The sequence below is a fragment of the Nibrella saemangeumensis genome (assembly GCF_039541915.1).
In the GTDB taxonomy this organism is placed as follows: domain Bacteria; phylum Bacteroidota; class Bacteroidia; order Cytophagales; family Spirosomataceae; genus Nibrella; species Nibrella saemangeumensis.
This window is the reverse complement of record NZ_BAABHD010000032.1, coordinates 115344-230686: the sequence shown is the minus strand read 5'-3', so window position 1 is coordinate 230686 and position 115343 is coordinate 115344. Positions and strand designations below refer to the sequence as shown.

Annotated in this window: 102 protein-coding genes (2 of these 102 cut by a window edge); 47 read left to right on the top strand and 55 right to left on the bottom strand. The window is 52.8% G+C overall.

Features of this window, described 5'->3' with window-relative positions; genetic code table 11:
* Together ABD949_RS17635 and ABD949_RS17630 are read left to right on the top strand one after the other, a co-directional pair.
* On the top strand, positions 1-1304 hold the 3' portion of the coding sequence (locus ABD949_RS17635; RefSeq protein ID WP_345245338.1) for a hypothetical protein. 307 nt of this gene lie to the left of the window's left edge; only the last 1304 of its 1611 coding nucleotides appear in the window; the start codon falls outside the window, past its left edge; the stop codon is at positions 1302-1304.
* A gap of 162 nt (positions 1305-1466) precedes the next feature.
* Positions 1467-1913: a hypothetical protein gene (locus ABD949_RS17630; RefSeq protein ID WP_345245336.1), complete on the top strand. Its 447-nt coding sequence runs from the start codon at positions 1467-1469 to the stop codon at positions 1911-1913.
* Positions 1914-1937: 24 nt separating this feature from the next.
* Here ABD949_RS17630 and ABD949_RS17625 read toward each other — a convergent pair whose 3' ends face one another.
* The 7 genes from ABD949_RS17625 to ABD949_RS17595 all read right to left on the bottom strand — a co-directional run bounded on the left by ABD949_RS17625 (position 1938) and on the right by ABD949_RS17595 (position 10455).
* Positions 1938-2465 (bottom strand): RNA polymerase sigma factor, encoded by a 528-nt coding sequence (locus ABD949_RS17625; RefSeq protein WP_345245334.1) that lies wholly within the window; start codon positions 2463-2465, stop codon positions 1938-1940.
* A 298-nt stretch (positions 2466-2763) separates the two neighbouring features.
* Positions 2764-3198, bottom strand: a complete 435-nt coding sequence (locus ABD949_RS17620) for a nuclear transport factor 2 family protein (protein ID WP_345245332.1) — start codon at positions 3196-3198, stop codon at positions 2764-2766.
* A 63-nt stretch (positions 3199-3261) separates the two neighbouring features.
* Positions 3262-4611, bottom strand: coding sequence for a Gfo/Idh/MocA family protein (locus ABD949_RS17615; protein ID WP_345245330.1), 1350 nt, complete (start codon positions 4609-4611; stop codon positions 3262-3264).
* 83 nt (positions 4612-4694) lie between these two features.
* Positions 4695-5741, bottom strand: a complete 1047-nt coding sequence (gene fbp / locus ABD949_RS17610) for a class 1 fructose-bisphosphatase (protein ID WP_345245328.1) — start codon at positions 5739-5741, stop codon at positions 4695-4697.
* An 11-nt stretch (positions 5742-5752) separates the two neighbouring features.
* Positions 5753-7198, bottom strand: a complete 1446-nt coding sequence (gene uxaC, locus ABD949_RS17605) for a glucuronate isomerase (RefSeq protein WP_345245326.1) — start codon at positions 7196-7198, stop codon at positions 5753-5755.
* Positions 7199-7276: 78 nt separating this feature from the next.
* On the bottom strand, positions 7277-8929 hold the full coding sequence (locus ABD949_RS17600; RefSeq protein ID WP_345245324.1) for a UxaA family hydrolase: 1653 nt from the start codon (positions 8927-8929) through the stop codon (positions 7277-7279).
* The gene (locus ABD949_RS17595; protein ID WP_345245322.1) at positions 8926-10455 is read right to left on the bottom strand and encodes a tagaturonate reductase; all 1530 of its coding nucleotides are present in this window, start codon (positions 10453-10455) and stop codon (positions 8926-8928) included. The genes ABD949_RS17600 and ABD949_RS17595 overlap by 4 nt, the downstream gene beginning before the upstream one ends.
* A gap of 282 nt (positions 10456-10737) precedes the next feature.
* On the opposite strand from ABD949_RS17595, the gene ABD949_RS17590 reads away from it, so the two are divergent.
* A complete protein-coding gene (locus ABD949_RS17590; protein ID WP_345245320.1) occupies positions 10738-11754 on the top strand; it encodes a LacI family DNA-binding transcriptional regulator in 1017 nt (338 codons plus the stop codon).
* 57 nt (positions 11755-11811) lie between these two features.
* Here ABD949_RS17590 and ABD949_RS17585 read toward each other — a convergent pair whose 3' ends face one another.
* Together ABD949_RS17585 and ABD949_RS17580 are read right to left on the bottom strand one after the other, a co-directional pair.
* The gene (locus ABD949_RS17585; protein WP_345245318.1) at positions 11812-13752 is read right to left on the bottom strand and encodes a DUF4350 domain-containing protein; all 1941 of its coding nucleotides are present in this window, start codon (positions 13750-13752) and stop codon (positions 11812-11814) included.
* A gap of 1 nt (position 13753) precedes the next feature.
* Positions 13754-16087: a glycosyl hydrolase family 28 protein gene (locus ABD949_RS17580; RefSeq protein WP_345245316.1), complete on the bottom strand. Its 2334-nt coding sequence runs from the start codon at positions 16085-16087 to the stop codon at positions 13754-13756.
* Positions 16088-16304: 217 nt separating this feature from the next.
* Between ABD949_RS17580 and ABD949_RS17575 the strand changes: the two genes are divergently transcribed.
* From ABD949_RS17575 to ABD949_RS17555, 5 genes are all read left to right on the top strand, one after another.
* Positions 16305-17651 (top strand): sensor histidine kinase, encoded by a 1347-nt coding sequence (locus ABD949_RS17575; RefSeq protein ID WP_345245314.1) that lies wholly within the window; start codon positions 16305-16307, stop codon positions 17649-17651.
* Between the two features lie 23 nt (positions 17652-17674).
* Positions 17675-19018, top strand: a complete 1344-nt coding sequence (locus ABD949_RS17570) for a glycoside hydrolase family 2 TIM barrel-domain containing protein (RefSeq protein WP_345245311.1) — start codon at positions 17675-17677, stop codon at positions 19016-19018.
* Between the two features lie 81 nt (positions 19019-19099).
* Positions 19100-20650 (top strand): sulfatase, encoded by a 1551-nt coding sequence (locus ABD949_RS17565; protein WP_345245309.1) that lies wholly within the window; start codon positions 19100-19102, stop codon positions 20648-20650.
* Between the two features lie 133 nt (positions 20651-20783).
* The gene (locus ABD949_RS17560) at positions 20784-22043 is read left to right on the top strand and encodes a glycoside hydrolase family 2 TIM barrel-domain containing protein (RefSeq protein ID WP_345245307.1); all 1260 of its coding nucleotides are present in this window, start codon (positions 20784-20786) and stop codon (positions 22041-22043) included.
* A gap of 54 nt (positions 22044-22097) precedes the next feature.
* Positions 22098-23402 carry an erythromycin esterase family protein gene (locus tag ABD949_RS17555; protein WP_345245305.1) on the top strand — a complete coding sequence of 435 codons (1305 nt, stop codon included), beginning with the start codon at positions 22098-22100 and terminating at the stop codon, positions 23400-23402.
* Here ABD949_RS17555 and ABD949_RS17550 read toward each other — a convergent pair.
* Positions 23399-24466 (bottom strand): NADH:flavin oxidoreductase/NADH oxidase, encoded by a 1068-nt coding sequence (locus ABD949_RS17550; protein ID WP_345245303.1) that lies wholly within the window; start codon positions 24464-24466, stop codon positions 23399-23401. The two genes, ABD949_RS17555 and ABD949_RS17550, sit on opposite strands and share 4 nt — an antisense overlap.
* Before the next feature lie 70 nt (positions 24467-24536).
* On the bottom strand, positions 24537-26315 hold the full coding sequence (locus ABD949_RS17545; RefSeq protein ID WP_345245301.1) for a DUF885 domain-containing protein: 1779 nt from the start codon (positions 26313-26315) through the stop codon (positions 24537-24539).
* A 170-nt stretch (positions 26316-26485) separates the two neighbouring features.
* Here ABD949_RS17545 and ABD949_RS17540 point away from each other — a divergent pair, with 170 nt between their 5' ends.
* The gene (locus tag ABD949_RS17540) at positions 26486-28279 is read left to right on the top strand and encodes a M61 family metallopeptidase (RefSeq protein WP_345245299.1); all 1794 of its coding nucleotides are present in this window, start codon (positions 26486-26488) and stop codon (positions 28277-28279) included.
* Between the two features lie 15 nt (positions 28280-28294).
* On the opposite strand, the gene ABD949_RS17535 is transcribed toward ABD949_RS17540, so the two are convergent.
* Positions 28295-29074, bottom strand: a complete 780-nt coding sequence (locus ABD949_RS17535; RefSeq protein WP_345245297.1) for an oxygenase MpaB family protein — start codon at positions 29072-29074, stop codon at positions 28295-28297.
* Positions 29075-29321: 247 nt separating this feature from the next.
* On the opposite strand from ABD949_RS17535, the gene ABD949_RS17530 reads away from it, so the two are divergent.
* Together ABD949_RS17530 and ABD949_RS17525 are read left to right on the top strand one after the other, a co-directional pair.
* Positions 29322-31880 carry a TonB-dependent receptor gene (locus ABD949_RS17530; protein WP_345245295.1) on the top strand — a complete coding sequence of 853 codons (2559 nt, stop codon included), beginning with the start codon at positions 29322-29324 and terminating at the stop codon, positions 31878-31880.
* Positions 31881-32241: 361 nt separating this feature from the next.
* Positions 32242-33582 (top strand): histidine kinase, encoded by a 1341-nt coding sequence (locus tag ABD949_RS17525; RefSeq protein ID WP_345245293.1) that lies wholly within the window; start codon positions 32242-32244, stop codon positions 33580-33582.
* Between the two features lie 15 nt (positions 33583-33597).
* Here ABD949_RS17525 and ABD949_RS17520 read toward each other — a convergent pair whose 3' ends face one another.
* The gene (locus tag ABD949_RS17520; RefSeq protein WP_345245291.1) at positions 33598-34680 is read right to left on the bottom strand and encodes an alginate lyase family protein; all 1083 of its coding nucleotides are present in this window, start codon (positions 34678-34680) and stop codon (positions 33598-33600) included.
* 732 nt (positions 34681-35412) lie between these two features.
* Here ABD949_RS17520 and ABD949_RS17515 point away from each other — a divergent pair.
* Both ABD949_RS17515 and ABD949_RS17510 read left to right on the top strand, forming a co-directional pair.
* Complete coding sequence (locus ABD949_RS17515) at positions 35413-35799, top strand: PAS domain-containing protein (protein WP_345245289.1); 387 nt, start codon at positions 35413-35415, stop codon at positions 35797-35799.
* 223 nt (positions 35800-36022) lie between these two features.
* The gene (locus ABD949_RS17510; RefSeq protein ID WP_345245287.1) at positions 36023-36490 is read left to right on the top strand and encodes a response regulator; all 468 of its coding nucleotides are present in this window, start codon (positions 36023-36025) and stop codon (positions 36488-36490) included.
* Between the two features lie 147 nt (positions 36491-36637).
* Here the strand turns inward: ABD949_RS17510 and ABD949_RS17505 are convergent, their stop codons facing one another.
* The 4 genes from ABD949_RS17505 to ABD949_RS17490 form a co-directional block, all read right to left on the bottom strand.
* On the bottom strand, positions 36638-38260 hold the full coding sequence (locus ABD949_RS17505; protein ID WP_345245285.1) for a carboxylesterase/lipase family protein: 1623 nt from the start codon (positions 38258-38260) through the stop codon (positions 36638-36640).
* An 86-nt stretch (positions 38261-38346) separates the two neighbouring features.
* On the bottom strand, positions 38347-39096 hold the full coding sequence (locus ABD949_RS17500) for a lysoplasmalogenase (RefSeq protein ID WP_345245283.1): 750 nt from the start codon (positions 39094-39096) through the stop codon (positions 38347-38349).
* 25 nt (positions 39097-39121) lie between these two features.
* Positions 39122-39868, bottom strand: a complete 747-nt coding sequence (locus ABD949_RS17495; protein WP_345245281.1) for an OmpA family protein — start codon at positions 39866-39868, stop codon at positions 39122-39124.
* A 93-nt stretch (positions 39869-39961) separates the two neighbouring features.
* A complete protein-coding gene (locus ABD949_RS17490; RefSeq protein WP_345245280.1) occupies positions 39962-40885 on the bottom strand; it encodes a LysR family transcriptional regulator in 924 nt (307 codons plus the stop codon).
* A gap of 94 nt (positions 40886-40979) precedes the next feature.
* Here ABD949_RS17490 and ABD949_RS17485 point away from each other — a divergent pair, with 94 nt between their 5' ends.
* A complete protein-coding gene (locus tag ABD949_RS17485) occupies positions 40980-42416 on the top strand; it encodes an NADP-dependent isocitrate dehydrogenase (RefSeq protein WP_345245279.1) in 1437 nt (478 codons plus the stop codon).
* A gap of 81 nt (positions 42417-42497) precedes the next feature.
* Positions 42498-42674 (top strand): hypothetical protein, encoded by a 177-nt coding sequence (locus ABD949_RS17480; protein ID WP_345245278.1) that lies wholly within the window; start codon positions 42498-42500, stop codon positions 42672-42674.
* A gap of 156 nt (positions 42675-42830) precedes the next feature.
* Here ABD949_RS17480 and ABD949_RS17475 read toward each other — a convergent pair whose 3' ends face one another.
* The 5 genes from ABD949_RS17475 to ABD949_RS17455 form a co-directional block, all read right to left on the bottom strand.
* Positions 42831-43784 (bottom strand): hypothetical protein, encoded by a 954-nt coding sequence (locus ABD949_RS17475; protein ID WP_345245276.1) that lies wholly within the window; start codon positions 43782-43784, stop codon positions 42831-42833.
* A 104-nt stretch (positions 43785-43888) separates the two neighbouring features.
* Positions 43889-44620: an MBL fold metallo-hydrolase gene (locus ABD949_RS17470; RefSeq protein WP_345245274.1), complete on the bottom strand. Its 732-nt coding sequence runs from the start codon at positions 44618-44620 to the stop codon at positions 43889-43891.
* Between the two features lie 39 nt (positions 44621-44659).
* Entirely contained in the window at positions 44660-45883 is a 1224-nt protein-coding gene (locus ABD949_RS17465) for an exo-beta-N-acetylmuramidase NamZ family protein (protein WP_345245272.1), read from the bottom strand.
* A 124-nt stretch (positions 45884-46007) separates the two neighbouring features.
* Positions 46008-47774, bottom strand: a complete 1767-nt coding sequence (locus ABD949_RS17460) for an ABC transporter ATP-binding protein (RefSeq protein WP_345245270.1) — start codon at positions 47772-47774, stop codon at positions 46008-46010.
* A gap of 296 nt (positions 47775-48070) precedes the next feature.
* Complete coding sequence (locus ABD949_RS17455; protein WP_345245268.1) at positions 48071-48448, bottom strand: nuclear transport factor 2 family protein; 378 nt, start codon at positions 48446-48448, stop codon at positions 48071-48073.
* 122 nt (positions 48449-48570) lie between these two features.
* On the opposite strand from ABD949_RS17455, the gene ABD949_RS17450 reads away from it, so the two are divergent.
* Positions 48571-49617 (top strand): LLM class flavin-dependent oxidoreductase, encoded by a 1047-nt coding sequence (locus ABD949_RS17450; RefSeq protein ID WP_345245266.1) that lies wholly within the window; start codon positions 48571-48573, stop codon positions 49615-49617.
* A gap of 226 nt (positions 49618-49843) precedes the next feature.
* Entirely contained in the window at positions 49844-52546 is a 2703-nt protein-coding gene (locus ABD949_RS17445; RefSeq protein WP_345245264.1) for a PAS domain-containing sensor histidine kinase, read from the top strand.
* On the opposite strand, the gene ABD949_RS17440 is transcribed toward ABD949_RS17445, so the two are convergent.
* The 6 genes from ABD949_RS17440 to ABD949_RS17415 all read right to left on the bottom strand — a co-directional run bounded on the left by ABD949_RS17440 (position 52541) and on the right by ABD949_RS17415 (position 60090).
* Positions 52541-53518, bottom strand: coding sequence for a bestrophin family protein (locus tag ABD949_RS17440; RefSeq protein WP_345245262.1), 978 nt, complete (start codon positions 53516-53518; stop codon positions 52541-52543). The two genes, ABD949_RS17445 and ABD949_RS17440, sit on opposite strands and share 6 nt — an antisense overlap.
* 165 nt (positions 53519-53683) lie before the next feature.
* Complete coding sequence (locus ABD949_RS17435; RefSeq protein ID WP_345245260.1) at positions 53684-54634, bottom strand: NmrA/HSCARG family protein; 951 nt, start codon at positions 54632-54634, stop codon at positions 53684-53686.
* 96 nt (positions 54635-54730) lie between these two features.
* On the bottom strand, positions 54731-56518 hold the full coding sequence (lepA, locus tag ABD949_RS17430; RefSeq protein ID WP_345245258.1) for a translation elongation factor 4: 1788 nt from the start codon (positions 56516-56518) through the stop codon (positions 54731-54733).
* 191 nt (positions 56519-56709) lie between these two features.
* Positions 56710-57246, bottom strand: coding sequence for a YceI family protein (locus ABD949_RS17425; protein ID WP_345245256.1), 537 nt, complete (start codon positions 57244-57246; stop codon positions 56710-56712).
* The gene (locus ABD949_RS17420; protein ID WP_345245254.1) at positions 57243-58766 is read right to left on the bottom strand and encodes a hypothetical protein; all 1524 of its coding nucleotides are present in this window, start codon (positions 58764-58766) and stop codon (positions 57243-57245) included. The genes ABD949_RS17425 and ABD949_RS17420 overlap by 4 nt, the downstream gene beginning before the upstream one ends.
* Before the next feature lie 97 nt (positions 58767-58863).
* Positions 58864-60090, bottom strand: a complete 1227-nt coding sequence (locus ABD949_RS17415) for a DUF819 family protein (protein ID WP_345245252.1) — start codon at positions 60088-60090, stop codon at positions 58864-58866.
* Positions 60091-60518: 428 nt separating this feature from the next.
* On the opposite strand from ABD949_RS17415, the gene ABD949_RS17410 reads away from it, so the two are divergent.
* Together ABD949_RS17410 and sufB are read left to right on the top strand one after the other, a co-directional pair.
* Positions 60519-60992: an Lrp/AsnC ligand binding domain-containing protein gene (locus ABD949_RS17410; RefSeq protein WP_345245250.1), complete on the top strand. Its 474-nt coding sequence runs from the start codon at positions 60519-60521 to the stop codon at positions 60990-60992.
* Between the two features lie 218 nt (positions 60993-61210).
* The gene (sufB, locus tag ABD949_RS17405; RefSeq protein ID WP_345245248.1) at positions 61211-62656 is read left to right on the top strand and encodes a Fe-S cluster assembly protein SufB; all 1446 of its coding nucleotides are present in this window, start codon (positions 61211-61213) and stop codon (positions 62654-62656) included.
* 53 nt (positions 62657-62709) lie between these two features.
* Here the strand turns inward: sufB and ABD949_RS17400 are convergent, their stop codons facing one another.
* The 4 genes from ABD949_RS17400 to ABD949_RS17385 form a co-directional block, all read right to left on the bottom strand.
* A complete protein-coding gene (locus ABD949_RS17400) occupies positions 62710-63045 on the bottom strand; it encodes a HepT-like ribonuclease domain-containing protein (protein WP_345245246.1) in 336 nt (111 codons plus the stop codon).
* The gene (locus tag ABD949_RS17395; protein WP_345245244.1) at positions 63038-63331 is read right to left on the bottom strand and encodes a nucleotidyltransferase family protein; all 294 of its coding nucleotides are present in this window, start codon (positions 63329-63331) and stop codon (positions 63038-63040) included. Before ABD949_RS17395 ends, ABD949_RS17400 begins: the two co-directional genes overlap by 8 nt.
* A gap of 120 nt (positions 63332-63451) precedes the next feature.
* Positions 63452-64735 carry a mandelate racemase/muconate lactonizing enzyme family protein gene (locus ABD949_RS17390; RefSeq protein WP_345245242.1) on the bottom strand — a complete coding sequence of 428 codons (1284 nt, stop codon included), beginning with the start codon at positions 64733-64735 and terminating at the stop codon, positions 63452-63454.
* 32 nt (positions 64736-64767) lie between these two features.
* Positions 64768-65709, bottom strand: a complete 942-nt coding sequence (locus ABD949_RS17385) for an RraA family protein (protein ID WP_425576767.1) — start codon at positions 65707-65709, stop codon at positions 64768-64770.
* Between the two features lie 228 nt (positions 65710-65937).
* On the opposite strand from ABD949_RS17385, the gene ABD949_RS17380 reads away from it, so the two are divergent.
* On the top strand, positions 65938-66450 hold the full coding sequence (locus ABD949_RS17380) for a hypothetical protein (RefSeq protein WP_345245240.1): 513 nt from the start codon (positions 65938-65940) through the stop codon (positions 66448-66450).
* A gap of 60 nt (positions 66451-66510) precedes the next feature.
* On the opposite strand, the gene ABD949_RS17375 is transcribed toward ABD949_RS17380, so the two are convergent.
* A complete protein-coding gene (locus ABD949_RS17375; protein ID WP_345245238.1) occupies positions 66511-68913 on the bottom strand; it encodes a fibronectin type III domain-containing protein in 2403 nt (800 codons plus the stop codon).
* A gap of 289 nt (positions 68914-69202) precedes the next feature.
* On the opposite strand from ABD949_RS17375, the gene ABD949_RS17370 reads away from it, so the two are divergent.
* Positions 69203-70156: a polysaccharide deacetylase family protein gene (locus tag ABD949_RS17370; RefSeq protein ID WP_345245236.1), complete on the top strand. Its 954-nt coding sequence runs from the start codon at positions 69203-69205 to the stop codon at positions 70154-70156.
* Between the two features lie 66 nt (positions 70157-70222).
* Here the strand turns inward: ABD949_RS17370 and ABD949_RS17365 are convergent, their stop codons facing one another.
* The 4 genes from ABD949_RS17365 to ABD949_RS17350 all read right to left on the bottom strand — a co-directional run bounded on the left by ABD949_RS17365 (position 70223) and on the right by ABD949_RS17350 (position 73702).
* Positions 70223-71218 (bottom strand): aldo/keto reductase, encoded by a 996-nt coding sequence (locus ABD949_RS17365; protein WP_345245234.1) that lies wholly within the window; start codon positions 71216-71218, stop codon positions 70223-70225.
* Positions 71219-71231: 13 nt separating this feature from the next.
* A complete protein-coding gene (locus tag ABD949_RS17360) occupies positions 71232-71720 on the bottom strand; it encodes a hypothetical protein (protein WP_345245232.1) in 489 nt (162 codons plus the stop codon).
* Between the two features lie 5 nt (positions 71721-71725).
* The gene (locus ABD949_RS17355; RefSeq protein WP_345245230.1) at positions 71726-73006 is read right to left on the bottom strand and encodes a dicarboxylate/amino acid:cation symporter; all 1281 of its coding nucleotides are present in this window, start codon (positions 73004-73006) and stop codon (positions 71726-71728) included.
* A 165-nt stretch (positions 73007-73171) separates the two neighbouring features.
* The gene (locus ABD949_RS17350; protein ID WP_345245228.1) at positions 73172-73702 is read right to left on the bottom strand and encodes an acyl-CoA thioesterase; all 531 of its coding nucleotides are present in this window, start codon (positions 73700-73702) and stop codon (positions 73172-73174) included.
* 152 nt (positions 73703-73854) lie between these two features.
* Between ABD949_RS17350 and ABD949_RS17345 the strand changes: the two genes are divergently transcribed.
* The 7 genes from ABD949_RS17345 (at position 73855) to ABD949_RS17315 (ending at position 79878) form a co-directional block, all read left to right on the top strand.
* Positions 73855-74298, top strand: a complete 444-nt coding sequence (locus ABD949_RS17345; RefSeq protein WP_345245226.1) for a DUF2147 domain-containing protein — start codon at positions 73855-73857, stop codon at positions 74296-74298.
* 200 nt (positions 74299-74498) lie between these two features.
* A complete protein-coding gene (locus ABD949_RS17340) occupies positions 74499-75632 on the top strand; it encodes a Gfo/Idh/MocA family protein (RefSeq protein WP_345245545.1) in 1134 nt (377 codons plus the stop codon).
* Between the two features lie 93 nt (positions 75633-75725).
* Complete coding sequence (locus tag ABD949_RS17335) at positions 75726-76121, top strand: four helix bundle protein (RefSeq protein ID WP_345245224.1); 396 nt, start codon at positions 75726-75728, stop codon at positions 76119-76121.
* Between the two features lie 37 nt (positions 76122-76158).
* Positions 76159-77304 carry a Gfo/Idh/MocA family protein gene (locus ABD949_RS17330; protein ID WP_345245222.1) on the top strand — a complete coding sequence of 382 codons (1146 nt, stop codon included), beginning with the start codon at positions 76159-76161 and terminating at the stop codon, positions 77302-77304.
* Between the two features lie 49 nt (positions 77305-77353).
* Positions 77354-77779: a four helix bundle protein gene (locus tag ABD949_RS17325; protein ID WP_345245220.1), complete on the top strand. Its 426-nt coding sequence runs from the start codon at positions 77354-77356 to the stop codon at positions 77777-77779.
* Positions 77780-77831: 52 nt separating this feature from the next.
* Positions 77832-78887 (top strand): sugar phosphate isomerase/epimerase family protein, encoded by a 1056-nt coding sequence (locus ABD949_RS17320; protein WP_345245218.1) that lies wholly within the window; start codon positions 77832-77834, stop codon positions 78885-78887.
* 73 nt (positions 78888-78960) lie between these two features.
* Positions 78961-79878 carry a restriction endonuclease gene (locus ABD949_RS17315; protein WP_345245216.1) on the top strand — a complete coding sequence of 306 codons (918 nt, stop codon included), beginning with the start codon at positions 78961-78963 and terminating at the stop codon, positions 79876-79878.
* Here ABD949_RS17315 and ABD949_RS17310 read toward each other — a convergent pair whose 3' ends face one another.
* The gene (locus tag ABD949_RS17310; RefSeq protein ID WP_345245214.1) at positions 79879-80946 is read right to left on the bottom strand and encodes a glycoside hydrolase family 43 protein; all 1068 of its coding nucleotides are present in this window, start codon (positions 80944-80946) and stop codon (positions 79879-79881) included. It abuts the gene before it with no gap.
* Between the two features lie 231 nt (positions 80947-81177).
* Between ABD949_RS17310 and ABD949_RS17305 the strand changes: the two genes are divergently transcribed.
* From ABD949_RS17305 to ABD949_RS17285, 5 genes are all read left to right on the top strand, one after another.
* Positions 81178-81774 (top strand): GDSL-type esterase/lipase family protein, encoded by a 597-nt coding sequence (locus tag ABD949_RS17305; RefSeq protein WP_345245212.1) that lies wholly within the window; start codon positions 81178-81180, stop codon positions 81772-81774.
* Positions 81775-81937: 163 nt separating this feature from the next.
* Positions 81938-83197: a TCR/Tet family MFS transporter gene (locus tag ABD949_RS17300; protein ID WP_345245210.1), complete on the top strand. Its 1260-nt coding sequence runs from the start codon at positions 81938-81940 to the stop codon at positions 83195-83197.
* A gap of 152 nt (positions 83198-83349) precedes the next feature.
* Complete coding sequence (locus ABD949_RS17295; protein ID WP_345245208.1) at positions 83350-83829, top strand: DUF2975 domain-containing protein; 480 nt, start codon at positions 83350-83352, stop codon at positions 83827-83829.
* A gap of 3 nt (positions 83830-83832) precedes the next feature.
* Complete coding sequence (locus ABD949_RS17290; RefSeq protein WP_345245206.1) at positions 83833-84060, top strand: helix-turn-helix domain-containing protein; 228 nt, start codon at positions 83833-83835, stop codon at positions 84058-84060.
* A gap of 78 nt (positions 84061-84138) precedes the next feature.
* Positions 84139-85092 (top strand): nitrilase family protein, encoded by a 954-nt coding sequence (locus ABD949_RS17285; RefSeq protein WP_345245204.1) that lies wholly within the window; start codon positions 84139-84141, stop codon positions 85090-85092.
* Between the two features lie 9 nt (positions 85093-85101).
* Here the strand turns inward: ABD949_RS17285 and ABD949_RS17280 are convergent, their stop codons facing one another.
* On the bottom strand, positions 85102-85521 hold the full coding sequence (locus ABD949_RS17280; protein ID WP_345245202.1) for a hypothetical protein: 420 nt from the start codon (positions 85519-85521) through the stop codon (positions 85102-85104).
* Positions 85522-85738: 217 nt separating this feature from the next.
* On the opposite strand from ABD949_RS17280, the gene ABD949_RS17275 reads away from it, so the two are divergent.
* From ABD949_RS17275 to ABD949_RS17265, 3 genes are all read left to right on the top strand, one after another.
* Positions 85739-86026 carry a 2TM domain-containing protein gene (locus ABD949_RS17275; RefSeq protein WP_345245200.1) on the top strand — a complete coding sequence of 96 codons (288 nt, stop codon included), beginning with the start codon at positions 85739-85741 and terminating at the stop codon, positions 86024-86026.
* 191 nt (positions 86027-86217) lie between these two features.
* Positions 86218-86991, top strand: coding sequence for a TSUP family transporter (locus tag ABD949_RS17270; RefSeq protein WP_345245198.1), 774 nt, complete (start codon positions 86218-86220; stop codon positions 86989-86991).
* 231 nt (positions 86992-87222) lie between these two features.
* The gene (locus tag ABD949_RS17265; RefSeq protein ID WP_345245196.1) at positions 87223-90561 is read left to right on the top strand and encodes a ThuA domain-containing protein; all 3339 of its coding nucleotides are present in this window, start codon (positions 87223-87225) and stop codon (positions 90559-90561) included.
* Positions 90562-90636: 75 nt separating this feature from the next.
* Here the strand turns inward: ABD949_RS17265 and ABD949_RS17260 are convergent, their stop codons facing one another.
* The 4 genes from ABD949_RS17260 to ABD949_RS17245 form a co-directional block, all read right to left on the bottom strand.
* Positions 90637-91209, bottom strand: coding sequence for a hypothetical protein (locus ABD949_RS17260; RefSeq protein WP_345245194.1), 573 nt, complete (start codon positions 91207-91209; stop codon positions 90637-90639).
* Positions 91210-91231: 22 nt separating this feature from the next.
* A complete protein-coding gene (locus ABD949_RS17255; RefSeq protein ID WP_345245192.1) occupies positions 91232-91846 on the bottom strand; it encodes a trimeric intracellular cation channel family protein in 615 nt (204 codons plus the stop codon).
* Between the two features lie 129 nt (positions 91847-91975).
* Positions 91976-92347 (bottom strand): transmembrane 220 family protein, encoded by a 372-nt coding sequence (locus tag ABD949_RS17250; protein WP_345245190.1) that lies wholly within the window; start codon positions 92345-92347, stop codon positions 91976-91978.
* Positions 92348-92427: 80 nt separating this feature from the next.
* Positions 92428-93150, bottom strand: a complete 723-nt coding sequence (locus ABD949_RS17245; RefSeq protein WP_345245188.1) for a tetratricopeptide repeat protein — start codon at positions 93148-93150, stop codon at positions 92428-92430.
* A 203-nt stretch (positions 93151-93353) separates the two neighbouring features.
* Here ABD949_RS17245 and galK point away from each other — a divergent pair, with 203 nt between their 5' ends.
* The 3 genes from galK to ABD949_RS17230 all read left to right on the top strand — a co-directional run bounded on the left by galK (position 93354) and on the right by ABD949_RS17230 (position 96091).
* A complete protein-coding gene (gene galK, locus ABD949_RS17240; RefSeq protein ID WP_345245186.1) occupies positions 93354-94514 on the top strand; it encodes a galactokinase in 1161 nt (386 codons plus the stop codon).
* Between the two features lie 112 nt (positions 94515-94626).
* Positions 94627-95286 carry a fructose-6-phosphate aldolase gene (gene fsa / locus ABD949_RS17235; RefSeq protein WP_345245184.1) on the top strand — a complete coding sequence of 220 codons (660 nt, stop codon included), beginning with the start codon at positions 94627-94629 and terminating at the stop codon, positions 95284-95286.
* A 112-nt stretch (positions 95287-95398) separates the two neighbouring features.
* Positions 95399-96091 carry a cell division ATP-binding protein FtsE gene (locus tag ABD949_RS17230; protein ID WP_345245182.1) on the top strand — a complete coding sequence of 231 codons (693 nt, stop codon included), beginning with the start codon at positions 95399-95401 and terminating at the stop codon, positions 96089-96091.
* 31 nt (positions 96092-96122) lie between these two features.
* On the opposite strand, the gene ABD949_RS17225 is transcribed toward ABD949_RS17230, so the two are convergent.
* From ABD949_RS17225 to dinB, 3 genes are all read right to left on the bottom strand, one after another.
* On the bottom strand, positions 96123-96482 hold the full coding sequence (locus ABD949_RS17225) for a YegP family protein (RefSeq protein ID WP_345245180.1): 360 nt from the start codon (positions 96480-96482) through the stop codon (positions 96123-96125).
* Between the two features lie 151 nt (positions 96483-96633).
* On the bottom strand, positions 96634-99651 hold the full coding sequence (locus tag ABD949_RS17220; RefSeq protein ID WP_345245178.1) for a DNA polymerase III subunit alpha: 3018 nt from the start codon (positions 99649-99651) through the stop codon (positions 96634-96636).
* A gap of 10 nt (positions 99652-99661) precedes the next feature.
* Entirely contained in the window at positions 99662-100819 is a 1158-nt protein-coding gene (gene dinB, locus ABD949_RS17215; RefSeq protein ID WP_345245176.1) for a DNA polymerase IV, read from the bottom strand.
* 154 nt (positions 100820-100973) lie between these two features.
* Here dinB and ABD949_RS17210 point away from each other — a divergent pair, with 154 nt between their 5' ends.
* Positions 100974-101723 (top strand): XRE family transcriptional regulator, encoded by a 750-nt coding sequence (locus ABD949_RS17210; RefSeq protein WP_345245173.1) that lies wholly within the window; start codon positions 100974-100976, stop codon positions 101721-101723.
* A 115-nt stretch (positions 101724-101838) separates the two neighbouring features.
* Here the strand turns inward: ABD949_RS17210 and ABD949_RS17205 are convergent, their stop codons facing one another.
* The 5 genes from ABD949_RS17205 to ABD949_RS17185 form a co-directional block, all read right to left on the bottom strand.
* Complete coding sequence (locus tag ABD949_RS17205; protein ID WP_345245171.1) at positions 101839-102618, bottom strand: hypothetical protein; 780 nt, start codon at positions 102616-102618, stop codon at positions 101839-101841.
* Between the two features lie 19 nt (positions 102619-102637).
* On the bottom strand, positions 102638-103021 hold the full coding sequence (locus ABD949_RS17200) for a GntR family transcriptional regulator (RefSeq protein ID WP_345245169.1): 384 nt from the start codon (positions 103019-103021) through the stop codon (positions 102638-102640).
* A gap of 2 nt (positions 103022-103023) precedes the next feature.
* Positions 103024-103815: a hypothetical protein gene (locus ABD949_RS17195; protein WP_345245167.1), complete on the bottom strand. Its 792-nt coding sequence runs from the start codon at positions 103813-103815 to the stop codon at positions 103024-103026.
* 72 nt (positions 103816-103887) lie between these two features.
* The gene (locus ABD949_RS17190; protein ID WP_345245165.1) at positions 103888-104721 is read right to left on the bottom strand and encodes an ABC transporter ATP-binding protein; all 834 of its coding nucleotides are present in this window, start codon (positions 104719-104721) and stop codon (positions 103888-103890) included.
* Positions 104722-104810: 89 nt separating this feature from the next.
* Positions 104811-105662, bottom strand: a complete 852-nt coding sequence (locus tag ABD949_RS17185; RefSeq protein ID WP_345245163.1) for an AraC family transcriptional regulator — start codon at positions 105660-105662, stop codon at positions 104811-104813.
* 192 nt (positions 105663-105854) lie between these two features.
* Here ABD949_RS17185 and ABD949_RS17180 point away from each other — a divergent pair, with 192 nt between their 5' ends.
* On the top strand, positions 105855-106196 hold the full coding sequence (locus ABD949_RS17180; RefSeq protein ID WP_345245161.1) for a Dabb family protein: 342 nt from the start codon (positions 105855-105857) through the stop codon (positions 106194-106196).
* Positions 106197-106274: 78 nt separating this feature from the next.
* On the opposite strand, the gene ABD949_RS17175 is transcribed toward ABD949_RS17180, so the two are convergent.
* Entirely contained in the window at positions 106275-107138 is an 864-nt protein-coding gene (locus ABD949_RS17175) for a sugar phosphate isomerase/epimerase family protein (protein ID WP_345245159.1), read from the bottom strand.
* A 217-nt stretch (positions 107139-107355) separates the two neighbouring features.
* On the opposite strand from ABD949_RS17175, the gene ABD949_RS17170 reads away from it, so the two are divergent.
* Positions 107356-108165: a helix-turn-helix domain-containing protein gene (locus ABD949_RS17170; RefSeq protein WP_345245157.1), complete on the top strand. Its 810-nt coding sequence runs from the start codon at positions 107356-107358 to the stop codon at positions 108163-108165.
* A 91-nt stretch (positions 108166-108256) separates the two neighbouring features.
* Complete coding sequence (locus ABD949_RS17165; protein ID WP_345245155.1) at positions 108257-108586, top strand: ester cyclase; 330 nt, start codon at positions 108257-108259, stop codon at positions 108584-108586.
* Between the two features lie 139 nt (positions 108587-108725).
* Here ABD949_RS17165 and porX read toward each other — a convergent pair whose 3' ends face one another.
* On the bottom strand, positions 108726-110282 hold the full coding sequence (porX, locus tag ABD949_RS17160; protein ID WP_345245153.1) for a T9SS response regulator signal transducer PorX: 1557 nt from the start codon (positions 110280-110282) through the stop codon (positions 108726-108728).
* A 197-nt stretch (positions 110283-110479) separates the two neighbouring features.
* Positions 110480-111229 carry a 3-deoxy-manno-octulosonate cytidylyltransferase gene (kdsB, locus tag ABD949_RS17155; protein ID WP_345245151.1) on the bottom strand — a complete coding sequence of 250 codons (750 nt, stop codon included), beginning with the start codon at positions 111227-111229 and terminating at the stop codon, positions 110480-110482.
* Between the two features lie 110 nt (positions 111230-111339).
* On the opposite strand from kdsB, the gene ABD949_RS17150 reads away from it, so the two are divergent.
* The 4 genes from ABD949_RS17150 to ABD949_RS17135 all read left to right on the top strand — a co-directional run bounded on the left by ABD949_RS17150 (position 111340) and on the right by ABD949_RS17135 (position 114670).
* On the top strand, positions 111340-112494 hold the full coding sequence (locus ABD949_RS17150; RefSeq protein WP_345245149.1) for a LysM peptidoglycan-binding domain-containing protein: 1155 nt from the start codon (positions 111340-111342) through the stop codon (positions 112492-112494).
* 11 nt (positions 112495-112505) lie between these two features.
* A complete protein-coding gene (locus ABD949_RS17145) occupies positions 112506-112739 on the top strand; it encodes a hypothetical protein (protein WP_345245147.1) in 234 nt (77 codons plus the stop codon).
* A 6-nt stretch (positions 112740-112745) separates the two neighbouring features.
* Positions 112746-113546 carry a TIGR02757 family protein gene (locus ABD949_RS17140; protein ID WP_345245145.1) on the top strand — a complete coding sequence of 267 codons (801 nt, stop codon included), beginning with the start codon at positions 112746-112748 and terminating at the stop codon, positions 113544-113546.
* Between the two features lie 116 nt (positions 113547-113662).
* The gene (locus ABD949_RS17135) at positions 113663-114670 is read left to right on the top strand and encodes an aldose 1-epimerase (protein ID WP_345245143.1); all 1008 of its coding nucleotides are present in this window, start codon (positions 113663-113665) and stop codon (positions 114668-114670) included.
* Between the two features lie 89 nt (positions 114671-114759).
* Here the strand turns inward: ABD949_RS17135 and amaB are convergent, their stop codons facing one another.
* Positions 114760-115343 carry the 3' portion of an L-piperidine-6-carboxylate dehydrogenase gene (gene amaB, locus ABD949_RS17130; protein WP_345245141.1) on the bottom strand. It continues 940 nt past the right edge of the window, so 584 of the gene's 1524 nt are visible here — the last part of the coding sequence; its start codon lies off the right edge, out of view — the gene reads right to left on this strand; the stop codon is at positions 114760-114762.

The window sequence follows — 115343 nt, the reverse complement described above, 5'->3', positions numbered from 1 at the left end:
CCAAAGCCGAGGGGTACACTACGCTGATTCAGCCTGTACAGCTTACCGATAATAACACCCGGTCACTATCACTCAGATTAACGACCAACGCGGAAAACAAACTGATGGCGGAGAAAACAGCCGCAAGCACTGCATCCGGCGTAGTTCAGGAAACCATAACGGTACAATCGCCCACCCAACCTAATCAGGCAATCGGTCAATCCGCCATAACCATTTCCCAGGGAACCCGCTTAGACGATCTGGCCGGAGAACCTGTTGGCGGACCATTACAGGTGCAGGCCAGGCAACTAGACATAAGCACGAAATCGACAGCGCTCGCTGAGCTACCCGGTAACGGAGTCCTTGATCACCCAATTATGCTTACCGGTCAGAGGGGCAGTAGCCAGGCCATACACACTATAGGTGGGGCCGTCAACCTTGAACTGTTCAGCAGCAACACCTATCAGGTCGTGAAGACATTCTCAAAACCGGTCCGGCTAAACTTTGCCATCACCCCCGGTCTGGTAAACCCTATCACGAATCGCCCAATTGAGGCTGGTGACCAGATTCCCCTGTTTAGCTATGATGCCATGACCAATACCTGGCGGCAGGAGGTGCCGGGTCAGGTGCAGCGTACGCAACAGGGGCAGCTCGAATACGTAGCGGAGATCACCCATCTTTCCATCTGGCTGGCTGCCTTCACGCGGGAATTGTGTGATGCAGGTCCTTCTTTTAAACTGGTTACTGCGTTTTCATCCGGAGCTGTGACGTATACATGCCAAGTCATTCAGGAGGGTGGCTCCAATCCTGTAGTTCAATCCTTCAATACGGCTATCTATAATGGTAAGGTGATAAACCTGTGGGGTCTGGAACGGAATACCCGCGTGAAGTTCAGGATTTTTGACGCTGAAAGCAGGGCCGTTGTCACTTCAGGCACGTATGATGCCTGTTCACAAACGGAGTCTATACTCGACGTACGCTCCTTTAAACCCGTAACAGTTCCGCCGGTTACCTCATCGCCGAAGGCTGTAACAATTACGTTGCAATTTCCGTGTAAGAAAATTAATGCCGCCAAACTACCCACGCAGGAGTTGTATGCCCGCTTCCGGGAAACCGGTACCACCTCCTGGAAGATGCTACCGGTGATCCGGTATGAGTCTGGTAAAACAACGTTCAGTACTACGAGTACCGATCTGACACCCGGTAAGACGTATGATTTGCAAGCCGGACCGGCACCCGGATACTACTCATTCAATCAGCCTGGTATCAAACTGGGGACGTACCAGTATCTAATTAAAATAAAAACGAAAGAGTTCTGTGAATAGGTGCCGCTGAGGAATATGTGGTAAGTCACCCTTTACACGTTAATGCATTAAGCCAGAGAAGTTAGTTAACAGAATTTATTTAATGGTATATAGTAATTTAAAAGCATGATATATCTTGTACTCCGATTATAACACCATTGAACACCTTTAAACTACACGGTTATGAAAATCTTACAGCTACTTCTAGTGTTTACAACGCTGACTACCTATGCGCAGGAAACGGTACCACCGGCAAAGGGCGATAATACTATTCTGGTCAGAACCAATTTACCGGATGAAGAAGCCTTTACAATGATTCGGGGCAAGCTTGCCGATTTGGGATACACCTTTCGGGAAAACAGAGACTCGCTGCTTTTTAAAACCAACGAAAAGCCGATCGACAGAAAGCCGGCTTACCAGGTGGCCACTGTCATCAAAATAGCAAACGGCGTTATTGTTTTATCTGGGCAGCTCACAACCATTTTTGAGGGCACACCAGCCTCGTTCCCGATCCAGTATACCAGCCCGAATTCAACTATGTACCGGTACGGCTTTAAAGTCCTGCAGGATTTAGGCAAATCGCTGGAAGGCACCTTGCCGGGTACCTTAGTAGCGTATAGCAAACAGTAGGGGCTGATCCCAGCCCCTACTGTTTTACTGATTCTTTTGAAGGTACAAAGCCAGTACTTTAGCTTTAGCTCGTTTCAGCCGCATTTTCACGGCGCTCTCTTTCAGCCCTAACCTATCGGCTATTTCTTTAATGCTTTGCTTCTCTTCATATTTGCAGCGCAGCAACTGAACCTCGCTAAGGGGAAGTTCATTTAGCAGTTGTTGTAACCTGGTAAAATATTCTTCTTCCGACTCCGGCTCCGGGCAATCAACTTCTTCCGTTAACGAACTGAGGGCAGAGCGATGGGCGGCATGCAACTGATCAATACAATGATTACGCGTAACCGCAAACAGCCAGGTAGACAAGGCTGACCGGTATTGAAAATTAGGTAAGCCTGTAAATATTTTCAGAAAAATATCGTGGGTAAAATCCTGCGCCTGAGATGAGTCTTTCGTAAAGGAAAGACATTGCCGATATACCTGCTTTACATAGGTATTGTAAAGCTTTTCAAAGGAGTAAGTCTCATTTGAAGAAGCAGGCTGAAGGTTTGAGGCAGGAGAGGTATACTTCATTTTGTCAATTAGGTTAAATTGCTACGTCAGATTACCATTAATCCATGTTTATACATTAAAAAGCATAAATATAAAATTACAAAAACAAAAGTCAAACAATAAATAACTCTTAATTTACTTATACGAAAAACTTAAACTTTTGATTTACTAAATTACTAAACAAATACACAAGTAAAAGAATAACATGCAGTATTGCTCACCCACAAATAAAATCCCCTCAACATCCTGCATCATAAACCGGACAAGAAAAAAGGCAGTCCAAAGACTGCCTTTCCTGTAAGAGCCAATTGCGCCTAGCCTATATCTTTACCGCCTGCCGGGCCATCAGCTTCCAGTCGTTCTTCTGCTTCACGTACACTAGCAGCACACTCAGTTTAGCCTGTCCGGGGGTACCGCTGTTCTTCGTTTCCGCCATCAGCTTGTGCCGCACCCAGGCCGTTTTATCAACAACGGTAATTTTCTGGTCGGTCAGATCAATTGTTACGAAGTCAGATGATTTGTTGAGCAGGGCCTGGATAAAAGCGTCCTGGTCTTCTACTAAGCCATTGGAGTGCCCGTAGCTCAGTTCGCGAACGGTAAGGCTCTCCAGCGTTGCCTTATCAGGATCGATCATGGCTTTGCGGAGCCGCTCAACAGCCTGCGCCACCGCCTGCTCGTCTTTAGGATTCGTCAGCGTAAAACTGGTCAGCAACATCGTACCGGCTACCAGCAGCATCTGGAAAATAGATTTCATGTGTACCATGTTCGGTTAATGGTTAGGACCGGCAAAATAGCACATAAAACGTTACGCTACTACTCACGACTTCACCGCCAGCGGCTTCAACCCCGTCAGATCTGCAATATTCACCGCCTGCCCAGACTCTACGCTCTTGCGGGCGGCCACGCCAACCAGAATGGCCATGGCCCCGTCGCGGCTACCCGCCGACTGGCGATAGGTATCCTTAGCCGCCGGATTCCGGAAAATCTTGTCGCGCAGCAGCGCATCGCCCCCGCCATGGCCTTCGGCCTGCGGAATTTTGATGTACTCGACTTTACCGAAATTATGCGACACCATGATCTCGTCGTACGATTCCATCGTCATGGCTCCGGATTCTTTAATCCACGCTTCAATACGGCCGTTGGTGCCGTTGAACGCAATGCGGTAGCCTTCGTAGGGTGAATACGTCGTCAGCGAATAACTCACCTGCACCCCATTGGCGTAGCGGATGGTGGCCGCCATTTTGTCGTAGATGTTGACGTCTTCCTTGAACACGCAGCCGTCGCGCAGGTAACCGTCGTGCTTTTCGTTGTCGACGTACAGGGCCGTCAGACGTTTGTCTTTGGTAATGTCCCAGTAGAACTTACACTCTGATTTGTGCGGGCACGGACGGCAGTTGGTCGAGCGGAACTTGCCATTTTTGCCGTAATGCTCCAGGGCCGCGTTGGCGTATACCGTTTCCGGCTCCGACTCCAGCCACCAGTTGAGCAGGTCAAAGTGGTGGCTGGCCTTATGAACAAACAGCGAGCCACTGTTCTCTTTCAGCCGGTGCCAGCGACGGAAATAATCGGCCCCGTGGCGGACATCCAGATACCAGTGAAAATCGACCGAGGTAATCTTGCCGACTACCTCCTGACGAAGCAGTTCGTATAGTTTCTGGCGGTGCGGAGAGTAGCGATAGTTGAAGGTCACCGTCACTTTTTTACCCGTTCGTTTCTCGGCATCCAGAATGGCTTTGCACTTGGTCTCATCGGTGGTCATGGGCTTCTCCGTGATGATGTCGGCGCCCATTTCCATGCCTTTGATGATAAAGTCGTGGTGGGTACCGTCGACGGTTGTCACGATGAGCATATCCGGTTTGGTCTGCCGCATCATCTCTTCAAAGTTGGTGAACGTCGGACAGCTGACATTCAGCATCTTCTTCGCCGTTTCCAGCCGGCCCTTGTTGGTATCGCAAAGGCCCACAAACTCGACAATATCACCAAACTCTTTTATCACGGGGACACCCCACATACTGGTACCGCGGTGACCGGTACCGACCATCGCTACTTTGCGCTTTGCCAGGGGGCGGCCAAGCGCGTCAAGTCCGATAAACGTAGCCAGACCGGCGGCCGCCAGGGTTGATTTCTGAATAAAGGTTCTTCTGGAAAGGAAATCTTCGTTTGTCATGGGTTTGGGGTTTGTCATTGGTAAAGGATGGCTAATTTGGTAGGGGTCAATGATGGATAATACAGTAATGGCTGATAGGCAGATTACAAATCTGCAACAGTACCGGTCAGGATCTGGAGATCCTGACCAGCTTCCAGATAACCGCTGAGCGCCTGCACCATTACCGGGGCACCGATGTACAGGGGCGTGCGCTGGTGAAGGCTGGTTGGCTCAATGTCGAGAATGGGCTGCACGCCGTCGGTGGCGACGCAACCGGTCTGTTCGGCCAGAAAGGCGAGCGGGAAGCCTTCGTACAGCAGCCGTAATTTGCCCTGCGGGCTTTTAGCTGTTGGCGGGTACAGGTAAATACCGCCCTTCAGCAGGTTTCGGTGAAAATCGCCTACCAGGGAGCCGATGTACCGGGCGGTGTACTGTTTCCGGCGGCAGTCGGTCAGGTAGGCTTTCACCGGCTCATCAAACATGTCCCAATTGCCATCGTTGCAGGAATAAATGCTGCCGTCTTTCGGACTGCTGATATCGGGGTGCGAGAGGATGAACTCGCCGAGGGAGTTGTCGTAGGTAAAGCCGTTCACCCCGCTGCCGGTCGAGTACACCAGAATGGTCGACGAGCCGTACAGGATATACCCGGCCGCAACCTGCTTCCGGCCGCTCTGCAAACAATCCACCATCGTTGGCAGGGTACCCACCGGCGTTACGCGCCGATAGATTGAGAAGATGGTACCGATGGAGACGTTAACGTCTATGTTCGAGGAACCGTCGAGCGGGTCAATGGCTACAATGTATTTGCCGTGGTGGTTGCCGGTGTAAATGATGTCTTCTTCCTCTTCCGAAATGATAGCGCAGGCCTCTCCCCCATTTTTCAAGGCACGCTTGAACCGGATGTTGGCGATGACATCCAGCTTCTGCTGGCTCTCGCCCTGCACGTTCTGGATACCCATGCCACCGGTGAGGTCGATGAGCCCGGCCCGGTTTACCTCCCGGTGGATGATTTTTCCGGCCAGAGCAATGTCGCGCAGCAACTGCGATAGCTCCCCCGTGGCAAACGGAAACGAGCTTTGTTTGTGCATGATGTACCGGTCGAGCGTGACGCCGACGGGCAGGGCTAACGAAGGGATAGAAGCAGACTCCATAGCAAAGAAATTTATACGGTAGCGATTAATGGAAGTCCCGTGTTCACCTGAGCGCCAAAGCCGAAGTACGTTTTGGCGTTGCCATAGCAGATATTCTGGACAATCTGCCCGATCCAGGCCATATCGTCGGGCAGTTCGCCGTTCTCAATGTCATTGCCGAACAGGTTGCACAGAATCCGGCGGAAATACTCGTGACGCGGGTACGACAGGAAGCTGCGCGAATCCGTCAGCATCCCCACAAACCGGCTGATCAGGCCCATATTGGAGAGAGCATTCATTTGCTTCTCCATACCATCTTTCTGGTCGAGAAACCACCAGCCGGAGCCGAATTGCACCTTACCTGCTACCGAGCCATCGTTGAAGTTACCGACCATGGTCGCCATTAGCTCATTGTCTGTTGGGTTCAGGTTGTACAGAATGGTTTTGGCCAGTTTGTCGTTGGTATCCAGCCGGTTGAGGAAGGTAGCCAGCGCCCGGCCCTGGGAAAAATCGCCGATGCTGTCCCAGCCCGTGTCGGGGCCGAGTTGTTGCAGCATTCGGGAGTTGTTGTTGCGCAGGGCTCCCAGGTGAAACTGCTGCGTCCAGCCTTTTTCCCAGTCCATTTCGGCCAGGTACACCAGCATCGCCGATTTGAACTTCAGCACTTCAATGCCCTCCAGCGGCCGACCTGACCGAATCTTCGTGAAGATCGCCTGAATTTCGCTTTCCCGGTACTCCTCCGCGTAGATCTGCTCCAGACCGTGATCCGACAGCTTGCAGCCCATAGCCGCAAAGAAGTCGTGGCGGTTACGCAGCGCCGTCAGGAAATCGTCCAGCGTACTGATCGATACGCCAGATGCCGATTCGAGCCGGTACACGTATGTATTAAACGCCACGCTGTCTTCAACCGCCATCGCCTTATCAGGCCGGAAGGTAGGTAGTACGTCGATGGCAAAGCCGTCTTCGGCAATTTTCAGGTGATGCTCCAGCGAATCGACAGGATCATCGGTGGTGCAGACCGTTTCGACGTTCATCCGGCGGAGCAGATTCCGCACCGAGTACTCACTGGTTTGCAGTTTCTCGCTGCATTCTTCGTAGATCCGCCGGGCCGAGTTACCGTCTAGGATCTCGGTTACGCTAAAGTAGCGCTGTAGTTCCAGGTGGGTCCAATGGTAGAGCGGATTGCGCACGGTATAGGGCACCGTCTGCGCCCATTTTTCGAACTTGGCGGAGTCGCTGGCGTCGCCGGTGCAGTAACGTTCGGACACGCCGTTGGTACGCATGGCCCGCCATTTATAGTGATCGCCGTAGAGCCACACCTGCGTCAGGTTCTCAAACTGCCTGTCTTCGGCAATCTGGTCGGGCGGCAGGTGGCAGTGGTAATCAATAATGGGCATTGCTTTGGCAAACTCATGGTACAGCACCCGCGCCGTTTCGGTTTGCAGCAGAAAGTCTTCGTTCAGAAATGGCTTTTTCATTTTATTCTGTTTCGGGTTTCAAGTTTCATGTTCCAAGTTAGGCTCCGCAGAACCTGGAATATGAAACCTGAAACAGTTTTAAAGAGAAACACCCCGCTTCCAGGGGATAAAATCGTCCTGGCCGTGGCGGACGGCGCTGACTTCCTGTTCGCCACTGGCTACCTGAATGATGTAATCGAGAATGCGTGCGCCGGCCTGTTCGATGGTCTCTTCACCGTCGATCACGGTACCGGTGTTGATGTCGATAATGTCGGGCATCCGGCGGGCCAGCGCGGTATTGCTGGATAGCTTGACAACCTGCGCAATCGGGTTACCCGTTGGCGTACCCAGGCCGGTTGTAAACAGCACTACAGTAGCCCCGGAGCCTACTTCGGCCGTGGTCGACTCCACATCATTACCCGGTGTGCAGAGCAGATTCAAGCCGGGCTGCGTAACCGGTTCGGGGTAATCCAGCACGGCCACCACAGGAGACGTACCGCCTTTTTTAGCCGCCCCGGCCGACTTCATGGCATCGGTAATCAGCCCATCGCGGATGTTGCCGGGGGAAGGGTTCATATCAAAGCCGGAACCAACGGCAATAGCGCTCTGGCTGTAGGCCTGCATCAGGCTGGAAAACCGGGCAGCTGTATCGGTATCGACGCAGCGATCACAAAGCTCCTGCTCGACCCCGCAGAGTTCGGGAAACTCCGCCAGTATAACGGTACCACCGAGGGCCACCAACAGGTCAGAGGTGTACCCCACGGCCGGATTGGCCGAGATACCAGAGAATCCATCGGACCCACCGCACTCCAGACCAAGTGTCAGTTTACTCAGCGGAGCTGGTCTACGAACGTTGGCGTTGGCCAGCATCAGCCCGGCGAACGTCTGCCGCAGCGCCTGACTGATCAGCGACTCCTCCGTGCCGATTTTCTGCTGTTCCAGTACATACAAGGGTTTGGCAAACTGCGGGTCGCGCTTTTGAATTTCTTCCTGTAGAAGGCATACCTGAGCGTTCTGGCAGCCCAGGCTCAGCACCGTAGCACCGGCCACGTTCGGGTGGGTAATATAACCAGCCAGCAGTCCGCACAGGGCCTGCGCATCCTGCCGGGTACCTCCACAACCACCATCGTGGGCCAGAAACTTCACACCATCAATGTTCGGAAACAACCGGGGTTTGGCATGTTCGGCGAGGGAACTCTGAAGGTCGGCCTGCAGGATGTCTTCAACCGTTTTACCGGCCTGCATCATCTCGATCAGCTCCTGCGTCTGGCGCTGATACGTATGCCGCCGTTTGTAGCCGAGGTCATTCACCAGAGCCTCTTCCAGTACCTGAATGTTTCGATTCTCGCAGAATACCAGCGGTATCACCAGCCAGTAATTGGCGGTACCGACCTTGCCATCGGCGCGGTGGTACCCCATAAACGACCGCGCCTGCCAGCGATCTACCGCTGGTGCCTGCCAGTTCATCTGTTTGTTGGCCTGCGCGTAGGTGTTGGTAGCGTGCTGGACATTGAAGGTCGTCAGTGCCCCCCCGGCAGGAATTCGACTTTTGGCTTTACCCACCAGTACGCCGTACATGGTAATGGCGTCTCCCGGCTCGAACGTCCGGATTGCCAGCTTGTGCTTGGCTGGAATGGCTTCCGTAACTGGGTATTCCTTTCCCTCCCACTGCACCGTCTGGCCCGGCTGTAAATCCGCCAAGGCTACCAGTACGTTGTCGTTCGGATGTATTTTAATTATGTTCTTTATCATTTGTCAGCAAGTACCGGCTTATTCAACACAGTGGCTACAGCAGCAAAAGCCCCTTTTTCCAGCATTTGCAGCAGGTAATCCCGCACGGCGGCCTCGAAGCCCGGCAGCAGGGTCAGGTCGTGCCCCCACAGGGATTTGTTTTGCAGAACGGTCGTCGTCAGGGTATCGGGTGACTGACGTGCCCACAGGTCGGCAAAATAGCCGGCTTTTTCGTCCTGAATCGGGTATTCCCGGCCATCTAGGTTGCCGTACCAGACCTCATCCCGGCTTTCCGTCGCACGCATGAACAGCAGGTAAGCGGCAAAGCCCAGGGCCATGTACTGCGGTACCACGCCATACTGCCGGTAGTAATGCAGCAGCGTGGGGATGTTCCGCATCTGCATCTTCATGGTGTATTGCATGGAAATCGACAGCCACCGGTGCTCGATGTAAGGATTGCGGAAGCGATCCTGCACCTCCAGTCCGAACCGCTGCGCCACTTTAGCATCGACCGGATACGGTATACCCGGCACCAGTTCGGCCAGCATCAGGTTGCTCAGGAAAGCGGCTACGCATTCGTCTTCCATCGCATCACGAACCGTCTCAAAACCGGAGAGGAAGGCCAGCGCGCAACTCAACGTATGGGTACCGTTCAGCAGGCGGAGTTTCAGTTCCCGGAACAGGTCGATATTCGGCCGGATAAACACACCCTTATCGGCCTGGTGAAACGACAATACCGACTGTACGCGCTCATCGCCCTCAATGGCCCAGAGTCGGTAAGCTTCGGCAATGGTCAATAGTTCATCGTCGTAGCCCAGCTGGTTGCTCAGGGCGTTGCGGGTAGCGGCATCGGGACGGCCGGGCACAATGCGGTCGACGAGCGAGTTACAGAAGACGTTGGCGGTTTCGAGCCAATCGATGAACTCACTGGCCAGTTCGTTGCGGTGCGCCAGTTCCAGCACGATCGCTTCCAGTACCCGCCCGTTGTTGGGGATCAGTTCAGTCGGTACAATGACCATGCCCTTGTCTCTGGCCCCGTCGAACGCCTGGTAGCGAGCGTACAGAAACGCCAGCAGTTTACCCGGAAACGACACCGGCGGCTGGTCCCGAATATCATCCTGCACCAGTTGCAGGCCTACTTCCGTAACGTTGGAGATCACCATTTCCATCAGCGGATTGGCCGCGCAGGCCAGAATGTCGGCCCACTGACTTTTCGCCGACAGCACCCGGCTGATGGCCGCACATACGGTATTTTCTTCCACCATCTGCCGGTCCTCAACGCCCCGGATACAGAGCGTATACAGGCCATCCTGCCGGTCGAACGCCGACGCATCGCCGGCATCGGTCGATTTGACGACCACAATCCGGCCGTTGAAAATCCCCTGCCGGTTGGCTTTATCGATGAAATAATCGGGCAGGCCCCGTAGCAGGACACCCGTGCCAAATTGTAAAACCCGCTCCGGCAGGTTTCTTAGCTGCTCCTGGGCAACTATCTCCGCCGGGGAGGCTGCCTGATGGTGCAAAAAGTTGTATGAAAGCTGGCTCATAAAATTACTCCAGACCTATGGTTTTCACTTTTTTAAGATGGATTGACGAGTAGGATTTACCTGACCTTCAGTTGGTATACCTAAGCTTACAAGGTAATCTTCGGGAAATAAAAAATAGCGGCAGTTTTATTTGTGCAATCGTTGTCGGGAACGTTGCCAAAATTTTCTTTTTCCTGATCAGGACCGCTTTCCAGTATATTTTACCTTAAATTAACTCCTTAAAGAAAACACCGCACCAAGGCTCACCCTGAGCTAGAATTTGCACAAAAACAAGATTAGCTAGTGGAAGCTGTAACCATAAAAGATATTGCCCGGGCGCTCAACCTCTCCACCTCGACCGTGTCGCGGGCGTTGCGGGGGAGCTACGAAATTAATCCGGAAACCAAACGGCTGGTGATGGAATATGCCGAGCGCATGAACTACCGGCCTAACCCCATCGCTCTGAGTCTAAAGGAAAACCGCAGCCGGGCCATTGGGGTCATTGTGCCGCAGATCGCCAATCACTTTTTCTCACAGGCCATCAACGGCATCGAAGCCATCGCCTACAACCGGGGGTACCACGTTATTATTTTTCAAAGCCACGAATCCTACGAGCGCGAGGTGGTAACGGTGCAGCAGTCGGTATCCCGCAAGGTAGACGGGCTGCTAATCTCGCTGTCGAGCCAGACCACCAATGTGGCCCACCTGAAAGACCTGGAGGAAAAAGGCTTTCCGCTGGTGCAGTTCGACCGGGTATCCAGTGAACTGGACATCCCCAAGATCATAGCCGATAACTACCAGGGTGCGTTTGAAGCGACAGAGCATCTGCTTCAGACCGGCCGACGGCGCATTGCTCACCTGACCATTCCGCCCTGGATGTCGATCACGCAGGAACGCCTGGCCGGCTACAAAGATGCCTTAGCCAAATACAACGTGCCGTTCGACGAAGACCTGGTGCGTTACTGCGGGTTCGGCGATGATGCCGTGGGACCGATGGTGGATGAACTGCTGGCATTGACGCCGGCCCCCGATGCGTTCTTCACCGCCAGCGATCGGCTGGCCCTGGGTTGTCTGGCGGCCTTGCGCAAGCGGAATGTAGCCATTCCGGAGACGGTTTCGCTGATTGGCTTTACCAACCTCAACGTCGCCGATTTGCTGTCGCCGTCTATGAGTACAGTAGTGCAGCCGGCTATGGAAATCGGGCAGTTAGCCGCCGAACGGTTGATCGAACTCATTGAACGGAAGCAGAAAGCCGCACCACCGAATACGGTAAAGATTCCGGCCCGGCTGGTAGTGCGGGAATCCTCGATTCGGGAGTAAACCGTACCCCGGAATGCAATTTCGGGGTACAGCATTAAGGCCACAGCCTGCGGCTGATTAGCGAAGACCGGAACGTAATTCCGGGGTACTTACGCGTGCCTGCTCCAGCAGCCAGGTAGCAAGTTCTTTACCGGCATTGAAGTTTTCGTAGACGGCGGGAATCCGGCGACCGTCGGTATATTCGTTGTAGAGCCAGGGGTCACCCACGGCGAAGACTGTGCCCTTACCGATTTTAGCCACCGCCATAATGACATCGCTACCGCTGGTTACCAGGGCTTTGGCGGGCGATTTTACGTCAAGCGGAGCCAGCTCTTTGATGTAAACGGTGCGGGTTTCTTTAAATACCGGGTTGCTGGCCGGGATGCTCACCTTACCCTGCTCCCACTGGGTACCCTTCACCATATTGACGTTTTTGTCGGTGAACCGGATGCCGAACGCCTGCGCCAGTTGGTTGAAGTGTTTGGTCTCGCAGTTGGCGGTATCGTTGGCCATCAGCACCAGCGCCCCACCGGCTTTGACCCAGTCGGTGATCGCCTGAATGTCTGCGGCTTGCACATAGTTTGGTTTCGGGGTTTCCTTTGGGGTATCGGGGTCTACAATGATGTATACGTCCACGCCATTGAGGGATTCGGCGGTCGGCGCGGTCGGGATGGCTTTGGTGGTGGTCCCCAGTTCGCGGAAGGTATTGCCCCACAGCCAGAAGCCGGAGTGCATGCGATCCTCCCAGGTGTAGTGGAACTGCTCCGTCTCACCCGTCAGGCCTTTGCGGTACTCGTTGTTGAAGTAGTAGTCCAGCCCTACGCTCTTGCCTTTGCCCACGCCCAGCTCCGGTATCATCTCGATTTCAACACTGGCCATGATAAACGGACCAACGCCTTTTAAGTCGTTTTTCCGGATCGGTTCGCTCAGGTAGTACTCGTAGCTGCCGTCGCGGTAGGGCGTTCCGCCCAGGCCACCCACACTAACCGTTTTATTGAGACTGATGGTACCGTCGGCCTCTTCTTCGATAAAGTTCTTCAGAATGCCCTGGTAGCCTTTCTGCGCAGCCGCTGCGTATAACTTGTTTACGTAACCCATCCGGGCTGCTTTGGCTAAGCCATACACGTACATGCTCGATGCCGAAGCCTCCAGGTAGTTGCCCTTGCGCCCCCCTTGATCGACAATCTGCCACCACGCGCCCGATTTGGGGTCCTGGTACTTCACCAGCACCGGGGCCAGTCGCTGCACGTATTTCACCAGATTAGCCCGCTCCGGATGTGATTGGGGGAAATAATCCAGCACATCCACCAGCGCCATGATGTACCAGCCCAGCGCCCGGCCCCAGAAATGCGGAGACTGACCGGTTTTCGGATTGGCCCATTTCTGCTCCCGGCTCTCGTCGTAGCCGTGGTAGAGCAGGCCTGTTTTGGGATCGATCAGGTGCTTTTCGATGAGCGCAAACTGTTTAGCAATGTCATCGAAGTTCGCCGACTCGTTGAACAGGACGCTGTATTCGGTATAGAACGGCTGGGCCATGTACAGGCCGTCGAGCCACATCTGGTATGGGTAGCGCTTCTTGTGCCAGAAACCACCTTCTTTGGTACGCGGGTGTTCGGTCAGTTGCTTCCGCAGGAGTTGAGCTGCCTTCTGGTACTTCTCCCGGCCCGGCTGCGACTGCTGCGCCAGCATCAGCAGCACCCGGCCCGTGGTAACGTTGTCGATATTGAAGTCGTCAAATTTGTAGGTCCGGACGGTGCCGTCGGCATTGACAAAGTGGTTAATGTCCTTGACGATGTAATCGAAGTATCTGGCGTCGCCGGTGCGGTACCATACCCGCTCCAGGGCCTTCAGCATCAGGCCCTGCTCGTAATCCCAGCGGGAAGTTTTGTTGTTGCCAATGACAATAGAGTCCTTATGCCAGGTGATGAACGAATCGGCCATGCGTTTTGACCAGGCCACTTGCTGAGCCAGGACATTGCCACTGACCAGCAGCATAATGAGCAGAATGCGGACGATCATCTTACTTCTTGGTTAGTACGTTGGAAAGAACTTTTGCGCCGAATTCCACTTCCTTTTTCGCCTTCGTGCCGTCCGTATTTACCAGCCGGATGGCTTTGGAGCGGTCGCCGGAGATCTTCAGCAGGAGGTCGGCACCGGGCTTATAGGTGATGCCGTCCAGCGTAATGTTCTTGCTGTTCTGCACTTTCATTACCGTGTTCTCTTTCGTCAGCAGCATTACATTCTTTAACTTAATATTGTCCGCTTCAACGCAGACCAGACCGGCGTTGGCTACCAGCGTCGCGTTTTCGATTTCAATGTTCCTAATCGCCATTTCCGGCAGCCCCCGAATCAGAATACCGGTTTCGGCACCCTGGCAGACCACATTGCGGATATGGAAATCGCGGAACTGTGGCGTACCTTCGTTCAGGGGCTGGGCGGCTATGGTCGGCAGTTCGTTGCTTTCACCCGCCTGCGGCACCGGGTCTTTGGCGGCATAGTACATATCGAACAGGATGGCCTCACCGGGAATGTTGGTCATGTTGATGTCGGAGACGTAGATCTTCTCAACAACACCACCCCGGCCCCGCGCCGTCTTGAAGCGCAGCCCCACGTCGGTACCCAGAAAATTGCAGTTGGAGACAAACAGGTTACGTACCCCGCCCGACATCTCGCTGCCGATCACAAAACCACCGTGACCGTGGAAGACCGTATTGTTGCGGACGATGAAGTTTTCGGTGGGTACCCCGCGCTTGCGGCCTTCCTCATCGCGACCCGATTTGATACAGATACCATCGTCACCCACGTCCAATGTACAGCCTTCGATCAGGCCGTTGCGGCACGACTCAAAATCGACACCATCGCCGTTCTGGGCGTACCAGGGGTTGCGGACGGTCAGGTTGCGCAGGGTAATGTGTTCGCACAGGAGCGGATGCAGACACCAGGCCGGGGAGTTCTGGAAGGTAGATCCCTCCAGCAGCACCCGCTTGCACCGGGTCAGTACCACCATGTTGGGCCGCAGAAACTCTTTGATGTCAGCGGTATTTTGCAGGGTATAGCCTTCGGCCACTACCCCCGGCCGTTTGGCGGATGCGCCTTTCAGCGCCCGCTCGTTGGGGTACCAGGTATTTTTATCGGCGGTGAGCACTCCGCCGGAATTCACCAGCGAAGCCCACTGCGAGGCCGTCAGTTTGCTTTTCTTCACCGGCCGCCATACCTCTCCGGCCCCGTCGAAAACGCCTTTACCCGTGATGGCAATGTTTTCCAGGTCCGTGCCCGAAATCGGCGACTGTGCCCGGATGGCATCGACGCCCTCCCAGTTGGTCTGCACCAGCGGATAATCGGCCGTGTTGCGGCTGAACTGCACCAGGGCACCATCCTGAACGTGCAGGTTTACGTTGTTTTTCAGCACAATCGGGCCGGTCAGCCAGAAACCTTTCGGCACCAGCACGGTACCGCCCCCGGCGCGGTTACACTGCTCAATTGCCTGGTTGATGGCCTGGGTGTTCAGCGTTACGCCATCGGCTACGGCGCCGTAACGTGTAATATTAAACGTATCTTTCCGGAAAGCCGGTGCCAGCACGTTCGGTAATTCGTAGGCATACTTGCCGGGATACGGCGACTGCTTTAGAAAATTAGATAGCGGACTAATGACTCGCAGGTCTTCGGCCACCAGGCTGGCCATCAGGGCCGCGCCATAGGGCGAAAAGTGGGTGTTGTCTTCTTTGGCATCCGGAAATTTAGCATACACCTTTCCTGGAAAATTCATAAACAGGTGCTTCGAGCCGTCGACGCCATGCTGCACAATCACCTCCCGGCTCCGGGCGTGCAGGTCGATCAGCGGTACGCGGTACTGCTTCGCTACGGCTTTCACCACACCAGGGTACTCGCCGTGCTGGTCCACAAACTGGCCGCTCTCGTCGAACTTCCGGCGCATCACCGGCGTCAGCAGCAGCGGGTTGGCCCCTTTGGCCCGGATTTCCTCGATATACCGCACCAGATTTTTGCGGTAGTCGGTCTGCGGAGCTGCGTAGCGGGTAGTATCGTCCTGTTTCTGGTCGTTATGTCCGAACTGGATAAACACCCAGTCGCCGGGCTGGAGCTGGTCATAGACTTTTTTCCAGTGCCCCAGCGTCCGGAAGCTTTTGGTGCTGCGGCCGTTGACGGCATGGTTCTGCACCTCCACCGCTTCGTTGACGAACTGCGGGAACATCATACCCCAGCCGGTTTCGGGCGCGTCGAACGGCAGTTTATTGGCCATGGTGGAGTCACCGATAAGAAATATATGGAGCTTTGTCTCGGCGGGCCGGAAGGCCATCAGCACTAGCAAAAAACTAAGTCGGAGGATCGGTTTCATACCTGATTGAAGGGTTTGCCAGGTTGAAATTGGGGCTAAAACAGCACGAAAGGGAGGATTGCTTTGACTTTTTTTACGCAATCGTTACCGGGAACGTTGCCGGAGACCACCATTTAGACCAACTTGACGGCCTTCCTTAATGAAAATGGGTAAATTCGCTGATCCGTCGAATTGTCGTAGATTCGGCCCCGTTTATTGACAGAATTGCGGAGTGAGCATGACGTACGAAAGTTGGTTCCTGCTGTTTATGGGTATGATGATTGCCATGTGGCTGTTCAACATGGTGCAGTGGTTTTTTTACCGGGACCGAATCCATAGTTTATACAGTATCTACATGCTGATCTGGATCGGCTACTTCAGCCTGCGCCGGCCTGCGGGCGATACGGCCGGCCTTTCGGAAGCAGCCTTTTACTTCTTCCGGGTGGTTACGTCAATGGTGGCCTTTTTTGTCTACTACGACTTTGCCAACGTCTTCCTGAACATGCGCGAAAACCACCCGAAGCTGCTACGACTGTTTCGGACCGTTCAGGGAATATACATTGTGTACTGGTTGGGAGAAGTGGTTATCTGCTTCATGACCGACTACTGGCAGCGGCCGATTCACGTCATTATCAACGCCGTCGTTCGAATCCTGAGCATCTTCGTTGCCGGGTATGTGATCGCAGTTATTTTCAAGCGTCGGGATACGGTCGCCCGGCTGTTCATTACCGGCACCCTGATGCTCTTAATTGGCGGCATCTTAGCGCTGGTGATCGGCTTCATTACGACAACCACCCCCGAAATCAGCATGTGGAAAGCGTCGCAGACTTACTTGCAGATAGGTATTGTTCTGGAGCTGATTTTCTTCTCGTTTGGCCTGACCTACCGGCACCGGCAGGAGGCCGTCAACAAAGCGGTACTGGAACAAACACTGGACCGGGAGCGGGACCAGCACCAGCGCAAACAACTGGAAGCCGAACTGGCCGTTCAGCAGCTCCGGCAGGAGATGAACGAGGTCCGGATGCGGGCCTTGCAATCGCAGATCAGTCCGCACTTTCTGTTCAACAGTCTCAACTCGCTATCGTCGCTGATTGCCGATGAGCCGCAGAAGGCCGAGCAGTTTGTGGATGAAATGTCGACCGTCTACCGCTATCTGCTCCAGACCAGCGAACGCGAACTGACCACGCTAGAAACAGAGATCGGCTTTATTACCTCATATTACCACCTGCTCAAAACCCGCTACGGCCAGGGCTTCGATCTCACCATCGATATTCCCAATAAATGCAAAAATTGCCTGTTGCCGCCCCTGACGCTGCAATTGCTGGTGGAGAACGCCGTGAAGCACAATATTGTATCGGCCGATCACCCGCTGCACATCCGGATTTATTCAGACAGCAATAACGGTACCCTTACAGTCAGCAATAATCTGCAACGCCGGTCCAGCAGCGGGATAACCTCTACCCAGAAAGGGCTGCTAAACATTACGGCTAAGTATAAGTTACTAAACCAGCCTGACATCCAGATTCTGGAAACAGATAAGGAATTTACCGTTGTGGTGCCGCTGATCAGACCCCAACCAGCCTGATGGCAAGCCGCTACTCCTGCCCCATGTTGAACACGTTACGGGAATATTTTCGTTTCACGGTTCTGATGGCCCTGTTATCAGGGTGCAACAGGGAGATTGTACCGCAGCCGGAACAAGAAGAACCCGTCCGTTTGCAGGCCGTAAAAGTTGAACTTCGTCAGTCTAACGGCACCTTTCAGCTCTACCGGGCCAACCAACCCTACTACATCACCGGCGGAGGTTATTTCCTGAGGAATGGGGGCGGCATCCGGTACCTCGACCGGCTGGCCGCCTGCGGAGGTAACTCCATCCGGACCTGGAGTACCCAGGATGCGAAGCAGGAACTGGATTCGGCCCTGAAATACGGTCTGACCGTGACGGTGGGCCTCGATGTGGCCCGCGAACGGCTTGGCTTTGACTACAACAACACCGAAGCTGTGGCGAAACAACTTCAGGAGATGCGGGCTGAAGTGCTGAAATACAAAGATCACCCGGCCCTGCTGATGTGGGGGATCGGCAACGAACTGAATATGAGCTACACCAATCCCAAAGTCTGGGATGCCGTGAATGACATTGCTAAGATGATCCACGAGGTCGACCCTAACCACCCGACCACCACCATGCTGGCCGACCTGACGCAGCCGGAAGTCGTATACATAAAAACCCGCTGCCCGGCTATCGACCTGCTGTCGGTGAATATGTACGGCGCTCTGCCAAAGGCCCCAAATCTGGTTCGGGACTATGGCTGGGAGGGTGCGTATCTGGTGTCGGAGTGGGGACATAATGCCTACTGGGAGGTACCGGAGACAGCCTGGAGAGCCCCCATTGAGCAAAACAGCCGCGAAAAAGCGGAAGATTATAAAGTTCGGTACGAAACGACCATTAAAGCTGATCCGGAGCGCTGCCTGGGTTCCTATATTTTCCTCTGGGGACAGAAGCAGGAACGCACACCGACCTGGTTCAGCCTGTTTACCGAAGCCGGAGAAGCAACGGAGGGTGTTGACATGATGCAGTATCTGTGGACGGGCAGCTGGCCCCAAAACCGGGCACCCCGGCTGGAATTTATGCTGCTTGACGGCAAAAGGGCCTGGGAAAATAGTTATGTACAGCCCGGCCAACGCTATCCGGTAACCGTTAAAGTCACCGATCCGGACAACGACGCGATTACCTACCGCTGGGAACTGCTACCCGAAAGCACCGCTATAACGGAAGGCGGGGATGCCGAAACCAGACCCCTTGCCATTGCAGGATTGGTGACCAGCGGCTCTGATGGGCAGGCTACCCTGAAAGCACCGGATATTGAAGGCGCTTACCGCCTGTTTGTGTATGCAACGGATGGTAAGAATAAAGTAGCCACCGCTAACATGCCGTTTTTCGTGCTTAAATAAGCGTACCGTTCATTATAAATAGCCTTTCCATAAAACCATAATTTTCTGTATATTCACTTTCCTCCAAACCCCTGGAAAACTATGAAAAGCAGAAAACTGGTGCCGGTAGTTTCCGGCTTTTTGCTGCTGAGTGGTTTCGCAGCGTTTATTCGGGTTACCCCTGTTCCTCAACCGGCCCCAAAACCCAATATCATTTTAATCATGGCCGATGATCTGGGCTACAGCGATTTGGCGTCGTATGGCAGTTCCCATGTAAAAACCCCGAACATCGATGCCCTAAGCCAAAGAGGGGTGCGATTTACCCAGGCCTATGTTACGGCTCCCATCTGCTCACCATCAAGGGCGGGCCTCATCACCGGGCGTTATCAGCAACGATTTGGCTATGAATTTTTGCCGCATAATGCAGTCGACCCAAGGCAATTGCCTGAGGAGGGCCGCAGACTGCTGGAGGAACATGGGAAACGGGTCGGAAACATTCCGGAGCCTATCGCTGATTTAACGGCCTTTAACCGTATTCCGAAAGGCCTTCCGGCGGAAGAAGTCAGCCTGGCGGAACTGCTAAAACCGGCGGGCTACAAAACAGCCTTTATCGGTAAGTGGCACCTGGGCGCTCAGGATGGTTTTTTTCCAGATCAGCATGGCTTCGACTATAGCTACTATTTTCAGGGCGGTGGCAGCCGCTACGTGGACACCCAGCATGAGGCAGACTACGTCAACAAGCGTCTGCCCTGGTGTCTCACGGATCTTGTCATGTGGCGAAAACGGGAAGGTGAATCGGCCCTCCGTGAGGGGCGAACCATGGTAGATGATACAGGGTATCTGACCTTTTCGCTGGCTGATAAAGCGACCCGATTTATCGCCGACAATCGCCAAAATCCTTTTTTCCTGTTACTCTCCTTAAACGCTCCCCATGATCCGTTTCAGGCGCCAAAACGGTATGTCGACCGCATTCAGAATGAGCAGGATACCGTGGAGCGCATCTATTATGCCATGATTGAGGCTCTTGATGATGCGGTGGGTCAGGTGGTTAAACAGGTCAACAGCGCTGGCCTGGGACAAAACACCCTGATCGTATTTATCAGTGATAATGGGGGCGCTGCTTACACAAGAGCCACGGATAATGCTCCGCTGCGGGGCGGCAAAATGTCGCATTTCGAGGGTGGCATAGCGGTACCTTTTTTCATAAACTATCCGGCGGCTTTTTCCGGCGTAAAAACGTACGACCAACCAGTTTCCTCACTCGACATTTTTGCAACTATCGCGGCAGTCACCCAAACAAAACTGCCGGCCGACCGGCGCTACGACGGGGTCAACTTACTGCCGTTTGTCCTGGGCAGAAATACGGCCCGGCCACATGATACGTTCTTCTGGCGTAGTGGTTACTCCAAAGCGTTCCGGAAGGGCGACTGGAAGCTTTACCTGAATGAGCGAAACAAAAAGGTGCTGCTGTTTAACCTGGCCAATGACCGTTCTGAGCAAACCGACCTGTCTGGTACGAACCCGGCGAAGCTTCTGGAGTTAAGACAGGAACTGGAACGCTGGGAAAAACAGGAAATGAGAGCGCCCCGCTGGCAAAATAGCAATAACTGCACCATTCAGGTCCGCGGAGAAGACTACTACTTTCCCATTTAATAATGCACCTGATTAAAATTATCGGATTAAGGTCTTTAGACTCTACAAAGCCTAACGACTTTACGTTTCCAGTTCACTCCCTACCCCCGTTATGCAGAACCCTGGTAATCAACTTGTACTGCTTGTCCTCTTAATGTGCCAATTCTGGACTTACGCCAAACCCACTTCACAGCCACCAGCCGTAGCCTTAAAAGTGGAGCTTCGAAAAGTCAACGGCAGCTACCAGCTATTCCGCGACGGAAAGCCATACTACATTAAAGGAGCCGGCGGCAGCCACTACCTCGATCGGCTGGCGGCCTATGGTGGTAACTCCATCCGGACCTGGAGTACCCAAAACGCGCAGGCGCTTCTCGATGAAGCGCACAAATACGGCCTTACCGTTACCATGGGCCTGAACGTAGCCCGCGAACGGCATGGCTTCGACTACAACAACGCCGAAGCCGTGGCCAAACAACTTCAGACGCTGCGGCAGGAGGTGCAGAAATACAAAGACCACCCCGCCCTGCTGATGTGGGGCATCGGCAATGAACTAAATCTGAATTATACCAATCCAAAAGTCTGGGATGCCGTGAACGACATCGCCAGGATGATCCATGAGGTAGACCCCAATCATCTGGCTACGACAATGCTGGCGGGCATCAACCCCAAAGAAGTGGATTATATCAAAGCCAAATGCCCGGACCTCGACCTGCTATCCATCAATACCTACGGCGGCCTGCCCCAACTGCCGAAGCGGGTGCGCGATCTGGGCTGGGAAGGCGCTTACATGGTGACGGAATGGGGACCGACCGGCCACTGGGAAGGTCCGCAAACGGCCTGGAAAGCGTCCATTGAAGAAACCAGCAGTGCCAAAGCCGCCGTGTACAAAAGTCGGTACGAAGCCTCCATGGGACACGATACGGAACGTTGCCTGGGCTCCTACGTTTTTTTGTGGGGCCAGAAGCAGGAACGCACCCCCACCTGGTACGGAATCTTTACCGAAGCAGGCGAAGAATCGGAGGTAGTTGATGTCATGCAGTACCTATGGACCGGCAAATGGCCAGCGAACCGCGCTCCGCATATCGAATCGCTGTTACTGGATGGAAAAAATGCCTTAGCCAACATCACTTTGCAACCCGGCACGACGTACACCGCCCAGGCAACTGTTACCGATCCTGACAATGATAAGCTTACCTACCGCTGGGAACTGCTGCCCGAGAGTACCGACCTGAAAGAAGGTGGTGATCGCGAAAACCGGCCCGAGACTGTTCAGGGTCTGCTCTCTAAGGCAAACGGCGGACAGATTACGCTGAAAACACCGGATCGAGAAGGAGCCTACCGGCTGTTCGTTTACGTAACCGATGGCAACAACAACGTAGCCACCGCCAACACGCCCTTTTACGTAAAGAAATAAACCTTCGTATAGTGGTACCGTTTAGGTTTTAACAGCGAAACCTACTCGACCGCTATGGATATAATTTCAGCCAGAACCGACGAAAGCCAAAAGCAATCCTACCGATTAACCAACGCCATGGACCTTGACCCACTGTTGGATCGCATCGGCGACGCCCGTTGTGTCATGCTGGGTGAGGCCTCGCACGGTACGCACGAATATTACACCTGGCGCACCGCCATCTCCAAACGACTCATTCAGGAGAAAGGCTTCACCTTCATCGCTGTCGAAGGCGACTGGCCCGATAGCTACCAGATCAATCGCTTTGTTAAAGGCTACCCCGACTCGGGTACCAAACCCCTGGAGGTACTACGCACATTTGACCGGTGGCCGACCTGGATGTGGGCCAACTGGGAAATTGCCGCTCTGATGGAATGGCTGAAAAGCCATAATACCGGCTTAGCCAACGACCGGAAAGTGGGCTTTTACGGACTGGATGTCTACAGCCTCTGGGAATCGATGGAGAGCCTTGTCGATTATCTGGAAAAGACGGATCCTGAGGCTGCCCAGGCTGCGCACCGGGCCATCAACTGCTTTCAGCCTTATGGCGAAGAAGGCCAGAACTACGCCCAGGCGATTCTGTACCGCTCGGCTTCCTGCCGCGATGAGGTCATCCAGCTCCTGCGCGAAATCCGGACCAAAGCCCGGTATTACGACCATGAGCCCGAAGCTTCCTTAAACATCGAGCAGAACGCCCATATAGCCGTTAACGCCGAGAAGTACTACCGCAGCATGATCTCGTTTTCGGATGAATCGTGGAATATACGGGATGCACACATGATGGAGACGCTGAACCGGCTGCGGCAGTTTCACGGTTCAACCTCCAAGGCAATCGTCTGGGAACACAACACCCATATCGGCGACGCCCGCTATACCGACATGAAGCATAGCGGCATGATCAACATCGGCCAACTGGCGCGGGAGCAGTATTCGGAGAAAGACGTCGTGCTGGTCGGCTTTGGCTCCTACCAAGGAACGGTTATTGCCGGAAACCGCTGGGGTGCGCCGATGGAAGTCATGACTGTTCCATCCGCCCGCAAAGGCAGCGTCGAAGAACGGCTGCACGCGGAAGGAGCGGACAATAAACTGCTAATTTTCGACCGGATTAACAAAAATGAGCGCTTCAGCACCGAGATGCCGCACCGGGCGATTGGTGTCGTGTACCACCCGGAGCGGGAGCGGTACGGCAACTATGTGCCCACCGTCCTGAACCACCGCTACGACGCGTTCATTTACCTCGACCAGACCCGCGCCCTGCATCCACTTCACCTCCACCCGGACGAGACCAAGATGCCGGAGACGTATCCGTTTGGGTTCTAGTCCTTCGCCCGCTCATATTGAACTGGCCATTTGACATCATCGCCCAGTTTCTTCGCGGAACGCAACGGGAAGTACGGGTCGCGGAGGAATTCGCGGGCCAGCAGAACCAGATCAGCCTGCCCATCGGCGATGATGGCTTCAGCCTGTTCGGCGGTGCGGATGATGCCTACGGCTCCGGTCAGGATACCGGCTTCTTTTTTGATGCGTTCGGCAAACGGAACCTGGTAGCCCGGCTCCACCGGAATCTTGACGCGGGGCACATTACCGCCTGTAGAGCAGTCAATTACATCGACCCCTTTGGTTTTCAGGATCGCGGAGAGGACGACAGAGTCATCAGCCGTCCAGCCGCCCTCGGTCCAGTCGGTGGCCGATACCCTGACGAACAACGGATAACCCTCGGGCATAACCGCTCTGACGGATTCGGTAATCTCCAGCACTATCCGGATGCGGTTTTCGAAGGAACCACCGTATTCATCCGTCCGCTGGTTGCTCATGGGCGACAGAAACTCATGCAGTAAATAACCGTGGGCGGCATGCAGTTCAATTACCTTAAAACCAGCTTCCAGCGCCCGATGCGTAGCAGCAATAAAATCGGCCTTTACTTTTTCAATACCGGCACGATCGAGCGCCAGGGGCGGGTTATCCGTCTCCCAGAAAGGAATAGCGCTGGGGCCAACGGTTTGCCAGCCACGCGGTTCGGTGGGCGGTATCTGCCGGCCTCCCTCCCACGGCCGGTGAACGCTGGCTTTGCGCCCGGCATGAGCCAGTTGTACCCCAGCGACGCTGCCGTTGGCTTCAATGAAGCTGGTAATGCGTTTCAGCATAGGCAGGTGCTCGTCTTTCCAGATACCGAGGTCGTCGGGGGAGATACGCCCCTCCGGTGACACCGCCGTCGCTTCAGTGAAGATCAGGCCGGCACCGCCCACGGCGCGGCTACCCAGATGGACCAGATGCCAGTCGTTGGCAAAGCCATCTTCGCTCGAATACTGGCACATCGGTGAAACGGTAATTCTATTTTTTAGCTGGATGTCGCGTAGCGTGAGCGGACTGAACAAGTGACTCATAAGCAGCTTCTGTGAGTGAGATATCTTCCAGTTAACTCTCAAAGCGGGAATGCGGTTCAGCAATCGGCTGCTACTTCACCCGCTCCGCCCAGGCATCCATCTTCCGCTCCAGCACATCCAGCGGCATACAACCGTCTTTCAGAAATTCATCGTGAAAGGCCGCCAGGTTGAATTTGTCGCCAAGCTGCTGCTCGTATTTACTCCGCAGTTCCCGGATCTTCAAAGCTCCGATTTTGTACGACAGCGCCTGTCCCGGAATGGCCATATAGCGCTCAATTTCGGCCGTAGCGCCGTCTTCCGAGATCGGCTCGTTATCCATCATGTATTTAATCGCCTGCTCCCGCGTCATTTTTTTGGCGTGCAGGCCCACATCTACGACTAGCCGGACGGCCCGGTGCATTTCGTCGCCCAAGGCACCCATGTACTGGTAGGGGTCGGTGTACAGGCCCAGTTCTTTGCCCAGCGACTCGCAGTACAGGGCCCAGCCTTCGCCGTAAGCGCCGTACCAGCTAAAGCGCTGAAATTTGGGTAAGGCTGTATTTTCCTGTTGCAGCGAAATCTGGTAGTGATGCCCCGGAATGGCTTCATGCAGAAACAGCGACTCCATACCCGAGGTAATGTTGAACTTGCTGGCGTCCGGAATGGGTACGTAAAATATACCCGGCCGGCTGCCATCCGCCGAGCCCTGGTTATACTCCGCACTCGCCGAAGCCTCCCGAAATTTCTCTGTCTGCCGAATCTCAAATGGTGTCTTCGGCGTTTTGGTAAACATCGACTTCAGGTTTGGCTCAATCTTCGCCTGAATAGCCCGAAAGGCATCCAGCACCTCCTCCGGCTTTTTGTACGGATACAATTTTGGGTCATTTTTGATATGCGTGAAGAACTCGTCCAGCGTACCTGTAAAGCCGACCTGCTGCTTCACCTTCTCCATTTCGCTGCGGATTCGCGACACTTCTTTCTGACCGGTCTGGTAGATTTCTTCCGGCGTTTTGTCGGTGGTTGTCCAGGTCTTCACGAGATATGTGTACAGATTCGCGCCCTGCGGCACCATATCGATCCCCGCTGAGGCTCTGGCTTTCGGCAGGTACTCTTTTTTGAGAAAATCACCGAGTTTGCGGTACGTCGGTACAATGTCTTCCTGAATGGCCTTTTTATAGGCAGCCGTCAGTCTGCTTTTATCCTCGCGGCTGAAATCCGCCGGCAGGTTACTTATCGGACCGTAGAACAGGCTTTTTGTTGGGTCGGCAACCACCAGGTCATTCATCTGAGGGATCATCTTGACCACCAGACTGGCCGGCAGCACCATATTGGTTTCTATGCCTTTCCGCAAATTGGCAATGGCGGTATCCCCCCAGGTCTTGAACGCCGAGACACGCTTCAGCCAGTTCTCATAATCGGTTACTGTTTTGAACGGCTGCGCACCGGCACCGCTGCCGAGTTGCCCAAATGTGAGCGGTAAGCCCCAGAACTGCTGAAACGGAATGTATTCCTGGTGGAATTTCAGTCCTTCCAGCTGAACTTCCATCTCGCGTTCAAAGATGTCGTACGAGACTTTATCGGCATCGGATAGGTTCTGCCGGTCAAAGGATCGCAGTTGCTTCAGGTTGTTGCTGTAAAACTGCCGGGTTTTCTCGATAAACGCCTGCGATATGTCATTCGGCAGCTGATCATTGTAACGGTCATCTCCCTGGGTCGTAGCCTCCAGCGGGAATAGTTTCAGGCGCTCTTCAAAATAAGTATCAAAAAACTTCGCCAGGTCAGGGTTCCGTTCGTCTGTTTTGGTGTTAGTGCAGGAGGTGTACGTCATCAGCGAAGCAAAAAAGGTAATGGCCAGAATCAGTCGGTGCATAAACGGTGCGGTGTTGTTGGGTGAAAATGGAGCCTAAAAATACAGGAGAGAACAATACAATCGTAGCCATTTATGGGTCAATGATTCCACTTGTCCAAATCCGGCAGGCCCTCAGCGTCTTTTCCTGTATTTTCGTTGAACGCATTTGTACAAACACCAGTATTACCTCTATGAAGAAAGTCAATCTGTTTATTCTCTTTTTCTCCCTTACCTCAACGGTTCTGCTGGCCCAGTCTGCCGCTCCGCTGTTCTACGAAATCAACCTGAATGACCGCGCCGACGACCAGTTTAAGGTTACCTTACGGGTGAATGGCCTTAAACCCGAAAACGCGGTGTACCAGTTTGCGGCCACGGCACCCGGCACGTATCAGATTATGGATGTTGGCCGTTACGTCCGCGGCTTTAAAGCCTTCGATAAGCAGGGTAAGGAGCTGAAATCTCAACAGGTTTCTACGAATCAATGGAAAATAGACCAGCCCGCTCAGGTTCGGGAAATCCGTTACAGCGTTGCCGAAACGTGGGATACGCCGGTTAAAGAGCATAAGCCCTACAACATGTGCGGGACGTCCATTGAAAAAGATCACGCCCTTATCAACGGACAGGGTGTTTTCGGTTACCCAACGGGTATGCAGGCCACACCAATTGAGGTAAAGATCAACTACCCCGCTGAATGGTCAGTGGGCACTGCGCTGGACAAAAATGCCAAAGGCCACTTCCTGGCCAGGAACTACGACCATATTGTGGACTCCCCCATCCTACTCGGTCGACTGACCAAAGCCGAAACCACGGTGGCCGGTGCGCAGATTGACGTATTCACGTACTCAAAAACCGACAAAATCACCTCGACACAACTTCTGAACGATATGCAGGCGATGCTGACAGCCGCTGGTCAGTTTCTGAAAAAGCTACCCGTAAAACGGTACACCTTCCTGTACCATTTTGAAGATCAGGACTGGGGGGCCTGGGAGCACTCGTACAGCTCGGAGTATGTGATGGAAGAAGCAGACTTCACCCCCGCACTGGCTCAGAAGGTCACCTCGATAGCCGCGCACGAATTCTTCCACGTAGTCACCCCGCTTAATATTCACAGTGAAATTATTGAGCAGTTCAACTTTGTCACCCCTACTCCCTCCGAACACCTGTGGCTGTACGAAGGCGTAACCGAGTGGGCCAGCGACGCCATGCAGTTGAGGGGCGGCATCATGGATACGGACACCTACCTGGGCGAACTGACCGAGAAAATCCAGATCGATAAAAGCCTAGACACGACTTACAGCCTGAGCAAGCTGGGCCTGACCTGCTATACCAACGAGGGCCAGAGGCAGTATTTTAACATCTACAACCGTGGTGCTTTAGTAGCCGGTCTGCTGGATATTCGCCTGCTGGAACTGTCCGGCGGCAAGCGGGGTCTCCGGGAGGTAATCAACGAACTGGCGACCACCTACGGCCCTAACAAAGCGTTTCCGGAGAAAGACTTCTTCGCCATTTTCGTGCAAAAGACGTACCCGGAAATTGCTGACTTCTTTGCCCGCTACGTCAGGGATGCTCAGCCCCTGCCGTTTCAGGAGTACTACGGCAAAGTAGGTATCCGGTATTTTCCGGCCATTGCCACCGGTGAGAAAACACCATCACTGGGCCTCCAGATCGGCTTTATCGATAGCAAACTCAAGATTGTAAATGTAGAAGAGCCGCTTGTCAAAGCCGGCCTGCGCGAGGGCGACGAATGGATCGGCTTTAATCAGCAGCCGGTTACGATGAGCAGTGTACAGGCCATTGCCGGCCAGATGAAACAGTTAAAGCCCGGCGACACTTATGAACTCACCGTCCGGCGCGACGGTCAGGAGCATGTTGTCAAAAGCACCATGCTGGAAATAGACGAAGTGCAACGCTACGTATTCCGGCCAGATCCGAACGCTACCACACAGCAGCTCCGGTTGCGGGAAGCGTGGGCGAAGAACCTGTAGGCTGGGTACCCCGGATCACAAATCCGGGGTACTAACCACCTCACGGTCCAGATTTCGAATGTCTTTCAGGTACTCGGCCGGCAGCAACGCCCGCTGCACCATAGAGCGCAGTCCGAGCCGGTTGAGTACTTTATACAGCCACATGGTTGATGCCAGCAGCGGTTTCGGCGGCAGGTCGAGCAGGCGGTGAACACGCTCCGGCACCAGCAGCGACTGGGATTGTAACAGCAGGTTGTACCGCCAGGGGCCCAACTCTTCCCGATAACGCTCAAAGAGCCGCTTGGTGTAAATGCTGTAGGCCAGGTCGCGCCGGATGTGGCTCCGGCGGTCCACCAGCCAGTCGGCATAGGTCTTGGGCAGATCGGGTATTTGCAATCCTTCGCCCACTCGCCGGAAGACATCGTAGACTTCTTCTTTTTCCGACAACGTCAGCGGCCGGTGCAGCAGTTGATAGGCCCGCTCCGAATAATCAATGAGCATATACAGCACATCGCGGTACGCCCAGTCGGGAATCCGCTGCCCCCTGCTTTTCTCGACGCCCCCGTGAATGGCGTGGATGCGGGCAATGGCCCGTTCGGCGGACTCTTTATCCGAAAACACAATTTCCTGCGCGTACCGAACGGTTGAGAACAAACGACCGATGGGGTCGGCCGGCAGCTTTCCGGTAAAAAATAACCAGTCGACGGCCCGGTTCAGAGCAAATTCGCCGGCCGAACCGGCAAAAATCAGCAGAATGACGTCGGCATCTCCCCATATGCTCTTGACAACGGAGTCGGGTCGAACAAAGTACTGCATAGTTTAGGATGTGGATAGCTTTTTCCCTATATACTACATCTATAAACAGTTGATGAAGCCGGTAAATTCCGGTTGGTTGGCCGAATTGCCGACCACAGAATTAAGAATTTATTGAGTAATCGGGGCAACTTTCGTGAGGAATGGTCTTACCGAATGACCGTTGGTTCAAAAATGTCACCGAAACGCACCGAATGTTTTGCATAAAACGTGTTTTGTGCTACTTTCATATGATTCCAACACGAAAACCATGAAAAATCTACTACTCGCTGCGCTGGTTTTTTTATCGCTATCCACCTACGGCCAGCAGGTTATCACCGGCCGGGTAACCGACCGGCAGGGCGACCTGCTGATCGGTGCCACCGTTGTCGAAAAAGGCACCAACAACGGCACGACTACCAATGCGGCCGGTCAGTACCAGATCACGACCCGCTCCGCCGATGCCGTACTGGTTTTCTCGTATGTCGGCTTTCAACGGCTCGAAGTGCCCGTAAACGGCCAGACTACGATCAATCCTACCCTGGAAGAAACCAACACGCTTGCCCAGGTGAACGTGGTAGGCTCCCGCAACCTGAACCGCTCGGTAACGGACTCCCCCTCCCCCATTGACCTGATCGATATCCGGGAGGTAACGGCCAAAACCGGGCAACTGGACCTGAACCAGCTCCTGCAATTTGCCGCCCCCTCGTTTAATTCCAACCGCCAGACCGGCTCCGACGGGGCCGACCACGTAGACCCCGCTACCCTGCGGGGTTTGGGTCCCGATCAGACACTGGTGCTGATCAACGGAAAGCGCCGGCATCAGTCATCGCTGGTGAACCTGTTCGGCAGCCGCGGCCGGGGCAATACGGGAACCGATCTGAACGCCATTCCGGCGGCTGCCATCGAGCGTATCGAAATTCTGCGCGACGGGGCATCGGCCCAGTACGGCTCCGACGCCATTGCCGGGGTGATCAACATTGTCTTGAAGTCGAACGTCAATGAATTTACCGGCAATGTCAACTACGGCATGTACCAGGCCAAATACCGGTTCGATGATCGGGCATTCGACGGGGCCAACGTAAACGTCAACGCCAACTACGGCCTGCGTATCGGTCAGGAGGGCTTCCTCAACCTGACCGCCGATCACAACTTCCGGGACCACACCCAGCGGGCCAACGTAGCCAGTGACATTGCCCGCCGGCAGTACGGCGATCCTAAAGTTCAGAACACCTCGTTCTACGCCAACTCCGCCATTCCGGTCAGCGCCAACGCTCAGATCTACGCCTTTGGCGGGCTGAACTTCCGTAAGGGTGATGCCTACGCCTGGACCCGCTTTGCCGACAGCGAACGGAACGTACCGGCCATCTACCCCAATGGCTTCGATCCTATTATTTCCAGCGACATTCTCGACGGCTCCATTGCCGCCGGCATCCGGGGCACCTGGAAAGGGTGGAACATCGATCTGGGCAACGTATTCGGCAGCAACCGCTTCCAGTACACCGTTAACAACACCCTGAATACCTCACTGGGGGCTACCTCCCCTACCTCTTTCGATGCGGGCGGTTTCCAGTTGCAGCAGAACGTAACCGGCCTGCATTTTACACGCAATTTTCAGAATACCTTACAAGGCCTTAACATCGCCTTCGGCAGTGAGTTCCGGGCGGAGCGGTACCTGATCTTTGCCGGGGAAGAAGGCTCGTACCGGAATTACGATCCGACCAAACCGGGTGGCTCGCAGGGTTTCCCTGGCTACCAACCGGGCGACGCTATCAACCAGGGCCGTACCAACCTGGGTATCTACGTTGATACCGAAGCCGATATTACCCGGGCGTTTATGCTGGGCGCAGCGGTGCGGTTTGAAAACTACAGTGATTTTGGCAGTACTGTAAACGGCAAACTCTCAACGCGGCTACGGCTGAGCAACAACTTCACGTTACGAGCTACGGCCAGCACCGGCTTCCGGGCTCCATCACTGGCGCAGATCTACTTTAACTCCACCTTCACCAACTTCGTAAACGGGCAACCGGTAGAGGTATTGCTGGCCAGAAACAACAGCGCCGTTACGCAGAAGCTGGGCATCCCGGCCCTCAAACAGGAAACCTCCCAGAACCTGAGCGTTGGTTTTACGGGCCGGCTGGCCTCTAATTTTACGGTAACGGTGGACGGCTACCTGGTCAAGGTAAAAGACCGGGTGGTCCTGACGGGTCCCTTTACCAACGAAGACCCCGACATTGGAGCCGACCTGCAGGCGCTGCGCGTTGGTCAGGCCCAGTTCTTCACCAATGCCATCTCGACTACCACGCGGGGGCTGGATGTGATTCTGGCGCATAGTGCTACCCTCGGCCGGGGGCGGCTCAACACCACGCTGGCGGCCAACTTTAACCGGCTGACGGTGGATGCCGTCCAAACCAACGAGCGGCTGCGAGGTAAAGAAGATACCTATTTTGACGAACGCGAACGCCGGTTCGTGGTGGCCTCCGCCCCACCGTCAAAAATCAACCTGACGCTGGATTACAGTATCGACCGGTGGACGGTCGTTGCCCGCGCCATTCGCTTCGGGCAGGTAGAACTGGCAAACTACAATGTCTACGAAGGCGATCCGTCTCTTACCGTTCTCGATGTTTATACCCCACGAATCACCACGGATCTCTCGGTCGGCTACCGGTTGACCAATCAGGTGAGACTCACGCTCGGCGGCACCAATATCTTCAACGCCTACCCGAACCTCCACGATCCCACCCTCACCGAATCAGGTGGTGCCTGGGATCCGGTGCAGATGGGCAGCAATGGTGCGTTCTGGTACGTAAAGCTGAATCTTCGATTTTGAGTTGGATGGAATAATCCGGCCTGCCAGAGATCACCGGTATAAACCAGACTAGATTAGCAACCGTTAAAAAAACGTATCCGGCGCTAAGTATCCTCAACAGAGACGTCTTCAATGTCACGGGTGCGCGCCAACTCCTGAGTCAACTACAGCAGTTGGGTGGAATCGATATGTTAATCCTGCCGGTGTAGGCAGCAGGATCTTCTATCTCTATATTCATGCGTTTACAGTATGTAAAAAAAGCGTTATTTTTGACCAGCTGACTTCCTAGCCTGAAGAAATACCCGATGATCGGCCAGCCCCACGGTGAGCTACGACGAAGGGCGGTTTGTCGTCTTACTCAAACCGCCACGTAAACCCGGACATGACACACGATAACCTGCGCTTGTTATTTACGGGTTCCGTTTGGGCCTTGTTTCTGCTCAATGCTGTGCAATGGGGGCTGTACCGACAGCGTATTTACGGCCTGTTCACCTTGCACACGTTCAGTTGGCTGAGCAGCCTCTTCCTATACGACAACGTCCTAACCTTACCCGCATCGACGAGCACCTTGCTCATGAATCTGAGTATGGGCTTTTTCAAGCTCAACTTCCTTGAATTGGTGCTTGTGCTGTTCACCCATCCGGGCAGTTCCTCGCGGCAATGGACCCGGGTGGCGCAGGCGCTGGTGGTGGTTTATGTGCTCGGGGGTTGGATCGTGTGGCAACCCACCAAGCCCAACGTCGTGTATGAAGTCATGACGCACGTTTTCCGCATATTGGCGTTGCTCATCAACTTGGGTGCTGTTTGGCTGGCGGCCCGTCGACGAGACCCGGTAGCCCGCCTATTTCTGGTCGGATCTGCCTTCATGACGCTCAGGGGATTGTTGTCGCTGGCCCTTTTCTCGGGGCCAAAATGGCCCTGGGCCACCCAGGACGTGTACGCGTCGGCAAACCTGGTGATTCAGGGCATGCTGATGGCGGAATTACTTTGCTTTTCGCTCTGCCTGACCTTCCTACGACGGCTTCAGGAGGTGGCCCAGGCCCGGCAGCAGGCCGTAACGGAGCAGGAACTGGTGGGCGAACGCGAGCAGCGCCGACGGGAAAGTCTGGAAGCGGAACTGGCGGTACAGCAACTGGAACAAGAGAAAATGGCCGTGCAACTCCGGGCCCTGCAAGGTCAGGTCAATCCGCACTTTCTGTTCAACTCGCTTAACACCCTATCCTCCCTGATTGATGAAAGTCCCCGGCAAGCGGGCGAGTTCGTGGATGAACTCAGCAGCGTGTACCGCTATCTGCTGCGGGCCAACGATAACCCCTTGACCACGCTGCGCCATGAACTGGACTTCATTCGCTCCTATTATCACCTGCTTCAGACTCGTCACGGTACAGGTATCGACTTGCGCATCGCGGTAGATGACCAGTACCTCGGCACGCAATTGCCTCCCCTTACCTTGCAACTGTTAGTCGAGAATGCCGTCAAGCACAACGTGGTACTGCCTGATCAGCCCCTGGTTATAACTATCACAACCAATCCGAACGGGCAGTTGGTGGTCCAGAATAATCTTCAGCGCAAAGCCTCGCGAGTCCTCAGCAACGGCGTCGGTCTGAGCAACATCCTGACTCAGTACCGAATGCTGGGACAGGGCCTGCCCACGGTGTACGATGGAAGCGGGCAGTTCGTAGTAACCCTGCCGCTGGTCTGTGCCCAGGAATCCGCCGGGTGAACGAATGCCATATCATTACCGGTACGTGTCGAGGCTGACTGCCATGAGCGTAGGGAATGTCCAGGCAAAGTGATGCGTCGGGTAAATGAGTGGGCGGCTTGCCTGCACATACGTTACATATTCCTTATCCCGGTAAATGCCCGACATGGCTTCCAGCAAATTCCCCGGCCAACTTTGGGCAGACCCTTTGTTCGGATTAGGAAACCACTTCCATTCTGAAGGATGCAGGCTATAGTAATAGAGATAATCCAACGCTGTTTTTATAGACCGACCGTCCTGCGAGTAGTTAAAAAGATTTTCTCCTGTAGTATTAAAGATCACCCAGGAAGCGGCCGTTATAGGAGCCAGAGAAAAGTACGTATACCAGATTCCATTTGCCTTTCTCTTTGTTTCTTCGGGCATGCTGCCATCCGGTGCAATTTTATGGAACAAGTCACTCTTTATCAGACGTGTGTTTTCTGCGATTTCTTTTTCATCATCCAGAAATTGCGCGCACAACGCCGAGCCGAACCGTCCCCAGTCGGCCCAGTTATTGGCATGGTTACGAATCTCGTTGCAAGCTTTGCGGTACACGGTTTCCACCCAACGCTCAAACTGCTTTTTATCCGCTTTTGACCAGCCCTGGTACCCATGCAGCAGCTCTGCGGCCATTAACATACCAGAACCGGCATACGCCATGACTAAACTACCATCGGCATCTGAATAGTGGGTGTTGGTTGCACCCCAGGCGTTGAGAATTTCCAGGGATTTAGCCGCATATTTCTGCTCTCCGCTCAACTGCCAGGCTAATGCGCATGCATACGCATCAAAAGCGTTCGTATTAAGGCTCTTTGAATTTTTTCGATGCATAACCGCATCGACATAATAACCAGGCACACTGAAATTGGCAAGGGCCTCGATAGGGTGGTGCCAGGCCGAGTCGGCATATACGATTAGTTGCCGGTAGGCATCCCAGTACGGCTGTTTCTTCGCCTTGACTTGCTTTCTTACAAAATCCAACTGCTTCTGAGGGTGCATACCACCCGGATGGTCATAGGCGAAGCAAGACCCTATTTTCAAAAGAAGTAAGATTGTCAGCACGTATTTCTTAAAAGCCATTGCACCAGGGTTTCAGAGTTTCGAGGTAAAGACAGAACGGCTAACCTGTACCATTCTTAAATCGTTGAAGAACTGTTACGTATGCAGATATAGAAGGGTGGAAAACGAAAATCTACTTGTGCGGTGGGACTCAATACCCTTACCTGCAACCATCAGGCAGGGGTGGTATGGATGTCAGGTTAGTGGATTACCAAATATGGGTAGCTCTACTTGTCCCGACCTTAACCAGTAACAACAAATACCTGATTAGAGAAGCCCGTTTGGTTTTAATGGTCGATACGCGCCCAGCGCTGAATACCATATTAAAATCGACGTCTATGCATATCCGTTCATCATAAGCTCTTGCATGAACTAAATCGGGTGCTTTCCAAGTAGTCATCTTTTTCATCTGACTTCGAATATTGATTTGCACCTGAAATCGGGTAAGGTGAGCCGGTAAACACGAACCTGACCTTTGCGCCCAATTGGCCCTGGGAACTGGTTTCAGGAGTCAATTGATGATAATTTTAGCGTTTAAAACGGCACAGACTCATTTCAAAAGACTAAAGACTTAGTAGTGACATACGATTAAAATGATTGTAACTCTGCGCTTCAAAACCACCTTGAGGCAAAGTGAGTAGCGAATCTCTTTAGTTTTGGGTAGAGATTTGGTATAGCTATCTTATTAAATCACACCAAGACAAGTTATACACCTTCATCGTCAACTACAGTAAAGTCATGGTTGCTTGCGTTATGGATAAAAAAGCTCAATTAGAAATCTTGCATAAGCGTATGATTGAAGAAATTCAAGATTATGCAATTATTTTGTTGGACTTGGACGGAACGATTCTCTCCTGGAATAAAGGCGCTGAAACTATAAAGGGGTATAAAGCCGATGAGATCATTGGCCAGAACTTCCGGCTGTTTTACCTGCCCCAGCACCGGGAGGAACTATTACCAGAAAAGTTGCTGGAACAAGCTAAAAAAGAAGGAAGGGCCAAACACATTGGCATGCGGGTCCGCAAGAACGGCACCATTTTCTGGGGCAGTATAGTAATTACTGCACTTCATGATGAACAAGAGCAGGTAGTCGGCTTTACTAAGTTGACCCGCGAACTACAGGATAACGAAATATGTTGACCGCTTTTTACGGTTAACATCATTTTAGCTGATGAGTAGGTATTCTTTGTTTAGGTTAACAGTAAATTTTTTAATTACTTTAAATATCCTATTCATGGTTGACAGGCTATCATCAGATTGGGCTTTTTAATCAGCAGGAGAATAACGTTATGGAGTAAGTACATGAAAAGCTACTTATACCGTGATAAGTAATTCGAAATTTAAAAGGTAATCCAGCAGTTTCATGTACAAAACCCTTACCACTACTCATAATGCAACACCCCCCTTCTACCAGCTGCTATGTTTAGGACCTGACAAAAAAGAATATCATCAACTGAGAGAAACGTTGGAAGCAGGTCTGCCTTCTTGTCTGGTCAGGCCAGTAGCCCATGCAGAGGCCTTATTGAGCTACCTACAACATCCAAATACTTCTAAACCCGCTCTGATTCTGATAGATAGTGAAATGTTGGGTGGGTACAGCCTGCTCAGTAAGCTAAAAGCCCACGCTGGCTTACAAACTATTCCCGTTATTATCGTGCTATCAGGCCGAAAGCAGCGCAGTCAGGTTATGAAAGCTTACGAAGCAGGTGCTAATGCAGTGATACCCTTACCGGCTTCGCCTACAGCCTTATACGATACCAGCTTCTTTCTTAAGAAATTCTGGCTGCAAACAGCTACGCTTCCTGGTGAGGCCACAGAAGCAGGAGATTGAGTCGATTGTCGATATCAATGATTACTAAGCACGTATAATCGACATAATTCTCAAGCTGTATTTAACCCTTCCTTCAAATGGGCAGTAAACAAAACAGCCTCCCAACGTTGGGAGGCTGTTTCGCAGTAGCCGGAAAATCCATTTACTTTATTTTGCCGCAAACGGGTCGAGGAACAGGTACCGGCCGCGGTTTTGCTCGGGCTTAGCCCCGGTATTTACATCGATGTGCATGACCTGCACGGTGTTACCGGCATTGGCAGCTGGCCAGTTGGGCAGACCAGCACCATTCGGATTGCCGGTTTTAATGAAGTTGGCGAAGTAGTTCTGCATCACTTCCGACACTTTATAATCCTCCGGCGTCCAGGCATATACCTTATTGCTTGCCAGATTACCCATAGCGTACTCAATTTCCGCCGAATGCACCGCACCACGGGCCGCAGGCGCTTTCGGAGCCGAGGGGTCAGTATTTCTCACGACACCACCCGCCAGACCAGGGGTAGCATTGCCCATTTCGGGGACCATGGCCGGACGCGGACGCGTGTAGTAGTAGCGGTATACCGGCTTGCCACTGGTTTTGCCGTGCAGATCCGACCACTTCCAGGTGCTGAAGCCGATGAAGCGGTCACCCGCCAGTGCCGTAGCCGATTCCTGTACCTCTTTCTCGCTATTACCCGGATACAAGCGCATTACTTCAGCAGCCTTATCGCCGTAGAGCCTTTGTACCGCTTTAGCGTAGTTCTCGGGCGTTGGCGCATCCTTTCCCAGAATTGCCCCAGCATTCATTTCTTCGGAGTTCCAGCCAACCAGCAACGGTACGCGGGCCTGCTCTCCGTTCGCGTAAATGGTTGCCCCCGGCTTTGGCAGGAAATATCCGTCCACATTGAGTCCGAAACGGGGTGTCCCCTGTTGGGCGGTCGCTTCCAGCAATTTCTCGGCCGGCATGGCTCTTAATTCAGTCAGCGATTTAGCGCCAACCTGAGTCGCAAATTTTTCGCCTGATACTTCGGCTTCGGCCAGCGTTACGGGCGTCAGCGTTCCCAGAATCGAACCACTCTCGCCGATGGCTCCGGCAATCAGGTTTTTCGACAGCGGAGAGGCCATCTGGGCGCTCACCGAGGTAGAACCAGCCGATTCGCCAGCGATCGTCACTCGTTTGGGATCACCACCGAACGCGGCAATATTCTGTTGCACCCAGCGCAGGGCGGCACTCTGGTCTAGCAGGCCGTAGTTACCGGATGCCTTGTTCGGGGATTCTTTGGTCAGCTCGGGATGGGCCATAAAGCCAAATACGTTGAGCCGATAGTTGACCGTCACGGCCACAATGCCTTTGCGGGCCATGCTTTCGCCGTCGTAACGTGGTTCGGAACCATCACCGGCGATGTAGCCACCACCGTAGAAATACACCAGTACGGGCAGCTTTTCATTGGCCGCTTTAGCGGGGGTCCACACATTCAGGTATAGACAATCTTCGCCCATGCCGTTGGAACGGAAGTTCATATCGCCGAACACCGCCCGCTGCATGGCGCGGGGACCAAATTGCCTGGCCTGACGGACACCAGTCCAGTTTTTAACCGGCTGGGGTTCCCGCCAGCGCAACTCGCCAACGGGCGGCTGGGCAAAGGGAAGCCCCTTAAAAGAGCGGACACCACTGGCTTCGAGGGTACCCTCCACGTCACCATTGACGGTTTTGGCGCGTGGAGCGGTTTGAGCCAGCACGGCCGGCGGAGCCTGAACGGCAGCCACCAGCAGGAGACTAAACAGGATTTTCATGAGGTCAGGGAAACTGAATTGGTTATTATTGTCTCAATTTGTTACAATAATAACCAATTACCCGCTGACCACCAAAGCGACTACGCTCAGGATTGTTCTACTCCGATGATCCGGCTGTCGGCAGGCTGCTGTTTTGCCGGGATTTGCCGCAACATCCCCCGCACAATACCGTATTGAGCGGCTGCATAAGTACCCAATATCAGCCATGCACTGGCCGGGATGGGCTGGATAAATTTGTTGATGGCAATCAGGGAGTCTGACGCCATAAATAGCAAAGCGCCAACCAGCACCCAGCGGTAACTATCGGTCGGTGCGGCTGCCCGGCGTAACGTCGCCATCCAGCTCATTGTACTAATACACAGCACGTATACTACAACGGGAATCCACAGCGGTGCGGTAGCCGGGTTCCGCAACAGCGGATCGTAGAGGAGATAAAGGAAACCGGCAAGATAAGCGAGAAAGGGTAGTGCGTTGCGCATGCCCCGGCGACGGGTGAATGACGCTCCGTTATCCGTAACCGAGTACCGGAAGGCAATACTGTAACATACCTGCATCACCAGAAACGAAGCCAGCCCGGCAGCAAACAGGTCGGCCTCCTGAATCATCAGGAATACATCGCCGGCCAGGGCAAAGAACAAGCCGATAAAGAGCCAGCGCAGACTCCGGCTGAAACCTGCTGCCGGTTTATTGACGTAAAGGTATCCCATCAGCGAGAGCATCAGTAAGGGCTTACAGCCGTACAGCAGCAGTTTTACCGGTATAGTTTCCCCGGCAATGGTCAGGATACACAAGGCAGCATACAGGCCACCAAACCGGAGACGCGACGATTTGGGCATTGGAAGAGGATTTAGGTATCGTAAATTAATTTTCCAGCACCAGAAACTCAACCCGCCGGTTTTTCTCCTTATTGATCTCCACATCATTGGGCGCTACGGGCCGGGCGTCGCCGTAACCCACGTACCGCAGCCGGCTCTCGTCGACCCCTTTGTTGAGCAGGTAGTTGGCTATTACCTTCGCCCGGTTTTCAGACAGGAGCTGATTCAACCGCCGGTCGCCTACGTTATCGGTATGACCGCCGATTTCGATTTTCAGCTTCGGATTTGCCTTCAGCGTGTTCAGCAGTTTATCGAGCTGCTGCGTCGATTCCTTACGCATGACATAACTGCCCTGGTCGAAATAAACATTGTCGAGCCGGATGGTCTGATTCGCCCGCAGGTCAGTAAAAACCGCCGACTCTTTCTCCATCAGGGCGATATGCTCATACAGGCCGCAGGTATCGCAGGAGACCACCATAATCTCCTCAATGGAATCGTAGCCCGCTACCCGCGTGGTCACCACCAGCGTATCACTGCGCTCCAAGACAAACGAGTAAGGTTTACCAGGCTTACTTGTTCCCTTGTAATACTTTTTCGCCAGCACCGCCTGAATGCTGTACGTAGCCGACAAGTCCTTCGCGGTCTTTTCGTCTTTTGCGCCAATGGTAAACGTTGTACTCCTGACGGATGCAGAAGCAGGTGCTGCGGCAACGGGCGTAATTTTACGCGTCTGAGCCCAGCCCGGACTCACCGACAGACCCCAAAACAAATAACAGACGAGCAATACGCGCATAGAGTACGCTTACGGGTAGTTATACCCAAATATAGTGATTTCAGCCTGAGAACCGATGCCCGGCCCGAACCCAGTATCACGATTGATGCAGTCTCAGTACCGCTCATACCAGCCGAAATGCTGGTGAATGATGTTATCCTTCTCCTTTTTGAGAAAGTCCAGGTAAGCCTGGGCCACCGGTGAGAACTGCTTGCTTTTGAGCCAGATCAGGTACCAGGTCGTACTCATAGGCAGGCCACTGACGGGTATGATTTGCAGGTAATTGTTATCCATTTCGTTTTTCAGTCCGATCAGGGGCATAACGGAGTAACCCAGCCGGGCCAGGAGCGCCTGCTTAACGGCCTCGTTGGAGGTAAGCTCCATTTTTTTGCGTATCGTAAGCTGGTTTTTCTCAACAAACCGCTCCATCATGTACCGTGTACCAGAGCCTTCCTCCCGATAAATTAGGGGCAGATCTTTCAGCAGTGATGGCTCGTACACTTTACCCGGCTCGGCCTCAAAGCCGCAACCAACCAGAAACAGCCGGTTCGGCATCAATTCGACATGGTCAATTTTCAGATGATCAGGCAGGATCGACACCAGCGCGAAATCAACCCCATTGTTTTCCAGACTCTCCAGTACTTTGAGCTTATTGGTAACGTCCATCATCAGGTCAATGCCTTCGTGCTGCCGGATAAAACCCGACAGAAAATAAGGCATCACATACTTGCCGGTCGATACGACCGAGATTTTCAGCTTGCCATTAAGCAGGCCTTTGTGGGCCAGCGTCCGGTAATTGATCGCATAGACCTCATTCAGGATCTTTTCGGCAGCTCCGGCAATTTCCCGCCCGAAATCCGTCAGGTATACCCGGCGACTGATGACTTCCGTCAGCGGAATGTCAAACTGATCCTGGAAATTTCGTAGCTGAATGGATACGGCAGGTTGGGTCAGGTGCAGTTCTTCGGCCGCTTTGGTGATGCTCTGCGTCTGCGAGATTTTAAGAAATACCTGTAGTTGGTGTAATGTATAATTCATAAGGTATGCTTATGCTTTGCATCAAAATTATAAATTTTTATTTATATGACAAGTTGCGGAGCTTTGCAACGAACCAAATAGATAATCCTGCCATATGACTCGCATCACTGTTGCCAAAGGAGACGGCATCGGACCCGAAATCATGAATGCCACGCTGGACATTATTCTGGCCGCCGGTGCTCAGCTTGAAATTGATGAAATTGACGTTGGAGAGAAAGTGTACCTCGCTGGCAACACCTCGGGCATCTCAAAGGAGTCGTGGAACAGCCTCCGGCAGAACAAGGTCTTTCTGAAAGCGCCGATTACCACACCCCAGGGCGGTGGCTACAAAAGCCTGAACGTAACCACCCGCAAAATGCTGGGCCTGTACGCCAATGTGCGCCCCTGCATGAGCCTTCATCCCTTCATAAAAACCAAGCATCCGATCATGGATGTGGTGATCATCCGCGAAAACGAAGAAGACCTATACGCCGGTATCGAGCACCAGCAGACCGACGAGGTCGTTCAGTGTCTGAAGCTCATCAGCCGCCCCGGCTGCGAAAAAATCGTCCGCTACGCTTTTGAATACGCGAAGCAGTACGGCCGCAAAAAAGTAACCTGCTTCACCAAAGACAACATCATGAAGCAAACCGACGGTCTGTTTCACCAGGTATTTGATGAGGTAGCGAAAGAATACCCGGAGATTGAAAACGAACACTGGATCATCGACATTGGCGCGGCCAAACTGGCGGATACCCCCGAAGCCTTTGATGTGATTGTGATGCCGAACCTATACGGCGATGTACTGTCGGACGTAGCCGCCCAGATTGCCGGTTCGGTGGGTCTGGCGGGTTCAGCCAACATAGGCGAAGAGTGCGCCATGTTTGAAGCCATTCATGGCTCCGCTCCGCGACGTGCCGGGCAGAACCTGGCTAACCCGTCGGGGCTGTTGCAGGGTGCCATTATGATGCTCAACCACATCGGGCAGACCGACGTAGCCGAACGCGTACAGAACGCCTGGCTAAAAACCATCGAGGACGGTATTCATACTTACGATATCTATAAGGATGGCGTCAGCAAGCAGAAGGTAGGCACCAAAGAATTTGCCCAGGCGGTCATTGCCAACCTCGGCCAGCAGCCATCGACCCTGAAAGCTGTATCTTATGCGAAGGGAACCACGCTGAAATTACCTAAATACCAGCGCAAATCGGCATCGGCCAAAGAACTGCTGGGTGTAGATGTGTTTGTCCACTGGAAAGGCACCAGCGCCGACGAACTGGCCCAACTGCTGACCCCGGTGAACACCCAGGACCTGCGGCTGAGCATGATTACCAACCGGGGCATCAAGGTATGGCCCGAGGGTTTCGACGAGACCTTCTGCACGGACCACTGGCGCTGCCGCTACCTGCCGGCCAACGGCCACGCCATTACCAAGCAGCATATTGTCGACATCCTTTCGAAAGCTATTGAGCAGGATATTGACACCATCAAAACCGAGAACCTGTACGCCTTCGACGGCAAGCCCGCCTTTTCGATGGGTCAGGGACAATAACGATCTAAGTTAACGGTTCGGTAAATTCCTTCACCCTTACCTTTTCACCATTGACCCCAATCACACGGTAAACCTACGACCATGACGATTCAACTGATTAATGGACACTTCAACCCGCAGGAGGCTCTCGACATCCTGACCCAGATGGTATACGTAAAAATTCAGTTTCACGAAAATAAGATTAAGCACTCCGACAGCGAGGAGGACATCAAAACCCGCGAAAAGCGCATCAAGGATTTGCAGCGGGAGTTATACTAGACGCGGCAGTTTATGGAAAAGCACCAACCAGACGGTATTAGCCTCCACGCCGACATTTCTGTTTCTGTACCGGAAATGGTAGCCGCTTAGGCACTATAATTACAGTTATACAGGCAATGGCTTCGCAGGTCTCCAACCAACTCTATGGCCGGAGGGTTAGCCGTTGACTACGTTGCGCATTGCCTGTATTTTAAAATAGAGCGCAAACACGGCCAGCACACAGAATATGGCTACTTTGGTAACTATAACCGGAAGGGAAAGTTCAATGCCGGCCTGCATCTGAAATATTGTCTGGATGGGCAGCATAATGCCGATCAGCACACATAGCGTCAGCAGCATGTCCAGCAGCACATACCCCATGGCTTTCCGCTGCTTCAGCAGGTAGAGGCAGATAAGAGCCAGCGGTGCTATAATTCCCATATCGAGTACGTACGTAATTTCGGTGGTATACGTCTCAATCAGCAGCAAGGGGCGCCTGGCGGCCATTGCGCTCAGAATATCCGGCAACCAGGCTATGTAAAGCGCCACCCCGGTTAAGGCCAGAAAGATATACATACCCCGGTACGGCAGCGTATGCCGGGTGCTGTGCGCCAGTCGGCCGTACGGAAAGCTCATCATCCCAACGATCAACCCGAAGAAGCTGGCCGAGAACAGGAGAATATACACCAGATGCAGCTCGTTATACGTCACACCAAAGGCGATGCTGGTGGCATAATAGTTGAAACACGCTACCACCGAAACCAGAAATAATCGCGTTTTTATCGTCTTTCTCAGCACATCCAGAATAAGCGACAGGATTAGCAAGGGGCAGGCAATAAAGAACATGGTAAAGTCTGTACCGCGAAAGATGGGAGCCCGGAAAAACGAATCGTGCTGATAAAGTCCCTTACCGTACATCCTGACGACATCGCCGTACTGATTGACTATTTCATGGGGCTCTCCACCCCCGGAAGCAAACAACCCGACGCCCGACGCAATGGAACTGAGGGTGAGTATCGCTATGGTAAGCGTGTACAGAATCTGATCCGTACCGGATGACTGAACAACAGATTGGGCTGTTTCGGTATAAGCGTTAGGGCGGAGGGTATAAGGGGTTGCAGAAGTCTCCATGGCTTTCGGTAAAGAGTTCCCCAAAGATCGGGTGCGCTCCTCCGGCAAACCATGACACCCATCAGCCTGAAACCTGATTACCAGCACGCTAAACAGGAGACAGGTTAGCGATAACGGGCGACCAGCTCACCAAGCTTCTGCGGGACATCCCCTTCCACCACCCCACCATGGTAGCAGACCACGCGGGTAATGTCCAGCGTTTGCAGCTTTTTCACCGAAGCCAGGGCCTGCTCCAGATCGAGCGTAAACTGCGGATTGGCAATTTCAAACGCTCCGTTTTCCACCACAACCGCATCACAGGCAACGAGCGTCCGGCTGTCCTTCAGGTAAATAGAGATATGCCCCGGCATGTGGCCGGGCGTATTGATAATCTGCACACCAGGCCAGTAAGCAGGCTTCTCGTCGGTGGCAAAGGTACTATCTACGGCCACCGGCTGCACCGTCTTCAGCAACTCCAGAAAAGACAATGCGCCCGCTTTGTGCTCCTCGGGCAAAGATGGGAACATCTCCTCCGCCTGCCGGAGCCGCGCCGACTTCAACTTTCCTGTGATATAGGGGGCATCGATTTCCGAGGCATACACGTTTACCGCCGGAAACTGCTCTTTGATTTCGTGCAGCCCACCTACATGGTCAATGTCGTGGTGAGAGATGATAATACCGGTCAGATCAGCCAGGGAGAGGCCGTGTTTGCTGGCCGCTTCTTCAATCAGCGGCCCGAAACCGGCATAGCCGCAATCGACCAGAAGGGTTTCTCCGTACCCACGGAGTATGACCGGGTGCAGGGTATCTTCGTAATCGTTATGGGTAAATGTTACGTCAAGAACCAATACGTCCATACAAGCTTATCCTTTGTTCGCCGGCAAAGTAACACTAGCCTACGGATACAGCGTATATTTCTTCCGCCTGAGTTTGTAATCGGTCAGTTGCGGCTCCCAGCTCTTCCGGATTTCTTCTTCACTGACCCCAGCCATAATCTGCTCCTTAAATTTGGTGGTACCCACCAGTTTATCAATATCGCCAATCTGCTTGCTCAGGCTCTTATCGAAGAATTTCTCCTTATTCGGATAGGCCTTGTACAGGTCCATCATCCACCGGATATTGATCTGCCCTTTTTTACGGTAAGCCGAGATGTCGTAGTTCCTCAGATCCAACCCGTAGCAGACCTGATTCTGGTGCAGTGGCGTTTCCGACTTGCCGGGTATACTCACCGGAGTAAACGAGAAGTCGAAGACGCCTTTCAACTCCGGACTGCCCAGCACCGTAAACGGCATATAGGTCCCTCGTCCCTGGCTCAGGATAGTCCCCTCGAACAGGCAGAGGGACGGATACAGCAGCACCGACTGCTGGGTGTTCAGATTGGGCGACGGACTTACTGGCAGGGTATACTCCATAGCGTGAGTGTAATGCTGTACCGGGATGATGTTGATCTTACACTGCGCCTTACCGGGCAGCCAGCCTTCCCCGTTGATCATGCGGGCAAACTCACCCAGGGTCATGCCGTGGGTAATAGGAATGGGAAACTTGCCGATACCGGAGGTCAGCTTCATATCCAGCACCGGACCATCGACGTAGCCGTTCGGGTTGGGCCGGTCCAGAATCACCAGTTCCTTGCCGGATTCGGCGCAGGCTTCCATCACATCGTACAGCGTGTTGATGTTGGTATAGAACCGACAACCCACATCGGCAATGTCGAACACCAGAATGTCGATAGCCGCCATATCGTCCGGCGAAGGCTTGCGTTTTCTGCCGTACAGGGAAATGATAGGTATGCCGGTTTTGGGATCTGTCTCATCCGCCACCCTCGCGCCATTGCTGGCGTTAGCCCGAAAACCATGCTCCGGGCCAAAGATGCGGGTAATGGTTACACCCAGCGACCGGAGGCTGTCGACGCTTAAAGTCCTGCCGATAACCGACGTTTGGTTCACCAGCATCCCTACCCGTTTTCCTTTCAGGAGTGGCAGGTATTTGACCACCTGGTCAGCCCCGGTTGTGATGGGTTGCCGAACGGCGCGAGTTTCAGGGTATCCGCCCTTGTCTTCTGACCCTAACCGGAGGAAGAGCAATGCTGATAAGAAAAGAGGGAGAAGGAGCAGCTTCATCAATATAGTCGAAATAAGATTTACTCTACGGTTGTCGGTTCAAACCTACTCACTCACCGAATTAGTGGGCAGGTTTCCACCTACTCAAGGTATCACTTTGTCAGTTATTTTTCCAAGTAACCGGCTACTCTTTTGCACCAACGGTTTTTTCCCGGCGCTCCCCTACCTGCTGACGCCACATGGCATAGTATAACCCTTTCTGCGCCAGTAGCTGATCGTGCGCTCCTGTCTCCACAATTTTTCCTTTCTCCAGCACATAGATCACATCCGCGTGCAGAATGGTCGACAAGCGGTGCGCAATCAGGATGGTAATCTGCTCGCGGCTGGCCGACACTCTCCGGATGGTATTGGTAATGTCTTCTTCGGTCAGCGAATCCAGCGCCGAAGTCGCTTCATCGAAGATCAGCAGCCGGGGGTGTCGCAACAGGGCCCTGGCGATGGAAATACGCTGTTTTTCGCCACCCGACAGTTTCATACCGCTTTCGCCCAGCACGGTATAAATACCTTTGGCCGAGCGGCTCAGCAGGGGTCCGCACGCAGCTTTGTGCAAGGCATCCAGCACCTCTTCGTCCGAAGCGTCGGGCTTCACAAACAAGAGGTTCTCCCGAATCGTGCCGGCAAACAATTGGGTATCCTGGGTAACAAAACCGATCTGCCTGCGCAGTTCATTGTAGCGGATTTGAGTGGCCGGGTGTCCGTTGAAGTAAATATCACCGCTCACTGGTTTATACAAGCCCACCAACAGTTTCACCAGGGTAGACTTACCCGAACCCGACGGCCCTACAAAGGCAATGGTCTGGCCGGTCTGAACCCCGAACGAAATACCGTCCATGGCGTTGTAAGCCGCTGTTTTGTGGTGGAAAACCACATCCTCAAACCGAATGGTTTGTAATTCCCCCACATCAACCGCATTTTCAGGCCGGCGCTCAATTGGCTTGTGCATGAGCTGGTCGAAGGTGCTGATCGAAGCCTCTACCTCCCGGTAATTGAGAATGATGTTGCCCAGGTCCTGAAGCGGACCGAAGATCGAGGTAGAGATAAACTGCATCGTGATCAGTTCGCCCGTGGTCAGCACGTTCCGGAAGATCAGCCAGAGCAGGATAAACAGGATGGATTGTTTCAGAATGCTGAGCGTGGTACCCTGCATGAACGTCAGCGTCCGCACCTTCCTTACTTTTACCATCTCCAGCTCAAAAATCTTCAGTGTTTGCTCCCGCAGCCGCCGGATTTCGGGGAAGATCAGGCCCAGGCTTTTAACCAGTTCGATGTTGCGCAGAGATTCCGTGATGACCCCCGACATTCGGTTGGTTTCCCGGTTGATGGATCGCTGCGTGGTCTTAATGGTTTTACTGAGCAGCCCGGTCAGCGATCCCAGCACCAGAATGCCAATTAAGAATACCGGGATCAGCAGCCAGTTTTTGGTCACCGAATACCAGAGCAGAAACCCGATACCTACTACAGAAGAAAAGATGATGTTGATGAAAGCGTTGATAAACTGCTGCGTATCGGTTCGCACCTTTTGCAGAACCGACAGCGTTTCGCCACTGCGTTGCTCCTCAAACTCCTGAAACGACAGCCTCAGCGTTTGTTTCAGCCCCTCATTGAATATCTGCATCCCGAACCGTTGCACCGCCAGCCGGGTAAAGTACTCCTGAAAGGCTTTGGCAATGCGGGCCAGTACCGCTACGCCAATAGCAATCCCCAGCCACCCCAGTACGCCCCGGACCAGTTCTTCTTCCGTACGGGTTCCGGGATTGGTGGCATAGTCGTCGATGATTCTGCCGAAAATCAGGGGATCGACCAGGTTCAGCAACTGACTGATACCGGCCAGCACGAGCGAGACCACAATCAGCCACTGCTGCGGCTTCAGATACTTCCAGAGAATTGTCATAATTATATCACTAACCGGTTTGCGCATCCAATGGATTTACCTTTTCCGGGAAACGCTGGTAGCCAAACCCAAGTCTGTTGCTTATACCAGAGCTTTATGCAAGTACTTAACTCTTTCCAGAACATAGCCATCCGCAGGCCTACTGAATGGATTAACTGATATACAGAAAGATGCGCTGCCAAACCATCTTGTCAGCCTGAGCAATTGAATTATACGACCCGCTACGCCGTATGAGTTTCGGATCGGACAAAAACAGGTAGCTTCAGGTTGAGCAGCAGCTATTCATTTGGTCGCTCTTAGGCGACATCTGTCAGCTTGATGATTTTTTCATTTAAAAATGTAAAAACAGATTTCCCCTGTACCCTCAATTCATCTCCTTTTTTCAATCCATTCGGAAAATCAGCCTTCAATACGGCGTAATAGTCAACGTCGATTTCGGTTTGGTTACCTATGTGTTTGATCGAGGTGATGGTTTGCCTCCTCACGGTAAAGTAAGCGATGGCCCGTTCGGCCTGCTCTCTAAACGCTGACAGCCCGGTCAGTGCGAGGTTTATCTCCCCATTTGATACATTCTCAAACAGGATGTTTTCGGCAAAATGCAGGACCATTTTATCGACATCAAATTGATTGTACCCCTCTACGTAATTCCCAATAATCTGTTCTCTGCTGTTCATACGATCAGTGTTTATGGTAGTGCCGATACTAAGCGGGAAAACATAGTTGATAATTTTTTGACGCTATTGCAACGATTTACGAGCGTTCCGGTGTTTATAAAATAGATGTAGATACATGAATTATGGAAATTGGCATCACCACCTTCGTTGAAAATACCCCTGATCCGGCTACCGGGAAGCTCCTGAGCCCCTACGAGCGGATGATGAACCTGATGGAAGAAATTGAACTGGCCGACCAGCTCGGGCTCGATGTCTTTTCCATCGGCGAACATCACCGGCCGGACTTTATCGTCTCCTCCCCTGCCGTTGTGCTGGCCGCTGCGGCCGTGAAAACCAAAAGCATCCGGCTGTCAAGTGCCGTCACCGTGCTCAGTTCGGATGATCCGGTGCGGGTATTTCAGGACTTTGCCCATGTGGATCTGCTGTCGAAAGGACGGGCGGAAATCATGGCCGGGCGCGGTTCCTTTATCGAATCGTTTCCGCTGTTCGGCAACGATATGAACGACTATAACACACTTTTTGCCGAGAAGCTAGACCTGCTCGCTCAACTCAATAAAAGTGAAAAGATAACGTGGCAGGGTCACCACCGGCCGTCTATTGACAACCGGGGTGTATACCCCCGCCCCTACCAGCCGGAGCTACCCATCTGGGTAGCCGTTGGCGGTACACCAGAGTCTGTAGTGCGCGCAGCCACCAGAGGATTACCCATGGCGTTGGCCATTATTGGCGGCTCCCCAGACCGGTTTGTGCCGTTTACCAACCTGTACAAAGACACCTGGACGAAAGCCGGCCATGATCCGGCCAACCTGCGGCTGGCGATCAATTCGCACGGCTACATCGCCGATGATTCGCAGAAAGCGGCTGACGAGTTCTATGGACCGTATGCCTACGTCATGAGCAAGATTGGACGCGAGCGGGGCTGGTCGTCCATGACCCGGAAGCAGTATGAGTGGATGCGCTCGCCGGAGGGTTCGTTGCTGGTGGGGAGCCCGCAGCAGGTGATCGACAAGATTCTGTACGAGCATGAGTTGTTTGGCAATACCCGCTTCCTGTTGCACATCAGCGTAGGTACGTTGCCCCACGCAAGCGTCATGCGGGCCATCGAGCTGTTGGGCACCGTGGTGGGGCCGGCGGTGAAGAAGGCCGTGGGTGATGCTGTACTAAACTAACCAACGCCGGAAATACAACCCAGACTTTGTTCACGAGCAGGCATATAAGCCGTCAGACCGGTTTGTATGCCTGCTCTGTTTTTATTGCTGATGTCCTATCGGCAAACGATTTGGTTAAGGCGAGTCAGCCTTAAATAACATTAATGAAATCTTAATCTGCAAGTAACTTAAGAATCAGATACTTTTACTTTCAATCGGTCTGATCCCCGGCAAGTTTTGTTTATCAATGACAAAGGAAGTTCAAAATACCCCCTATCAACGGCGGGAAATACTACAGCATCTGGTCGAGCAGGCCAAAGACTATATGTCTATGGCCTCAATCGACAGCCAGATGACCTATATGAATGCCGCCGGCCGGACGTTGGTGGGTTTAGCACCAGAACAGGACATCAATCCTTTCCACATTCAGGACTTCTACTCCGATGAACAGTTCCGGGTGGTAAAACATGAAATCATTCCCACGCTTACGCAGGAAGGCCACTGGTCTGGCCTGGTCCGGATCAAACACCAGCAAACCGGTGAAGAAATCCCCTGCTATGGCAACTATGCGTTGGTGCATGATCCAATTACCAGGCAGGTTATCTCCCGGGCGCTTACCCTCCGCGACCTGCGCCCAGAACTGGCGACCCGGAAAGAACTGGACGATAGCGAGAAGCGCTTCCGGAACCTAGTGCAGGAAGCCCCGGTAGCAACTGCGATCTATGTTGGCCGGGAGATGAAAATTCAGTGGGCCAACGACGCGATGATTAAGCTCTGGGGCAAAGACAAAACCGTTATCGGCCGAACGGTGAGCGAAGCCCTGCCAGAACTGGAAGGTCAGCCCTTTTCTGATCTGCTCGAAGGTGTTTACACCAGCGGTACCATGTACCAGGCGTCGGAAGACCGGGGCGATCTGGTTGTCGATGGCGTGTTACAGACGTTTTATTTCAACTTCAGCTACAAACCCCTGCGCGATACCGAAGGCAAGGTCTATGGCATTCTGAACATGGCCATCGACGTAACCGAGCAGGTTAAGACAAAACGCAGGCTGGAAGAAAGCGAAAAGAATTTCAGGAACCTGATTATGCAGGCTCCGGTTGGGATCTGCCTGCTGACCGGTGACGACTTCATCATGGAAGTTGCCAACGACCAGTACCTGGAGCTTATTGGCCGGAAACGGGAAGATGACCTGCACCGACCCATCTGGGACATTCTGCCGGAAGCCAAAGCGCAGGGATTTGACCGGCTGCTGAGTGGGGTAAAAGAATCCGGCCAGCCTTATTTCGGGTATGAACACGAGGTATTTCTGATCCGAAAGGGAAAACCGGAGACCCTGTACGTCAATTTTGTGTACGAGCCGCTGCTGGACGAAAACGGCAAAGCGCACAGTGTACTGGTGACGGCCATCGATATCACCCAGCAGGTCGAATCCCGGCATCTGATCAAAGAAGTGGCGGATAGAGCCCGGCTGGCGGTGGACTCGGCTAAACTGGGAACCTACGAGGTCAATCTGCTCACCCGGGAAGTAATTCCATCGCCCCGGTTTAATGAATTGTTTGACGTAAACACCACCGGCGGCCAGTTTGATTATGTGTCGCAAATTCATCCGGATGACATGCCGCAACGTAAAAAAGCGCATGCGTTGTCACTGACAACCGGAAAGCTGGAATACGAATGCCGGATTAACCGCCGGGACGGCTCACTGACCTGGCTGCAGATTTTCGGGCAGGTGTATTTTGACGATGAACAGCAGCCGTATAAGATAATCGGTATTGTGCAGGACATTACCCAGGCGAAGGTAGTGGAAGAAGAACGGGAGAAGTTTCTGTCGCTGTCGCACTACAGCCGCGACTTTATCGGCATGTGCGATATGAATCTGAAAACGCTCTATGTCAACAAAGCCGGTATTGACATGCTGGGAATTGAAGGTAACATCCAGGATGCGAGTTTATGGGACTGCTTCTTTCCGGAAGATCACGCCTATCTGAACGATCATTTCTTCCCGCAGGTGAAACGCGACGGCCACGGTGAAGTAGAGATCCGGTTCCGCCACTTTCAGACGAATCAACCGGTTTGGGTGATCTACAGCGTGTTTATCATTCACAACGGTCAGGAAGAGCCGTCGGTCATGGCCACTGTAAGCCGTGATATAACCGAACGGAAAACCATGGAAGCGGAACTGGAGCGCCGGGTGCAGGAACGCACGGCCGAACTGCTACGCGTGAACGACGAACTCCAGCAGTTCACGTACGTCTCCAGTCATGACCTGAAAGAACCCCTTCGCAAAATCCAGATATTTACCGGACTAGCCCAGCAGGAAGCCGATCCTGCCAATACCCAGTTAGCGGGATACTTATACAAGGTTTGGGTGTCGGCAAACCGGATGTCCGGCTTATTGTCTGACTTGCTGAACTACTCCATGCTCTCCAACCCGGAGCGTCAATACAAGGACGTGAATCTCAATCAGGTGTTACAACACATCAAAGAGGATACGGAACTGCTGATTCAGGAGAAAAAAGCAATCATCCAGGCCGACAAACTTCCTGCCATACAAGGTATACCGGTTCAGATCAATCAGCTTTTCTACAACCTGGTCAACAATGCGTTAAAGTTCAGCAAACCCGGAGTGCCAGCCCGCATCCAGCTAAAAACCACGAACCTGACTGAGGCCGAAAAGCAATCTTACGGCCTTTCAGGTCCTGACAGCTACTATCGGATTGACATCACCGATAACGGCATTGGTTTCCGGCAGGAATTTGCCGAAAAAATATTTACTGTGTTCCAACGGCTGAACGACAGAAATGATTACTCGGGCAATGGCATGGGCCTGTCGATCTGCCGGAAGATTGTCGAAAACCACAAGGGTAAAATACTGGCCAGTTCCGTAGCCGGACAAGGATCCGTCTTCACGGTGCTCCTCCCCCGGAGGCAGATAAAAACCCAGTTATAATAAAATATTTCGGACGGCCGTGATAGGAGCGGGCAGATCCGTCTCGTCCAGCATATCGCGCATATCAATTTCAATCATCCGCGAAATGTTGGTGATGGGAACATCGTTAGCTCCCCCTTCAAACGGATTGGCGCTGCTTTCGCCGACGCGTTCCAGCGCCACAAATACCCAGCTCAGCAAGGTAGCAAAGGGAATATTGAACCAGACCGAATAGCCTTCCAGAAAGGTACCTTGTCCGATCGCGTTGAACTCTTTGAGCAGTCCGAAAGGCACCAGCAGCACAAACAGGTACAGCAGGTAGGTAGCCACCGAAGAAAAGTTACGCGGGTAGGGAAAATTTTTGATCCGCTCGGCCCGTCCCTGAAGATCATAAAAGCCTGTAACGGCCGTTTGCAGCTGCATAAGCTGAAAATCATTCAGTTCGCTGCCCAGGGCATTAATGTGCTTCGATTGAAGCGCCATGAGCTGCGTAGCCCGGTTTTTTTTCTTGAGGACATAAGCGAGATCTTCCACCGAGAGGTAGGACTTCAGCTCTACATCAAGTTTACTCTCCCGTTCGGGGATGGTATACCAATGCTGAAAGTCAATACCATCTGGCTCGTCGAGGGTTTCCCAGACCCGTGGCTCCCGCAACTGGAAACGCAGCGCTGTAAGCCAGGCAAAATGCCGGTAAAATAGCTGCTGAATAGCCTGTTCGCTGGCGGTTGGCAGAAAATCACGCACCATTACCCCAAATGACCGGCTGTTATTAACAATACCGCCGTAAATCTGCCGGGCTTCCCACAGGCGGTTGTAGTTGGCATTATTCTTAAACCCGACAATGAAGGCAACGGCGGTTCCCATTAGTCCAACAGGTACCCAGGGTAGAGCCAGAAAGGTAAAGTCAAAAAAATGATAGAGAACCGTTGGGATAGTGGCCAAAATCAGGAGTTTGTAAACATCCCGACGGGTCCAGTAAACAAACTCAAGCAAGTTATACTTTTTACCGGCGTGCATGGTGGGTGTAGCGTAAAACGATAAGAAAGCAGCAATATAGTGACCGTCGTTAAAACAAAAAAAGCCCCGCTGAACTTTCCAGCAGGGCATCAATTGATGAACGATCAGCCGATTAGCAATATCGACAGTTTTTACGCTTTCTTAATCCACCGGAATACGCTGGGCGTTCTGCTCCAGCCATTTATCAAAGGACTGCAATTCGGGGTTCAGCTCCCTAGAGTATGACACATCCCGGACGCTGTTGCAGACATCGTCAAAGTCGCGGTAGAACTGAAACATATTACCCATATCGTCGGCCCCCGGAAAGCCAAAGCCCCGGTACACCTCCGGCGTTACGTAGTTGTAAACGACATCCTGCCCCATAGCCGTCGACAGTTTCGCAGCCATTTCCTGACCCGTTAGCTGATCACCGGCCACACCGATGGTCTTGCCAATCAGTTCCGGTCCCCGCCGGAAGATTTCGTAGGCGCATTTGCCAATGTCCTCTGAAGCCACCCCAGCCATTTTTTTGTCGTCGATCGGCAGGGTCAGGTACAGCTTACCGTCGTCGCCTTTCTTCGGTCCGGCACCGAAGTAAATGAAGTTCTCCCAGTAGAAAGACGCCCGAAGAAACGTAGTGGGGACCCCCAGTTCATTAAATAGCTGATCGGCTTCTCCCTTGGCGTCGAAGTGCGGCACTTTGTATTTGCCCTGTAGCGTTGGCATCCGGTCGTCGTCCAGCGGAATCCACTGGCGGGTATCCTCCAGCGTCGACCAGATTACGTGCTTCAATCCGGCCTCTTTTGCTGCCTCGGCCATATCGCGGGCTTCGTTATACTCCCGCTCGGGTGAGAAGTGAGCCCAGAAAAATGTAACAAAAAAAGCACCATACGCTCCGTCGAGCGCCCGGCGCAAACTCTCTTTATCGTCAATGTCGGCCTGTACAACCTCAGCGCCCAGTTGGGCCAGTTCTTTCGCCTTATCCGAGTTTACATCCCGGGTAACAGCCCGAACGGCAAATTCACTGTTTTTATCATTAAGAATAGCTCTGGCTACGCCACCACCCTGGGCACCGGTGGCACCGAAAACGGCAATGATCTTTTTTTCTGACATGGAAATGTAGGTTCAATTGGTTTAAAAACAAGAGGCCCCGTCCAGGTTTGGACGGGGTCCTCAAGTTATGACAATAATTGACCCTTTGTCAACTAATTAACTAATTTTCAAAACCGCCATAAAGGCTTCCTGCGGAATCTCGACGTTGCCCACCTGGCGCATCCGTTTCTTTCCTTTCTTCTGCTTCTCCAGCAGCTTCCGCTTCCGCGAAATGTCACCACCGTAACATTTGGCCAAAACGTCTTTACGAAGGGCTTTCACGGTTTCGCGGGCAATGATCTTCTGCCCGATAGCCGCCTGAATAGCAATCTCGAACTGCTGACGCGGCAATAATTCGCGCAACTTTTCGCATAGTTTCTTGCCCCACTCATAGGCCTTGTCACGGTGGACAATGGCCGAAAGTGCATCGACCCGGTCACCGTTGAGCATAATGTCCAGCTTCACCATCGTGGATTCCCGGTTGCCCAGGAACTCATAATCGAGAGAAGCATAGCCGCGAGAGATCGTTTTGAGCTTATCGAAGAAATCAAATACAACTTCGGCCAGCGGCATCTCAAACTGAAGTTCGACGCGATCTGACGTCAGGTAGACCTGGTTTTTCAGAATACTGCGCTTATCCATACACAAGCCCATAATAGCGCCTACATATTCGGATTTAGAAATAATCTGCGCTTTAATGAATGGCTCCTCAATCCAATCGATCGTGCTGGGGTCGGGCATATCGGCCGGGGCCGATACCTGAAGCGTCTCACCTTTGGTGGTAATCACCTCAAACCGCACGGATGGCACGGTGGTAATAACCGTCATGTCGAACTCACGTTCCAGCCGCTCCTGCACAATCTCCATATGCAGCATACCCAGGAAGCCACACCGGAAACCGAAGCCCAGGGCAGCCGATGTTTCGGGTTCCCAGACCAGAGCGGCATCGTTGAGCTGGAGTTTTTCCATCGCTTCGCGTAGGTCTTCGAACTCGCTAGTCTCGACCGGATAAATACCGGCAAATACCATTGGCTTTACGTCCTCAAAACCCTGAATTGGCTTGTCGGCCGGACTTAAGGTATGCGTTATGGTATCCCCTACCTTAACTTCTTTTGCTACTTTAATTCCGGAGATCAGATACCCTACATCCCCGCACTCAATCACCTCCTTGGGTTCTTTACCGAGCCGGAGCGTACCAATTTCGTCGGCGTTGTATTCGGTACCGGCCGCCATAAACTTCACCCGATCGCCTTTGCGGATTCGGCCGTTTACCACGCGGAAAATTACTTCGATACCCCGGTAAGAGTTAAACACCGAGTCGAAGATCAGGGCCTGGAGTTTACCGTTGGGATCGCCGGTCGGGGGCGGTATCCGCTCCACAATGGCGTTCAGAATTTCTTCGATACCGATACCTTCTTTCCCGCTGGCCGGAATGATCTCGTCGCGCTCGCAGCCGATAAGGTCTACCATCTCGTCCTTCACCTCTTCGGGCATGGCGCCGGGCAGGTCGATCTTATTCAGTACCGGAATGATCACCAGATCATTGTTCATGGCCAGGTACAGGTTCGAGATCGTCTGGGCTTCCGTTCCCTGCGACGCATCCACCAGCAGCAGTGCCCCTTCGCAGGCGGCAATGGACCGGGATACTTCGTAGGAAAAGTCAACGTGACCGGGGGTGTCAATGAGGTTCAGCGTGTAGGTTTCGCCTTTGTACGTATAGTTCATCTGGATGGCGTGGCTCTTGATGGTAATGCCTCGCTCCCGCTCCAGATCCATATCGTCCAGTAGCTGCGCCTGCATGTCCCGGTCAGAAACCGTTTTGGTAAACTCCAGCAGGCGGTCGGCTAACGTACTTTTGCCATGGTCAATATGGGCAATGATGCAAAAATTGCGGATATGCTTCACGTTATGGTAACGGTTGTCTCTTTTCTTGTAAACCACAAATTTACTTAAAAAAGTGCGGATTACCGTAACGTTTCTGCGCTCTGTCCCGGCCAGCATCCCTGCCGACCTGTCACAGGCACCTTAAGAAAGCAGAAAGGCCAGCAAGGTGGTCCCATGCCGGCGCACCGGACACCTCGGTGCTGGCCGCGACGTTACCTGACCGATACCGGCATGGACTCCTTCAGCTTTACCCGAATCTGGATCGCTACCTCATCAGCCAGCACCAGACTCTCCTGTCCCAGCCCAAAATCGAGCCGGTTGACGCGGAAGCTGCCGGTAAACTCATTGGCCGATGATACCGTGAAGGGAATGGTCACGTCGCGTTCAATACCTTTCATGGTCAGGGCAAATACCCCTTCGTATTTATTACGGCCGGTCTTCCGGACAACTTTAGACGCCAGTTCGATCCGGGGGTACTTGTCGGCCTGAAAATAATCGGGCCGTTGCAGGTGCTTATCGCGCAGCGAAATACCGGTCCGGATGCTACTGACCGGCACTGACGCCCGGATATCAGCGTTACCTAGTTGGTTGGGGTCAAAGGTAATATCCGCTTCCAGCTCTTCCAGCGTACCGTTAACGGTAATGCCGGCATTCTGAATCTGGAAGGATACAGCGGAGTTTTCGATCTCTGTCCGGCCGCCGGACCAGGCAAAGGCGAGCAGGAGCAACAGGGCAGGCAATAGTTTCATAATGTCTTCAGATAAGCCAGCAACGCCTTACGGTCGTTTTCCGGCAGTTCCATCCCAAACTCATGCCCGCGCACCGCCCGGTGCGTAACACCCGCGCCTTTAAAGCCGGTCGGCACGTAATCGTCACGCAGCCGCCGGGGATCGATCAGGTCTTCCAGATTGGCCAAGGAGCCGTCGTGCAGGAATGGTCCGCGATACCAGAGCCCTTTGAGAGACGGCACTTTGTAATAGCCGGTGCCACGCCGGGTTTTCATCGTATAGTTGGGGTCGGTACCGATGGAAATGTCAAAGATGTCGTACTTCTTCCGGTGTTCGTCCGGCACGGTAAAGCCATCCACCGGCGTCAGCATATTATTGGTAAAAGCCGGGGGTGTATGACAGGTGACGCAGCCTTGTTCGGCAAAGATGAGTTCGCCGTGTTTGGAAAGGGCAGTGGGTTTGTTGGGATTCGCCGGATGCTCAAGCGAGTAGATGTATCTGGCCAGGGCATACAACTGGGCTTCGCTGTACCGAAGGCCTTTTTTCGGATCGGGCACCTCTTTAAAGCCTTTGCCGCCGGGGACAAATCCGTCGTAACTGGCGATCATGTTCACCGACTGATTCAGGGCCGCGTACCGCATCAGGTCACCGATGTTCCGGTGGCGGTTTATGCCGCTATGGTCCAGGTATTTTCTATCTTTCACCCCAATCAGGTTGGGAATCTGCGGGGGAAACAACACACCGGCGCCTTCCCGCAGCATGGTTCCCGGCGGCATGGCATCCAGCGCATCGGCAATAACTGCTTTGGGTTGTTTACTCAACTGCGTATGAGGATCGTCGGCCAACCACGGAGCCGACATCAGGGCCCGGATAAATCCCTGGGCAGCGGGTTCGGGGACATTGTAATTCCGGTACGCAAAAGCTACCCGCTTCGAATCCGGCTGGTTGCCCTGGGCCCCTTTGATGACCGATCCGTCGGGCAAAACGCGTGTGTGGCACATAACACAACCCAGGCCACTGACCACCACCAGCCCTTTTTTGGGGACTACATACCGCGCAAACGGCATAATACCGTCTTTGGTAAGCGGCATTTTCGTGTACGCGTACATGGCCGGATCACGAACTTCACGAGCGGTAAATACCCCGGAGGTATCCGTTGGCGCATCAAACACGAGTTCGCCGGCCTTTATCCAGTCTTCTTCGGTTTTCAGTTTAGCCGGATCAAAAACAACTTCCGGCTCCTGTTGATGGAGCCACTCCCAGTAACCCTTCGGCTCCCGGCCGGGTGCGTAGATGGGATAGCTCTTGTAGATGACCATCTCCGGCATCTGGTAATAATAGTCCGGAGAAACGTTTTTGGGTGAGGCTTTGGGGGTCGCCAGCGGCAGTTCGTAGTCGGCCAGCGCCGTACTGTCCCACGTCCGGGGAATCTCTGGCGTAAACGGCACCGAAAGCAGCGCTTTTTCACCAGCAGGCTGCGTTGTGTAGGCAAACAACCCGGCCACAACGGCCAGAAGAAGAGTAAAGGAGATTTGTTTCATAACTTGCTCGCCAGGTAAGCTACTGAAAGGTAGCACTTTTACCTGTTAAGCTGGTTATGTTTTGATTATTCGGTAAACGGTTCCCGGTACGATTTTGTCAGGGCGATACCAGTTGCATCATGATCCCCGACAGGTACCCCATGTAGGTCCCGGCGGCATAGCCCAGAATCGCCATCAGCACACCCACCGGAGCCAGCACTGGATGAAAGGCAGCCGCCACAATGGGGGCCGAGGCTGGTCCGCCGATGCACGACTGACTGCCGACTGCCAGAAAGAAGAACGGAGCCCGGATCAGCCGGCTGAAGCCAATCATCAGCAGGGCGTGAAACAGCATCCAGATCGCTCCCACCAGCATCAGACCCGGGTGGTCGGCGATAGACAGGATGTTCATCTTTAGGCCTATGGTGGCAATCATCAAGTACAGAAACACATTGGCTATCTTGGAAGCGCCGGCCCCTTCCAGGTTCCGCACCGGGGTGAATGACAACCCCACACCGATGGCCGTGGCCAGCCCAACGATCCAGAAAAAAGGTGCATTGAGACTGAACTGGTTCAGGGCCGGGTAATTGACTTCAATCCAGGGGCCGATCTGGTTGCCCATGGCGTGCGCCAGAGCCGTAGCACCAAAAGCTACCGCCATAATCACCATAAAGTCGGTTAATGTTGGAATGCGCCGGATGGCTTCGGCTTCCTGCTGCACCCGTTCCTTCACCTCTTCAACCGCGCTGGCGTCGGCCCTGAGCCATTTGTCGACTACGGTCGACTTACTGGCTCCGTATAACAGAAAGGCGAGCCAGAGATTACCAACCATCACGTCGACAGTGACAATGGCCGAAAACAAGGCATTGCTGGGCTGAAACACTTCTTTCAGGGCGGTCTGATTCGCACCACCCCCGATCCAGGTGCCGGCCAGGGTAGCCAGTCCGCGCCAGACGGCATCGGGCCCCTGCCCGCCTACCAGTTCGGGCGCAAACAGCGACACCAGCCAGACCGCCAGCGGCCCACCCAGCATCACACTCAAGGCACCAGCCACAAACATCAGCACCGACTTCTTACCCAGCCGCCGGAAGGCGTGTAAATCTATACTGAGCGTAAACAGCACCAGACTGGCCGGCAGCAGAATTCGGGAGACAACCGGGTACAGCCCCGTATTATCGCCATCGACCAGCCCGAAGGTATTCAGCAACGACGGGATGAAATAGCAGAGAAGCGTGGTGGGAACGTATTGATAAAAGCGCTGCCAGAACGGCCGGGCGCTCTGGGCCGTAACAAACACGGCCGCCAGGATAACGAAGAGGACACCGAGGGTTATTGGATCAGACATAAAAAAACAAACGCCGACCTCAACTTGGACCGGCGTGTTTATAATTACACTTCATCAACAAACTAAAAACCAAATTGCTGTAGGAGGGGGACTCGAACCACCCACGGTGCGGTTAGCCGCAGCACAAAATCCTGGTGGTCAACCCCAGTCCGCCTAAGCGGGCATTATGCTGTGTTTATCCCGAACTCACCACCCCCGAGACAGGAGGGCACGTCTGCCAATTTCGACATCCTACAGTGTGAGAAAAACGGACCGGCGAGCCGGTATCAAGTTGACCTCGTCGCTGACCTACTTGATCAACTTGACAATGCAAAGTTAAAACCATTTGGCTATTCTTTGCAAATTTCTCATAAAAAATTCTTAAAATTTATGCTTTATTCAAAATTACACTACTTTTGTTGGCATTCATCGAAACAGGTCTTTAAAAAATGGACAAAAATTTAGAAATTGACAATGTCGACCTGAAAATACTGAACCTGCTGATGCAGGATGCCAATATGGCGTACACTGAAATCGGCAAGCGAATTTTTGTTTCGGGCGGCACCGTTCACGTGCGCATGAAGAAAATGGAGCAGATGGGCATTGTCCGCGGCTCGCAACTGGTGATCGACCATACCCGGCTCGGTTGGGACATCAGCGCGTTTCTGGGTATCTACCTCGACAAAAGTTCGCTTTACGAGGAGGTAGCCTCGGAGCTGGAAAAAATTCCCGAGGTTGTTAACATTCACTACACCACCGGCATCTACAGCATCTTTGCCAAGATCGTCTGCCGCGACACCGAACACCTACGGGAGGTATTGCACGACAAAATCCAGCGGGTGGGTGGCATTCAGCGCACGGAGACGTTTATCTCCCTGGAAGAACGCATTGCCCGGCCTATCCCCTTCGGCAGTGGCGACTAACGCCCGCCCAGGGCAAACACTTTCCAATTGTTTTAGTTTTTGAGGAAGCGGACCTGATTCCGAGCCTGTGCCCGCCTGCACCGGCAGGATAACAGGACGAACGGGCCCTGCATTACCTTTTTTGCGATATTTGCCGATCAGACCGGAACGTAGCCACCTTATTACTTGTTAATCCTTTACGACAGCACGGTAAAGAAACCATCCGACTTACCTAATTTATGAGCAAGGACGTTGAAATCTTAGAGAGCATCACCAATTCGGAATACAAATACGGGTTTGAAACGCTGATCGAAGCGGATGAAGCTCCGAAAGGATTGAACGAAGATACAGTCCGCTTCATCTCGGCGAAGAAGAACGAACCCGCCTGGATGCTGGAATGGCGTCTGAAGTCGTTCCGGTATTGGCAGGAGATGACCGAACCCCACTGGCCGAATGTAACCTATCCAAAGATCGACTATCAGGATATTATCTACTACTCGGCTCCCAAACAAAAGAAAGAAGTAAAGTCCTTGGACGATATTGATCCCGAACTGCGCGACACGTTTGAGCGGCTGGGTATCTCCCTAAAAGAGCAGGAGCGGCTGGCCGGCGTGGCCGTCGACGCCGTGATCGACTCGGTGTCTATTGCGACTACCTTTAAAGATAAGCTGATGGACCTGGGCATTATTTTCTGCTCCATGACCGAGGCTGTTCAGGAACACCCCGAGCTGGTGAAGAAATACCTCGGTTCGGTGGTGCCGCCCAAAGACAATTATTTTGCCGCCCTGAACTCGGCGGTATTTTCTGACGGCTCATTTTGCTACATTCCGAAAGGTGTACGCTGCCCGATGGAACTGTCGACCTATTTCCGGATCAACGCAGCCGGTACGGGTCAGTTTGAGCGGACGCTGATCGTGGCCGATGCCGGCAGTTACGTAAGCTACCTGGAAGGCTGTACCGCTCCGATGCGCGACGAAAATCAGCTGCACGCGGCCGTGGTGGAACTGGTCGCTATGGCCGATGCCGAGATCAAGTACTCGACGGTGCAGAACTGGTACCCCGGCGATAAAGAAGGCCGTGGCGGTATATACAATTTTGTCACCAAGCGTGGTATCTGCGACGGCCCGAATTCGAAGATTTCGTGGACGCAGGTAGAGACGGGTTCGTCTATCACCTGGAAATACCCATCGGTGATCCTGAAGGGTGATAACTCCATCGGCGAGTTTTACTCGGTAGCAGTTACCAACAACATGCAGCAGGCCGACACGGGGACCAAGATGATTCACATCGGCAAGAATACCAAGAGCCGCATTGTATCGAAAGGTATTTCGGCCGGTAAGAGCCAGAACTCTTACCGCGGACTGGTGCAGGTGTTTAAGCGGGCCGACAACGCCCGGAACTTCTCGCAGTGTGACTCCCTCCTGCTTGGCGATAAATGCGGAGCCCATACGTTCCCGTACATCGAGGTGAACAACCCGAACGCTACGGTTGAACACGAGGCTACAACGTCCAAAATTGGCGAAGACCAGTTGTTCTACTGCAACCAGCGTGGTATTCCTACTGAGCAGGCCGTAGCGCTCATCATTAACGGTTATGCCAAGGAAGTCTTGAATCAACTCCCGATGGAGTTTGCCGTTGAAGCCCAGAAACTGCTGGAGATCAGCCTGGAGGGTTCGGTGGGTTAATTGAACAGAAGAGTTTTACTATATTTAAGCCTCTGCGGAAACGTAGGGGCTTTTTACGTTTTAAGGAAAGCTAGTTGTCGTTTTAAATCCGGCAGGTTTTGCGTAACTATATTCCAAACTACCGGGAGACTAACACCGAAATAGTCGTGAATCAGGAGGTTTCGAAAATCGGCTATTTCTCGCCAGGGTATCGTAGTATGTACAGCCTTAAATTCCTGAGGTAATTGCCGGCAAGCTTCACCGATTATCTCAAAATTGCGCACTACGGCATCTATTGTCCGTTCGTCCTCTGAAAAGTTATCAAAACTCATCCCTCCTGTGTAACGCTCTATCTTTTCGATACTCTCCAGCATATCTTCGATAAGCAGAGTTGGTAGGCGTTTAGACATATACCAATTCCTTTTTTATAGCATCATAATACCTGGGCTTGATAGCGTCTCTGGTAATCATATCTGTTTTATGCTGTAAAATGGTATTTAGCTCATAGGCTAAGGCAAAATAATTCCAGCCAAGTGACGGTTGCCCCTGTTCAATTAAAATATCAATATCGCTTTCAGGGGTCTGCTCTCCCCGGACAAAAGAACCAAATACGGCTAATGCGACGATGCCGTATTTCTCCTGAAGCACAGCTTTATGCTGCTGCAAGGTTTCAATAATGTCTTTCAGAGTCAACATAACCAGTAAAGCATTGAACAGCGTTCTTAATTGTAAAGTTACATTTTCCTTTGCTGTTTATCCATAAAAATGCCCAGGCCGGCAGCTTTACGCCGGCCTGGGCCCACATAACAGAAAAACCTACACAAAGAACGGCACATCCTTCGGCGCGTACTTACGCATGCCTTCTTCGTTAATCTCCACGCCGATGCCGGGTTTCTCCGAGAGCGGGATAAAGCCGTCTTTGACCATTGGCCCATCGAACTTAACGATCTCCTTGAACATGGGATCTTCGTGGAAGTAGATCTGCCACTCCAGAATCATGAAGTTCGGCACCGACGCGCAAACGTGGCTGGAGGCCATGGCTCCCAGGTACGAGGCCACCATGTGCGGAGCAAACGGCACATAGTACAAATTGGCCAGGTTGGCTATCCGCTGGCCTTCGCCCAAGCCTCCCGCTTTCTGTAAGTCGGGCATGATAATGTCTACTGCCCCAATTTCCAGCATCCGGCGGAATCCGTGCGCCAGGTAATGGTTCTCACCGGCACAAATCGGTGTACTGGTCGACTCAGAGATGATCTTGTAAGCCTCCACATTCTCGGCGGGGATCGGCTCTTCCAGGAACATCAGGTTCAGCGGCTCCATCATCTTGGCGACGCGTTTACCGGTAGTCATGTCGTAGCGGCCGTGCATGTCTACGCAAATGTCAACTTTAGGGCCGACCGCCTTCCGCACGGCGGCAATCTGGTTATACATCCGCTCCAGTTCGCCGGGGCTGGCCGTCCAGTTATAGCGGTCGTATTTGCTCGGGTCGCCTGCCTCGTCAATGTCGTATTTAACGGCGTTGAAGCCCATCTTGACAGCCTCGCGGGCGCTCTGCGCAAAGTTGTCGGTGCTTTTATCGGTATCGCGGTAGGTACCCGTATCGCAGTAAACCCGAATTCGGTCGCGGTACTTGCCACCCAGGAGCTGGTACACCGGTAACCCCAGAGCTTTACCGACCAGATCCCACAAAGCCGTCTCAACCGCCGATAACACGGCAATGTACATCCCCGCCTGCGCACCTTCGAAAAAACCCGACCGCCGTATATCTTCAAACAGCCGGTTCACATTCAGCGGACTCTTATTCTTAATCCGCTCACCCATCATCTTCACCAGGTGATAAGTTCCCGGCGTAGCATCAACGGCTTCTCCGCACCCCCAGATACCCTGGTTGGTATGCACTTTGACGAACAGACTATGACCATTGCGGATGTACCCGCATTTGATATCCGTAATTTTAAGATCTGATGGGCTGGACGATAAGGGCGTGCGCTCGACCGCCTGCTCCAGCCCCTCGCCAAAGGTGGACAGCGACGTAGCACTAAATACACTGGCAATAGCGCTCTTGGTCAGGAAAGAGCGTCTGGAAGTTGTGCTTGACATTATGGTTGATCGGGTTTAGGGAAGGGGTTCGATTACCAGGTACGGGTTTTCAGAAGCTCCTGAATCTGCTCTTTCGGTACAGGCAACTCGTCGATATGGGCGTTGAGCCACTGCGAGAAATCTTTTTCAATATCGGCAGACCAACGGGCATCAATCTGGCCGGCGGTATACTTGCCCTCGCGCAACCGCTCGTGGCCGAACATATCGCGCAACCGAACAATCTCCGAGGTTTTTACTACTTTTTCGGCTAAGTGAGCCGGAATAAACGCAACAGCCCCATCGCGCCCCAGTACCACATCGCCGGCCATAACGGTAGCCTGCTTAATGCGTGTTGGATGGTTGATCCCAACTAACATCGTATTTAGATCACCCTGCGGATTATGGTGCGACGGATGATAGCTGGTGATAAAAGACGTAAAGGATTTTAACTCTTTTAAGCCACCGATATCGCGGACAGCCCCATCGTAGACAATCCCGTTCCCCGACTTGGCAAAAATAGCGTTACCCACGTTATCGCCAATGGTGGGGCCATCGTTATGGGCGCCAAACTGATCCACCACGTACACATCGCCTTTTACCAGTAGATCCACCGGCCAGGAGTTCTGGCCTCTTTTACCGGCTTTTTTTCCGCGGGCATCAATCGCATTATGAATATCCGGACGGCCCGGTATGAACGTCGCCGTTACGGCCCGACCTACCAGTACACTATCCGGGTTAATCAAACATTGCCAGCCTTCGGCGTATTGGTAGCGGTAGCCCTCGCCTTTCATAACGGCCCAGGCTTCTTCGTGGGTCACCAGCTTCATCCGCTTCAGAATGGAATCAGGTACTTTAGGACGTCCGTCGGCGAAACGCTCTCCTTTCCATTCGGGCGTCAGGAAGATAAGTTCTTCTTTGGAAATTTGTTGTCCCCACGATGCAACAGTCTGCCCCATCATAAGGAAAAGGGAAGCAGTAAAAACAAAGGCTTTCATAAAAATCTACAGAGTGGTTTAGGGATGCAGAATCTGCTCTATATTGAAAGAAACGAATATATAATTTTACTCAATCAATAGGCGCAAATAATAAGTAGATTTTGTAACTTCATCCATCGGCTCGTCTTTTAAACAATCGGGCTTCACCCTCCGTTAAGTACCTAACCTAAGATGCCCGACCGGGTAAACCTGAACGTCACTGTATGAACGCATTAACTCTGACGTTTTATGAACAACTTACAAACTATACAAACTCGTCTTCAGATTGGCGATGTAGCCGCCTACTGGGGAGCAAAATGCCGTTATGAAAAAGTAAATCTACTCGACAGCGAATGGGTTGAGCGCCGGGTCGATACCATTGTTCTTGATGATATCCACCTGCTCGGGCCTGAACGGATTCAAAACTTTAAGCTGCTGCTGCGCAAGTTCAGCAGTCTGACGTATGTCGAGTGCGTAAAACTGTTTCAACTGGCGTTTGCCAAAGAGCCGGGTAACCTGGAGATCGTGGTGAACCGGAACCTGGGCAATATCAGCCTGCGCGACCTCGATAAAACCGGCTATGTACTGGCCATGTGGGATCACGGCAAAATGTTCGCGTTTAACGGCCGGCCCGAAAAAGAAGGAGACAACGCCATCAGCTTCAATGCCGATGCCGTACTGCATTACCTGCAACGCATTGGGGTATATATGTCCTGCAACATCGACCGAGACCTTGTCGAACTGCTCGATGCTGAGCATTGATAATTTTTTAAGCAACAAAAAAGGGGCCTTCAGCCCCTTTTTTGTTAAAATACTAAAAGACTACTCCTTGATAAACAACTTTGACGTCACTTTGCCGGAGCGGCCGGTCATCTGGATCAGGTATACGCCCGTTGGTAACGATGATAGATCGGCTTTTTGGTCAAACCCCTTGATGCCGATTACCTGCTTCACATTGCCTTTCAGGTCCAAAATCCGGTACGTAGCGTTTCCACCGGCTTCTTCGGCATTGGCGATCCGCAACTGGATATAATCCTGAGCCGGGTTCGGGTATATCATAAACTCATCTGTACTAAAAAGAGATAAAGTACCGGCAGGCAAAGATGAGGGCGAAAACGACTCCGGAGCGGAATAGCCGGAGCAATCGGCTTTTACCCGCCAATTGTAGGTCTTCCGGCTGTTAAGCCCACTCAGTTTTATCGAATTTGTCTGAACCGTAATGGTAGTAGTCCAGCTCTTCTCATTAGAGAGTTTATACTGAACCGTATACACCTGAGCACTCGAAACAGCATCCCAGTTTAGATTTACGGCACCTGAACCTGCCGAAGTGGCTACCAGGTTTGTTGGCGGCTGGCAGGCGGCTGGGGGTGCAGTTGTCGTAAATGAACTTATAACTGAAAGGTCTGAACAGTTGGCCTTCACCTGCCAGTCATAGGTAGTAGTCGCCAACAGACCAGTTAAGGCGTAGCTGGTTCCTGTAACCGAAGGCAGGACAATCCAACTGGCAGCGGAACCCATTCTGTACTGAACCGTATAGCTGGTAGCCTCCGCAACAGCCCCCCACGACAATGTTGCCGAGGTATGGGTCAGATCAGAGGCAACCAGACTACCAGGCGCTGCACAGGGAACCGCTCCCTGCGTCGTAAATGTAACAGCGGTCGAGAAGCCGGAGCAGTCGGATTTGACCCGCCAGTTGTAGGATTGGCCGGCTGTCAATCCTGAAAGGGTCCTGCTGGTTGAGGTGGTTGTTCCGGCGCTGGTCCAGGTGGAGGCCGAACTCAGCTTATATTCAACCGAGTAGTTGACTGCGCCCTGCACCGGGTTCCAGGATAGCGTTGCCGAATTCTGTGTGATATCAGCCGTTACGAGGCCCGTTGGGGCGGCCGTGTTTCCACCCGACACAATGCAGGATGCGTTCTGTACCCGGCTGCGGATCAGATTACCCGGCACGGGACCAAATCCATTCTGGAAGTTAATACCCGTGCTAGTGAGGTGGCAATAACTCATGATAGTGCCCCCGTTTGTTGGCGCTGGTCCGGGCGGGCAGCTCACGCCATTGACAGCTTCGGTTGTATAACAATTATCCAGCGCACCTTTGGTACCATCCGTTCTTACCCAGCCGCACCATTGCGTGTGGTTGGAGCCAATATTATGACCCAACTCGTGCGTTACCACCTCAACGGTCCAGGAATAGGTTGGGTACGTCGAGAAGCTGTTATAGATCATGCTTACCCCGTGGGCGTATGACTTGGCGCAAAGCACATCGAGGTAAGCAATACCTCCACCCAGGCTCCGGGTCGTCAGCAGGTGCGCCAGATTACCGGTAAAATTGCTTCCAATCCGGTTGCGGAATGCGGTAAGCGCCGTACTTGTCGAGGTAGTCGAGGCATACGGGTCCGTTGAGGTCCAGATGTAGAGTTGCGAAATCTGAATATCAATATTTTCATTCTGATACAGGGTAGCGACCTGGTTAAAGAAACCGTTCACATAGTTGGATACGTTGGTAACGCTCGACCCTTTATCCAGATATAACTTATAATCAGCCTCAAAGTAAACGGTGACCGTCTTGCAGGCAATGCCGCTGGTAGCCCCTACCCGACCGCCTTTGTCATTAACCGGCGATTTGTCTTCGGCAAAACAGGTGAAGTTATGCGGCACCTTCAGGTCTTTCTCCTGGTACAGGATATGGTCTTCCGAGCCGTCATCCATCCGGCCAATGACCCAGTTACCCGTTTCGTCGGAAATGATGCCCGATACTTCATTGCGAAAGACGCTGATAGCAGCCAGTGAGTTTGCATTGCCTTTGATAATACCCCGGTAATGAACCCCTCTGTCGACATCCATATTTTCCTGTGGCGTATTACCCCGCGTCCCTACGGTGAAATCAGACGTGGTTACTTCAACTCTGGCTAACTCCAGTTGAATGGCCGGCCCACCGGCTACGGGAATTGTCAGGGTAAGCGCCGGGTGCGGGCTGTTCAGCAGGCGGTTGATGGCACCCCGATTCAGTTGAAGGGCCGTTCCCTGTTCAAGAACCTGCTGGTTCCGGCGGTGGGGACTGCCTCCCGAAAATAATTCTTCCTGGGGGAAGAAGCGATTGCTGCGAACTTCATTCAGCCATTTGGCAACGCCTTTCTGGGCAAAGGCGGGGCTGGCGGCCCCTATGCCTAAAGCAACTAATAATAAGTACGTGTACCAGACACGGCCAAAGGATAAGTGTTTCATAAGATCATGCTAAGTAGGTTAACTGTTTACGAAATTATGAATCATTTACACTGAGGCAAAGAAAGTTACAAATTCTTTTAAAATTTTAATTTTCAGTACATTACGTTTACAAGAAAATTACTTAAGCAGGTCGGACAGAAATACTTATAAAGGCTGTAAAGAATCTTTTTGCGAAGAAAATAGATGATGTTTTTTTATTTTTATTTTTGCTCTATGGAGCTTTGTGAGTAGAGAAATTTGTATTCCTGAAGCGTTCGTATGAGAAAACAAAACTATTAATCATAAAAAAATGACCTATTTTAACCGCCGGAATTTATTTCTGCTTACCCTTCTTTCTGTTTTTTCGGCAACAACCTTTTCGTGCTCATCGGGCAGCAAAGCCGACAGTCGGCAAGCCGACCAAACCTCTACGGAGTCGGCTGACGTGAAAACGGTCAGCGCAACCGACGAAGACAGCAAAGCAACGCCGGCCGCCCAGACATCCACCGTTGATCCAACCACGATCCCGCCCGGCAAGAAAGCCGATGCGGCTACGATCATAGCCCGGCAGCAGGTGCCCATCTTATGTTACCACCAGGTTCGCAACTGGCGTGAAAAAGACTCTAAGACCGCCCGCGACTACATTGTACCGTTAGATCTGTTCCGTCAGCAGATGAAGATGCTGGCCGACAGCGGTTATCATACTATTTCGCCCGACCAGCTATACGCCTACCTGACTACGGGCGCAGCTCTGCCCTCGAAACCAATCATGCTGACGTTTGATGATGGTGATCTGGATCAGTACACCGACGCCGTACCCATCATGAACAAGCATGGCTTTAAAGGGACGTTCTTTATTATGACCGTGGCTATTGGCCGCCGGGGCAAGCAACCGTATATGGATAAGTCGCAGATCAAAGCGCTGTCGGATGCCGGACATACCATTGGCTGCCATACCTGGGATCACCACAACGTGAAGAAGTATGAGGGCAAAGACTGGGTAACGCAGATTGAAGAGCCGACCAAGAAGCTGGAAGAAATTACCGGCAAACCGGTGCGTTATTTTGCCTATCCGTTTGGTTTGTGGAATTACCCGGCTACCCAGGAGTTGAAGAAGCGTAACTACCTGGCGGCTTTCCAACTGGCCGAAAAGCGTGACCCGCAGGAGCCGCTCTATACGGTTCGCCGGATTATCGCCAGCGGCTACTGGAGCCCCAAAACGCTGCACAACGCCATGGTGGCCAGCTTTAAAGGCACGAAGTAAGCTGATTTGTATAACCCAAAAGAGCCTGCGGCCAGTGGCCGCAGGCTCTTTTGGGTTATAGCCATGCTATTGTACCAGCTCTAATTCATCCAACTGAGCCGTAATAAACTCCATTTCGTCGGAAGAGAGTCGCACCCGGATTGCTTCTGCGTTCTGGATGGCCTGTTCGGCATTACGGGCACCCACCAGCGCAATGGTGATACCCGGCCGCTCGATTGTCCAGCGCAGCACCAGTTGGCTAAGCGTTACCCCTTTTTCATCGGCCATCGGTTTGATCTTGTCCAGTATGGCGTTGGTGCGGGCTATATTTTCCTCCTTGAAATAGCGGTAAGCTGCCCGGTGATCACCTTCAGCAAAGACATGCCCCGGCCTGATCTTTCCGGTTAGTAAACCCCGCTCCAGCGGACTGTAGGCCAGAATGGCTTTGTTATGTTCCAGGCAGTAGGGCACTACGTCCTGTTCAATTTCCCGGCGGACCATGCTGTACGGTACCTGGTTAGAGACCAGTTTAATGGTCTGCTCAGCCTCCCGCATCTGCCCGCCATTGTAGTTGCAGACACCGGCGTAGCGCACCTTACCCTGTTCGATCAGCCGCTGCACGGCCTCCATGCTTTCGCTGATGGGCGTAGTTTTGTCGGGCCAGTGTATCTGGTACAGGTCGATATAATCGGTGCCAAGCCGTTTCAGGCTTTGCTCACATTCGTAGATAATGCTTTCTTTTCCGGCATAGCGGTGAACATCGATGTCCTGACCCGCGTTGTTTTCGCTCTTAAAAGCCAGTTCGCCCTGGTTCAGATCCCACCGCATACCGAATTTGGTCAGTATCTGCACGCGATCACGCGGGTAGTCTTTGATCGCTTCGCCGACAATTTCTTCGCTGGTCCCCTGTCCATAAATGGGAGCCGTATCGATGGAGGTAACGCCTAACTCATAGGCGGCTTTGATAGCGTCAATTGCTCCTTTCCGTTCGGTGCCACCCCACATCCAGCCACCGGCGGCCCAGGCGCCAAACGTAATTACTGAGACCTGTAACTCAGAATCTCCTAGTTGTCTGTATTCCATCTAAAGTTGAGTTTTAGTGTAAAACATATTTATCCCAATGCAACAGCAGGTCTGTGGGGATCAGGTGTGTCGGCGTTTCGGCCTGATCGGTTACATCCACAGCGGGGCAACGAACCGTAAATATGGATGACGCCTGGCGCGCAAACCAGCGGTGACCGACACCGGGCGCCCAAATGACATAATCACCATCGTTTTGCAATAAAACGTGCTGCCACTTCCCCCCGGCGCAGAAATAGATCTCAAAACGCCCGTTACCAATCAGCATAGACATGGTGGTGGCCGTCTGATTAAACGGAAACGATTTAGCCTCGTGGTGACCGGCCGGATGGGAAAAGAGCTTGAGTTCAAAATCTCCCTGTGCCTGCTCAAATACCCCATGACGGCCCAAACGGCAGCGAAGGCCATGCTCCGGATCAATAAACCGGGCTACGAACCAGCCGCCACGGGGTGCTCCATCGGCATAAGCATTTCCAGTAACAAGCAGATCAGTCGGTAACTTCATTGGGCTTAATACTCATAATTTGCCAGTTCATCCTGCTCCAGTTTGCCGACGGCCCGGTTGTAGCGCCGACGGTCGAACTCCCGCTCGTTATTAGCGATAAACAGGGTGGCCGCCGTGTTGCCGATCAGATTGGTAATGGAACGGGCTTCGGACATAAACCGGTCGACGCCCAGTAGCAGCGCCAGCCCCTCAATCGGGATTACCTGAATAGCCGTAAGCGTGGACGCCAGCACGATAAAACCGCTACCCGTTACCCCGGCGGCCCCCTTGGAGGTAATCATCAGAATACCAATGATGGTCAACTCCTGCCCCAGCGTCAGGTCGATGTGAAACACCTGCGCCAGAAAGATGGTAGCCATGGAGAGATAGATGGTGGTGCCATCGAGGTTGAAGGAGTAACCCGCCGGGACCACCAGTCCGACAACCGAGCGAGAACACCCTAGCGACTCCAGTTTATCCATGATCTGCGGCAGCACCGACTCCGACGATGATGTTCCCAGGACAATCAGAATTTCTTCTTTAATAAACTTCAGAACCGCCCACAGGCTGACTTTATAGTAGCGCAGAATCAGGTTCAGTACCACGAAAATAAACAGGAACATGGTCAGATAAACCGTACCCATCAGTTTAGCCAGTGGCAACAGCGTAGCCAGACCATACTTACCGATGGTAAACGCCATACCACCAAATGCCCCCAGCGGGGCCAGCACCATCACTACGTTCAGGATGTTGAAAAACACCCGCGACAACCGTTCGAAGGTTTGGATCAGGGGCAGACCGCGCTCACCCATGCGGGTAAGCCCAACCCCAAACAGCATGGAGAACACCAGTACCTGCAGAATCTCGCCCTCCGCAAAAGCTTTAACTGCGTTACTGGGTACAATGTGCAGAAAGAAGTCTACCCAATCCATGCCTTTTCCCTGCTCCGCGTATTTCGAAACCGTATCGGCAGCCCCACCCGCCACGGCCGTAGTCTGCACGCCCTCGCCCGGCCGTACCCAATTGGCTATCACCAGGCCAATCACCAGGGCGAGGGTGGTAACCACTTCAAAATACAGCAGTGCCTTCCCGCCTACCCGGCCTACCTTCTTGAGGTCTCCCATATTACTGATGCCTAACACAATGGTCAGGAAAATAATGGGCGCAATGACCATTTTGATCAGATTGATGAACAAGTCACCGAGGGGCTTTAATTTCGCGGCTGTTTCGGGGAAGAAATGACCGACCAGAATACCCAGGGTAATGGCGATCAGCACGCGAAAGGTCAGGTTGTTCAGGAGCTTCAAAATAGTTGGCAGTTTACAGTCAGCAGCAGGCGGTACTCAGTGGGCAGTTTGCTGCAGGCAATTTAGCAATAGTTGGCAGATGATTTATTCGTATAACGCAATTTGAGCAAAGCCGTGGCACGTTTACTGCTTACTGCGAACTGCCCACTGCCTGATCAAGATAGCTTACTGCACACTTCCCACTGGTGTAAGCTGGCTTTTAATATCCCGAATGCGTTCGTTGAAGTTCAGATTATGAAAATCCACGTCCGGCATCCGGATGGTCTCCAGGTATTCCAGTACAACCGGATCGTGCGGAATACGCTTGCCGGTCAGCACACTGACGTATTTGGAAGTCATCCAGAGGACATTTTTCAATTGAGTACGGGCGTCATTTGTCATGTAGAACTCCGTAATGAGTGTATCCTCGTTGACATAAATGATCCGCGACATGATGCGTACCCACTCGCTGACCAGCGCCGGCCGGATGTAGGCAATCTGGTGTTGATACACCACCCAGCTCGTCTTAAGTTCACGGAACAACTGCCCTGGATCAAACCCGTAGTGCTTGGCCACCTGGTCTTCTCGGGCGTTGAAATAATAATCCAGGTACTTGGCGTTGTTCAGGTGCTGGAGCGGGTCGCAGTCCTGGAAACGAATGATTACCCGCGATTCGGTTTCGGTCGGGTAAGATTTATTAGGATCTCGTTTAAACATTTTACCTTGAAATTACTCTAACAAAGAGATAACGCTACCGGGCTGTAAAGTTTCGCAAAAATGGTAAAATCATACTACCGGCGTAACCGTAGCCCCTCTATTTGCGTTGATTATTTAGTAAATGTGTACACAAAACCAATCCAATTAAAAAAATGAATCGTTTGATCTTATCGCTTTTCCTGCTATTTGTCGTCCTTACGGCGTTCGCTCCTTCGAATAGTTCCGATGCCGTAGTTGGCACCTGGCTAAACGGCACCAAAAAGGGACATGTGCAGATTTATAAACAGGGGGACCGGTATTATGGTAAATTAATCCATCTGACGGAGCCGAATGATCCGGCAACCGGTAAACCGAAAACCGACAACAAAAACACCAATGCCTCTTTACGGAACCGCCCCATACTGGGCCTGAACATTATGCAGGGCTTCAAATATGACGGTGACAACGAGTGGGTAGACGGAAAGATTTATAACCCGGAGGATGGTAAAGAGTATAGCTGCAAAATGACGCTGAAAGACCCGAATACGCTGGATGTACGCGGTTACGTGGGCATTTCGCTGATCGGCAAGACACAAACCTGGACGCGGATCAAGTAAACCAGCCAGCCGGAAGCTGATTTTGGCTCTCGGAAACGCTCTCCATTGGGGAGCGTTTTTGTTTTTACGCCTTATTCTGTTTGTGTCCCTTCGAACTTATCCTATTTTTGCCGCGCAACCGCTGTGTCGGTCTTTGTCTGTTTCATAATTACACGATCATTTACCTTTTCCCTTACAATATGGCACATCGTAAAATGCGCATGGGTATGGTAGGCGGCAGCCTGGAAGCTTTTATAGGAGCCGTACACCGCCGGGCCGCTGTCTTCGACGGCGAAATTGAACTCGTTTGCGGGGTATTCAGTTCAAACCCGGAAAAATCGAAACAAACCGGCCATGCCCTGTATCTGCCCGAAGACCGGGTATACACCAGCTACGAGGAGATGATTATGCGGGAGAAAGAACTCCCCGAAGGCGAACGCATGGACTTCATCTCCATCGTAACGCCCAATCATATGCACTTTCCGCCCGCCAAGATGGCGCTGGAAAACGGCTTCCATGTCATGTGCGACAAGCCGATGACCCTCAACCTGGAAGAAGCCAAAGAACTGGCCGCCATCGTTGAACGAACCGGTCTGCTCTTCGGCCTGACCCACAATTACACCGGCTACCCGATGGTGAAAGAAGCCCGCGATATGGTGCGCAACGGTAAACTGGGTAAACTGCGGAAGATTGTGGTTGAATACCCGCAGGGCTGGCTCTCCAAGCTGGAAGAAGCGACTGATTACAAACAGGCCATCTGGCGCACCGACCCGACCAAGTCCGGAGCCGCCGGCTGTATGGGCGACATCGGTACCCACGCCGAAAACCTGGCCGAATACATAACCGGCCTGAAAATTACCGAACTTTGTGCCGACCTGACCACTTTTGTGGAAGGCCGCAAGCTGGACGACGATGGTAACGTGCTGCTTCATTTCGAGGACGGCGTAAAAGGCGTACTGCACGCCAGTCAGATTGCCAACGGCGAAGAAAACGCGCTGAACATTCGCATCTACGGCGAACTGGGTGGCCTTGAGTGGCACCAGATGGAGCCCAACACGCTGATCTACAAGTCAAACGAAGGCCAGCGGATTTTCCGCCCGTCGGTAGGTGAGTTATCAGCAGCCGCCAAAGCCCATATCCGGATGCCATCGGGCCACCCCGAAGGGTTCTTTGAGGCTTTTGCCAACCTGTACCGCAATTTCGCCTTCGCCCTCCGTGCTCACATGAGCGGTCAGCCGCATGATCCGATCTACGACTTCCCGTCTGCACAGGACGGCGTCCGTGGTCTGGCATTCATTGATACCGTCATCAAATCCAACCAATCCAACGAGAAGTGGACGAAGTTTGTCGAGTAATAATTCTGAATGATTGAATTACTGAATGATAGAGTGACGGGACCATTCACAGCTGAGTCTTAAATAGCTCACCAAGTGAATTGCGGACCTTACATGACCAGCAAAATCGAGTTCATTCAACGGATGCAAAGCAGAACAAAAGATTTTGCATTGCGTAGTATTCGGTTATTTCGGGCTTTGCCTAAAACAGAAGAAGCCAGACTGATAGGAAAACAGTATTTGCGTGCAGCAACATCAGTGGCAGCTAATTATCGTGCCGTTTGCCGATCCAGAAGCAAAGCTGAATATTTTGCCAAACTCAGTATTGTAGTTGAAGAGACAGATGAAGCGTTGTTTTGGCTCGAAATTATGATTGCAGCTGAAATCTTACCTGAAGTCAAGCTTAAAAGCTTGGTGGAGGAAGCCACTGAACTGTTGGCTATTTTTTCTTCAGCTCGTAAAAACACAATCATCAACAAGAAAGCAATGGCAAACTCAACCATTCAATAATTCAAAAATTCGTTCATTCAATCATTTAAAAACCCTCATGTCAAAAATTAAAGTTGGTGTGGTTGGTACGGGTTTTATCGGACCTGCCCACATTGAAGCCCTGCGCCGGCTTCCAAACGTTGAAGTGGCTGCCCTATGCGAAGTAAGCCAGGAACTGGCCGAATCGAAAGCCGCTCAGCTCGGTATCGAACGGGCGTATACGTTCGAGGAACTGCTGAAACAGGACGATATCCAGTCGATCCATATCTGTACGCCGAACTTCCTGCACTATAGCCAATCGAAAGCTGCGCTGGAGGCTGGTAAGCACGTGATCTGCGAAAAACCCCTGGCCAAAGACCTGGCTGAAGCCGAAGAACTGGTTGAACTGGCTGCCAAAACCGGTCTGGTCAACGCCGTGCACTTCAACCTGCGGTATTACCCGCTGGCGCGTCAGATGCGCGTGATGCGGGAGAAAGGCGACCTGGGCGAGGTGTATTCCATTATAGGATCGTACCTGCAGGACTGGCTGTTCTATAATACCGATTACAACTGGCGTCTGGAACCCGATAAATCGGGCGACTCACGGGCCATTGCCGATATTGGTTCGCACCTGATGGACATCATCGAGTACATCACCGGCCTGAAGACGGTTGCCGTGATGGCCGATTTCAACACCATCCACAAAACCCGCAAGAAGCCGCTGAAGCCTGTAGAAACCTATTCGGGTAAGATGCTGCAACCGGAAGACTATGCCGATGTGCCCATCAACACCGAAGACCACGCCAACGTGCTGCTGCGGTTCGATAACGGCAACCGGGGTGTTATTACAGTATCGCAGGTATCGGCCGGTCGTAAGAATCAGATGAAGCTGGAGATTGCCGGTTCCAAGAAAACGTTCGCCTGGAACTCAGAAGCTCCGAACGAAATGTGGGTAGGTAACCGCGACGGCTACAACCAGACGCTGACGGACGATCCATCGCTGGTATACGCCGAAGCCCGGTCGGTCATCAGCTTCCCCGGCGGTCACAACGAAGGATTCCCGGATACGTCGAAGCAGATGTTCAGGGAGGTGTACGAAGCCGTTGCCGCCGGCAAGCAGCCCGAGAACCCCACCTACCCGACCTTTGCCGATGGCTACCGCGAACTGCTGATCTGCGAGAAGATTTTGGAGAGTAATCGGAAGCAGAGCTGGGTGGAGGTTTAAAGAGTAAAAGAGCGAATGAGCGAAAGAGTGGGGTGCGTAGTCTAGTGACATGGAAGCAGACGACTTTAGGGATAGTAAATGGGTGGAAGAGCCACCTGTTGAGTACTCAGGGTATACAAAAGGGCAGTTTCTGGATGATATTGAACGTCGTCTGAAACAATTCATGCTTCGGTGTATCAAGGTCTGCCAATCCTTACCAGATGCTTACGACGCTCAGCATTTTGCTCGACAGCTTATTCGCTCATCATCTTCGTCGGCGGCAAATTTCAGAGCCATTCGAAGGGGCCGCAGCCAGAAAGAATACTACGCGAAACTGAGCGTGGTAATTGAGGAGCTAGACGAGTCCCTGTTTTGGCTTGAAACGCTGACTTTCACCGAGACAGTAGTCGAAGGCCGATTGCACGACTTAATTGACGAAGGATATCAGGTATTGAAAATTTTAGCTAAATCCCGTAAAACATCCAGCGGAGAGTGAAAGCGCAGCCAACCCGCTCTTTCATTCTTTCGCTCTTTCACCTTTAACTACTATGAAGACAATCAAAGGCCCCGGCGTCTTTCTGGCGCAATTCATGGGCGATGAAGCGCCGTTCAATTCGTTAGATTCCATTGCCCGGTATATGGCCGATCTCGGTTATAAAGGTATTCAGCTACCGACGTGGGACCCTCGCGTAATTGACCTGAAACAGGCGGCCGAAAGCCAGACCTACTGCGATGACCTGAAGGGCGAAGTAGCAGAAGCTGGCCTGGAGATTACCGAACTGGCGTCGCACCTGCAGGGGCAGTTGGTGGCCGTTCACCCGGCGTATGCGGCTATGTTTGCCGGCTTCGGTCCGGCCGAAGTGGCGAACGACCCTAAAGCGCAGCAGGAATGGGCGACGCAGCAGTTGATGTGGTGTGCCAAGGCCAGCCAAAACCTTGGATTGAAGTCGCACCCGACGTTCTCGGGCGCGTTGCTATGGCCATTTATGTACCCGTGGCCGCAGCGCCCGAACGGACTGGTCACCACCGGCTTCCAGGAACTGGCTAACCGCTGGAAACCGATTCTGGATGCGTTCGATGAAGCGGGTGTCAACGTAGCGTATGAGCTGCACCCCGGCGAAGACCTGCACGATGGTGTTACCTTCGAGATGTTCGTGAACTACCTGAACGGGCACCCCCGCGCCGGTATCAACTACGACCCCAGCCACTTTGTGCTGCAGCAGTTAGACTACCTGCAGTTCATCGACTTCTACCACGACCGGATTTTTGCCTTCCACGTCAAGGACGCCGAGTTCAATCCAACCGGCAAGCAGGGCGTGTACGGGGGCTATCAGGGCTGGGTAGAGCGGGCCGGCCGGTTCCGCTCGCTGGGCGACGGGCAGGTTGATTTCAGCAGCATTTTCAGCAAGCTGTCGCAGTACGATTACGACGGCTGGGCCGTATTGGAGTGGGAATGTGCCATCAAGCACCCCGAGCAGGGCGCGGCCGAAGGAGCCCCGTTCATCGAGAACCACATCATCCGCGTGACCGAGCGGGCCTTCGACGACTTCGCCGGAACCGGTGCCGATGAAGACTTCAACAAGCGGGTATTGGGACTTTCTTAGTTTCGGCGGTTGTAACGTTTGAGAATTAGGTGCCGGGCTTTGGAGTCCGGCACCTTTTTTCTTTATTTGCCGCATGCCTATCCCAGATTATCAGACACTGATGCTGCCCCTCTTAAAGCTTGTTGCTGATGGGCAGGAATATAAGTTTACTGGCTTAGTTGATACTCTAAGCGAGTCGTTTAAACTTACCGAAGAAGAACGTACAGAGCTATTACCTAGCGGACAAACTTTCACATTTGGCAGTCGTGTAAGTTGGGCACGGACCTACCTTAAGAAAGCAGGATTGCTGGACTCCCCTAAACGTGGAACGATCCTTATTACACCAAGAGGTAAGGAGGTACTTAGGCAAAAACCCGGGCAGATTAATGTGGCCTTCTTGAAACAATACCCAGAGTTTCTAGAATTTCAGAATACTAAAAAGCCAGAAAATGGAGAAATCGTACCTGATATCATCATTAATCCTCAACAGACTCCTGAAGAGACCTTAGAGACTGCTTACCTAAGCATTCGGCGTAGTCTTGCTCAGGATCTTATCGACAGAATTATTAACCTCCCTCCTGCCTTCTTTGAAAAACTTGTTGTAGAACTGCTGGTGAGAATGGGATATGGCGGCTCAATAAAAGACGCCGGCAAAGCTATCGGCAAAAGTGGAGATGAGGGTATCGACGGTACTATTAAAGAGGATAAACTTGGCCTGGATATCATCTACCTTCAGGCCAAAAGGTGGAAGCCGGGCAACATCGTAGGTCGCCCGGAAATCCATAAATTCATTGGCGCCTTAGCTGGGCAGGGTGCCAAGAAAGGTATATTTATCACTACCTCATCCTTCACGCGGGAAGCGCTGGAATTTGTGCCCCGTAATGAAACCAAGATTGTTCTGATCGATGGTGAACAACTAGCTCAACTGATGATCGATTACAACCTTGGTGTTACGGTACAGCAGGTATTTGAAGTCAAGCGAATTGATAACGATTACTTCAGCGAAGAATAATTACTTCTGATACGCCGTAATCGTTTCGATACTGCCGTCGGGGCGGTACTTCAGCTCGGTTACTTTGACGCTGCGCAGGTGCGTCTTGCCACCAGACTGGACACTGTCGTGGTAGAACAGATACCACTTGCCGCCGACCTCGACAATAGAGTGATGATTGGTCCAGCCTACTACGGGATTCAGGATAACACCCTGGTAGGTAAACGGACCGTATGGCGAGGTTCCGGTAGCATAGGCAATGAAATGGGTATCGCCGGTCGAGTACGAGAAATAGTATTTGCCCTTGTATTTGTGCAGCCAGGCCGCTTCAAAAAAGCGTCGCTTGTTGTCACCGGCCAGCAGGGGCTTTCCGTCTTTATCGACAATCTTCACATCCCGCACCGGCTCCGCAAAGCTCAGCATATCTTTACTCAGGCGAGCCACCTTAGGACTGATAGCCGGCTGGTCATTCTTCGGGTATTCGTCTTTCGGATTATACTTCCCCGTTTGCCAGCGCTGAAGCTGACCGCCCCAGATACCGCCGAAATACATGTACGAATTACCGTCGGCATCGGTAAACACCGCCGGGTCGATGCTGTAACTGCCTGCGATGGGTTTCGGTTCTGCTTTGAACGGCCCCGCGGGTGATGAACTGGTCGCTACCCCGATCCGGAATACGTCTTGTTTATCTTTAGCCGGAAAATACAGGTAGTACTTGCCGTTTTTGTAAGCCGCATCGGGAGCCCACATCTGCCGGCCTACCCAGGGGACATCTTTTTTATCCAGGGCAACACCATGGTCAGTTACCTTGCCACCGATCCGGTCCATAGACAGCACGTGATAATCGCGCATGTCGAAATGGTCACCGTTGTCGTTCTGGGGGATACCCGCTTCAATGTCGTGCGAGGGGTATATATAAATCCGGCCGTTGAATACGTGAGCCGAGGGGTCAGCGGTATAGATGTTTGTAACCAGCGGCTGGGCGATCGGTTTAGCCTGACTGCCAGCGTTATTCTGGCAAAAACCGGTTGATACAGCGGCCATTAAAATGGCGGCCGTAGAGAAGCATAAAAAGCCTTGATTATTCATTTGACGGTTTGTATTTGCCAAAAATAAGCAGAATAAGTCCAGTTTCTACCTTGATTTTTGCGAACCACTCAGTTATCGTTTGATGATCTGTTCTAACCAAGTCCTGATTTTTTAAGTTAAGCTAAGGCTTTTCCCGTAGCCCCTTATCAGGTAGATCTGGTTAAAGTGGATCGCAGTGCTTACTGATGGCCTAACATACGATTACCTTTGTGCAACGCTATTATCTAAAACATGAATTGGTACGAAGACGAAATACGCCAACTTGAAAAAAAGATACAAACCCAGTCTCCAGACAATAAGCCCGTTGTTTTTTACGGCAGTTCGAGTATTCGCCTGTGGGATAAGCTCACCGAAGACTTTCCTCTTTGCACATCGCTCAATTTAGGCTTTGGCGGGTCAACGCTGGCGGCCTGCACCTGGTTTTTTGAACGCGTGGTAGTGCCGGCCAGGCCTTCTTCACTGATTCTCTACGCGGGTGATAACGACCTCGGCGACAACCGCCACCCCGAAGAAGTTTACCTGTTCTTCTGTGCTTTCTCCGACAAAGTTCAGCAGTATTTTCCGGCTATTCCCTTTACCTACCTATCCGTAAAAGCCAGTCCGGCACGTTGGCACAATGCCGGAAACATCCGCCGGACCAACGATCTTATTCGCGGAAAGACCGGAGAGTTTCCCAATTATTTTTTCGTAGATATGTTTACACCCATGCTGAACGATGCCGGACAACCCCGCCGGGAGTTGTTTGAAGCCGATGGCCTGCACCTCAACCGGAAAGGGTATGAACTCTGGCGCGATGTATTGACGCAGCACCCGCACATTTTCTCATGACTTCACCGGAGAAAGCTCACCAGCAAAGGTTTCCCTCATCAGCGTCGCAACCAGAGCGAGCGCGCCAGGTTATAAATTGGCAAAAATGATACTGCGGTACCTATAGGCTATTTGGTTTACAGTTGGCAGCGCCCGACCTTTGCGGGGTAAATCAACTGGCTTCATGACCGTAAAACGCAACGCTGCGCTCGGCTTTATTTTTATTACCATACTGGTTGACGTAATTGGGCTGGGAATCATCATTCCCGTGTTTCCTAAACTCATCGAAAACCTCATTCACGGAGGCCTTAGTGAGGCTTCCAGATACGGGGGCTGGCTCACCTTTGCCTACGCCAGTATGCAGTTTGTGTTTTCGCCGGTGCTGGGCGGGCTGAGCGACAAATTCGGACGGAGGCCTGTCTTGCTGTTTTCCCTGTTCGGCTTTGGTATAGACTACATTTTTCAGGCCTTCGCGCCGACCATTGCCTGGCTGTTTGTCGGCCGGGTGCTGGCGGGTATCACGGGAGCCAGTTTCACCACGGCAGCCGCGTATATTGCTGACATCAGTACGCCCGAAAAGCGGGCACAGAACTTCGGTCTGGTCGGGGCCGCTTTTGGACTAGGCTTTATTGTTGGCCCGGTAATCGGAGGCCTATTGGGTCAGTTTGGCCCTAAAGTACCGTTCCTGGCAGCCGCCGGATTAACTCTTCTGAATTTTATGTATGGGTATTTCATCCTGCCGGAGTCGCTGCTGCCGCAGAATCGCCGGGCGTTTAGCTGGAAGCGTGCCAATCCGGTGGGTTCGCTGATGCAGCTGCGGAAATACCCGGTCATCTCCGGGCTTATTGTTTCACTGGTACTGGTGTATATTGCGGCCCACTCGGTGCAGTCAGTCTGGACGTTCTACACCATGCTGAAGTTCAACTGGAACGAAGCCTGGGTAGGCTACTCGCTGGGTTTTATCGGGCTGATGTCGGCGCTGGTGCAGGGCGGACTGATCCGGGTGGCCATACCAAAACTGGGGCAGAAGAGAGCCGTTTACGTGGGTCTGTCGCTGTATACCCTTGGATTGGTGCTCTTTGGCTTTGCCACGGCAGGCTGGATGATGTTTGCCTTTCTGGTGCCGTATTGCCTCGGCGGTATTGCCGGTCCGGCCCTGCAGGGTATTATCTCCACGCAGGTACCGCCCAACGAACAGGGTGAGTTGCAGGGCGCGCTGACCAGCCTGATGAGTGCGACATCCATTGTGGGGCCGCTGCTGATGACCAACCTGTTTGCGTACTTTACCGGTCCTAAAGCGCCAGTCTTTTTTCCGGGCGCACCGTACATTATGGGCGCGGTGCTGATCTTCATCAGCGTTTTGCTGGCCGCCCGTTCGCTGGCCGATTACCAGCACACCTATACACCGGCATCGTCACCTATAAATTCACTGGAGAACCAGTAACCCTCCCGATTCATATGGCCTGGTAAACATAGCTCCCAATATGGCGGTCTACATAAACATTTTCTTACACCCCCTAAAAACAACAAATTTTTATTGTTTATCAATAATTATTTATTAAATTTACAGCGTAGCATAAAATTCCTGCAATAAACATGAATAGGATTTCAATACTATTTCTTCAGGCAGTCATCGTGCTTATCGGCCTTGTAGCACTTGCCATGTTGCTTTGGTTTCCCTTAACGGAGGGACGAGCCGCAAACTTAGACTTGTTCAGCATTTACGCTGACCCGTTCATCCTGTATGGATACGCAGCATCAATCGCTTTTTTTGTTGCCCTGTACAAGTCGATCCAGTTACTTGGATACATCGGACAAAATAAAGTTTTCTCTACAAACTCTGTTAAGACTTTAAGGAGTATCAGGTATTGTGCAATCGTACTAAGTATTTTAATTGTGTTGGCGGGACTGTACATAAAATTATTTCACAGCAAAGAAGACGATCCGGCGGGTTTTCTTGCCATTTGTATCGTGACCACGTTTGCTTCTATCGTAGTGGCAACTGCTGCGACAATATTTGAAAAACTCCTGCAAAATGCCATAGATATGAAATCTGAAAATGACTTAACAATTTAAGCTATGCCAATTATAGTAAACTTAGACGTGATGATGGCAAAGCGAAAAATTTCATTGAATGAGCTTTCTGAACGAGTTGATTTGACATTATCAAACCTTTCTATCTTAAAGACCGGGAAGGCGAAAGCAATACGTTTTAGCACCTTAGAGGCCATTTGTAAAGCATTAGACTGTCAACCGAGTGACATTCTGGAATATGTAAATGACGAAAAAATAACAACGAACCGCTGACAGGCAGTTTGGCAATAGGGCGGAGCGACGAATAGAGTCTCAGCTTTCTGTTCGCTAACCCACACCACATATAGACTTATGCACAATTTAAAAATTGCTACCGCTCAGTTTGAAAACCGGAGCGGAGACAAAGCGTATAACCTCAGCGTTATCGATAAACTGGCGGGCCAGGCGGCCGCGCAGGGAGCCCATGTCGTGACCTTTCACGAATGCTCCATCACCGGTTACACCTTCGCCCGGCATCTGTCCCGCGAAGAAATGCTGGACCTCGCCGAATACATTCCGGAAGGTGATAGTGTGCAGCAACTCACCGACATTGCTCGGAAACACGACATTGCCGTGCTGGCCGGTTTGTTTGAAAAAGACAAAGACGATAAGATGTATAAAGGCTACGTCTGCGTCGATAAAAACGGGCTGGTCGCCAAATACCGCAAGCTGCACCCGTTCATTAACCCGCATCTGACGCCCGGCAACGAGTACGTTATCTTTGACCTCTACGGCTGGACATGCAGTATCCTGATCTGCTACGACAACAACATCATCGAAAACGTCCGGGCGGTTACCCTGATGGGTGCCGACATCATCTTCATGCCGCACGTCACGATGTGTACGCCCTCAACCCGACCCGGTGCCGGCTTCGTTAACCCTAAACTCTGGGAAAACCGCGAGCATGACCCCACCTCGCTGCGGCTGGAGTTCGACGGCATGAAAGGACGAGCCTGGCTGATGAAGTGGCTCCCCGCCCGCGCCTACGACAATGCCGTATACGTGGTCTTCTCCAACCCCATCGGCATGGATGATGACCAGTTAAAAAACGGCTGCTCCATGATTCTGGACCCCTTCGGCGATATTCTGGCCGAATGCCGCAACCTGAGCGACGATGTGGTAACGGCGCTCTGCACGCCCGAAAAACTACAGCAGGCCGGCGGCTACCGCTACCGGCAAGCCCGCCGGCCCGAACTATATGCCGACATTATCAGCCAACCCCACCAGTCGGAGCAGAAGGTCGTCTGGCTGGCCGCCGACGAGTAGCTCTTTTGCTTATTTCAGCTGCTGCGTCATGGTCCAGGTACCGGTTGCCTCACCTCCATTGGCGTCATAGGTTCCTTTAACGGTAGTTCCCGTGAGCGTTCCTTCCATGGAGATCGGAGTGCCTTCACCCGGCTCGTTGTAAGCAGCTTTGAGCTTATTGCCGTCCAGCGTTAATGTCTTGAACTTGATGTTGTACCGGGCTTCCTCCCCCGGAATAACCGTGATAGTACCCTCGTATTTTCCGTCGGCGTTGCGGGTTATTTGCATTTCGCATTTGCCGGACGATGCGCCTTCATACGTACCGGCCCATTTACCGACAAAAGCGGCCGGGCTATCAGGCGCAGCCTTTGTTGTACTTGTTTGAGCCAGGGCAGAGCAAGTCAGCGTGCCAGATAGGACGAGCAGGAGTAAGCAGTGTTTCAAGAACATTAAAAATCAAGGTTAGGTAGAGAAATAATTATCAGGCTAAATAGGCCACTTTTTTCCGTATCTCAAAACGTAAAGTCCCTTAACCGGTTCACTACGCTATAATCCTGGTTTGTCGTGCAGATTCCTGGGTTTGTCGCGTCCGGCTTGAAGCAGGCTGCCCAGACTGCCAATTTTAGGTCATTCAAGTAACAAAAAACCTGTAAACTTCTCTTTGACAATGGAAAATCGGGATGAATTTCTCTGGAAAAAAGCCAAAGTGCGCGTAGGATTCAAATATCACCTGCGTAATTACCTGATCATAAATGCCTTTCTCTGGCTTCTCTGGCTAGTGGGCAAGCTGCTATTCACCAACGCGCAATGGCCTGGCTACCGGTTTCCGTGGCCGATCTGGGTAACACTCGGCTGGGGCATTGGATTAGCTATGCACTATTTTCGGGCCTATCACACGTTCGGCGAACGGTCGCTGGTTGAAAAGGAATACGAGAAGCTGAGCCGTAATAACTAATCAGCAATAACCCATTTTCTCACGCATTCCTGCTGTGCTCCTGTACGCTGGAACAGCCAGGACTAGTCGGATACTGGCTGTTCCAGCGTACAGGAGCAGCTATTTTTTGGTGTGTTTGATAAAAACAAATACCCATAATTTATCTTCTTTGCACCCACAAGCAGTCTTGCATGGTCAAACCGACATAGCAATTGGAGTACATCGTAATTGGTCTTACCGCGCTCATCGGCTCCGGCCTCACTCTTTTCTCCGGCTTTGGCCTGGGTACGCTGCTGCTGCCGGTGTTCGGCCTGTTTTTCCCCATCGAACTAGCCGTGGTGCTGACGGCTATTGTTCACTTCCTCAACAATTTATTCAAACTGGCGCTGCTGGGTCGCCATGCCGATAAAGCCGTTATCCTGCGGTTTGGCCTGCCGTCTATCGTAGCCGCCATTGCCGGAGCGTATATACTAACACTGTTAACTGACGCCCGGCCACTGCTGACGTACAGCCTCAACGGCACCACGCTGTCGATTCTGCCCGTTAAACTCATTATGGCGTTGCTGATGATTGTCTTTGCCTTGTTCGATCTGGTCCCCAGGCTCTCTGCGCTCCAGTTTGATCCGAAGTACCTGCCGCTGGGCGGATTACTGAGCGGCTTTTTTGGCGGCTTGTCGGGCCACCAGGGGGCGCTCCGCAGCGCCTTTCTGCTCCGAACCCATCTGAGCAAAGAGGCTTTTATTGCCACCGGCATAGTGATCGCCTGCCTGATCGATGTATCACGACTAACGGTATACGCCACCCGGGTCGGTCAGTTTTCGGAACAGCTCAACTACCCCCTGCTGCTAACTGCAACCCTGTGCGCGTATGTGGGAGCGTTTGCCGGTAACAGACTCCTGAAAAGAGTAACCATTCGCTTTGTACAGCACATCGTAGGCAGTATGCTGTTGGTATTCGCGGTATTGCTGGGTGCGGGTATTATCTGACAGCCTGCCCCCAGGTTCGTTATTAACAAAGACCGTCAACCTTTTTTACCATTTCTTACCGGTAGAAAGCCCATTCTTTGTACTTTTGTAACTTGTAATAGGTCAATTTTCAGGCCTGATAGTCAGTATCCCTAACTTAGATTTTTTCAACTTTTACCCATGATGAGAAAACCATCAGATGTTTTTTCTGATTGCTTACGCTGGACCACCCTGTTACTGGTTGGCTGCGTAATGCTTTCTTCCTATTCCTGGGCTCAGACTGCGGGCAAGCGGATTTTGGTGTTTTCCAAAACCAAAGGCTTCCGGCACGCGTCGATCCCAACCGGTAAACTGGCCCTTATGAAGATGGGTCAGGAAAATGGCTTCGCCGTAGACACGACCGAAGATGCCGCCAAATTTACCGAAGCCAACCTGAAGCGGTATAATGCCGTGATCTTCCTGAGCACCACCGGCGATGTCTTGAACCAGGAGCAGCAGGTGGCGTTTGAGCGCTACATCCAGGCGGGTGGTGGCTACGCCGGTATCCACGCAGCCGCCGATACCGAATACGACTGGCCGTGGTACAACAAACTCGCCGGTGCTTACTTCGCCAGCCATCCCGGTAACCCCAATGTGCAAAATGGTGAAGTGTTCCCGGTAGACAAGAACCACCCGTCTATGTTCGGATTCCCCGACCGCTGGAAGATCAAGGATGAGTTCTACGACTTCAAGAAGATCAATCCGGCCATTAAGGTCCTGGCCAAAATCGACGAGAAGACGTACAAGGATGGCAAGATGGGTGACGACCACCCGATGGCCTGGTACCATAACTTCGATGGCGGCAAGGCGTTCTACACCAACTTTGGTCACACCAACGAGACCTTCAGTGAGCCCGTCTTTGTGAAGCACCTGCTGGGGGGTATTCAGTCGGTGATGGCCGAGAAACTGGACTACAGCAAGGCGCACTCGATGGCTCCGCCGGAAGAAAACCGGTTTACGAAGAATGTGCTGATGGAGAAACTGGACGAGCCCACGGAACTGGTAGTTCTGGACAACGGCAAAATCTTGTTTACCGAGCGGAAAGGTGCCGTTAAGCTGTACGATACAAAGAAGAAAACCAGCAAACTGGTCACCAACTTACCCGTTCACTTCGACCGCGAGTATGGCCTGATGGGTGTAAACATCGACCCGAAGTTCAACGAAAACAAGTGGGTATACCTGTACTACTCGGCCGTAAAGCCCGACTCCAACAACCGGCTGGTGCGCATGAAGTGGGACGATACCAAAGACGAACTGCTGCTGAATACGGAGCAAATATTATTGACCGTAACCGAGCACCGTACGTACGATAAAGATGACTGCTGCCATACCGGTGGTTCCATCGCCTGGGACCGTCAGGGTAACCTGTACCTGTCGACGGGTGACAACACCAACCCCTTCTTCTCGAACGGGTTTTCACCCAGTGATGACCGTCCGGGCCGCAAGAAATACAATGCCCTGACGTCTTCCAGCAACACTAATGACCTGCGGGGTAAGATCCTGCGGATCAAACCGCGTCCGGAAGGTGGCTACGATATTCCCGAAGGTAACCTGTTCCCGAAGGGTACGCCGGGTGCCCGCCCAGAGATCTACGTTATGGGTAACCGGAACCCCTACCGGATCTCGGTGGACCAGCGGACAGGCTTCCTCTATTGGGGTGAGGTTGGTCCGGATGCCGCTGAAAACAATGACAAGCGGGGACCACGGGGCCACGATGAGGTTAACCAGGCCCGCAAGGCCGGGTACTTCGGCTGGCCGCTGTTTGTGGCCGATAACCGCCCGTACCGGCAGTACAACTTTGCCGATAGCACCTCAGGCCCGTACAATGATCCGGCGAAACCAATCAACTACTCGGTACACAACACAGGCCTGAAACAATTGCCACCGGCGCAGAAAGCCTTTATCTATTATCCCTATGTGGAGTCGCCGGAGTTTGGCGAGATCGTGGGTAAGGGTGGCCGGAACGCCATGGCCGGACAGGTTTATTACTACGACGACTACGCCGACAGCCCGGTGAAGTTCCCCCGTTACTACAACGGTAAGCTATTCGCTTACGAGTGGATGCGCGGCTGGATCAACCCGGTTACCATGACACCGGAGGGTGACTTTGTGAACATGGAGCGGTTTATGCCGAATACCACGTTCAACCACCCCATGGACATGCAGTTTGCCAAAGACGGTTCGCTGTACATGCTCGAATACGGTAGCAACTGGTTTGCCCAGAACGACGACGCGCGCTTGGTACACATCACCTACAATGCCGGTAACCGCCCGCCGGTAGCGTTCATCAATGCCAGCAAGGCCGTTGGGTCCGCTCCGCTGGCCGTTGCCTTCGACAGCAAAGGCACGGTTGATTACGACAACGATGCGCTGAAGTACGAATGGACGTTTGGCAAAGGCTTACCCAAGAGTACGCAGGCCAACCCGTCGTTTACCTACACCAAGCCCGGTGTTTACGAGGCAACGCTGAAAGTAACGGATGCCAAAGGCAGCGTGGCCACCCGGACCATGGAAATTAAAGTAGGAAACGAAGTACCGAAAGTGGACGTAGCCGTAAAAGGCAACCGGACCTTCTACTTCAACGACAAGCCGGTTGATTACGAAGTTAAAGTGGCCGATAAGGAAGACGGTAGCCTGACCAACGGCAAGATAAAGCCGGAAGATGTGATGGTAACGATCAACTACATGGAGGGCTTTGATAAAGCTGCGCTGGCGCAGGGTCACCAGGTGAACACCGGCAACGCGACCGGCCGTCGCCTGATCGAACTGTCAGACTGCAAAGCCTGCCACAGCATCGACCAGAAGTCTATAGGGCCGTCGTATTTGGCCGTGGCGGAGCGCTACTCAAAAGAGCGCCGGGCCGCTGCCGTAAACCAATTGGCAAAGAAAGTGATTGCCGGTGGGTCAGGTGTATGGGGTGAGCAGGCGATGAGCGCGCATCCGCAACTGAAGGAAGACGAAGCGAAGGAAATGGTAAGCTACATTCTGTCACTGGGCGATAAGAAGAAAGTAGAAAAGCAGCCGCTGAAAGGACCATACGTAACAAAATCGCAGGCGAAAGACGGCTCGTACATCATCATGGCCAGCTATACCGATCAGGGTGGTAACGGCATCGGCCCGCAAACGGGTACGTCTACAATTGTGCTGCGGAATCCGAAGGTGAAAGCGGTCGCCAATGATGAGAAGAAAGACATCGCCACGTTCAAGTCGCCGAACACCGGCAGCGATGTGGTGGTGGCGAATCAGAACAACAGCTACATAGCCTTCAACGACATCGACCTGACCAACATCCGGGGGATTACGGCGGCCGTATTCTCATCTGACAAGTTCACGGCGGGTGGCAAGCTGCAGGTTCGTATGGATTCACCAACCGGTCCGCTGGTGGGCGAAGCCGACGTTCCGCAGAATAACACTAATCCGGTTGAGATTCCGCTGCAGAATCCGTCATCCAACGGACCACGTAAGCTGTACTTCGTGTTTGTCAACCCGAAAAACAATAACAAACCCCTCTTCTCCGTCGACTGGATCCAGTTCCAGCCGCAAGCGATGTAGTAACTGAGTTGGTAACGCATAAAAAAGCCCTCCGAACGTTCGGAGGGCTTTTTTATGCGCTTCGTAGAGCACAATTCATAAATACCGGAATTCGCTGCTCAACAAAGGTACCTGTATGATAACCCGGTGAGCTTCGTAGTTGATAGTCAGCGGCCGGCTGGTAAACCCGGCATACCGTTGCTGCAGGCCAGCCACCCCGCCCTGCTTATCGTCGCCGGTGAAAAAGACCTGCGGTCCACTCGCACCCAGATGGCTTAAAAGCACCGTTAGGGCAGGCCCTTCTGTAAGCAGACAGGCGGTTGAACCTCCCTCTGTACCCTGTGTTTCACCGGTTGATAGTATCACATCCATGACCAGTGGCTCGGCGTCATCCATCGGATTCGGTTGAAAAGCAGCTTCCACCAATGCCTCCAGCGTAAACGGCAACATCAGGTAGTGGGGATCAGACACTTTGGCAGGCAGGTTTATCGTCAGCTTCCGGGGAAAACACACTTCCAGCAGAATGGCCAGTGAACGGGTAAAGGCCAATTCTTCCTGAACGGTAACCGGCTCGCCGGACTGGTGTTCTAGCTGGTATTGGGATACCTCCGTCCCGTATGGGATATACTCCTCACCTAACGTAAAACCCTGGAGAAGAGAAAGCATCATAAGCAGTCAGCCGATTTTATGGTTACATATACCATTTGGGTAAGGCCAGCTTATAGCGAACAGCAATCAGTCGTACCGACAGAATGAAAACGATGGTGAGCACGCCGGCAAGGGGATTTAGCCAAGGCACTGTTTTCAGGAGGTAGTACAACAGCCCGCCCATAATACAAACCGAAGCGTAGAGTTCTTTATGAAAAATCACGGGCACTTCATTCAGGAGAACATCCCGGATCACTCCACCAAAGCAGCCCGTCATGGTTCCTAATGCTATACAGATACCTGGATGCAATCCATAAGCCATTCCTTTCGCGATACCTATAGTGGTAAAAAGGCCTAGTCCCAGTGAGTCAAAAAGCAGCAGGGTAAAGCGCAGGCGCTCAACATATCGCTTCAAAAACATAGCCACCGTGGTCGTAAACACAATCAGCAGGGTTATCCCTTCGTGACGCATCCAGCTTACGGGTGTATCGCCTAACAGCATATCACGCAGGGTCCCCCCGCCCACAGCCGTTACAAAAGCAACCACCAGCACGCCAAATGGATCAAGCCGTTTGTTCATAGCCGCTAAGGCTCCGGAAACCGCAAACGAAACGGTTCCACCTACGTCGAACAGCACAGAAAGATTATCGAACCACATAGCGTTACCAAGTGAATGATTAAATGATTGAATGACTGAATTGGTAAATGAGCAGAAGGGCACCTGACATCTTCATTGACAACTACCGAATTCAATCATTCAGTCATTCAACCATTCAGTCATTCTTCTTCATTCCGCCCTCCGGATCGGTCCTATGTTCCGGGCGTTGCGGCTGAAAAAGGCCAGGATCAGCATAGCCGCAGCACAGACGCCAAGGCCACCGGCTTCGCGGGCTAATTCCACATTGAAGGTCTTCATGCCCATTTCGTCCAGCAGAAAGCCTTCAAACACCGGCGGCCACTGATAGAAGGCAGCCACCAGATAGATCACCGCCATCAGGATAAAGAACCAGGGACGGGCCATTCGGGCATAGGCCATCATACAGGCCACGGCGGCAAACCCGTAAATTGGCACCCAGACTTCCGGATCGGGATCGTTGTATTGAAAAGCGGCAAACAGAACAAAGAGTAAGCCGAAAACGATGGACAGGGTCTTGCGCATGTTGGTCGTTTAAGGGTTGAAGTCTGAGCGAGGCTACCCGACGTATAAAGCTAAATCCGGGTCAGCCTTCTCCGATTATTTTATTGACAAAACTCAGTAATAGCGGCATCGGCATCGGTATAGCCAACCTGCCTGGCCTGTTTTAAACTCAGGCAGCCGCTCTCGCGCTGATTCAGCAGCACCTGAGCGATACCCATGCCGTAAAAAGCTTTGCCAAATTTAGGATCAGCTTCAACAGCACGCTGGAAGTCGGCAACGGCCAGCTCCAGTTGCTTTTGCTGAAACAGCAGATTGCCCCGGTTGTACAGCGCCAGGGCGTTACGCGGATTCAGCTCAATGGCCTTGTTAAAATCATTCAGAGCCGCCAGGGTCTGCTGCTGGGCCGCAAACACCTGACCCCGGTTCAGGTAGATCTCCGCGCCTACCGCCCGGCTCGTATCCGGTGCCAGCCGAATGGCCTCTGAATAATCTTTCAGGGCCGCATCCGTGTTACTTTGAGCCGTTCTTAACAAGGCCCGGTTGTAATACGGGCGATAGAAGTCCGGCTTTAGCTTAATCGCCTGCTCGTAATCAAGCTGGGCGTTGGCGTATTCTTTTAGTTCAAAATAAGCCACCCCACGCATATTGAAAGCCTCCACATTGTCGTCGTCGGCTTCAATGGCTTTGTTTAAGGCCTGAATGGCCTCACGGTGTTTGCCCTGCTGCATCAGCGTCCGCGCCTGACCAATGTACTGATCGGACGACGTACAGGCGGTGAGAATGAATACTATATAATGTATGATACCTAATGAACGGATGCGCATACCAGTTTTTTTCGAAATCAATTTCTACAAAAGTAGTCTTCAGGCTTTTATTATCATTAAAATTCGCTTAGTTTTGCATCGGCAAATCGGTGCTACCAGCTCCTGCTGAATCCCCCAGGTCTTGACCGAAGCAAGGGTAGGCGGTTGTAGCGGTGAGACACTCGGTTTGCCTTTTTTTATTTCCATAATCCCTGCACCCGTTTATGGAGTTACTCAACCAGCTTTCTTCCCTGTATCAGGAACGTTTCCAAAGCACTCCTCCCATTCTGATCTGCTCCCCCGGCCGGGTCAACCTTATTGGTGAGCATACCGACTACAACGAAGGCTTCGTCTTGCCGGCCGCTATCGACAAAGCCATCTACGCAGCTGTCGGCTCAAGAAACGACAATCAACTCCACTTCATTGCTCATGATCTGAATGAGACCTACGAAGGAACGGTAGACGGTTTCACCCGCTCTGAGCAGGGATGGCCCAACTACCTCTTAGGCGTCATCGATCAGTTGCAGCTGGCAGGGCACCGGGTGGGTGGCTTCAACTGCATCTTCGGCGGTACCATTCCGATTGGATCGGGTATGTCGTCGTCGGCCGCGCTGGAAAACACTACCGGATTTGCGCTGAACGAGCTGTTCAATCTGGGCATCGACAAAATGACGTTGATAAAGATGTCGCAGGCGGCCGAGCATAAATTTGTGGGCGTGAAGGTCGGCATTATGGATATGTTTGCCAGCATGATGGGGAAGGCTGGTCACGCCATTAAACTGGACTGCCGCTCACTGGACTACGCGTATGCCCCCCTCCGGATGGAAGGCATCCGCATCGTGCTCTGCGATACCCGCGTCTCCCACTCGCTGGCCTCCTCGGAATACAATACCCGCCGGGCCGAATGCGAAGCGGGTGTTCGTATCCTGCAGGGCTTCTACGGTGAAAGCATCCGCAGCCTGCGGGATGTGACCATGGAGATGCTCGACAAGCACCTGAAAGATACCGAACCGCTGCTCTACCGGCGCTGTGCGTACGTTGTGCAGGAGAACCAGCGACTGCTCGATGGTTACGAAGACCTGGAGCGGGGCGATGTAGCTGCCTTTGGACAGCGAATGTATGGCTCCCACGAAGGACTCAGCAAGATGTACGAAGTAAGCTGCCCCGAACTGGATATCATGGTCGACATTGCCCGGCCGCACCATGGCGTGTTAGGTGCCCGCATGATGGGCGGTGGCTTCGGCGGCTGCACCATTAACCTGGTGCAGGAAGCCGATTTGGCGCATTTCCAGCAGACCATTACCGAACAATATCAGGCCAAAACCGGCAAGGAGCCGTTTATCTACGTGTGTACGCTGGAAGACGGTACCCACCGGGTGAATTAATGAATGCCGGCCCATTTCGGATTTGGTTTCCCGATGGGCTTGCCTAATTTTGCAGGCGACAGCTCATCCGCATCTTTTTTTACCAAAACAACCAAGCAATCTACTACAACTCATGAAGTTTTTCATTGATACTGCTAATCTCGACGACATTCGCGAAGCTCAGGAACTGGGCGTGCTCGACGGCGTAACGACCAACCCCTCCCTGATGGCCAAAGAAGGCATCACCGGAAAAGATAATATTATGGCACATTACAAAGCTATCTGCGACCTGGTCGAGGGTGATGTGAGTGCCGAGGTAATTGGTACGACCTTCGATGAAATGGTTCGGGAAGGCGAAGAACTGGCGGACCTCGACGACAATATCGTCGTGAAAATTCCGATGATTAAAGATGGCGTTAAAGCCCTGAAATACTTCTCCGAAAAAGGTATCCGGACCAACTGCACGCTGATCTTCTCGGCTGGTCAGGCGCTGCTAGCGGCCAAAGCGGGCGCTACTTACGTCTCTCCGTTCGTTGGTCGTCTGGACGATATTTCAACGGACGGTGTAGCCCTGATCGAGCAGATTGTCAATATCTATACAACGTACGGCTTTACCACGGAGGTACTGGCAGCCTCCATCCGGCACCCGATGCACATCATCCAGTGTGCCGAGGTCGGTGCCGACGTAATGACCGGTCCGTTGAGCGCCATCATGGCCCTGCTGAACCACCCACTTACCGACAGCGGCCTGGCCAAATTCCTCGCCGACCACAAGAAAGCCGGAGCAAAGTAAAAAAGTAGGCAGTTATCAGCAGGCAGTGAGCAGACTTAAGTGAGCAACGTGCTGACTCTTCTTCTGCCCACTGCCTACTGCCTACTGCCTACTGCAAACTGCCTACTGACGAATGCCTACTGAATTATTCTCCAACGAGCCTGTTCTGTCGCTGACGAATGCGGATATTTACCAGGGCACTAAGCTGGTGCTGGGTGATGTCAGCTTTGCCATTCATAAAGGCGAGTTTGTGTACCTGATCGGCCGGACAGGAAGCGGCAAAAGCTCTCTGCTGAAAACGATCTATGCCGATCTGTTTCTGCCCAACGGCCAGGGCCATGTTGCCGATTTTGCGCTTGAAAAGCTAAGACCGAAGGACGTGCCCTACCTCCGCCGTAAAATTGGCATTGTCTTCCAGGACTTCCAGTTGTTCTTCGACCGTACCGTAGAAGAGAACCTGAAGTTCGTGCTGAAAGCCACCGGCTGGAGCGACAAAACCAAAATGAAGAACCGGATTACGGAGGTATTGATGCAGGTGGGTCTGAGCAACTCGCACAAAAAAATGCCGCACCAACTCTCCGGCGGTGAGCAACAGCGCGTAGTGATTGCCCGCGCCATGCTCAACGAACCCCTGCTGCTGATCGCCGACGAACCCACCGGAAACCTCGACCCCGCCGTGTCGGACCAGATCATGCACGTATTCCAGAACATCAATAATGCGGGTACTGCTATTCTGATGGCCACCCACAACTACGATCTCCTCCGCAAATACCCCGCCCGCGTCCTCCGCTGTGAAGAAGGGAAGGTAGAAGAGTACAAACAATAAAGGGGCTGGTTTAACCAGCCCCTTTATTGTTTCAGTTATTCACCACTGTCAGATCCCAGTACGGTGCCTGCCAGGCTGCCGATTTGATCCGGCGCACCATCTCTTCCAACTCCGACCGGCTATCGACGGGTCGACTCCGGCCGATAATCATCCCATCCTGATTGAACAGCGTGAACAGGTGCTGGTCCTTGTAGATGGCCCGGTTGTACTGAAAATCAAACAGGCACCAGAACCGGACCTGACTCACCAACTCCTCGCAGGTTGGTTTGCGGCTGTAGCCTCCTCCGCGCAGGATGACCTCATCGCCATCGTACAGGTGGTAGTAATACTTGCCGTCTTGGACCAGCCGAACGAGGGCAAAGAATGTTTGGGGGTTGTGTTGATTTGTCATTGTATTTGTTGTTTAGCAATAATTTACATTGAGTGATTGTGCGATTGGTGATTGAGTGAAACGCTACCCAAAAGGAGGTGCCTGACTGAGCATTAGTTCTTAATGTAACTCACTCAATCACTCATTCACTAATTCACTAATTCACTCAATCTTAATCGTCCACCGTACGCGGGTCGGGTTGCCAGGGGAGCCGGTGCAGCGTAGTTACCGTTAAAGCGGGGCAGCCCCACTCCTCCGTAACTACGCCTTCCAGCCAGTAAATGCCTCGGCCCCGCATGGGATATTCCGTCCAGGCTTTGGGGAAATGGACCGAGTCGAAGTACTCGCCGTCTTCGTCGAGCCAGGTGCCAAAGCCCATGCGTTCGTTATTTTTTGAATAAATTTCTTTGGTAGTCACCTGATAGCCCTGCATGATCACTCGCCGGCCGACATACTCCAGCATAGCCCCGGCCCCGATGCACGGTAGTGTCGTCGGCGGCAGGGTATCGTCAGCCAATAGTTGAAAAGGTGAGATAAGCGGAAAGCCTAACAGATCCCAATGGTCGAAGGCTTCTTCCAACGGGTGTTCGGTGAGATTTGGCAACTCCGGCGATGTGGCCGACAGCGCAGACTCCATATCCCGGTCGAACAAAGACCGGCCGGTGTACGGGCGGGAGGCCGACCGGTTGCCCGTCAGGTAATGCGCCCGCCAGAGTACTTCTTTTTTGGATAGCCCTAGTCGGCGGAAACCTCCCACGCGCACCAGGAGCAGTAACTGCGCTCTGTTCACCGGCACCCGCAGGCAAAAGTCCTCAACGCTGTCGAAGGGCCGTTCGTCCCGTTCAACGAGCAGGGCTTCCATCAGACTACGCTCCAGCCCTTTCACCAGGCCCCAGCCCAGCCAGATGGTCGTTCCGTCGATGATTGTCCGCCACTCGCTGCGGTTGATGTCGGGCGCTTCGATGCAGGCACCAGCCCGACGGGCTTCGTGTACGTAGAATTCGGGGCTGTAGAAGCCACCCCCGTTGTTAATGACTGCCACAATAAACTCAAGAGGATAATACGTTTTCAGATATAGGCTCTGGTAACTCTCGACGGCAAACGAGGCCGAATGCGCCTTGCTGAAGCTGTACCCGGCGAAACTCTCCATCTGGCGCCAGATTTCGCCGATGACCGTTTCGCTGTAGCCCTGCACCCGGCAGCTTTCCCAGAACCGGTCGACCAGCCGTTTGAACAAATCGCGGGAGCGGTACTTGCCCGACATGGCCCGGCGCAGCAAATCCGCTTCGGCCGGGTTCATGCCCGCAAACTGATGGGCCACTTTAATGACATCCTCCTGGTAGACCATAATGCCGTAGGTCTCAGCCAGCAACTCGCCCAACTTGGGATGCAGCGGCCGGTAGGTATCGGGCTGGTAATGCCGCTCGATGTACCCCCGCATCATACCACTACCTGCCACTCCCGGCCGGATCACCGAACTGGCTGCAACCAGCGTGGGGTAATCCTGGCATCCCAGTTTCTGAATCAGTTGCCGCATGGCCGGCGATTCAATATAAAAGCAGCCCAACGTTTCGTGCCGGCGTAGTTGCTCCCGAATACCCGCATCCTGCTTGAACTCCTGAATGGCGTGAATATCCACGACCACCCTGCGGTTCTTCCGTATCCAGTCGACGGCTTCTTTGATGTGGCCCAGCCCGCGCTGCGACAGGACATCGAGTTTCGCAAAACCGATATCTTCGGCGGTGTACATATCAAACTGACAAACCGGAAAGCCCTTAGGCATCGGCTGGAGAGCCGTGTAGCGCGTCAGCAGTTCTTCGCTAATGAGGACACCCCCGGCATGGATGGAGAGGTAGTTGGGCATACCGTCCAGCCGCTTACTCAGAGCCAGCAAGGTCCGCCCCGCCTGGTGGTACTCAGCTTTGTGGGGATCATCCACCAGTTCGTCCAGTTCCGCTTTGGGCAGTCCCAGTACTCTCCCGAACTCCCGCATGGCGGCCCGCTGCTGGAAGGTGACTACCGTAGCCAGCAGACAAACCCGACCATTTCCGTATCGTTTAAAGAGGTAATCCAGCAGTTCATCCCGGTTATCCCAGCTAAAGTCAATGTCGAAATCAGGCGGACTACTGCGGTGGGGATTGATGAACCGCTCAAAGTACAGATTCAGATCTACAGGGTCTACATCCGTAATCCCCAGGCAATACGCCACCAGCGAGTTGGCTCCTGAGCCCCGACCCACGTGGAAAAAGCCACGGGAGCGGGCGTAACGAATCAGATCCCACGTCATCAGGAAGTAGGCACTAAAGGCGCACTCGTGGATAGTGCCTAATTCCCGTTCCAGTCGCTGCTCTAGCTCCACACTACGGCTTCGGGACAGACGATCGCCATACCGATACTGAAGTCCATCGATGGCCAGTTTCCGGAGCAGGTCCAGGTCATCGTCCTTGGAGGTAGTATAGACTTGGCGGTTCTTCGGCGTATGAAAATCAAAGACGAACGTGCAGGAGTCAAGCAAATACTCGGCCCGGTGGATGAGTTCCGGATGGGTAGCAAAACGCAGCCGCAGGCGGTCGGGGTCAACAAACCAATCCTGCTCACCGGCTACGGCTTCTTCTGACAAATGGGCCAGCAGGCAGTTGTGCTGAACGGCCCGCAGCATCCGGTGCAGGTCGTACCCTGCCCGGTTCAGGAACGTTACGGGCTGCCACAGCACCAGCCGGTCGGCGGGTAGGCGGTTGCGGTATCGCCAGATGTGGTTCAGGTCCCGTGCCCGCACGCCAATCCACTCAGTATCAGGCCATGTAGAACGAGCGTTCAGGCCACCTTGGCCGCTGACGACAATTGTCCAGGGATATATGGTCCAGACATGAATAAATACCGGTGCCAAGGTTGGAAATGGACGGTGATGCGCCAGACAGTTCGTCAGAAAAATGTGTATCTCCGCTAGGCCCTCCGCATTACGCGCCAGACAGATGTAGCACAGGTGGTCGCCGTTCCGGAATTCCACACCCGCAATGGGCTCGATACCAGCCTGCCGGCATTCACTGACAAACTCGTACAGACCCGTCGTGTTGTTGATGTCGGTCAAGGCCAGCCGGGAGATACCCAGCCGGACCGCTGCCTGCACCAGTTCGGCCGGCGACAGGGTGCCGTAGCGAAAACTATAATGGCTGTGAACGTTCCAGTACATTGCTTCCCTCCTATGCTTGCCAGCCCGACGCCCAGTTTATACTATATCGTCCGTATTTATTCCGTAACCGGTCCATCGCCCCGTACAGGGGTGATAGCCGGCTGCTTTGGTCAAACAGCCCCAGTTGCTCCGTACCCCGCGCCAGTTGCCCCAGCCGTACGCCAACCAGCCGGATGCGCAGCCGGCGCTGCCAGAGCTTGTCCAGCAAATCCAGCGCTTGGGGTATCAGAATATGGTCGGCCGTAGTCAGCGATAACCGGCGCTGCTGGGTGTGCGTATCAAAATTGGCGTAACGGATCTTAATGGTGACCTGTCCGGTACTGTGCCCTCCGCGCCGAAGTTCCCACGCAGCTTCTTCCGTCAGCCGGATCAGCACAGCCCGGAGGTAATTGCGGTCGGCGGTATCTTCGTCCAGCGTGGTTTCCTTGGATACCGACTTCGGTTCATGGTACGGCACCACCGGCGTCTCGTCGCGACCATTGGCCCGATCCCACAGCAGGCGACCGGTCGATCCGAAGGCTTTTTCCAGTATCCGGAGCGGCATCTGGCCCAACGTGCCCAGCCGGGTAATGCCCAGCCCCCGTAGGGTCTGCGCCGTCACGGGCCCAATCATCGGCAACCGGCTAATGGGTAGGGGCGACAGAAACGCCTGCTCCTCTCCCAACCGCACATACCGCTCGCCCGCCGGTTTAGCCTCTCCCGTTGCCACTTTGGCCACCGTTTTATTGCTCGATAGCCCCAACGATACGCTCAGGCCGGTCTGCCGGACAATGCGCTGGCGTAACTCCCCCGACCAGCGGTAACAGCCTACGTAGCGGTCCATGCCGGTCAGATCGAGGTAGAACTCATCAATCGAGGCTTTCTCCACCACCGGTGCCTGTTCGCGAATCAGCTCCGTTACCATCTGCGAGTGTTGCGAATATGCTTCCCAGTCGCCCTTCACCACCACTGCTTCCGGACAGAGCTGCCGGGCCTGCCGCATCGGCATCGCCGACCGCACACCATAGCGCCGGGCCTCATAGCTACAGGCCGCTACCACCGACCGCTCGCCAACACCGCCGACCAAAACGGGTTTATCATTCAACCGGCTGTCGCGCAGCCGCTCGACCGATACGTAAAAACTATCTAAATCGAGATGAAGAATTGATCGGGTCGGTTGCAGATTCATAACTTTTTGTAAATTTGTCGACAGTTAGTCGACAGTCACCTGTTCGCAAACAGTAAACAACACTGAATAGTAATGACGTTTAAACCAGCTTTTATCTATAAATGTTAGATAAATCGACCAAATGTAGATAAAAGATGAAAACTTTGTCAAGCCCGTGTCTATTTTTTTTAAACAAAATTTAGTCTACCTGCGGCAGCACCAGAAAGGGGCTACGCAGGACCAGGTAGCGGCCGATGTCGGCATCAAGAAGTCTACGCTGTGGACGTACGAAGCGGGTCGGTCGGAGCCCAAATACCGGGACTTAGTCCGGCTGGCCGACTACTACGGCGTCAGCGTAGACGACCTGCTACTGCGCGACCTGAGCCGGGCCGACGAAGCAGCGAGTCCATCGGCAGCCGCGCCGATCGGTTCGGGCAAGAAGACATTCCAGACCATCACCGCCCCGGATTCGTTCCGGGTGCTGGTGACGGCCGTGGATAGTAATGATCAGGAACAAGTAGTGCACATTCCGCTGAAAGCCTCGGCCGGGTACGCCAAAGGCTACGGTGACCCCGAGTTTATCAACCGGCTGGAGACATTCAACCTGCCCTTTCTGCCGCAGGACCGCACCTACCGGAGCTATGAGATTGAAGGGGATTCGATGCTGCCGCTGAAGGAAGGCACTATTGTGTTTGTGGAGTTTGTGGAAGACTGGCGGTCGCTGAAAGACGGCACGCTCTGTCTGGTCACGACGGCCAACGACGGGCTGCTATTCAAGAAGATATTCAACTACCTGCGCGACCAGGAATGCCTGCTGCTGGTCTCGACCAACGAGCGCTACAAACCCCGCATAGTACCCGCCGAAGAAGTACGCGAAGTCTGGCGCGCCATCGGCTATTACAGCACGCAGTTCCCGCAAGTGTAAGCTAACTACTGTTCGCCCGCGATTGTATCGCGTGGCGGGCGAGGTTCGCCGGTCTTTCGACACAGTCGAGGACGAGCGGGCAGAACTTATAAAGCAATTTCTTCTTACTTCTTTTTCAGTTAACCATCATCTTCCTGAGCAACGATGCCGGTGCCTTTACAGTCGCGTTGCTATCACTCTGTAGTAGTATTGACCCAAACACATCCCGTTCGGCAATGAATCCAGTGCTATCGTGCGAGGTGATCGTAGCGGTACGGATACGATTAGCCGATGCTGTCTGGACCAGACTCCCCCGCTTACCGGTTGTCAGCAGGTTACCAATTGTACTCCGGCTGATAAGCACTCGCGCATCGGTAGCCACAACGGCTACTTTCTCCATAGAAAGCCCCGCTACCTTACAGGTGGCTCCCTCCACAACAAGCGTCTGAACGGAGGGAGTAAGTATGTAAGCAAACGGCGTATTTATGTAGGCAAATGGCATATCGACGAACGCCTGACCGGGACCGATGCTCTGAGCAAAGATTTCCGGTTCATACTGCACAATCAGGGTATCCCCATCAGAGCGATACGTAAACGCAACGTTACTGGTTTTCTGCACCCGGATTTCAAACCCTTTGCCGCTCTGTACGGTAATTGTGGTGTTGCTGTAAATCTTATCGGGTACATTGCCTGAAGGCTTAACCATGCCCACAGGGGCAGGAATTTCACCGATTTTACCCGCTTTGCCTTCTATTTTCAATACCCTAAAGGGTTTTACAGCCGTGGAGGAGAATCCGTAGAACGGATCATTGAAATCAATCTGATCGTGCTCGGCTCTAAAAGCCACGGTGGAACCAACCAGGGTTAGTACGCCGACTGCCAATAATCCTATCAATAATTTATTGCTTGCTTTCATAAGGCCTGCTATTTGTGTTTTACTGAACTGTTCCGCTAAACTCAACCTTAACGAATGCTTCATACCGCTGCTCAATCTCTTTCAGGTCAATATTGAGCAGGTAAAGCGTTCGGAAGAAAACCGGCAGCTCCGTCTCCAGGAACTGTTCGCGCCGGTAGGCTTTGATGCGGTCGGGTGCATCTTCGGCGGCAAAATAACCGATGCCCCGTTTGTTGAAAATGATGTTTTTCTGCTGCAGGAAGTCATACGTCCGGACAACCGTGTTGGGGTTTACCTCCAGTTCCATGCCCAAATCCCGCACCGACGGAATTCGCTCGCCCGGCGTCCACTGCCCCAGCAGCATCTTCTCGCAGACGTAATCGGCAATTTGCAGGTAAATGGCCTGTTTGTCTCTGAAGTCCATGATTACAACTCTTTTTCTTTAAACCGGATATAGGCCGTAAACCACAAGGCCGGCACCATCAGCAGCAGGACGGAATAAATAACCTGTCTGGGTAATCCCGTCAGTTCCAGATCATACCGACGGCCGCTTTGCAGAAAAAACACCTCCGCAAACGGTGTATTGCCGTAATGCTCCCGAACCGGAAATACCTGAAGGATGAGAAGCTCGTTCAGAAACAGGAAGAAGAAATAAATGAGAAATGCAACAATACAGGTTTTGACAAACGGCACCTTGGCGAAATAGATGGACCCCAGCAGAAATAGACTCGGTGCAGCCCACGACAGATATCGAAGATCAAAGGGAATAGCATCCCCTGCCAGATTCAGCAACTGATAGCGCGGTTCGGCCACAGGTAACCGGCTATTGATGATGGCAAAGCAAACAGCTTCAACCGTGTAAAAAACGCCAAGAAAAACGGGAACGAACAGGAGCAGCATCAGCAGACCCAGCAGGTACTTCTCCAGTTGAGAGGCTGGCAGCATCAGGTGGGGAATACCCCGGACGGGCGTACCCACTACGCGAAACGCTTCACTGGCAAACCAGGCCCCGGCTCCCCCGAACAGAAAACTAAACAGTATTCCATGCAGTCGGTACACGCTTTCGTTGAAATGCGCAGTCCGGGCAGTGCTGGGAGCCAGCATAACGATCCATATGCCAAACAGAACGGCAATACCCATCAGGTACGTTTTCAGGTGTTCGGACAGGTGTAATTGGACCAGCAGTCCAAAACGGCGGAGATCAAATAGTTGATTCATGGTTTCAGAAACAGGAAGTGATCAGAGAAAACAGTGTGTATAAGAGCGGAACAGCCTACATTCTCACAGCCGTCAGTGGAAGAGTGTTTTAATCCGGTTTCGATTCGTCATGGCCGTATTGAACAACCGCTCCAGATCGACCCGGCTGTCTTCCTGGGTCGGGTTTTCCATGACAACGGCCTGTCCGCGTAACGTCGGTTCGGCGTAGAGCACCCGGTCGGTTTGGGCAATCGACGAAACAGTATCAAACAGGAGCCGGTCACCTATATCAGCCAGGGAATGATTAAGCAACACTTCGCTCTCGTCCAGAATAATGACCGTGTCAATCAGGTTGTCCAGATCACGCACCTGGTGGGTGGAGAGAATCATGAGCCGGTCAGGATCAAGAACAGAAGAGACAATCTTCCGAAACTGGCTTTTTGATGGAATATCAAGGCCGTTGGTAGGCTCGTCCATGATGACTAGACGCGTGTTGGCAGCCAGCCCAAAACTGATGATCACCTTCTTTTTCTGACCGTACGACATATCGGTCAGTTTCTGGTCCTGCGGTACATCAAATTCCGTCAGGTAGCGCCGAAACGTCGACTCGCTAAACCTCGGGTAAAACGGCCCCATCGTGTCGATGTAGCGCTGGAGCGTCACGGAAGGCAGGTAAATTTCCTCCGGAATGAAGTACACCTCCTGCAGAAAAGCGGGCTGGCGCCTGCGGGGTTCAAAACCGGCAACATTGATCGTTCCGACGGTTGGATAAAGCAGGCCACCCATCAGCCGCAACAGGCTTGATTTCCCCGCGCCATTTTTACCCAATAAGCCGTAAATGGCACCCGACTGCAGGGAGAGATTCAGGTCTTGGAAGATCAGCTTTCTGCGACTGTAGCCAAACGATATAGTAGTCAGATCAATCATTATCACTTTGTCTTAGTGTACTACACGACTATTACACTACAATAGTGAGAGTTTATTCAGATAATGTCAAGCACATGTCTGAATTTATTTTATCCCCCCATCGCCTGCTTCTTCCGAAACGCACGGGGCGGTACGCCATAGTACTTTTTGAACAGCTTATTCAGGTGGCTGCTGTCGGTGAAGCCAAATTCGTCGGTGATCTGGGCGATGCTACGGTCGCTGAACCGCAGGCGGTTTTCAATCATCTTCAGTTTGTACGCCAGGGTATATTGCTGCAACGATTCGCCCGTTTGCTTTTTGAAAAAGACGCTGAGGTAACCAGGCGATAAATAGAATTTCTCCGCCAGTTGCTCCAGCCGCAGGGCGTCCGGCTCGTGAATGTGCTGGCAGATGTACAACAGGATGTCTTCAATCAACTTGGGCTTCCGCTCCGGTATGGCAACCGACTGCTGCTGAACGATGTTACGGGCCAGTATGCCCAGGATGGCTTTCATAATACCATCGATAATCAGTTCGTCGTAGCTTTCGCTGCGGCTGTATTCATCCAGCAACACAACCAGCAGATGATCCAGTCGTTTCTTTTCGGCCGGGTCCGTCACCATGCTGCCAGTAAATTGATAGGGTGTATTGAGCAGGAATTCAACGGTGCGTAGCCAGCGCGGGGAGGTAACTGGCACCTGATCTTTCATGAATACCTCCGTAAAACGGATGTAGCAGAATGACGTAATTTCCTGTATGTCGAAATAATGGTAGTCTTCCGGACCGAGCAGAAAAACATCACCGGCCGCGTACGGAAAGGTATTACCGTTGATAAAATGCTGCCCGTTTCCGCTGCGAATAAAGATAATTTCAAAGTAACTGTGTTTGTGAACCGGGTGCGGCCACTGACTCTCCGTAAACGCGTATATATTGAAAGGCTCGTGCTGGATATACCGCTTCATGCGTTGAATATACCAATAAACAGGAAGATTTACCGGCAAAAAACCGATTTATACCATATTTAACCGCTGCAACTACCCTACTTTTGATATACGGTATCAACCTGATACCAGCCTACGCGTATACCAACTATGGATCAGCAGTCACGGAGAGATTTCATCAAAGGCAGTGTTGCCCTTGGTTTAAGCACAGATATGGAAACTCTATCAAACCCAGCACCCGGTCAGTTATTCGTTCACCATGTCATGTTCTACCTCAAGAATCCAAAAAGCGAAGCAGACAGAGCGAAGTTGCTGGAAGGACTGAACAAAATGGCCAAAATACCAACCATCCGGATGGTGCATATTGGTACACCGGCGGCTACCAACCGGGATGTCATCGAGCGGAGTTATACCTACTCCTGGCTGTGCCTGTTCGACAGTCCGGCCGACGAAGAAGCCTATCAGAAACACCCGATCCACGACGATTTCCGGAACAACTATGCGTCGCTGTGGGACAAAGTCGTCATCTACGACTCCATCGGGCCTAAACGATAATTCCCTAACCTATAAATAGTTGCCCTGGCCACCGCCTTCCGGCGGTGGCTTTTTTATGTTTGTCGCATAAAGAACGCATTACGACCGGCGTCTGTCGGAGCGGGTAGCGTCACAAACACCCCGGAAGTAGCCTACCGACTCGGCTATCCCCGCCATCGGGTCTTTCATATCTTTTTCGTACTCCAGACTGCACGAGCCCGAATAGCCCACTTTCCGGAGCATCTGCACAAAGGCGGGAACATCGATCACCCCGCGGCCCAACTCACAGGTTTTCCCTTCTTTAGAAGCAGCCGTTACATTTTTTAGGTGAATGTCAAAGATGCGTTTGGCGTAGGTTTGCAGGTCTTTTACCGGATCATCGCCGTTGCGCCGGTCGTGGCCCATATCGAAACAGAAACCGATGCGGGGGTCCAGGTCCTTGATCGCCTGGTGGATGGAAACGGCATTGGGGTACAGTTCGATGTCTGGCCCGTGGTTGTGAATGGCGAACCGCATATCGTATTCTTTCACTTTCTTATCCACATAGGGCAACAAAGGCACGTTGGGCACGCCAATGATCAGGTTCACGCCCACTCGTTTGGCATACGCGAACGCCCGGTCTACCTCGGCCTCGGTTTTCATGTAGATGGGGCCGACGGCATACCCCGTTACATTCGATTGCTTCAGCTTTTCGTGAAAAGCGGCAATCTGGTCCGGTGTACTGTCCAGCGGAAGATGAAAATCCTTGATGCACAGGTAATGCACATCCACTTTACGCATCATCTCCAGTGCCTGGTCAAGTTTGAAATGGACAAAGGTAAAGCCCGCCATGCCCAGCTTGAACAGGTCTTCACCGGCAGCCTTGCGGGTTTCAGGAGTTCCGATTGCGGCAGTGACCGGAGCCAGACTGCTCAGGGCCACCACCCCTCCGGTATGCTTTAGAAATAAACGTCGTGATGCCATACTTGAATGGTTTCCGTTACAAATTGTGAGTACTACCCATAAAAGCAGGCTTTAGGCGTATGTTACTCTCATGATTGGCACCGGAACGCGACGGCTGCTTAGCCGTCTACCCTTTGGCCGTTTTTTACTATACTATTATGAGAACTGCCTGTAAGTTTGACATTTACTTTTTTCCTACCTTAGACCTAAACTGTGACGGCTATGCGATATTCTATCTTTGAGCCCTTGCCCCATGCTCCGTCCGTACATCGAGAAATATTACATTCTCGAATACCAGGGCACAGCCACCGGTCAGCCGTTTGAGGTCGCCAGTCCGGCCAATTGCTACGCAGCCCTCGTGTTCAACTACCAGTCCGACTACCAGCTATGCCACGCCAATGGCCACGAACAACGGCTGTCGGGCAGCTTTATTGCCGGCTATTCGACCGAAGGATATCGCATCCGGCTGCGGGGAACGGTGGGTATGGTGGGCGTCGTGTTCAAAAGCTCCATCTTCCGCACTTGGTTTCCGGCGCTGACCAATGCTGATATCAACGATCAGCGCATTCAGTTGCCCGACCTGGTGGGGTCTGAGGTGGAGTTCATCAACGACCAGTTGGCCGAAGCCGAAAACCATACTGAGCGCATTCAGTTGGTAGAGTCATACCTGATGTACCGGTTGCGAAAAACGCACCTGCCGACCCACATGGCCGACCACGCCCTCAACATCATACTTCAGAAGCGGGGAATGATTCGGATGGATGACCTGGCAGGTATGGTCAATATAAGTCCCCGGCACCTCCGTCGGGTCTTTAGCGAACGGGTAGGACTGAGCCCCAAATTCTTTGCACGGCTGAAACGGTTTGGGTATATCAATATCATCCTGAGCCTGAATAAAGATTTGCACTGGCAGGAGTTTACGATCGACGGTGGTTTTTACGATCAGTCACATTTTATCAAAGACTTTGTTCAGTTCTGTGGTCATACGCCCTCTGTTCAAATCCTGAAAAATCGTCATTTTCAGCATTCTGTCCTTACAAATGGCTGACAGGAACGCGTTACCTGATCTTGTCCGCTTTTTACAATACCCGGCCTGTAGCGTATAGTACCTTTGATGCAGCACTAAACTCATAACTGCCATGACTACTCAGGAAAGCAGACAATTTATTGAGGAGTATATCGACGCGATGCGCAATACGCCGACGAAAACCGACGAGTTTGTTGACCGGTTTATCTCCGACAAGGATATGGAACTCAAAGGGCATATTCAGATTTTTGAAGCCGGTGTTCCGGGATATATCCTTGATCCCGAAGATATAATTGTAGAAGGCAATAAAGTGGTGGTGCGTTTCCGCATGAAGGGACAGCATAAGGGAGAACTATTTGGCTATCCTCCTAGTGGTAATCAGTTAGACGTGTCGGGCATCATTATCTATGAATTGGAAGACAACAAGATTGTACGGCACTAGATGGAGGTCGATTCAGCCGGATTGGTTCAGCAAATCAGCACTCAAGTTAGCGCCACTGCCTGACCTATTCGCTTTATCGCCACAAAAAAGCCACTGCCGCAAACAGCAGTGGCTTTTTCGTCCCTCAAAACGAAAAACTTTACCGCGCCCGCAAATGCACGAACGGGATAATCATCTCCTCCAGCGATACGCCCCCGTGCTGGAAGGTATCGCGGTAGTAGTTGACGTAATAGTTGTAGTTGTTGGGGTAGGCAAAGAAGTAATCTTCCAGTGTGAACACATAAGCGGTCGACACGTTTAGCCGGGGCAGGAAGAAGTTCTCCGGTTTGCGGCAGACAAAGACGTGGTCTTCGTCGAAGCCCAGGTTCTTGCCCTGCTTGTAGCGCAGATTAGTGTTGGTCTCACGGTACCCCACAATCTTGGCCGGCTTCTGCACCCGAATCATGCCATGGTCGGTCGTGATGATGAGCTGGGCACCTTTATCCGCAATTTTCCGCACCAGCTCCAGCAGGGGCGAGTGCAGGAACCACGACCGGGTAATGGACCGGTACGCCCGCTCATCGGGGGCCAGTTCCTTAATCATGGCCATATCCGTCCGGGCGTGCGACAGCATATCCACGAAGTTGTAGACTATTACGTTCAGCTGATTCTGCATCAGGTTATTGAAGTTATCGACCAGCGACTTGCCCTGATTGGTATTCAGAATCTTGTTGTAGGTATGCTTGATGTTCAGGCGGCTCTTCTCAATCTGTTTGCGGAGGAACTCGTCCTCGTTGTTGTTCAGCCCCTCTTCATCGTTTTCGTCGTTTACCCACAGGTTGGGATACTGCTTCTCCATCTCGCTCGGCATCATGCCCGAGAAGATGGCGTTACGGGCAAAACCGGTGGTTGTGGGCAATATGGAGTAATACGATGACTCTTCTTCTACCACAAAGAACTCGGCCAGGATCGGCTCAATGATCTTCCACTGGTCGTAGCGCAGGTTATCGATCAGGATAAAGAACAGCGGGTTGTTCTGGTCGATCAGCGGGAATACTTTCTTGCGCATGAGCTGGTGCGACAGAATTGGCTTGTCCATCTTCGGATCATTGAGCCAGTCTTCGTAGTTCTCCATCACAAACTTGCAGAAGTTCGAATTAGCCTCGCTTTTCTGCATGTTCAGCACCTCGGCCATGCTACGATCCTGCGCTCCGTCGAGCTCCAGCTCCCAGAAGATCAGCTTTTTATAGATGTCTACCCACTCCTCATAGTCGATGCGGTCGTTGTACTGCATACTGAGGTTCCGGAAATCCTGCTGGTAACCAATATTGGTCCGTTCGGTCACCAGACGCTTGTTGTCGAGAATCTTCTTCACCGACAGCAGAATCTGATTCGGATTGAGGGGTTTGATGAGGTAATCGGCAATTTTGGAGCCGATGGCCTCCTCCATAATATGCTCTTCCTCGCTTTTGGTGATCATCACCACTGGCAGGTTGGGACGCATCTGCTTGATTTGCTGGAGTGTTTCGAGCCCCGTCATGCCGGGCATCATTTCGTCCAGAAACACCAGATCAAACTGTTCCTGTTCTACTTTCTCCAGCGCATCGGCTCCGCTGTTGACGGGCGTCACCTGATAGCCTTTGTTCTTCAGAAACAGGATATGGGGTTTGAGCAGATCAATCTCATCGTCGGCCCAGAGTATCGTGTAATTCTGCATGATAACGGATTAATTTTGAGTGGTTCAGCCACCGGCGAGCCACGTCAAATTGGGGTTAAACAATATGTGTGGTAATCCTCTTTGGTAAACTCCTAACGAGCATGAGTGTTTGTCGGGTTCAGAATTAAGGTTTTTTAACAGATGTCGCTAACCGTGCCGGCACCTGAATACGTAGCCACCAGCGCTCTTCATTACCCTTACAGACCACCCAACGACCCAATATGGATTATTCGCTCCAGGTCTTCCGGTGTATCGATACCGTAGCTGTCCAGATCGGTGATAACGGCGCGGATACGGTAGCCGTTTTCGAGCCAGCGGAGTTGTTCCAGCGCTTCGGCCCGTTCCAGGGAGGATGGTGGCAGCCGGGTAATCTGCGCCAGCACATCGGTTCGGTAGGCGTATAATCCGATATGCTTGTAATAGGTATGGTGCTGCAGCCACATCTCAGGTGCCTGCGACCGTAGGTGCGGAATCGGCTGACGGCTGAAGTATAGAGCCTCCTGCCGGTTATTCAACACCACTTTGGGAGAATTGGGATTCAGCAGAATCTGCGAATCGTCGATGCGCTTCACCAGCGTAGCCAGTTCGGTGGTTCCATCCAGCACGGAGGTCAGCAGGTCAATCTGTTCCGGCCGGATAAAGGGTTCATCGCCCTGGATGTTGACGACATAGTCAAAAGTACCTTCGACCAGGGAGAGAGCTTCCTGACACCGGTCGGTGCCGCTCTGGTGATGGGTGCCGGTCATGACCACCTCTCCGCCAAAATCAATAACATGACGGTAGATACGTTCATCATCGGTAGCAACCACCACGCGGCTGAGTGAGGCAGCCTGCCGGGCTTGCCCGATCACCCGCCGGATCATGCTTTTTCCGTGAATATCAGCCAGCGCCTTCGCCGGAAAACGGGTCGATGCGTAGCGGGCTGGAATCAAACCAAGAATTCTCATACGTTAGGTTTATTACATAATTCGAGTAAAATTCCGTTTACTTACAGAAAAGGCCATACTTTTCTGCTTATTTTTACGAAAACCTGTCAGGTTACCTACCGATTCGACCCATGAAAAAGCAAATCACTCACGTTACCTTTGGCTTTGTGCTTGCCTGCCTTTGTTTCGCAAACCCCGTGCAGGCTCACGAAATCCCGACGGAACCGATGCTGCTGGACTCCATCGGCATAGAGCGAGTCAACAACAAGCTTTTTGTAAAACATAAGGTCACGGCCGGCCAGACACTTTACGCCATTGCCCGCCGGTACAACACCACTCTTGATGCCATTAAGGCAGCTAATCCAACCATGGCCGATGGCGTTCGGACAGACCAGATCCTCCGGATTCCCTATACGGGCGAATCCGTAGCCGGTCAGCAGACCAAAGCCCCCGAACCGGTTCAACCGAAAGCAGTTGCAAAAACCCAGACTCCGGAGCCACTGAAAAAAACGGGCATTCATACTGTTGAGCCATTAGAGACTTTATACATGGTGGCTACCATCCATAAAGTATTAATGGCCGATATCCGGCGCTGGAACAAACTCACGACCGATCAACTAGAGCCCGGCCAGCGGCTGATCGTTACAGAAAAAGCCTACAAAGCCAGTCTGGCGGCAGCGGTAAAGCCCCAACCCGAAGCGCCCAAATTGGAAACCGCTCCAACTCCGGCACCTGTAGCCTCTATGCCGACAAAGCCGGAGCCGGCCAAAGCAGAGTCCAAACCAGAGCCAGTTAAAATTGAACCTGTCCGGACCGAGCCGGTTCATACGTCTGCCTCCAAGACAGAAATTACCAAAGCGGACATCAACAGCCCAACGGCGTTAAAGGCCGAGTCTACCCGCGTAGAACGCACGCCGATACCTCCGGCCGAAAGTACCCGCCCCGTTACCGAAGACCGGCCCATCCGGCCCGGTGATTCTGCGCCGATTCCTACCACTACGTCAAATCGCAAACGCGTCAGCGAAATCGGTCTGGCGGAGATCATTGATGATAACGACGGCTCCAACAAATACCTCGCCCTGCACCGTACCGCACCAGTCGGCTCGCTGGTTCAGGTCCGCAACGACGTCAATAAACAGGTGGTCTGGGTAAAGATCATCGGCAAATTACCGGATACGGGCGTCAACGACCGGATCATCATCAAGCTATCGCCCAGGGCGTTTGAGAAACTTTCTCCCCACGACCGTCGTTTTCGTGCTGAGGTGATTTATTTAGCACAGAATTAGGTACAGAGCGCATGAGTGAGTTAGTGAACAAAACCGAAACAAAAGCTGAACGTATTGCCCGTCGGCACAGAGAGCGTGACGAAAAGATGAAGGCTACGACGGGCTATAAGGTCTGGAGTGTCATTTTCACTATCTTCTACCCATTCATTGCCGTATTCACCTTTTTGTTCTCGGGCATTCTGGCGGCCTTCTCCGCAATCTCCCGCGCCTTCGCCTGGGTAATCAGCGGGGGGAAATCACATTAATTACTGATGAGTGGACTGGCGTATACTGCTATAATTCATCATTCATCACTAAAAGGGCTGCTTGACGAGAAGGTCGGCCAATACAACCGGCCGTCGTTTATTGAGCATGATCCGATCAGTATTCCGCACCGGTTTACGCGGAAGCAGGATATCGAGATCATGGGATTCTGGGCGGCTATTCTGGCCTGGGGGCAGCGGCCGGTCATCATCCGCAAAGCCAACGAACTGATAGACCTGATGGATGGTGCACCCTACGATTTTATTCGCAATCACCAGGACGACGACCTGAAGCGGTTCCTGACCTTTAAGCACCGCACCTTCAACGCCACTGATACGCTGTATTTTCTCCACTTTTTCCGCGACTACTACCAAACCCACGACTCGCTGGAAGATGCTTTCGTACCTCCGGACTTCAGTCCGGCCGAAAACCTTCGCCGAAGCCTCGAAACCTTCCACGACCGCTTCTGCTGCGGTGATTACTTCCCCTTACGTACCCGCAAGCACATTGCCACGCCAGCCCGCAACTCCTCCTGCAAGCGGCTCAATATGTTTCTCCGCTGGATGGTCCGGCACGACAACCAGGGTGTTGACTTCGGCATCTGGCAACGCATTCAACCATCCCAGTTAGTCATGCCGATTGATGTTCACGTCGGCCGCGTCGCCCGCATACTCGGCCTGCTCACCCGCGACCAGACCGACTGGACAGCCGCCGTCGCCCTCACCGAAACCCTCAAGCAGTTTGACCCTACCGACCCGGTAAAGTATGATTTTGCTTTGTTTGGGTTAGGTGTTGAGGGGGAGATGTAGCGCATAAGGCATTTTTACCCAACGGCAACGTCCTGCCCCAAACATCCCCTACCTTTGGACCGTTGTTAAACACTGACAACACTATCTGCACACTGCCAACTGCCTACTAGAAAACTATGCCTTTCGAAATCTTCCATCGCGAGTTCGGCCTGCTGGTCGAGTATGTACTTCACAATACCCAGACAGGCGAGTACGCCGTTGTTGTGCCGGCCCACGGTGCCATGGTGCGGGGCCTGGTGCTGCGCAAAGACGAGGAACTGATCAGCCTGATTGATGCACCGGCCTCCGAACAGGCGCTGGTAGCGGATGAGACCTACGCCAGTGCGCTGCTGTTTCCGTTCCCGAGCCGCATCCGGCACGGTATCTATCTTTTTGAGGGCGAAGCTTATACCTTACCCATGAACGAGGCCAGCCGCGACAATGCTATCCACGGTTTTGTGGCTGGTAAACCTTTTGAACTGTTCGACCAGCAGGTTACCGGTCATGCCGCTTCGCTGACGTTACGCTACCTGCATCATGGGCCGGCCGAGGATTTGTACACTGGCTACCCGTTTCCGTTTGAGCTTCGGGTTACGTATACGCTGGAGAGCGCCCCTGGCTCACCCTCCGTCTTTTATGTACGCTACCAGGTACAAAACCTCAGCCTAAGCCGGTCGTGCCCGGTGGCGTTCGGCTGGCACCCGTATTTCACGTTCAACGACGAGCCTGTTGATGACCTCACCATCCGCATCCCCTCACAAACGGCGGTCGTTTTTGACGAGAATATGCTCCCCGACGGTATTGAACCCTTCAATCTCTCCGGCACCAGTCAGGCGGGCACAACCACAATCCCTCCGATCAGGCTGCACGAGCGTGAACTGGACAATGCATTCATCCTCGACAATCAGGTCGGTTCGGCGGAAACGGTACTGTCGTCGGCCAGACATAAGGCCAGTCTGCACGTCTGGCAGGAAACCGGCCCCGGCAAGTTTAACTACCTGGTGGTGTTTACGCCCCCCTCGCGCAACCGGATTGCCATTGAACCACTGACGGGTAATGTCAACGTCCTTAATAATCAGGAAGGGCTCATCGTGCTGGCCCCGAACGAAGTGGCCGATGGGACAATCAAGGTGTGGCTGGCCTGAGCGTGGGACAGTTCTCAGTAGGCAGCCGGAGTGAGCACTTTACAGCTTTTTTGTCTGCCTACTGCGAACTGCCTACTGTGCGCTGCACACTACAAATCAAACTTAATGCCCTGCGCCAGTGGCAATTGGGTGCCGTAGTTGATGGTGTTGGTTTGCCGACGCATATAGGCTCGCCAGGCATCGGACCCGGATTCACGGCCACCACCCGATTCTTTTTCGCCCCCAAAAGCGCCACCAATCTCAGCGCCGGAGGTACCAATGTTGACATTGGCGATGCCGCAGTCGGAGCCGGCCACCGACAGGAAGTGCTCGGCTTCGCGGAGGTTGAGGGTAAAGATGGCCGATGATAAGCCCTGCGGCACGCCGTTCTGGATGGCAATGGCTTCATCAAGAGTGCTGTATTTCATGATGTACAGAATAGGCGCGAAGGTCTCTTTCTGCACAATATCCCAGGCATTATCGGCTTCGGCCACGCAGGGTTTTACGTAACAGCCGGAGTCATAGTCGTCACCGGACAATACACCCGGCTCTACGACAAAGCCCCCTCCTTTCCTCCGAATCTCGTCCACCGCCGACTGATACCCGGCGACAGCCTGTTTGTCAATCAGCGGACCCACGTGAATCGTCTCTTCCAGCGGATTGCCGATCCGGAGCTGGGCGTACGCCTTTGCCA

Bases quoted from the DNA above. Each gene is read 5' to 3' on its own strand.
- ABD949_RS17495 (WP_345245281.1), bottom strand. From the start codon at position 39,868: ATGCGCGTATTGCTCGTCTGTTATTTGTTTTGGGGTCTGTCGGTGAGT.
- ABD949_RS17230 (WP_345245182.1), top strand. From the start codon at position 95,399: ATGCCTACTGAATTATTCTCCAACGAGCCTGTTCTGTCGCTGACGAAT.
- ABD949_RS17145 (WP_345245147.1), top strand. From the start codon at position 112,506: ATGAGTGAGTTAGTGAACAAAACCGAAACAAAAGCTGAACGTATTGCC.
- ABD949_RS17450 (WP_345245266.1), top strand. From the start codon at position 48,571: ATGGAAATTGGCATCACCACCTTCGTTGAAAATACCCCTGATCCGGCT.
- ABD949_RS17195 (WP_345245167.1), bottom strand. From the start codon at position 103,815: ATGAATCAACTATTTGATCTCCGCCGTTTTGGACTGCTGGTCCAATTA.
- ABD949_RS17320 (WP_345245218.1), top strand. From the start codon at position 77,832: ATGAAGACAATCAAAGGCCCCGGCGTCTTTCTGGCGCAATTCATGGGC.
- ABD949_RS17285 (WP_345245204.1), top strand. From the start codon at position 84,139: ATGCACAATTTAAAAATTGCTACCGCTCAGTTTGAAAACCGGAGCGGA.
- ABD949_RS17290 (WP_345245206.1), top strand. From the start codon at position 83,833: ATGCCAATTATAGTAAACTTAGACGTGATGATGGCAAAGCGAAAAATT.
- ABD949_RS17275 (WP_345245200.1), top strand. From the start codon at position 85,739: ATGGAAAATCGGGATGAATTTCTCTGGAAAAAAGCCAAAGTGCGCGTA.
- ABD949_RS17585 (WP_345245318.1), bottom strand. From the start codon at position 13,752: ATGATCGTCCGCATTCTGCTCATTATGCTGCTGGTCAGTGGCAATGTC.
- ABD949_RS17545 (WP_345245301.1), bottom strand. From the start codon at position 26,315: ATGCACCGACTGATTCTGGCCATTACCTTTTTTGCTTCGCTGATGACG.
- ABD949_RS17555 (WP_345245305.1), top strand. From the start codon at position 22,098: ATGGATATAATTTCAGCCAGAACCGACGAAAGCCAAAAGCAATCCTAC.
- ABD949_RS17530 (WP_345245295.1), top strand. From the start codon at position 29,322: ATGAAAAATCTACTACTCGCTGCGCTGGTTTTTTTATCGCTATCCACC.
- ABD949_RS17340 (WP_345245545.1), top strand. From the start codon at position 74,499: ATGGGTATGGTAGGCGGCAGCCTGGAAGCTTTTATAGGAGCCGTACAC.
- ABD949_RS17245 (WP_345245188.1), bottom strand. From the start codon at position 93,150: ATGCGCATCCGTTCATTAGGTATCATACATTATATAGTATTCATTCTC.
- ABD949_RS17570 (WP_345245311.1), top strand. From the start codon at position 17,675: ATGTTGAACACGTTACGGGAATATTTTCGTTTCACGGTTCTGATGGCC.
- ABD949_RS17200 (WP_345245169.1), bottom strand. From the start codon at position 103,021: ATGGACTTCAGAGACAAACAGGCCATTTACCTGCAAATTGCCGATTAC.
- ABD949_RS17305 (WP_345245212.1), top strand. From the start codon at position 81,178: ATGAATTGGTACGAAGACGAAATACGCCAACTTGAAAAAAAGATACAA.
- ABD949_RS17535 (WP_345245297.1), bottom strand. From the start codon at position 29,074: ATGCAGTACTTTGTTCGACCCGACTCCGTTGTCAAGAGCATATGGGGA.
- ABD949_RS17485 (WP_345245279.1), top strand. From the start codon at position 40,980: ATGACTCGCATCACTGTTGCCAAAGGAGACGGCATCGGACCCGAAATC.
- ABD949_RS17425 (WP_345245256.1), bottom strand. From the start codon at position 57,246: ATGAAACTATTGCCTGCCCTGTTGCTCCTGCTCGCCTTTGCCTGGTCC.
- galK (WP_345245186.1), top strand. From the start codon at position 93,354: ATGGAGTTACTCAACCAGCTTTCTTCCCTGTATCAGGAACGTTTCCAA.
- ABD949_RS17175 (WP_345245159.1), bottom strand. From the start codon at position 107,138: ATGGCATCACGACGTTTATTTCTAAAGCATACCGGAGGGGTGGTGGCC.
- ABD949_RS17250 (WP_345245190.1), bottom strand. From the start codon at position 92,347: ATGCGCAAGACCCTGTCCATCGTTTTCGGCTTACTCTTTGTTCTGTTT.
- ABD949_RS17265 (WP_345245196.1), top strand. From the start codon at position 87,223: ATGCTTTCTTCCTATTCCTGGGCTCAGACTGCGGGCAAGCGGATTTTG.
- ABD949_RS17300 (WP_345245210.1), top strand. From the start codon at position 81,938: ATGACCGTAAAACGCAACGCTGCGCTCGGCTTTATTTTTATTACCATA.
- ABD949_RS17295 (WP_345245208.1), top strand. From the start codon at position 83,350: ATGAATAGGATTTCAATACTATTTCTTCAGGCAGTCATCGTGCTTATC.
- ABD949_RS17220 (WP_345245178.1), bottom strand. From the start codon at position 99,651: ATGTACTGGAACGTTCACAGCCATTATAGTTTTCGCTACGGCACCCTG.
- ABD949_RS17205 (WP_345245171.1), bottom strand. From the start codon at position 102,618: ATGAAAGCAAGCAATAAATTATTGATAGGATTATTGGCAGTCGGCGTA.
- ABD949_RS17475 (WP_345245276.1), bottom strand. From the start codon at position 43,784: ATGGAGACTTCTGCAACCCCTTATACCCTCCGCCCTAACGCTTATACC.
- ABD949_RS17550 (WP_345245303.1), bottom strand. From the start codon at position 24,466: ATGAGTCACTTGTTCAGTCCGCTCACGCTACGCGACATCCAGCTAAAA.
- ABD949_RS17415 (WP_345245252.1), bottom strand. From the start codon at position 60,090: ATGTCTGATCCAATAACCCTCGGTGTCCTCTTCGTTATCCTGGCGGCC.
- ABD949_RS17280 (WP_345245202.1), bottom strand. From the start codon at position 85,521: ATGTTCTTGAAACACTGCTTACTCCTGCTCGTCCTATCTGGCACGCTG.
- ABD949_RS17140 (WP_345245145.1), top strand. From the start codon at position 112,746: ATGAGTGGACTGGCGTATACTGCTATAATTCATCATTCATCACTAAAA.
- ABD949_RS17360 (WP_345245232.1), bottom strand. From the start codon at position 71,720: ATGAAGTTACCGACTGATCTGCTTGTTACTGGAAATGCTTATGCCGAT.
- ABD949_RS17515 (WP_345245289.1), top strand. From the start codon at position 35,413: ATGGATAAAAAAGCTCAATTAGAAATCTTGCATAAGCGTATGATTGAA.
- ABD949_RS17410 (WP_345245250.1), top strand. From the start codon at position 60,519: ATGGACAAAAATTTAGAAATTGACAATGTCGACCTGAAAATACTGAAC.
- ABD949_RS17580 (WP_345245316.1), bottom strand. From the start codon at position 16,087: ATGAAACCGATCCTCCGACTTAGTTTTTTGCTAGTGCTGATGGCCTTC.
- ABD949_RS17525 (WP_345245293.1), top strand. From the start codon at position 32,242: ATGACACACGATAACCTGCGCTTGTTATTTACGGGTTCCGTTTGGGCC.
- ABD949_RS17150 (WP_345245149.1), top strand. From the start codon at position 111,340: ATGAAAAAGCAAATCACTCACGTTACCTTTGGCTTTGTGCTTGCCTGC.
- ABD949_RS17435 (WP_345245260.1), bottom strand. From the start codon at position 54,634: ATGTCAGAAAAAAAGATCATTGCCGTTTTCGGTGCCACCGGTGCCCAG.
- ABD949_RS17470 (WP_345245274.1), bottom strand. From the start codon at position 44,620: ATGGACGTATTGGTTCTTGACGTAACATTTACCCATAACGATTACGAA.
- fbp (WP_345245328.1), bottom strand. From the start codon at position 5,741: ATGGAGTCTGCTTCTATCCCTTCGTTAGCCCTGCCCGTCGGCGTCACG.
- ABD949_RS17455 (WP_345245268.1), bottom strand. From the start codon at position 48,448: ATGAACAGCAGAGAACAGATTATTGGGAATTACGTAGAGGGGTACAAT.
- ABD949_RS17600 (WP_345245324.1), bottom strand. From the start codon at position 8,929: ATGATAAAGAACATAATTAAAATACATCCGAACGACAACGTACTGGTA.
- ABD949_RS17255 (WP_345245192.1), bottom strand. From the start codon at position 91,846: ATGTGGTTCGATAATCTTTCTGTGCTGTTCGACGTAGGTGGAACCGTT.
- ABD949_RS17190 (WP_345245165.1), bottom strand. From the start codon at position 104,721: ATGATTGATCTGACTACTATATCGTTTGGCTACAGTCGCAGAAAGCTG.
- kdsB (WP_345245151.1), bottom strand. From the start codon at position 111,229: ATGAGAATTCTTGGTTTGATTCCAGCCCGCTACGCATCGACCCGTTTT.
- ABD949_RS17310 (WP_345245214.1), bottom strand. From the start codon at position 80,946: ATGAATAATCAAGGCTTTTTATGCTTCTCTACGGCCGCCATTTTAATG.
- ABD949_RS17400 (WP_345245246.1), bottom strand. From the start codon at position 63,045: ATGTCTAAACGCCTACCAACTCTGCTTATCGAAGATATGCTGGAGAGT.
- ABD949_RS17370 (WP_345245236.1), top strand. From the start codon at position 69,203: ATGACCTATTTTAACCGCCGGAATTTATTTCTGCTTACCCTTCTTTCT.
- ABD949_RS17630 (WP_345245336.1), top strand. From the start codon at position 1,467: ATGAAAATCTTACAGCTACTTCTAGTGTTTACAACGCTGACTACCTAT.
- ABD949_RS17480 (WP_345245278.1), top strand. From the start codon at position 42,498: ATGACGATTCAACTGATTAATGGACACTTCAACCCGCAGGAGGCTCTC.
- ABD949_RS17615 (WP_345245330.1), bottom strand. From the start codon at position 4,611: ATGACAAACGAAGATTTCCTTTCCAGAAGAACCTTTATTCAGAAATCA.
- ABD949_RS17330 (WP_345245222.1), top strand. From the start codon at position 76,159: ATGTCAAAAATTAAAGTTGGTGTGGTTGGTACGGGTTTTATCGGACCT.
- ABD949_RS17185 (WP_345245163.1), bottom strand. From the start codon at position 105,662: ATGAAGCGGTATATCCAGCACGAGCCTTTCAATATATACGCGTTTACG.
- ABD949_RS17350 (WP_345245228.1), bottom strand. From the start codon at position 73,702: ATGTTTAAACGAGATCCTAATAAATCTTACCCGACCGAAACCGAATCG.
- ABD949_RS17490 (WP_345245280.1), bottom strand. From the start codon at position 40,885: ATGAATTATACATTACACCAACTACAGGTATTTCTTAAAATCTCGCAG.
- ABD949_RS17575 (WP_345245314.1), top strand. From the start codon at position 16,305: ATGACGTACGAAAGTTGGTTCCTGCTGTTTATGGGTATGATGATTGCC.
- ABD949_RS17560 (WP_345245307.1), top strand. From the start codon at position 20,784: ATGTGCCAATTCTGGACTTACGCCAAACCCACTTCACAGCCACCAGCC.
- ABD949_RS17385 (WP_425576767.1), bottom strand. From the start codon at position 65,709: ATGAAAGCCTTTGTTTTTACTGCTTCCCTTTTCCTTATGATGGGGCAG.
- ABD949_RS17565 (WP_345245309.1), top strand. From the start codon at position 19,100: ATGAAAAGCAGAAAACTGGTGCCGGTAGTTTCCGGCTTTTTGCTGCTG.
- ABD949_RS17465 (WP_345245272.1), bottom strand. From the start codon at position 45,883: ATGAAGCTGCTCCTTCTCCCTCTTTTCTTATCAGCATTGCTCTTCCTC.
- ABD949_RS17345 (WP_345245226.1), top strand. From the start codon at position 73,855: ATGAATCGTTTGATCTTATCGCTTTTCCTGCTATTTGTCGTCCTTACG.
- ABD949_RS17325 (WP_345245220.1), top strand. From the start codon at position 77,354: ATGGAAGCAGACGACTTTAGGGATAGTAAATGGGTGGAAGAGCCACCT.
- ABD949_RS17520 (WP_345245291.1), bottom strand. From the start codon at position 34,680: ATGGCTTTTAAGAAATACGTGCTGACAATCTTACTTCTTTTGAAAATA.
- ABD949_RS17335 (WP_345245224.1), top strand. From the start codon at position 75,726: ATGACCAGCAAAATCGAGTTCATTCAACGGATGCAAAGCAGAACAAAA.
- ABD949_RS17390 (WP_345245242.1), bottom strand. From the start codon at position 64,735: ATGTCAAGCACAACTTCCAGACGCTCTTTCCTGACCAAGAGCGCTATT.
- ABD949_RS17225 (WP_345245180.1), bottom strand. From the start codon at position 96,482: ATGACAAATCAACACAACCCCCAAACATTCTTTGCCCTCGTTCGGCTG.
- ABD949_RS17445 (WP_345245264.1), top strand. From the start codon at position 49,844: ATGACAAAGGAAGTTCAAAATACCCCCTATCAACGGCGGGAAATACTA.
- ABD949_RS17625 (WP_345245334.1), bottom strand. From the start codon at position 2,465: ATGAAGTATACCTCTCCTGCCTCAAACCTTCAGCCTGCTTCTTCAAAT.
- ABD949_RS17380 (WP_345245240.1), top strand. From the start codon at position 65,938: ATGAACAACTTACAAACTATACAAACTCGTCTTCAGATTGGCGATGTA.
- ABD949_RS17460 (WP_345245270.1), bottom strand. From the start codon at position 47,774: ATGACAATTCTCTGGAAGTATCTGAAGCCGCAGCAGTGGCTGATTGTG.
- sufB (WP_345245248.1), top strand. From the start codon at position 61,211: ATGAGCAAGGACGTTGAAATCTTAGAGAGCATCACCAATTCGGAATAC.
- ABD949_RS17620 (WP_345245332.1), bottom strand. From the start codon at position 3,198: ATGAAATCTATTTTCCAGATGCTGCTGGTAGCCGGTACGATGTTGCTG.
- ABD949_RS17180 (WP_345245161.1), top strand. From the start codon at position 105,855: ATGGAAACTCTATCAAACCCAGCACCCGGTCAGTTATTCGTTCACCAT.
- ABD949_RS17365 (WP_345245234.1), bottom strand. From the start codon at position 71,218: ATGGAATACAGACAACTAGGAGATTCTGAGTTACAGGTCTCAGTAATT.
- ABD949_RS17595 (WP_345245322.1), bottom strand. From the start codon at position 10,455: ATGAGCCAGCTTTCATACAACTTTTTGCACCATCAGGCAGCCTCCCCG.
- ABD949_RS17165 (WP_345245155.1), top strand. From the start codon at position 108,257: ATGACTACTCAGGAAAGCAGACAATTTATTGAGGAGTATATCGACGCG.
- dinB (WP_345245176.1), bottom strand. From the start codon at position 100,819: ATGAATCTGCAACCGACCCGATCAATTCTTCATCTCGATTTAGATAGT.
- fsa (WP_345245184.1), top strand. From the start codon at position 94,627: ATGAAGTTTTTCATTGATACTGCTAATCTCGACGACATTCGCGAAGCT.
- ABD949_RS17375 (WP_345245238.1), bottom strand. From the start codon at position 68,913: ATGAAACACTTATCCTTTGGCCGTGTCTGGTACACGTACTTATTATTA.
- ABD949_RS17395 (WP_345245244.1), bottom strand. From the start codon at position 63,331: ATGTTGACTCTGAAAGACATTATTGAAACCTTGCAGCAGCATAAAGCT.
- ABD949_RS17510 (WP_345245287.1), top strand. From the start codon at position 36,023: ATGTACAAAACCCTTACCACTACTCATAATGCAACACCCCCCTTCTAC.
- ABD949_RS17505 (WP_345245285.1), bottom strand. From the start codon at position 38,260: ATGAAAATCCTGTTTAGTCTCCTGCTGGTGGCTGCCGTTCAGGCTCCG.
- ABD949_RS17135 (WP_345245143.1), top strand. From the start codon at position 113,663: ATGCCTTTCGAAATCTTCCATCGCGAGTTCGGCCTGCTGGTCGAGTAT.
- uxaC (WP_345245326.1), bottom strand. From the start codon at position 7,198: ATGAAAAAGCCATTTCTGAACGAAGACTTTCTGCTGCAAACCGAAACG.
- ABD949_RS17500 (WP_345245283.1), bottom strand. From the start codon at position 39,096: ATGCCCAAATCGTCGCGTCTCCGGTTTGGTGGCCTGTATGCTGCCTTG.
- porX (WP_345245153.1), bottom strand. From the start codon at position 110,282: ATGCAGAATTACACGATACTCTGGGCCGACGATGAGATTGATCTGCTC.
- ABD949_RS17540 (WP_345245299.1), top strand. From the start codon at position 26,486: ATGAAGAAAGTCAATCTGTTTATTCTCTTTTTCTCCCTTACCTCAACG.
- ABD949_RS17315 (WP_345245216.1), top strand. From the start codon at position 78,961: ATGCCTATCCCAGATTATCAGACACTGATGCTGCCCCTCTTAAAGCTT.
- ABD949_RS17420 (WP_345245254.1), bottom strand. From the start codon at position 58,766: ATGAAACAAATCTCCTTTACTCTTCTTCTGGCCGTTGTGGCCGGGTTG.
- ABD949_RS17260 (WP_345245194.1), bottom strand. From the start codon at position 91,209: ATGATGCTTTCTCTTCTCCAGGGTTTTACGTTAGGTGAGGAGTATATC.